The sequence below is a fragment of the Desulfonispora thiosulfatigenes DSM 11270 genome (assembly GCF_900176035.1).
GTDB classification, from domain to species: Bacteria; Bacillota; Peptococcia; order Peptococcales; family Desulfonisporaceae; genus Desulfonispora; species Desulfonispora thiosulfatigenes.
The window spans coordinates 1-115,343 of record NZ_FWWT01000013.1 but is presented as its reverse complement, the minus strand read 5'-3'; the positions used below and the strand labels follow the sequence as shown (position 1 = coordinate 115,343).

123 protein-coding genes, 2 pseudogenes and 1 riboswitch (1 of these 126 running past the window's edge) are annotated in these 115,343 nt (G+C 32.0%); of the genes and pseudogenes, 114 read left to right on the top strand and 11 right to left on the bottom strand.

Features of this window, described 5'->3' with window-relative positions:
- On the top strand, positions 1-286 hold the final stretch of the coding sequence (gene recR / locus B8965_RS04260; RefSeq protein WP_084052624.1) for a recombination mediator RecR. The gene continues 314 nt to the left of window position 1, outside the view; only the last 286 of its 600 coding nucleotides appear in the window; the start codon falls outside the window, past its left edge; it ends in the stop codon at positions 284-286.
- A gap of 107 nt (positions 287-393) precedes the next feature.
- Here the strand turns inward: recR and B8965_RS04255 are convergent, their stop codons facing one another.
- On the bottom strand, positions 394-945 hold the full coding sequence (locus B8965_RS04255; protein ID WP_084052623.1) for a DUF3231 family protein: 552 nt from the start codon (positions 943-945) through the stop codon (positions 394-396).
- A 240-nt stretch (positions 946-1,185) separates the two neighbouring features.
- On the opposite strand from B8965_RS04255, the gene B8965_RS04250 reads away from it, so the two are divergent.
- The 14 genes from B8965_RS04250 (at position 1,186) to B8965_RS04185 (ending at position 12,731) form a co-directional block, all read left to right on the top strand.
- On the top strand, positions 1,186-1,779 hold the full coding sequence (locus B8965_RS04250) for a 50S ribosomal protein L25 (RefSeq protein WP_084052622.1): 594 nt from the start codon (positions 1,186-1,188) through the stop codon (positions 1,777-1,779).
- A 358-nt stretch (positions 1,780-2,137) separates the two neighbouring features.
- A complete protein-coding gene (locus B8965_RS04245; protein ID WP_084052621.1) occupies positions 2,138-3,823 on the top strand; it encodes a methyl-accepting chemotaxis protein in 1,686 nt (561 codons plus the stop codon).
- Positions 3,824-3,909: 86 nt separating this feature from the next.
- Positions 3,910-4,506 carry a response regulator gene (locus B8965_RS04240; protein ID WP_084052620.1) on the top strand — a complete coding sequence of 199 codons (597 nt, stop codon included), beginning with the start codon at positions 3,910-3,912 and terminating at the stop codon, positions 4,504-4,506.
- A gap of 18 nt (positions 4,507-4,524) precedes the next feature.
- Complete coding sequence (locus B8965_RS04235; RefSeq protein WP_084052619.1) at positions 4,525-5,322, top strand: nitrogen regulation protein NR(II); 798 nt, start codon at positions 4,525-4,527, stop codon at positions 5,320-5,322.
- 12 nt (positions 5,323-5,334) lie between these two features.
- Positions 5,335-5,682, top strand: coding sequence for an ATP-binding protein (locus B8965_RS04230; RefSeq protein WP_341451577.1), 348 nt, complete (start codon positions 5,335-5,337; stop codon positions 5,680-5,682).
- A gap of 268 nt (positions 5,683-5,950) precedes the next feature.
- Positions 5,951-7,162 (top strand): EAL and HDOD domain-containing protein, encoded by a 1,212-nt coding sequence (locus tag B8965_RS04225; RefSeq protein ID WP_084052617.1) that lies wholly within the window; start codon positions 5,951-5,953, stop codon positions 7,160-7,162.
- Between the two features lie 35 nt (positions 7,163-7,197).
- Positions 7,198-8,370, top strand: a complete 1,173-nt coding sequence (locus B8965_RS04220) for a GGDEF domain-containing protein (protein WP_084052616.1) — start codon at positions 7,198-7,200, stop codon at positions 8,368-8,370.
- 128 nt (positions 8,371-8,498) lie between these two features.
- Positions 8,499-8,798 carry a DUF2508 family protein gene (locus B8965_RS04215; RefSeq protein ID WP_159446266.1) on the top strand — a complete coding sequence of 100 codons (300 nt, stop codon included), beginning with the start codon at positions 8,499-8,501 and terminating at the stop codon, positions 8,796-8,798.
- 74 nt (positions 8,799-8,872) lie between these two features.
- Positions 8,873-9,136, top strand: coding sequence for a pro-sigmaK processing inhibitor BofA family protein (locus B8965_RS04210; RefSeq protein ID WP_159446265.1), 264 nt, complete (start codon positions 8,873-8,875; stop codon positions 9,134-9,136).
- 201 nt (positions 9,137-9,337) lie between these two features.
- The gene (locus tag B8965_RS04205) at positions 9,338-9,898 is read left to right on the top strand and encodes a hypothetical protein (RefSeq protein ID WP_242941925.1); all 561 of its coding nucleotides are present in this window, start codon (positions 9,338-9,340) and stop codon (positions 9,896-9,898) included.
- A 29-nt stretch (positions 9,899-9,927) separates the two neighbouring features.
- Positions 9,928-11,013: a ferredoxin oxidoreductase gene (locus B8965_RS04200; protein ID WP_084052612.1), complete on the top strand. Its 1,086-nt coding sequence runs from the start codon at positions 9,928-9,930 to the stop codon at positions 11,011-11,013.
- 13 nt (positions 11,014-11,026) lie between these two features.
- A complete protein-coding gene (locus B8965_RS04195; protein ID WP_084052611.1) occupies positions 11,027-11,782 on the top strand; it encodes a thiamine pyrophosphate-dependent enzyme in 756 nt (251 codons plus the stop codon).
- Positions 11,779-12,354 (top strand): 2-oxoacid:acceptor oxidoreductase family protein, encoded by a 576-nt coding sequence (locus tag B8965_RS04190; protein WP_084052610.1) that lies wholly within the window; start codon positions 11,779-11,781, stop codon positions 12,352-12,354. The genes B8965_RS04195 and B8965_RS04190 overlap by 4 nt, the downstream gene beginning before the upstream one ends.
- Before the next feature lie 125 nt (positions 12,355-12,479).
- Positions 12,480-12,731 (top strand): sigma factor G inhibitor Gin, encoded by a 252-nt coding sequence (locus B8965_RS04185; RefSeq protein ID WP_084052609.1) that lies wholly within the window; start codon positions 12,480-12,482, stop codon positions 12,729-12,731.
- A gap of 8 nt (positions 12,732-12,739) precedes the next feature.
- Here B8965_RS04185 and B8965_RS04180 read toward each other — a convergent pair whose 3' ends face one another.
- On the bottom strand, positions 12,740-12,952 hold the full coding sequence (locus B8965_RS04180; RefSeq protein WP_084052608.1) for a hypothetical protein: 213 nt from the start codon (positions 12,950-12,952) through the stop codon (positions 12,740-12,742).
- A 133-nt stretch (positions 12,953-13,085) separates the two neighbouring features.
- Between B8965_RS04180 and B8965_RS04175 the strand changes: the two genes are divergently transcribed.
- From B8965_RS04175 to rsmI, 7 genes and pseudogenes are all read left to right on the top strand, one after another.
- The gene (locus B8965_RS04175) at positions 13,086-14,483 is read left to right on the top strand and encodes an aminotransferase class I/II-fold pyridoxal phosphate-dependent enzyme (RefSeq protein WP_084052607.1); all 1,398 of its coding nucleotides are present in this window, start codon (positions 13,086-13,088) and stop codon (positions 14,481-14,483) included.
- 13 nt (positions 14,484-14,496) lie between these two features.
- A complete protein-coding gene (tmk, locus tag B8965_RS04170) occupies positions 14,497-15,123 on the top strand; it encodes a dTMP kinase (protein ID WP_084052606.1) in 627 nt (208 codons plus the stop codon).
- A 39-nt stretch (positions 15,124-15,162) separates the two neighbouring features.
- Positions 15,163-16,140 (top strand): DNA polymerase III subunit delta', encoded by a 978-nt coding sequence (gene holB / locus B8965_RS04165; RefSeq protein WP_084052605.1) that lies wholly within the window; start codon positions 15,163-15,165, stop codon positions 16,138-16,140.
- Positions 16,141-16,152: 12 nt separating this feature from the next.
- A pseudogene (locus B8965_RS04160) lies at positions 16,153-16,830 on the top strand (PSP1 domain-containing protein); the annotation flags it as partial.
- A gap of 95 nt (positions 16,831-16,925) precedes the next feature.
- A complete protein-coding gene (locus B8965_RS04155; protein WP_084052603.1) occupies positions 16,926-17,231 on the top strand; it encodes an initiation-control protein YabA in 306 nt (101 codons plus the stop codon).
- Positions 17,204-17,968 carry a tRNA1(Val) (adenine(37)-N6)-methyltransferase gene (locus B8965_RS04150; RefSeq protein WP_159446264.1) on the top strand — a complete coding sequence of 255 codons (765 nt, stop codon included), beginning with the start codon at positions 17,204-17,206 and terminating at the stop codon, positions 17,966-17,968. Before B8965_RS04155 ends, B8965_RS04150 begins: the two co-directional genes overlap by 28 nt.
- A complete protein-coding gene (rsmI, locus tag B8965_RS04145; RefSeq protein ID WP_084052601.1) occupies positions 17,962-18,795 on the top strand; it encodes a 16S rRNA (cytidine(1402)-2'-O)-methyltransferase in 834 nt (277 codons plus the stop codon). The genes B8965_RS04150 and rsmI overlap by 7 nt, the downstream gene beginning before the upstream one ends.
- Before the next feature lie 133 nt (positions 18,796-18,928).
- Here rsmI and B8965_RS04140 read toward each other — a convergent pair whose 3' ends face one another.
- The gene (locus B8965_RS04140; RefSeq protein WP_084052600.1) at positions 18,929-19,189 is read right to left on the bottom strand and encodes an AbrB/MazE/SpoVT family DNA-binding domain-containing protein; all 261 of its coding nucleotides are present in this window, start codon (positions 19,187-19,189) and stop codon (positions 18,929-18,931) included.
- A 358-nt stretch (positions 19,190-19,547) separates the two neighbouring features.
- Between B8965_RS04140 and metG the strand changes: the two genes are divergently transcribed.
- From metG to B8965_RS04110, 6 genes are all read left to right on the top strand, one after another.
- On the top strand, positions 19,548-21,503 hold the full coding sequence (gene metG, locus B8965_RS04135; protein WP_084052599.1) for a methionine--tRNA ligase: 1,956 nt from the start codon (positions 19,548-19,550) through the stop codon (positions 21,501-21,503).
- Positions 21,504-21,513: 10 nt separating this feature from the next.
- On the top strand, positions 21,514-22,281 hold the full coding sequence (locus tag B8965_RS04130) for a TatD family hydrolase (protein ID WP_084052598.1): 768 nt from the start codon (positions 21,514-21,516) through the stop codon (positions 22,279-22,281).
- Between the two features lie 208 nt (positions 22,282-22,489).
- Positions 22,490-23,290: a 3D domain-containing protein gene (locus B8965_RS12920; protein WP_084052597.1), complete on the top strand. Its 801-nt coding sequence runs from the start codon at positions 22,490-22,492 to the stop codon at positions 23,288-23,290.
- A gap of 58 nt (positions 23,291-23,348) precedes the next feature.
- Entirely contained in the window at positions 23,349-23,909 is a 561-nt protein-coding gene (gene rnmV / locus B8965_RS04120) for a ribonuclease M5 (RefSeq protein WP_084052596.1), read from the top strand.
- On the top strand, positions 23,900-24,742 hold the full coding sequence (gene rsmA, locus B8965_RS04115) for a 16S rRNA (adenine(1518)-N(6)/adenine(1519)-N(6))-dimethyltransferase RsmA (RefSeq protein WP_084052595.1): 843 nt from the start codon (positions 23,900-23,902) through the stop codon (positions 24,740-24,742). The genes rnmV and rsmA overlap by 10 nt, the downstream gene beginning before the upstream one ends.
- A gap of 226 nt (positions 24,743-24,968) precedes the next feature.
- A complete protein-coding gene (locus tag B8965_RS04110; protein WP_084052594.1) occupies positions 24,969-25,703 on the top strand; it encodes a cell wall hydrolase in 735 nt (244 codons plus the stop codon).
- A gap of 64 nt (positions 25,704-25,767) precedes the next feature.
- Here B8965_RS04110 and B8965_RS04105 read toward each other — a convergent pair whose 3' ends face one another.
- Positions 25,768-26,571 carry a glycosyltransferase family 2 protein gene (locus B8965_RS04105; RefSeq protein ID WP_084052593.1) on the bottom strand — a complete coding sequence of 268 codons (804 nt, stop codon included), beginning with the start codon at positions 26,569-26,571 and terminating at the stop codon, positions 25,768-25,770.
- Positions 26,572-26,698: 127 nt separating this feature from the next.
- On the opposite strand from B8965_RS04105, the gene yabG reads away from it, so the two are divergent.
- From yabG to B8965_RS04055, 9 genes are all read left to right on the top strand, one after another.
- Positions 26,699-27,574, top strand: a complete 876-nt coding sequence (gene yabG / locus B8965_RS04100) for a sporulation peptidase YabG (protein ID WP_084052592.1) — start codon at positions 26,699-26,701, stop codon at positions 27,572-27,574.
- Positions 27,575-27,735: 161 nt separating this feature from the next.
- Positions 27,736-28,011, top strand: a complete 276-nt coding sequence (locus B8965_RS04095) for a Veg family protein (protein ID WP_084052591.1) — start codon at positions 27,736-27,738, stop codon at positions 28,009-28,011.
- 212 nt (positions 28,012-28,223) lie between these two features.
- Positions 28,224-29,660: a CAP domain-containing protein gene (locus B8965_RS12740; RefSeq protein ID WP_242941924.1), complete on the top strand. Its 1,437-nt coding sequence runs from the start codon at positions 28,224-28,226 to the stop codon at positions 29,658-29,660.
- A gap of 118 nt (positions 29,661-29,778) precedes the next feature.
- Positions 29,779-31,368, top strand: a complete 1,590-nt coding sequence (locus B8965_RS04080; protein ID WP_084052590.1) for a DUF3794 and LysM peptidoglycan-binding domain-containing protein — start codon at positions 29,779-29,781, stop codon at positions 31,366-31,368.
- A gap of 117 nt (positions 31,369-31,485) precedes the next feature.
- Positions 31,486-32,145, top strand: coding sequence for a stage II sporulation protein R (gene spoIIR / locus B8965_RS04075; RefSeq protein ID WP_084052589.1), 660 nt, complete (start codon positions 31,486-31,488; stop codon positions 32,143-32,145).
- Positions 32,146-32,199: 54 nt separating this feature from the next.
- On the top strand, positions 32,200-32,754 hold the full coding sequence (locus B8965_RS04070; RefSeq protein WP_084052588.1) for an ANTAR domain-containing response regulator: 555 nt from the start codon (positions 32,200-32,202) through the stop codon (positions 32,752-32,754).
- Positions 32,755-32,893: 139 nt separating this feature from the next.
- A complete protein-coding gene (glnA, locus tag B8965_RS04065) occupies positions 32,894-34,228 on the top strand; it encodes a type I glutamate--ammonia ligase (RefSeq protein ID WP_084052587.1) in 1,335 nt (444 codons plus the stop codon).
- Between the two features lie 102 nt (positions 34,229-34,330).
- Positions 34,331-34,906 carry a GNAT family N-acetyltransferase gene (locus tag B8965_RS04060; protein WP_084052586.1) on the top strand — a complete coding sequence of 192 codons (576 nt, stop codon included), beginning with the start codon at positions 34,331-34,333 and terminating at the stop codon, positions 34,904-34,906.
- 70 nt (positions 34,907-34,976) lie between these two features.
- Positions 34,977-35,588: a hypothetical protein gene (locus tag B8965_RS04055; RefSeq protein ID WP_084052585.1), complete on the top strand. Its 612-nt coding sequence runs from the start codon at positions 34,977-34,979 to the stop codon at positions 35,586-35,588.
- Between the two features lie 27 nt (positions 35,589-35,615).
- Here B8965_RS04055 and thiW read toward each other — a convergent pair whose 3' ends face one another.
- From thiW to pdxR, 3 genes are all read right to left on the bottom strand, one after another.
- A complete protein-coding gene (gene thiW / locus B8965_RS04050; protein WP_084052584.1) occupies positions 35,616-36,113 on the bottom strand; it encodes an energy coupling factor transporter S component ThiW in 498 nt (165 codons plus the stop codon).
- A gap of 90 nt (positions 36,114-36,203) precedes the next feature.
- Entirely contained in the window at positions 36,204-37,649 is a 1,446-nt protein-coding gene (locus tag B8965_RS04045) for an alkaline phosphatase family protein (protein ID WP_084052583.1), read from the bottom strand.
- A gap of 65 nt (positions 37,650-37,714) precedes the next feature.
- Positions 37,715-39,157 carry a MocR-like pyridoxine biosynthesis transcription factor PdxR gene (gene pdxR, locus B8965_RS04040; RefSeq protein WP_084052582.1) on the bottom strand — a complete coding sequence of 481 codons (1,443 nt, stop codon included), beginning with the start codon at positions 39,155-39,157 and terminating at the stop codon, positions 37,715-37,717.
- Positions 39,158-39,306: 149 nt separating this feature from the next.
- Here pdxR and B8965_RS04035 point away from each other — a divergent pair, with 149 nt between their 5' ends.
- From B8965_RS04035 to B8965_RS04020, 4 genes are all read left to right on the top strand, one after another.
- Positions 39,307-39,840, top strand: coding sequence for an ECF transporter S component (locus tag B8965_RS04035; protein ID WP_242941923.1), 534 nt, complete (start codon positions 39,307-39,309; stop codon positions 39,838-39,840).
- Positions 39,841-39,991: 151 nt separating this feature from the next.
- Positions 39,992-40,100, top strand: a riboswitch (SAM riboswitch).
- A gap of 79 nt (positions 40,101-40,179) precedes the next feature.
- Positions 40,180-42,555, top strand: a complete 2,376-nt coding sequence (locus B8965_RS04030; RefSeq protein WP_084052580.1) for a homocysteine S-methyltransferase family protein — start codon at positions 40,180-40,182, stop codon at positions 42,553-42,555.
- Positions 42,555-43,430, top strand: a complete 876-nt coding sequence (locus B8965_RS04025; protein ID WP_084052579.1) for a methylenetetrahydrofolate reductase — start codon at positions 42,555-42,557, stop codon at positions 43,428-43,430. The genes B8965_RS04030 and B8965_RS04025 overlap by 1 nt, the downstream gene beginning before the upstream one ends.
- Entirely contained in the window at positions 43,417-44,106 is a 690-nt protein-coding gene (locus B8965_RS04020; RefSeq protein ID WP_084052578.1) for a hypothetical protein, read from the top strand. The genes B8965_RS04025 and B8965_RS04020 overlap by 14 nt, the downstream gene beginning before the upstream one ends.
- Positions 44,107-44,129: 23 nt before the next feature.
- Here the strand turns inward: B8965_RS04020 and B8965_RS12435 are convergent, their stop codons facing one another.
- The gene (locus B8965_RS12435) at positions 44,130-44,678 is read right to left on the bottom strand and encodes a L,D-transpeptidase family protein (RefSeq protein ID WP_084052577.1); all 549 of its coding nucleotides are present in this window, start codon (positions 44,676-44,678) and stop codon (positions 44,130-44,132) included.
- 154 nt (positions 44,679-44,832) lie between these two features.
- Between B8965_RS12435 and B8965_RS12735 the strand changes: the two genes are divergently transcribed.
- The 72 genes from B8965_RS12735 (at position 44,833) to B8965_RS03660 (ending at position 111,458) form a co-directional block, all read left to right on the top strand.
- A complete protein-coding gene (locus B8965_RS12735) occupies positions 44,833-45,180 on the top strand; it encodes a helix-turn-helix domain-containing protein (RefSeq protein WP_242941922.1) in 348 nt (115 codons plus the stop codon).
- A gap of 204 nt (positions 45,181-45,384) precedes the next feature.
- A complete protein-coding gene (locus B8965_RS04005) occupies positions 45,385-45,645 on the top strand; it encodes a hypothetical protein (protein WP_084052576.1) in 261 nt (86 codons plus the stop codon).
- A 379-nt stretch (positions 45,646-46,024) separates the two neighbouring features.
- Positions 46,025-46,264: a hypothetical protein gene (locus B8965_RS04000; RefSeq protein WP_143334214.1), complete on the top strand. Its 240-nt coding sequence runs from the start codon at positions 46,025-46,027 to the stop codon at positions 46,262-46,264.
- A gap of 115 nt (positions 46,265-46,379) precedes the next feature.
- The gene (locus tag B8965_RS03995; RefSeq protein ID WP_084052574.1) at positions 46,380-47,240 is read left to right on the top strand and encodes a substrate-binding periplasmic protein; all 861 of its coding nucleotides are present in this window, start codon (positions 46,380-46,382) and stop codon (positions 47,238-47,240) included.
- A gap of 29 nt (positions 47,241-47,269) precedes the next feature.
- Positions 47,270-47,941: an amino acid ABC transporter permease gene (locus tag B8965_RS03990; protein WP_143334213.1), complete on the top strand. Its 672-nt coding sequence runs from the start codon at positions 47,270-47,272 to the stop codon at positions 47,939-47,941.
- Between the two features lie 13 nt (positions 47,942-47,954).
- Positions 47,955-48,677, top strand: coding sequence for an amino acid ABC transporter ATP-binding protein (locus B8965_RS03985; RefSeq protein ID WP_084052572.1), 723 nt, complete (start codon positions 47,955-47,957; stop codon positions 48,675-48,677).
- A 62-nt stretch (positions 48,678-48,739) separates the two neighbouring features.
- Complete coding sequence (locus B8965_RS03980; protein ID WP_084052571.1) at positions 48,740-48,997, top strand: hypothetical protein; 258 nt, start codon at positions 48,740-48,742, stop codon at positions 48,995-48,997.
- Between the two features lie 41 nt (positions 48,998-49,038).
- Complete coding sequence (locus B8965_RS03975; RefSeq protein WP_084052570.1) at positions 49,039-49,608, top strand: zinc dependent phospholipase C family protein; 570 nt, start codon at positions 49,039-49,041, stop codon at positions 49,606-49,608.
- Positions 49,609-49,785: 177 nt separating this feature from the next.
- Positions 49,786-51,084 carry a uracil-xanthine permease family protein gene (locus tag B8965_RS03970; protein ID WP_242941921.1) on the top strand — a complete coding sequence of 433 codons (1,299 nt, stop codon included), beginning with the start codon at positions 49,786-49,788 and terminating at the stop codon, positions 51,082-51,084.
- Between the two features lie 96 nt (positions 51,085-51,180).
- Positions 51,181-52,074, top strand: coding sequence for a 4-(cytidine 5'-diphospho)-2-C-methyl-D-erythritol kinase (ispE, locus tag B8965_RS03965; RefSeq protein WP_084052568.1), 894 nt, complete (start codon positions 51,181-51,183; stop codon positions 52,072-52,074).
- Positions 52,058-52,762 (top strand): GntR family transcriptional regulator, encoded by a 705-nt coding sequence (locus tag B8965_RS03960; RefSeq protein ID WP_084052567.1) that lies wholly within the window; start codon positions 52,058-52,060, stop codon positions 52,760-52,762. Before ispE ends, B8965_RS03960 begins: the two co-directional genes overlap by 17 nt.
- Before the next feature lie 15 nt (positions 52,763-52,777).
- Positions 52,778-53,527, top strand: coding sequence for a nucleotidyltransferase family protein (locus B8965_RS03955; protein ID WP_084052566.1), 750 nt, complete (start codon positions 52,778-52,780; stop codon positions 53,525-53,527).
- A gap of 138 nt (positions 53,528-53,665) precedes the next feature.
- Positions 53,666-54,487 carry a pur operon repressor gene (purR, locus tag B8965_RS03950; protein ID WP_084052668.1) on the top strand — a complete coding sequence of 274 codons (822 nt, stop codon included), beginning with the start codon at positions 53,666-53,668 and terminating at the stop codon, positions 54,485-54,487.
- A 104-nt stretch (positions 54,488-54,591) separates the two neighbouring features.
- On the top strand, positions 54,592-54,846 hold the full coding sequence (gene spoVG, locus B8965_RS03945; protein WP_084052565.1) for a septation regulator SpoVG: 255 nt from the start codon (positions 54,592-54,594) through the stop codon (positions 54,844-54,846).
- Between the two features lie 171 nt (positions 54,847-55,017).
- Positions 55,018-56,373 (top strand): bifunctional UDP-N-acetylglucosamine diphosphorylase/glucosamine-1-phosphate N-acetyltransferase GlmU, encoded by a 1,356-nt coding sequence (gene glmU / locus B8965_RS03940; RefSeq protein WP_084052564.1) that lies wholly within the window; start codon positions 55,018-55,020, stop codon positions 56,371-56,373.
- A gap of 18 nt (positions 56,374-56,391) precedes the next feature.
- Positions 56,392-57,336: a ribose-phosphate pyrophosphokinase gene (locus tag B8965_RS03935; protein ID WP_084052563.1), complete on the top strand. Its 945-nt coding sequence runs from the start codon at positions 56,392-56,394 to the stop codon at positions 57,334-57,336.
- Between the two features lie 148 nt (positions 57,337-57,484).
- On the top strand, positions 57,485-58,045 hold the full coding sequence (gene pth, locus B8965_RS03930; protein ID WP_084052562.1) for an aminoacyl-tRNA hydrolase: 561 nt from the start codon (positions 57,485-57,487) through the stop codon (positions 58,043-58,045).
- 15 nt (positions 58,046-58,060) lie between these two features.
- Positions 58,061-58,441 carry a hypothetical protein gene (locus B8965_RS03925; protein WP_084052561.1) on the top strand — a complete coding sequence of 127 codons (381 nt, stop codon included), beginning with the start codon at positions 58,061-58,063 and terminating at the stop codon, positions 58,439-58,441.
- 13 nt (positions 58,442-58,454) lie between these two features.
- Entirely contained in the window at positions 58,455-61,964 is a 3,510-nt protein-coding gene (gene mfd, locus B8965_RS03920) for a transcription-repair coupling factor (protein WP_084052560.1), read from the top strand.
- 41 nt (positions 61,965-62,005) lie between these two features.
- Positions 62,006-63,058, top strand: coding sequence for a peptidylprolyl isomerase (locus B8965_RS12430; protein ID WP_084052559.1), 1,053 nt, complete (start codon positions 62,006-62,008; stop codon positions 63,056-63,058).
- 191 nt (positions 63,059-63,249) lie between these two features.
- Positions 63,250-63,813, top strand: a complete 564-nt coding sequence (gene spoVT, locus B8965_RS03910; RefSeq protein WP_084052558.1) for a stage V sporulation protein T — start codon at positions 63,250-63,252, stop codon at positions 63,811-63,813.
- 111 nt (positions 63,814-63,924) lie between these two features.
- Complete coding sequence (locus B8965_RS03905; RefSeq protein WP_084052557.1) at positions 63,925-65,529, top strand: putative polysaccharide biosynthesis protein; 1,605 nt, start codon at positions 63,925-63,927, stop codon at positions 65,527-65,529.
- Positions 65,530-66,987 (top strand): bifunctional methyltransferase/pyrophosphohydrolase YabN, encoded by a 1,458-nt coding sequence (gene yabN / locus B8965_RS03900; RefSeq protein WP_084052556.1) that lies wholly within the window; start codon positions 65,530-65,532, stop codon positions 66,985-66,987.
- A gap of 95 nt (positions 66,988-67,082) precedes the next feature.
- Complete coding sequence (locus B8965_RS03895) at positions 67,083-67,358, top strand: HU family DNA-binding protein (RefSeq protein WP_084052555.1); 276 nt, start codon at positions 67,083-67,085, stop codon at positions 67,356-67,358.
- Positions 67,359-67,414: 56 nt separating this feature from the next.
- Positions 67,415-67,654 carry an RNA-binding S4 domain-containing protein gene (locus B8965_RS03890; protein WP_084052554.1) on the top strand — a complete coding sequence of 80 codons (240 nt, stop codon included), beginning with the start codon at positions 67,415-67,417 and terminating at the stop codon, positions 67,652-67,654.
- 100 nt (positions 67,655-67,754) lie between these two features.
- The gene (locus tag B8965_RS03885) at positions 67,755-68,039 is read left to right on the top strand and encodes a YabP/YqfC family sporulation protein (protein ID WP_159446262.1); all 285 of its coding nucleotides are present in this window, start codon (positions 67,755-67,757) and stop codon (positions 68,037-68,039) included.
- Between the two features lie 10 nt (positions 68,040-68,049).
- Entirely contained in the window at positions 68,050-68,631 is a 582-nt protein-coding gene (gene yabQ, locus B8965_RS03880) for a spore cortex biosynthesis protein YabQ (RefSeq protein WP_084052552.1), read from the top strand.
- Positions 68,632-68,773: 142 nt separating this feature from the next.
- On the top strand, positions 68,774-69,118 hold the full coding sequence (locus tag B8965_RS03875; protein ID WP_159446261.1) for an FtsB family cell division protein: 345 nt from the start codon (positions 68,774-68,776) through the stop codon (positions 69,116-69,118).
- A gap of 67 nt (positions 69,119-69,185) precedes the next feature.
- Entirely contained in the window at positions 69,186-69,611 is a 426-nt protein-coding gene (locus B8965_RS03870) for a S1 RNA-binding domain-containing protein (protein ID WP_084052550.1), read from the top strand.
- A 50-nt stretch (positions 69,612-69,661) separates the two neighbouring features.
- A complete protein-coding gene (locus tag B8965_RS03865; RefSeq protein ID WP_084052549.1) occupies positions 69,662-70,558 on the top strand; it encodes a Ppx/GppA phosphatase family protein in 897 nt (298 codons plus the stop codon).
- Positions 70,559-70,681: 123 nt separating this feature from the next.
- Positions 70,682-71,386: a spore cortex-lytic enzyme gene (sleB, locus tag B8965_RS03860; protein ID WP_084052548.1), complete on the top strand. Its 705-nt coding sequence runs from the start codon at positions 70,682-70,684 to the stop codon at positions 71,384-71,386.
- 15 nt (positions 71,387-71,401) lie between these two features.
- Positions 71,402-72,751, top strand: a complete 1,350-nt coding sequence (ypeB, locus tag B8965_RS03855) for a germination protein YpeB (protein ID WP_084052547.1) — start codon at positions 71,402-71,404, stop codon at positions 72,749-72,751.
- 123 nt (positions 72,752-72,874) lie between these two features.
- Positions 72,875-73,153: a LysO family transporter gene (locus tag B8965_RS03850; RefSeq protein WP_084052546.1), complete on the top strand. Its 279-nt coding sequence runs from the start codon at positions 72,875-72,877 to the stop codon at positions 73,151-73,153.
- Positions 73,150-73,746 (top strand): LysO family transporter, encoded by a 597-nt coding sequence (locus B8965_RS03845; RefSeq protein ID WP_084052545.1) that lies wholly within the window; start codon positions 73,150-73,152, stop codon positions 73,744-73,746. Before B8965_RS03850 ends, B8965_RS03845 begins: the two co-directional genes overlap by 4 nt.
- A 79-nt stretch (positions 73,747-73,825) precedes the next feature.
- Positions 73,826-75,502: an arginine--tRNA ligase gene (argS, locus tag B8965_RS03840; protein ID WP_143334212.1), complete on the top strand. Its 1,677-nt coding sequence runs from the start codon at positions 73,826-73,828 to the stop codon at positions 75,500-75,502.
- Positions 75,503-75,782: 280 nt separating this feature from the next.
- Positions 75,783-77,384: a CTP synthase gene (locus tag B8965_RS03835; protein ID WP_084052543.1), complete on the top strand. Its 1,602-nt coding sequence runs from the start codon at positions 75,783-75,785 to the stop codon at positions 77,382-77,384.
- 158 nt (positions 77,385-77,542) lie between these two features.
- The gene (locus tag B8965_RS03830; RefSeq protein ID WP_084052542.1) at positions 77,543-78,625 is read left to right on the top strand and encodes a lipid II:glycine glycyltransferase FemX; all 1,083 of its coding nucleotides are present in this window, start codon (positions 77,543-77,545) and stop codon (positions 78,623-78,625) included.
- A gap of 20 nt (positions 78,626-78,645) precedes the next feature.
- Positions 78,646-79,809 carry an alanine racemase gene (gene alr, locus B8965_RS03825; RefSeq protein ID WP_084052541.1) on the top strand — a complete coding sequence of 388 codons (1,164 nt, stop codon included), beginning with the start codon at positions 78,646-78,648 and terminating at the stop codon, positions 79,807-79,809.
- An 82-nt stretch (positions 79,810-79,891) separates the two neighbouring features.
- Entirely contained in the window at positions 79,892-80,245 is a 354-nt protein-coding gene (locus B8965_RS03820) for a response regulator (RefSeq protein ID WP_084052540.1), read from the top strand.
- Between the two features lie 25 nt (positions 80,246-80,270).
- Positions 80,271-80,924: a hypothetical protein gene (locus B8965_RS03815; RefSeq protein ID WP_084052539.1), complete on the top strand. Its 654-nt coding sequence runs from the start codon at positions 80,271-80,273 to the stop codon at positions 80,922-80,924.
- A gap of 61 nt (positions 80,925-80,985) precedes the next feature.
- Positions 80,986-81,840 carry a class II fructose-1,6-bisphosphate aldolase gene (locus B8965_RS03810; protein ID WP_084052538.1) on the top strand — a complete coding sequence of 285 codons (855 nt, stop codon included), beginning with the start codon at positions 80,986-80,988 and terminating at the stop codon, positions 81,838-81,840.
- 74 nt (positions 81,841-81,914) lie between these two features.
- Positions 81,915-82,562 carry a fructose-6-phosphate aldolase gene (gene fsa / locus B8965_RS03805; RefSeq protein WP_084052537.1) on the top strand — a complete coding sequence of 216 codons (648 nt, stop codon included), beginning with the start codon at positions 81,915-81,917 and terminating at the stop codon, positions 82,560-82,562.
- Between the two features lie 21 nt (positions 82,563-82,583).
- Entirely contained in the window at positions 82,584-83,555 is a 972-nt protein-coding gene (glpX, locus tag B8965_RS03800) for a class II fructose-bisphosphatase (RefSeq protein ID WP_084052536.1), read from the top strand.
- Positions 83,556-83,654: 99 nt separating this feature from the next.
- Entirely contained in the window at positions 83,655-84,914 is a 1,260-nt protein-coding gene (gene rho, locus B8965_RS03795; RefSeq protein WP_084052535.1) for a transcription termination factor Rho, read from the top strand.
- A 77-nt stretch (positions 84,915-84,991) separates the two neighbouring features.
- Positions 84,992-86,158 (top strand): hypothetical protein, encoded by a 1,167-nt coding sequence (locus B8965_RS03790; protein ID WP_084052534.1) that lies wholly within the window; start codon positions 84,992-84,994, stop codon positions 86,156-86,158.
- Positions 86,159-86,305: 147 nt separating this feature from the next.
- A complete protein-coding gene (gene spoIIE / locus B8965_RS03785; RefSeq protein ID WP_084052533.1) occupies positions 86,306-88,642 on the top strand; it encodes a stage II sporulation protein E in 2,337 nt (778 codons plus the stop codon).
- Positions 88,643-88,750: 108 nt separating this feature from the next.
- Positions 88,751-90,148 (top strand): tRNA lysidine(34) synthetase TilS, encoded by a 1,398-nt coding sequence (gene tilS, locus B8965_RS03780; RefSeq protein ID WP_084052532.1) that lies wholly within the window; start codon positions 88,751-88,753, stop codon positions 90,146-90,148.
- A gap of 94 nt (positions 90,149-90,242) precedes the next feature.
- Positions 90,243-92,195, top strand: coding sequence for an ATP-dependent zinc metalloprotease FtsH (gene ftsH, locus B8965_RS03775; RefSeq protein ID WP_084052531.1), 1,953 nt, complete (start codon positions 90,243-90,245; stop codon positions 92,193-92,195).
- Positions 92,196-92,201: 6 nt separating this feature from the next.
- Complete coding sequence (ndk, locus tag B8965_RS03770; RefSeq protein WP_084052530.1) at positions 92,202-92,615, top strand: nucleoside-diphosphate kinase; 414 nt, start codon at positions 92,202-92,204, stop codon at positions 92,613-92,615.
- A gap of 163 nt (positions 92,616-92,778) precedes the next feature.
- Positions 92,779-94,023: a pyridoxal phosphate-dependent aminotransferase gene (locus B8965_RS03765; protein ID WP_084052529.1), complete on the top strand. Its 1,245-nt coding sequence runs from the start codon at positions 92,779-92,781 to the stop codon at positions 94,021-94,023.
- Positions 94,024-94,294: 271 nt separating this feature from the next.
- Complete coding sequence (locus B8965_RS03760) at positions 94,295-94,870, top strand: biotin transporter BioY (protein WP_159446259.1); 576 nt, start codon at positions 94,295-94,297, stop codon at positions 94,868-94,870.
- 45 nt (positions 94,871-94,915) lie between these two features.
- Positions 94,916-95,443 carry an ECF transporter S component gene (locus tag B8965_RS03755; protein WP_084052527.1) on the top strand — a complete coding sequence of 176 codons (528 nt, stop codon included), beginning with the start codon at positions 94,916-94,918 and terminating at the stop codon, positions 95,441-95,443.
- A 24-nt stretch (positions 95,444-95,467) separates the two neighbouring features.
- Positions 95,468-96,253 (top strand): type III pantothenate kinase, encoded by a 786-nt coding sequence (locus B8965_RS03750; RefSeq protein ID WP_084052526.1) that lies wholly within the window; start codon positions 95,468-95,470, stop codon positions 96,251-96,253.
- Positions 96,254-96,265: 12 nt separating this feature from the next.
- On the top strand, positions 96,266-98,860 hold the full coding sequence (locus tag B8965_RS03745; RefSeq protein WP_084052525.1) for a cation-translocating P-type ATPase: 2,595 nt from the start codon (positions 96,266-96,268) through the stop codon (positions 98,858-98,860).
- 109 nt (positions 98,861-98,969) lie between these two features.
- Positions 98,970-99,200, top strand: a complete 231-nt coding sequence (gene tlp, locus B8965_RS03740; protein ID WP_084052524.1) for a small acid-soluble spore protein Tlp — start codon at positions 98,970-98,972, stop codon at positions 99,198-99,200.
- A gap of 279 nt (positions 99,201-99,479) precedes the next feature.
- Complete coding sequence (htpG, locus tag B8965_RS03735) at positions 99,480-101,357, top strand: molecular chaperone HtpG (protein ID WP_423237162.1); 1,878 nt, start codon at positions 99,480-99,482, stop codon at positions 101,355-101,357.
- A gap of 89 nt (positions 101,358-101,446) precedes the next feature.
- Positions 101,447-101,995, top strand: coding sequence for a hydrolase (locus tag B8965_RS03730; RefSeq protein ID WP_084052522.1), 549 nt, complete (start codon positions 101,447-101,449; stop codon positions 101,993-101,995).
- A 261-nt stretch (positions 101,996-102,256) separates the two neighbouring features.
- Entirely contained in the window at positions 102,257-102,535 is a 279-nt protein-coding gene (locus B8965_RS03725) for an ArsR/SmtB family transcription factor (RefSeq protein ID WP_084052521.1), read from the top strand.
- Positions 102,536-103,540, top strand: a complete 1,005-nt coding sequence (locus tag B8965_RS03720; protein WP_084052520.1) for a permease — start codon at positions 102,536-102,538, stop codon at positions 103,538-103,540. It abuts the gene before it with no gap.
- 101 nt (positions 103,541-103,641) lie between these two features.
- The gene (locus tag B8965_RS03715; protein ID WP_084052519.1) at positions 103,642-103,878 is read left to right on the top strand and encodes a thioredoxin family protein; all 237 of its coding nucleotides are present in this window, start codon (positions 103,642-103,644) and stop codon (positions 103,876-103,878) included.
- Between the two features lie 18 nt (positions 103,879-103,896).
- Positions 103,897-104,055, top strand: a complete 159-nt coding sequence (locus B8965_RS12585) for a hypothetical protein (protein WP_200805870.1) — start codon at positions 103,897-103,899, stop codon at positions 104,053-104,055.
- 164 nt (positions 104,056-104,219) lie between these two features.
- Positions 104,220-104,456 carry a hypothetical protein gene (locus tag B8965_RS03710; protein WP_084052518.1) on the top strand — a complete coding sequence of 79 codons (237 nt, stop codon included), beginning with the start codon at positions 104,220-104,222 and terminating at the stop codon, positions 104,454-104,456.
- Between the two features lie 53 nt (positions 104,457-104,509).
- Positions 104,510-105,448: a hypothetical protein gene (locus tag B8965_RS03705; RefSeq protein ID WP_084052517.1), complete on the top strand. Its 939-nt coding sequence runs from the start codon at positions 104,510-104,512 to the stop codon at positions 105,446-105,448.
- Positions 105,449-105,513: 65 nt separating this feature from the next.
- Positions 105,514-105,915, top strand: a complete 402-nt coding sequence (locus tag B8965_RS03700; protein ID WP_200805869.1) for a DUF4181 domain-containing protein — start codon at positions 105,514-105,516, stop codon at positions 105,913-105,915.
- Between the two features lie 236 nt (positions 105,916-106,151).
- The gene (locus tag B8965_RS03695) at positions 106,152-106,436 is read left to right on the top strand and encodes a hypothetical protein (RefSeq protein WP_084052515.1); all 285 of its coding nucleotides are present in this window, start codon (positions 106,152-106,154) and stop codon (positions 106,434-106,436) included.
- A 298-nt stretch (positions 106,437-106,734) separates the two neighbouring features.
- Positions 106,735-107,673, top strand: a complete 939-nt coding sequence (locus B8965_RS03690) for a hypothetical protein (RefSeq protein ID WP_084052514.1) — start codon at positions 106,735-106,737, stop codon at positions 107,671-107,673.
- 54 nt (positions 107,674-107,727) lie between these two features.
- Positions 107,728-107,853 carry a hypothetical protein gene (locus B8965_RS12915; protein ID WP_278336332.1) on the top strand — a complete coding sequence of 42 codons (126 nt, stop codon included), beginning with the start codon at positions 107,728-107,730 and terminating at the stop codon, positions 107,851-107,853.
- 240 nt (positions 107,854-108,093) lie between these two features.
- Positions 108,094-108,771 carry a hypothetical protein gene (locus tag B8965_RS03685; RefSeq protein ID WP_084052513.1) on the top strand — a complete coding sequence of 226 codons (678 nt, stop codon included), beginning with the start codon at positions 108,094-108,096 and terminating at the stop codon, positions 108,769-108,771.
- Positions 108,772-108,884: 113 nt separating this feature from the next.
- Positions 108,885-109,430 carry an RNA polymerase sigma factor gene (locus B8965_RS03680; RefSeq protein WP_084052512.1) on the top strand — a complete coding sequence of 182 codons (546 nt, stop codon included), beginning with the start codon at positions 108,885-108,887 and terminating at the stop codon, positions 109,428-109,430.
- A complete protein-coding gene (locus B8965_RS03675) occupies positions 109,430-110,152 on the top strand; it encodes a DUF4367 domain-containing protein (RefSeq protein ID WP_084052511.1) in 723 nt (240 codons plus the stop codon). The genes B8965_RS03680 and B8965_RS03675 overlap by 1 nt, the downstream gene beginning before the upstream one ends.
- Positions 110,153-110,964: 812 nt before the next feature.
- Positions 110,965-111,255, top strand: a complete 291-nt coding sequence (locus tag B8965_RS03665; protein ID WP_084052509.1) for a hypothetical protein — start codon at positions 110,965-110,967, stop codon at positions 111,253-111,255.
- Positions 111,256-111,272: 17 nt separating this feature from the next.
- Entirely contained in the window at positions 111,273-111,458 is a 186-nt protein-coding gene (locus tag B8965_RS03660) for a hypothetical protein (protein WP_084052508.1), read from the top strand.
- Positions 111,459-111,579: 121 nt separating this feature from the next.
- Here the strand turns inward: B8965_RS03660 and B8965_RS03655 are convergent.
- A pseudogene (locus tag B8965_RS03655) lies at positions 111,580-113,708 on the bottom strand (heavy metal translocating P-type ATPase).
- Between the two features lie 29 nt (positions 113,709-113,737).
- Positions 113,738-114,106, bottom strand: coding sequence for an ArsR/SmtB family transcription factor (locus tag B8965_RS03650; RefSeq protein WP_084052507.1), 369 nt, complete (start codon positions 114,104-114,106; stop codon positions 113,738-113,740).
- A gap of 182 nt (positions 114,107-114,288) precedes the next feature.
- On the opposite strand from B8965_RS03650, the gene B8965_RS03645 reads away from it, so the two are divergent.
- Positions 114,289-114,774 carry a methylated-DNA--[protein]-cysteine S-methyltransferase gene (locus B8965_RS03645; protein ID WP_084052506.1) on the top strand — a complete coding sequence of 162 codons (486 nt, stop codon included), beginning with the start codon at positions 114,289-114,291 and terminating at the stop codon, positions 114,772-114,774.
- A gap of 152 nt (positions 114,775-114,926) precedes the next feature.
- On the opposite strand, the gene B8965_RS03640 is transcribed toward B8965_RS03645, so the two are convergent.
- A partial coding sequence (locus B8965_RS03640; RefSeq protein ID WP_084052147.1) for an IS3 family transposase occupies positions 114,927-115,343 on the bottom strand: 417 nt, incomplete at its 5' end.

Sequence of the window (115,343 nt, the reverse complement as noted above, 5' to 3'; positions counted from 1 at the left end):
TCATGTCTTACATGGTGCTATATCTCCGATGGAGGGGATCGGTCCTGATCAATTACGAGTAAAAGAATTATTAAATCGCCTGCAAGATGATATCGTAAAAGAGGTTATTTTAGCTACGAACTCTAGTGTCGAGGGAGAAGCAACAGCGATGTACTTAGCAAAATTAATCAAACCTCTAGGAATTAGGGTTACACGCATAGCTCAAGGAATTCCAGTTGGTGGGGATATTGAGTATGCCGATGAAGTAACCTTAACAAGAGCCTTTGCAGGGCGCGTAGAAATATGATACATAGGGTTTACTGCTGTAAAGTATAGTTTTATTAATACATGGTTTTTTGGTAAAATATTATATATAAATTAGCTGCTCATTTTTGATGAGCAGCTTTTTAAAATCTAATTATGTGGTGTGCCTGGAGGACAATAAAATGGAGGAACCTTTAACCAACCCCGTTTTTTCATAAGAACTTTTAGCTTAGCGCCATATTTCATTCTAATCCCTAGATTTTTTGTCCACATAAGGGCAATATCATTTCTAACAGATTGAGACATTCCGGTAGCACACATCATTAAAGTTGATACTGCTTTTAATGATAGTCCATTAGCTATTTCATCATCTGTCATTTTTACTCCCATAGGGATGCTATTAGGGTCTGATTTAACTTTCGCCTCGGATGTAGGTGGCATAGGAATGCCTTCAGCCTTAAATATTTTTGTGATTTCTCCTATTTGCTTAGCACAATCCTTAAAACTTTCTTGCAGGGATTCAATTAATTCCTTATCCCTTGTTGTATTTAGTCCCATTTCTACATATCTATTAGATTCTTCTAACATAGCTAGATAAATCCATAGACTTGTCACTTCTCCTATATGCATAGGATTTTTGTCTTCTGGTTTTTTAGCATAATCATCAATAACTTCTTTAAATACTTCCATAATATTAGACATAAATTTTGCCCCCCTTTTTTCAAATAATATTAGTATTATTCCAAAAGGAGCATTATATATTAATTTATAATATATGATGAAGGTTTTTTATTACATAACGACTAAAAAAATAAATAACAGGATATCCTAGCTAGTATTCACCAATATTTATATTTATGTCAATAAAAATGCATAATTTCCTAAAGTCTGGTATGATAGTATTAGGATTACATAAATATAAAATCTAGGAGGTTTAAAAATATGAATATTAGTTTAAATGCACAGGTGCGTGAGCACAAAGGTAAGGGATTAAGAAATAAGGCAGCTAGTGAGGGCAAGGTACCTGCAGTAGTTTATGGTCAGGATATTGATAATCAGTTACTATTTGTAGAGAGTAAGGATATATCAAAGATATTACAAGAAAATGGTACGAGCCAGTTAGTCAATTTAAAGGTTAATAATGATGAATACAAGGTAATGATAAGAGAAGTGCAAAATAGTCCGGTTAGCAAACAATTATTACATTTGGATTTTTTAAAGGTTAATTTAAAAGAATTAATTAAGACTATCGTTCCAGTAAGATTAGAAGGAGAACCTGAAGGACTTAAAAAGGGTGGAACTTTGCAACAACATATCTGGGAGGTAGAAGTAGAATGTTTACCTGATAACATGCCTGAAGCAATGACTGCTGATGTTTCTGATTTAAAATTAGATGATGGAATTAGTATTTCTGCCTTAACAGCAATTGCAGGAGTTGAAGTTTTAACTGCAGCAGATAACATAGTGGCTACTTTAGTACCGGCAAGAGTTGGAGCTGCCGAGGAAGAAGTAGATGGAGAAGAAGAAGGTAAATAATAGTTTTTAAAACAATCCTCGAGGAAATTTATAAGCCTGACCTTTTAGTTACAGATTTTATTTAAAGCTGATGACTTTAGGGAATGTCTATTAAATAATTCCTTGAGGTTTTTTTGTTGTACGAGCTTGATACTTAAATTAATGGGTAATATTGCATAAGTCTTGTATTTGAATGAAAATTAAAGTTAAAGTGAGTATTAATAAGATTAACCCGGTACATAGTTTTTATAATATAGAGATATTACTCTATATAGAGTCTTTGTAATTTTCTATTAGTTACTTCTTAATGTATGATTAGCAAGAAGTAACTAAAATGGCAAAGTTATAAGATACTTTGCAAATACGAGGGGTTGTCTAGATGAAAATCAGGAAAATGTTACAAGTAACCGGAATTATTTTAATGATTTTAGTAGCAGCAAACTTTATAACCTTAATGCAATTAAATCAAGAGCTAGAAAATGAAAGAAAAGCTAGTACCCAGCAGATAGAAGTCTATCAATTAGGGCAAGATCTAAAAGCAACATCAGACTATCTAACAAATCAGGCTAGAAGGTATACTCAATTTGGTGAGCAGAAATACTATGATAATTATTGGAGAGAAGTTAAAGAGACTAAAACTAGAGAAAGTCTAATTGCGAGATTAACAGAATTAAATGTGCCAAAGGCAGAATTAGATTTGTTACGTAAGGCTCAAGAAAAATCCAATTCTTTAGTTAACATAGAAGAAGATGCAATGAAAAAGGTTGCAGAAGGTAATTTAGAGCAGGCACGGATATTGATGTTTGATGATAATTATGATGTACATAAAGCTGAAATTACTGATTTAACAGCTGAATTTATAAATACTATGAATGAGCGAACTGCAAGTGAAACTAAATCAGAAATCAAACGTACACAGAGTGCATTTTTTCAAGGTGCAGTTATGTTAATTTTGTTGCTTTTAATAATTTTAGCAACATTTGTTATATTGGTGTTTAGAATGAGAAGATTAACTAATCTTGCAGAAGGTTTAGCTACAAATGAAGGCGATTTAACTATAAAGTTTGATATTACAACTAAAGATGAAATTGGTGATATGGCGAGAAGTTCCAATGACTTTCTGGCAAAAATACAGAAAATTATAGCAGAGGTTGCAGATATGTCGAATAAGGTTTCTGGAGCCGCAGAAGAATTAAAGGCAACGAGTGGTCAGTCTTCCAAGGCATCAGAAGAAATGTCTAAAGTTATAGAGGACATTGCTGCGGGGGCAAGCGATTTAGCTAATGATACTGAACAGGGAGTCCTACATATTGAAGATTTGGGCGAAAGAATTGTTCATACTCAAGAAGGTATTGAAGAATTAGGGAAGTTTTCTAATGAAATTACTGGTCTGAAAAATGAGGGGCTTAAAATTATCCAAGATTTGATTGAAAAAACAGAACAGAGTAATGAAAAAGCGGGAGAAGTACAAGGAGTTATTGTAAATACTTATGAATCTGCTGGAAGGGTAAATAACGCCAGTAAGATGATTAAAAATATAGCCAAGCAAACTAATTTATTAGCTTTAAATGCTGCGATTGAAGCTGCTAGGGCAGGCGAAGCAGGCAGGGGGTTTGCAGTAGTGGCAGAGGAGATTAGACAATTAGCGGAACAATCTAATAAATTTACAATAGAAATAGATGAAATAATTCAAGAGTTAATCGTATTAACAAAGGGTTCTGTGCATACCATGGACGAGGTGGGTGAAATTGTACAAAAGCAAACAGATAGTATTTATTTAACCAATGAAAAATTTGATGCAATAGCACATGCAATTGAAAATGTAAATAAGCTGATTATGGATATTGGTCAAACAGGAAAGCATATGGAAATAAAGAAAGAAGAAATTGTGGGTTTGATTCAGACCTTATCTTCAATATCTGAGGAAAATGCTGCTGGAACTCAGGAAGCCTCAGCATCGGTGGAAGAACAAACAGCGTCAATAAATGAGGTAGCAGGTTTAAGTGAAACCTTAGCAAAATTATCTGATGATATGCTAGGTATGGTTAAGAGATTTAAGTATTAAACGTTTAACATAATATTGTTAATTTTGGTTAAGTAATGTAATATATTTAAGTGAATACAATTTCCGGGTTTTAAGGTGGGTATAAAGTGAAAAAGGCTTTAGTTGTTGATGATACAAAAGCACATAGATTATTAATTTCTAAGTGCTTAGAAAGTGAGAATTATCTAGTAGAAGTGGCAGGTAAAGGCAAAAAGGCTATGGAGTTATTGGAAAAAAATACATATGATATTATATTTTTAGATATAAAAATGCCTTTTATGAGTGGCACATCTGTTCTGCAATGGTTGAGGGGAAAGGGTATTTCAACACCCGTTGTAATTGTAACAGCTTATGCCACTGTGAAAAATGCATTAGATTGTACTAACCTGGGAGTGGTTAGTTATCTACAAAAACCATTTACCCTGCAAAAGTATAAAAGGTTAATGGAGGATCTCGCACTAAAAGGGGAAGAAACAAAAGGGCAAAAGATTCATAATCAAGAAAAGGTACAGTCTAATTTAGAAAATGCAATTAGCATGTTTAATGAAGGTAAGTTTAATAATGCCCTGGAATGTCTCAAGAATTTACTAGCCATTGAACCAGAAAATGCTGAGATTTACTTTTGGTTAAGCAAAACATATTTAGCCTTAGAAAATGAGGAGCATGCAGAAAAGTTTTTTAAGGCTTACCAGATTTTCAAGTAAGTTTTAAGGGGTGGGGTAGTGCAGACACAATTTGCATCAGCAGAGCGTTTAGTGGACGAAGAAATTTATAAACAGGCAGAGTTAATAATAAATGAGAATATGATACCGAGTTTATTTAATATAATGCCATACATATTATTAATAATTAATAAGCAAAGACAGATAATATATTCTAATCAGAGTTTTTTGAAGTTGCTAAATTTTCCCGAACAAAAAAGAATTTTAGGATTGCGTTTTGGAGAAATTTTAAAATGTAAACATGCAGATAAACTACCTGGGGGCTGTGGAACAACAGAATCTTGTAGTGTATGTGGTGCTTTACTTGCTATACTAGAATGCCAAAAGAAAAAAATTGCCATAACTAAAGAGTGTTTACTAGAAACAAAAAGTAAAAACGAAATTGTGCATCATGAACTTGAGGTTTATGCGTCTCCTGCTTATATTTCTAATAGTGAGCATATTTTATTTACAGTACGAGATATTAGTACAGAAAAAAGAAAAAGTGCAATGGAGAAAATATTTTTTCATGATTTATTAAATACTTCAGGTGCTGCTAAAGGTCTTTTAGACGTAATAGTAAACAATGGATATAGAAAAGATACTATGGAATTAGCCGAATGTGCAAGTGAAACCTTAGATATTTTAGTTGATGAAGTTAAGAATTATCAAGATATCTTTGCTGCTGAAAGTGGTAAATTAGAAATAAAAAGCACTCTTTTTTCTGTGAAGGATGTAATTGAAGGCTTAGTCAAGCAATATTTAAAAAATGAAGATATTAATTGTCCGATTAATTTTAATTGTACAGAAGAATTATAGGTCAAAAGTGATATCATTTTAGTTAGACGGGTTTTAAATAATATGGTCAAGAATGCAGTTGAAGCATCAGATGATGAACCAGTAACAATAGAAGTTTTAAGTGAATTAAATGATATAATTTTTAAAGTTCATAATTGTCAATATATATCTCGGGACATACAATTACAAATTTTTAAACGGTCATTTTCTACCAAAGAAAAAGGGCAAGGCATTGGTACTTATAGCATGAAATTATTAGGGGAAAAATACTTAGCAGGGGAAGTTTCATTTTCAACGGAAAAAAGATTAGGCACAACCTTTACTTTTCGACTTTCAAATGTTAAAAGGAACGATATTTTTGCTGATAATGGAAACAAGTAGCTTTAACTTCAAAGAGGGAGCAAATTTAAGAATACGTCATATAATATTACCAAATCGGGTTTTAATGGTTTGGTATTCTTTGTGTGTAGGTTAAAGCTAATTTTAGTATTTGGAAATAATTATATATACTTATGGTTGGATAGTTCTCGGAATTTTTTAGGGTCATTTATGTTTATTAGGCAGAAGATTCAAAATTGTTTTTTCCAGGATTTTGACTAGAAGGTATGCTGATCCCGAAACCGTTAAAAAGAAAGGTAGTTGTTGAGTAATGAATGTTTTTTTAGCCAGACAGCCTATTTTTGACCTGGATGAAAAGGTGTATGCCTATGAAATGCTATATAGAAGTGGGGATGTGAATAGGTTCAGTGATACTTCGGGGGATACGGCCTCGGCCAGGGTTATGATTGATACTTTTCAAACCTTTGGGATAGAAGTTTTAACTAATAACAAACCTGCCTTTATTAATTTTACGGATAAGTTGATTAAGGATGAAATAGCAACCTTATTTAGTAAGGAGTATCTAGTAGTTGAAATATTAGAAACAGTTAAATTAGATGAAGAAATAATATGCAAATGTATTGAGCTAAAGCAAAAAGGATATACATTAGCTCTTGACGATTTTGTGTGCCGAGAAGAATATAGACCTTTAATTAAAATAACAGATATTATCAAAGTTGACTTCCGTGAGACAAAAAGAGTAGAAATAGAAAAAATGATTAGTAAATTAAAAAGCTTCAATATTGAATTTTTAGCAGAAAAGGTAGAAACTAGAGAAGAATTTGAATATGCTAAAAATTTAGGGTTTTCATTATTTCAAGGATACTTTTTTCAAAAGCCGGAAATTATGACTTCGAGTGGTTTATCACCTTTAAAACTTACTTATTTACAATTAATGAATGAAGTAAATAAAAATGAGATTAATTTTGAGAAACTTTCTACTTTGATTTCACGTGATTTAGCTTTAACATATAATCTTTTAAGAATAATTAATTCAGCAGCATTTGCGTATAAATCAGTTACGTCTGTTAAACAAGCCTTAGTTATTTTAGGGGAAAAAGAAGTTAGAAAATGGGTTAATTTGATGGCTCTTAAGGGATTGGGAGATAATAAGCCTAATGAATTGGTCAAAAGTTCATTAATAAGAGCGAGCTTTGGCGAGTTAATAGCAGAAAAGGTTAATTATAAACAAAAAGCAAATGATCTTTTTTTAGTAGGTCTTTTTTCTTTAATAGATGTTATTTTACAAAGACCACTTGGAGAGATTTTAGTAGAAATTATGCCTCCAAAAGCAGTACAAGAAGCTTTAATAGATCAAACTGGTGAATTGGCAGATGTTTATAAAATAATTCTATGTTATGAAAAAGGGAGTTTAGAAGATATTGTTCATGAAATGCAGAAACTTAAAATAAGTAGTGAAGATTTAGTAAATTTATATATAAATTCTTTACTATGTTATGATTCCTTGACAAGAGAGGCGTAGGTTATAATTAAATGAATATATAAGGTGGTGATAATATGCTGAAAGAGGTCAAGTATAGTCATAAGATTAATGTCTTTAAGGATTTAATATTAGAGTTAATTCATAATAATAATAGTATTTTACATGATAGTGTAAAGGAAAATATTAAAAGAATTTATTATTCCACAATTATAGCAGTTTTTGTACATACTAGTGTGATACTCTATTTTCTATTTATTGTACCTAGTGATACTTTTATCCAAACAAATTGGAAAAAAGGTATTATTTTAACTCACACGTGTCTCTTAGTGCTGATGGTAGTAATATTTTTAATTACGTATAATTTAAGAAATCAACAGTACCTGACATTTTTCACCTTTATCCTGCAGTATTTATTTATAGTTTTTATTATTTTAGCAGGTGTTATTATCACCACAATCGACCAACTTATAACCACTAGTATTACACCTTTTATCCTAGCAACTGTTACAACAGGGACAATTTTTTTGATTCGACCTTTGATTTCATTTTTTATTTACCTAGGGTCATTTGCTTTTTATTGTAAGATAATTTCAGTTACTTGCACTTCCGGCGACTTATTATTATCAAATCGTGTAAATGGACTGTTGGCAGTAGCCCTTGGTTTTGCTCTTTCTCTATTTATGTGGCAAAATTTTTCTTTAAAAATAATGCAACAAAGAAAAATTGAAAATCAACAAAATCAATTAAAACAATTGGCATATCATGACTTTTTGACGAATTTACCCAATAGAAGGTTTTTTGATGAAATAATTAAAAAGGAAATGGCCTCAATTAAACTTTATGGATATGAGTCTTATATAATAGTGATAGATATTGATGATTTTAAAAATATTAATGATACCTACGGTCATACAGTAGGCGATAAGGTTTTAAAGCAATTAGCCACGCTTTTACAAAATAATCTTAGGGCATCGGATACTATTGCCAGATTAGGTGGAGAAGAATTTATTATACTTTTATCTAGGGTAAGCTTAGAAGAAGCCAAAATAGTGGCTGATAGATTTAGAGAGATAATTATGAAAAATGAATTTATTGTTAATGAATTTACTATTAATATCACGGCAAGCTTAGGATTATCAATATTGCCAGGTATTGAAAGCATAGATAATTACTATCAATCAGCTGATAAGGCTTTATATAGGGCAAAAAATGATGGCAAGAATAAGGTTAGAATAAATTTATTTTAAGCTAAATTATACTTAAAACTTAAGAACAACAGGGGTTGTTCTTTTTTTATCGCACTCATTTCTAAATTATGTTAATTTTTTTGGGTTTTGGGAATAATATAATAAAAACGAGACCTGGAGGAATTATTATGAATAAGGATCTAAAGATGTATGTAAAAAAGGCTTATAGTTTTTTAGAAGGAAAGTTTAATGGTTTAATGGATAATAAAAAAGAGCAGCAAAGGGAGTTACCATTAATTGATGTTGTAGAAGAGGCTAAGAGGGATTGGGAGGATGCTCAAAATTTATTTAAGGAAGTTACTGATCCTCTGTTAGTAGAGCATGCAATACATCGTTTAGATGCAGCAGAAAGAAAATATATGTATTTATTAGATGCAGCAGGAAGAGAACAAATTATTAATAATAATGTTCCCACCATTAGGGCATAATCAAGGCATGAAATTGGAATAGCTATCATATAAATCAATTAATATGATATTAACTTTTAAGGGGGATGGGATTAGTGGATACTAAAATAATCTTATCAGCGCTATTATTACTAATTTTAATCTTTGCTGTTGTAAGAATAATGCACAAACCCATACAATGGACGCTAAAGTTGGTAGTTAATTGTGCTATAGGTTTAGTAGCGATAATGATTGTCAATTATTTAGGTAGTTTCATGGGTATACATTTACCAGTTAATCCTATATCAGTACTGAGCGTGGGAGTATTAGGATTACCAGGAATGCTTTTATTAGTTTGCATGAACTTTTTACTGACTTAAGGAACCTATAATTTTTTAGGTTCTTTTTTTTTGGAAATTTTTAATAATATCTATCTGTTTGAACATACTAAGAAAAAAAGATTGTTTTAGGGGGTAATTTTACTGGAGCGTATTGTTGAAGCCTATGTTGGAGAGTATGCAAGTGGCAAAAGTGAGGTTTCGATAAATCGAGCTTTAGACTTACTAAAAGAAGAAAGAAAGGTGAATTTAATTGACTTAGATTTAGTAGAACCTTTTTATACCTTAAGACCACTTAAAGAAGAACTAGAGAACAAAGGTTTAAATGTTTTGGCACATAAAACTAAAGATGCAGAAGGATTAGGTGAAACAGGAGTTATTCTTAAAGGTGAAATGAAGTGGGCCTTGCGTCTAGATGGTGATGTAGTAATGGATATAGGATATGGAGTTGAAGGAGCAAAAACTCTTAATCTTATAGAAGATAAAGCTAGTTACCCAGAATTTAAAATATACGTAGTAGTAAATATAGGCAGACCCATGACTTCTGAAGTAGGACAAATTATTGAATATATAAAAACCTTAGGAATTGTACATGGACTAATAAATAATGCACATTTAGGAAAAGATACAGATATTGGCTTTATTGAAGAAGGAGCTAAGATAGTAACAGCTGCTGCTAAAGAATTGAATCTTCCAGTAATAGCTACAACAGTTGATGCTAGATTTAAGGAAATAGGTCAATATGATTCCTTGGGTAATCCAGTTAGACCTTTAAATCGTTATATGCAACGTGCTTTTTGGTAAATTTATTAATGAAAAGGAGGTACATAATTATGAGTAAAAAGCTATTTGAGGGAGAAAAGAAGTTTTTTGTCACAGGGAATGAAGTTATTGCATGGGCAGCCCTCGCTGCTAATGTAGACATTATGTATGGATATCCGATAACACCTCAAAATGAAATTATGCATTACTGGACAAGGATTTGTCCTCAATATGATAAAAAGTTTTTACAAACAGAAGATGAAATATCAGCAGGTTTTGCTACTATTGGGGGTGTCTTAGCAGGTGCTAGGGCTTTTACTGCTACATCAGGACCTGGAAACGTATTAATGCAAGAACCTTTAGCCATGGCTGAAATGATGCGTATACCAACAGTCGTTGTTGTTCAGCAAAGGGGAGGTCCTTCTACTGCAACTGTAATTTATTCACAACAAGAAGTTAACCTTACTTGCTTTGGTGGTAATGGTGAGGGAATGAGGATAGTTTATTCTACCAGTAGTCACCAAGAACTATTTGATTATACAATTAAAGCCTTTAATACAGCATGGAAGTATCGCTTTCCTACTTTTGTTTTAGGTGATGGATATCAAGCTAAAATGAGAGAATCAGTAACTATGTATGATCCAAGTCATAGGGGTATAGAAATGGTGTCGACAGAACAAATTCTAGGTTCCCCGGGTTCACCTGGTGTAGATCGAGACCCAAGCCAATTACGTAATACTTTTAATACGGAAGAAGAGTTATTCGAGATTATTAGTAAAACTGTAGAGGAGTTTAATAAAATAGCCCCTGAAATTGTAGAGCATGAAGAGTTTGATTGTGAAGATGCAGATTTAATTATAGTTTCTCATGGAGTTGTTAGTAGGGCTGCTAGAGGAGCAGTTAATGAATTAAGGAAAAAGGGCAAAAAAATAGGATATTTCAGACCAATTACTTTAAGACCTTTTCCTAAGTGTGCATTAGAAAAAGCAACCGAGAAAGCTAAACGATTGTTTGTAGTTGAATCCGCACAAGGTCAATTAGAGAAAATTGTTAAAAGTGAATTATATGAAAAGAATGTACCTATAGATAGTTATTTAAGACCAGGACTTGGTATTACTACTGAAGAGTTAGTTGAATATATCTCAAATAATTTTTAAAGGGGGTCTCTATATGGACATGTCACCAAATATGCCAAAATCTTGGAAGGTTTCATCAAAGCCACATAAGTTCTGCCCAGGGTGTGGACATGGAATGGTTTTAAAGGTTTTAGGCCAATGTATAGATGAATTAAATATCCAACAGGATGTAATTTTTGGATGTGATATTGGTTGTTCGTTATTATCTTGGGACTTTTTCAATACAGATTCTATTCAAACTCATCACGGTCGAACTAACCCAGTTTTAACCGGGATTAAAAGAGTAAGACCAGATAAAATTTGTATAGCTTATATGGGCGATGGCGGTGGCTATGCTATTGGGTCACAGCATTTAGTGAATGCTGCTGTTAGAAATGAGAAATTAACTGTAATAGTAGTTAACAATTGTAACTATGGAATGACCGGAGGTCAAATGTCTCCAACTACTTTACCAAATATGAAAACAGAAACCTGTCCTTTTGGACGTAATGTAGAAATAACAGGAAATCCTACTCAAGGACCAGAAATGGTGGCAGCTATAACTGGAGAAGGGGCATATGTGGCTAGAGGGACAGTTGCTAATTTAAGACAATTAAAGAAAATGATTAAAAGTGCCTTAGAAAATCAAATTAATGGTAATGGATTTTCTTTTGTAGAAGCTTTATCAGGTTGTCCGACAAACTGGAGAACCAATGCAAGTGATACTTGGGACTTTATTGAAAATAAAATGACAGAGTATTTTAAGGTTGGAGAAATTAAAACACCTCAGAAAGCGGAGGTGAAGCAATGAAAGGCTTTAAAATTGTTTTAGCAGGTGAAGGTGGACAAGGAGTTCAGTCAGTAGCAAATATAATGGTTGAAGCTGCTAATAAAATTGGCAAGGAAGCACTTTATATTCCTAACTTTGGTGTAGAACAAAGGGGAGGGGTATCTTTATCTTTTGTGCAAATTTCAGATGACAAGATAGGGGCACCTAAATTTAATAAGGCTGATATTGTGATTGCCTTAAGCGAAAGAGCTATTATCAGAGTAAGTGAATATATAAATGATCAAACTATTTTAATTTATGATGAGGACATAGAAGAAGCTGCAAAACATATACCTAAGGAAGTAGGCAGAGTAATTCCTATTCCTGCTATAAAGGTTGCAAGGACTGAATTACATCCAAGGGTATTTAATATAATTATTTTAGGGGCTCTTGTAAATTTAATTAAAATTGTTCCTTTAGAAGGAATTAAGGATGCTTTAGAAGAAAAGTTAGGCTATAAATTTGCGCAAAAACCAGAATTAAGAGAATTAAATTTCAATGCTCTTGAAAAAGGAGTTAATTTAGTGCAACAATCTTTAGGTGAAACTAAGTAGGTAGATAACCTTCTTTGGATTAAATCTCTTTTATCAAAGATTTGTATGAGAAGATTGTGTCAAATTTGTCTTTTTAGCATAAATTACAATTAAGTATTAAAAACTAAAGAAGGCAGCGTGAAAACATGGGCAATGTAACTAGTAAGGCGTATAAGCCAGAAGCTGAAAAAAAGAATAATTTACTCCCGAAATGTGTTTTATGTGAAAAGGTTCCGCAGTTAGGGATTAATGATGGTTTTCTTTTATCTAGACAATTTATCTGTTCGGATTGCGAAAAAATAATTTTAAGTTTAGATTATAATGATAAAAAGTATCAAGAACTAGTAGAAAAATTAAGATTAATAATGTTTAAGAAAAATAAGAAAGGCAGCTTCTAAGCTGCCTTTTAATAATTTCTTTTTCTTTTTTCTCTTTCTCTATTATGAGTATCCTCAATCTCTTGCCTAATTTGCATAAGTTTAAGCAAATCTATATGAAGTGCTTCAGAGATTTCTGTATCCGTGATATTATCCTTCCATGACTGGATAACCTTTGTTACATCAAGATTATATTTTTTAGAAAGTTTCTTAACATTGACTGGATTACTTTTTCTCGACATATATATATATCACTCCTGAAAAGATTGATTTAACTATAGCTTTTCCATTGTTGCCAGAGATATGCCTGTTGATTTCTAGAAGAAAATAGGTATATATGATAAAATTAAGTAAAAACAAATAAAGGATATAAATATGAAGCAAGCAATGATAATAAAAAGCATTAAAAATCATATCCAAGCTGATCCTATTTCATTTCATACTCCGGGTCATAAAGGTGGGAACCTTATCCCTGATCAAATGCAAATACAATCAGGTGGATTATGGGAATATGATTTAACAGAAATTCCTGGATTAGATAATTTGCATAAACCAGAAGGATGTATTAAAGAAGCCCAAGAAGAGGCAGCTAGGTTATTTAAAGCAAAGAAAACACATTTTTTAGTAAATGGGTCAAGTGTAGGAATACATAGTGCCATAATGGCACTTGCACATGATAAGTATATATTTGTGCCTAGGCATGTGCATAAATCTATTTATAATGCCACCATCTTAGCAAATGCTAAACCAATTTATCTACCTGTTGCCTTTGAAGAAAAGTCGGGGATTCCTTTAGGAATAGAACCAGAAGTATTAAAAAGATTTATTTTAGACTATCCTAAATGTAAGGTAATTATTTTACCTAATCCAAATTATCAAGGAATTAGTTATCAGTTAGAAGAAATAATTTATTTAGCTAAAAAGAATGATATAAAGGTTATAATAGATGAAGCACATGGATCACACTTTTTATTTCATAAATCCTTGCCTAAGTCTGGTTTAGAATTAGGTGCAGATATAGTGATTCAAAGCTGGCACAAAACCTTACCTGTTTTAACGCAAGGTAGTGTACTCCACGAAGGAAATAATTATCAAGGACCAGATTTAAGTCCTTTCATTAATATGCTTCAGACTACTTCACCTTCTTATTTACTTTTAGCTTCTTTAGATAGCTGTAGAGTCTTTTTAGCAGAAAAGGGACAAGAAATACTCGAGGAAACATATCATAAATTAATTGATTTTAATAAGAAAGTTACTACATTAACAACCTTTACCATTAATTTTGCTTTAAAAGAGCAGAGGGACTTTTTGAAGTTAAACCTGTCTTCAGAGGTTTTTTCGGGGTTAGAGATAGATAAAATTTTACGAGAACGATTTCAAATATTTTCAGAACTTAGCGAAGAAAATTATATTTTATTTATTTTTAGCCTAAAGGTAGAAGATACCGTTTTAAATAGATTACTAGAGGCTTTAACCCAGATTGACCAAATGGCAAGAAAGAAGAATGCTAAGATAGAAAAGATCCAAAAGAATATCTATAATATCATTCCAGAGCAAGGTTTAGCTCCCAGGGATGCCTTTTATGGCAATAAAAAAATGATATCACTTGATGTTGCTGTGGGTAGAATATGTGGGGAGTTTATTCTTAAATATCCCCCAGGAATCCCTCTAGTAGTGCCAGGTGAAATGATAGATTTTAAAATGTTAGAAATATTAAAAGGTGATATAGCCTTTAGGGATAAAAGAGAAATCATGATAATGGATGATATATAGGGAGAGAAGATACATGTCTGGAAAATTCATTACGATAGAAGGATGCGATGGTTCGGGGAAAACAACGCAAATAAATTTATTAGAGAATAAGCTAAAAGAACTTAGGGTTTCTTGTATGTTTACAAGAGAACCAGGTGGGACACTTATCTCAGAGAAAATTAGAAATATAATTTTAGATAATAAAAATTCTGAAATGGTATGGAAAGCGGAGGCACTCCTTTATGCTGCGAGCAGAGCTCAATTAGTAGGAGAAAAAATCATTCCATTATTAGAGCAGAATGTTAATGTGATTTGTGATCGTTATATTGATTCTACTCTAGCCTATCAAGGATATGGACGAGGGTTAGATAAAATAGAACTAGATAAATTAAATTATTTTGCTACATCAGGATTAAAACCACACTTAACAATACTTTTAGATATAGAACCTAGTGAAGCGGCTAGGAGAAGAAAAACAAGAAAAGAAGATAGATTAGAGCAGGAAAAGCTAGGTTTTCATCAAAGAGTAAGGGAAGGATATTTACACTTAGTTAAATTAGAGCCAACTCGCTTTAAAGTGATTTCTGCTTTACAGACAAAGGAAGAAATACACCAGCAAATATTAGAAAATATATTAAATCTCATAAATGATAAAAAATAATAAAACTAATTGCTTTAGCAAAGTACTGGTGGTGACAAAATGAGTTTTGAAAATATTAAAGGACAAGATAGAGCAATTTCCTTACTAAAAAAAAGCATTTTAAATAAAAGGATTGCTCATGCTTACCTTTTTACGGGTATTGAGGGAATTGGTAAGAAAACTAGCGCATTAGCTCTAGCAAAAGCTCTTAATTGTCTCGAACCCATAAATGGGGGAGGTTGCCAGGAATGTCTTAGTTGTCGTAAAATTGAAAGTGGCAATCATCCAGATGTTAAAATAATTGAGCCCGATGGCACTTCTATCAAAATAGAACAAATTAGGGAACTCAGAAATAAAGTTTTTTTTATGTCGTATGAAGGTAATTACAAGGTTATAATTTTAGATGATGCTCATTTAATGACTATAGAAGCTTTTAATAGTTTATTAAAGGTATTAGAAGAACCACCGCAAAAAACAATTTTTATTTTAATAACTGATAAACCTCAGCAATTACCAGACACTATTCTTTCAAGATGTCAAAATATACAATTTATGCCTCTGGATTCTAAAATAATTAAAGAATTAATCACCACACAAAATCCTGAATGCCCAGATAATATTGAAATATTTTCTAAACTAGCAAGAGGGTCACTGAAAAAAGCAAGTGAAGTCTTAAATGAAGGTGAGCTTCAGCTAATGAGAAAAGAGCTCTTAGAAATATTAACAGAAATAAAAACTATGTCGTTATCCCATATTTTGTTATGGTGTAATAAATGGGAAAAAGATCGCAAAGGTGTTAAAGTATTATTAGAGCTGATTCAATTTTGGTTTAGAGATCTTTTAATATGGAAAACAACTAATGATGAAAGTTTAATTATCAATTATGATTATATGGAATCTTTAAAACAAGATGCCTTAGGACTAGATGAAATATACAATGCCTTAAAATTAATTCACAAGGGTTTACGAGATTTAAATAGCAATGTAAATCCAAGGTTATTATTAGATGTATTGCTCCTAAAAATAAAAAGTGCTTAAAGGGGGGAAATTATGACCACTGTTATAGGTGTTCGTTTTAAAGCAGCAGGAAAAATCTATTTTTTTGATCCAGATACAATGGAAGTTAAAAAAGATGATAGCGTTATAGTTGAGACTGCTAGAGGAATAGAATTTGGGGATGTAGTAATTGGACCACGAGATGTTGAAGAAAAAGAGTTAGTTTTACCTTTAAAAAAGGTAATGAGAATCGCAACTGAAGAAGATAAGGTTAAGGTGAAGGATAACTTTAGAAGATCTCAGGATGCTTTTAAAGTTTGCGTAGATAAAATTGCTCATCATAAATTACCTATGAAATTAGTTGATGTGGAATTCACCTTTGATAATAGCAAGATAATTTTCTTTTTTACTGCTGAAGGTCGGGTTGATTTTAGAGAATTAGTAAAAGACTTAGCAGCAATTTTTAGGACAAGGATAGAATTAAGACAAATAGGTGTTCGTGATGAAGCAAAAATGGTTGGTGGCATAGGCCCTTGTGGGAGAGTATTATGTTGCAAATCCTTTTTAGGTGACTTTGATCCAGTTTCAATAAAAATGGCTAAAGAGCAAAGTTTATCTTTAAATCCAACTAAGATTTCAGGGGTTTGTGGTAGATTAATGTGTTGTTTGAAGTATGAAAATGATAATTATCAAAACTGTGATAAATGTGAAAAATGCGATAAGGTTCCAAAGGATATAGAATTAGAAAAAGATGAAATTATTGATTTAAGTGAATTAGAAGATTAATATATTCTATTTTTCTGTGATGGCATTGGGGGAAGGTATTTATGAATGTTAATGAAAGTTTAATTGAAATTGAAAAGCAGTTAAGCAAAATATTGGAAGAAGTAAAGACCTTAAAAATGCATGCCTATGCCTTGGAAGAGGAAAACAAAAAGTTGAAAATGGAATTATGTCAATATCCTGAGGAAACTAAGAAAACTGTGCAGGATAATGTAAAGAAAATTCAGGGAGAGGCATATGAAAATTTAGTGAAGTTATATAATGAAAACTTCCATATTTGTCATTTGCATTTTGGACAAACTCGTAAAGGGGATTGCTTGTTTTGCATGGGATTTTTGGGGAAAATGTAGAGATTAAAGATGATGAAACTATTGATGATTTAAAATTACAAGGTTTAAGGATTATTCAAAAGAAAAAGGGTTTTAGATTTGCTATTGATGCAGTTTTATTAGCTCATTTTGCTACTATTAAAAAAAGGGACCAAGTAATAGACTTAGGAACAGGTACAGCTGTAATTCCTTTATTAATGAGCACAAGACAAGAGGATCTTAAGCTTACAGGAGTAGAAATCCAAAGTGAAATAGTAGAAATGGCAAATAGAAGTATAGTATTTAATAAGCTGGATAATATAAAGATTATCGAAGCTGACTTAAACCTATTGGATAGCTCTTTGAATCAAAGATTTAATCTCGTAGTTTCAAATCCCCCTTACTTTCCTTTAAATGGGGGGAAAGTAAGCTCCCTAGGAGCAGAAGCAATTGCAAGACATGAAATTAAATGCAATTTAAGACAAGTAGTGCAAGTAGCGGCAAAATTAATAAAAGGACAAGGTCGTTTTGCTTTGATTCATAAGGCAGAGAGATTAGGAGAAATATTTAGTGAATTTGAAAAGGCAAAAATCATTCCTAAAAGACTACAAATGGTGCATTCCGGTCTAAAAAGGGGAGCAACATTAGTATTAGTCGAAGGACAAAGAGACGTTAAGGTTGGTTTAGAAATTTTAAAGCCTTTAATAATTTATAATGAAGATGGATATTATTCAAGAGACATATTAGAAATATACGATGGTGGTGGAGACCAATGTTAGAAAGAGGTCGACTTTTTTTATGTGCAACACCGATTGGAAATTTGCAGGATATCACCCTAAGGGTGTTAGAAACCTTGAAAACAGTGGATTTAATCGCATGCGAGGATACTAGACAAACCAGAAAGCTTTTAAATCATTTTGAAATAAATACTTCCTTAACAAGTTATTATGAACATAACAAGGATTTTAAAGGTGAGATCCTCATTAAGGAACTGTTAGAGGGCAAAAATATTGCTTTAGTTTCAGATGCAGGTATGCCAGGAATCCAAGATCCGGGACATGATTTAGTTAAAGATTGTATTAGGGAAAATATTGAGGTAACAGTTTTACCAGGGGCAGTTGCGGCCATCACAGGACTTGTAGTTTCAGGACTTTCAAGTGAAAGGTTTTGCTTTGAAGGATTTGTACCCCGAGATAAGAAGGCAAAGAGGGAAATTTTTAGTAATCTATTATTAGAAGAAAGAACAATTATCTTTTACGAGGCGCCTCATAGAATATTAAATACCTTACAAATTATGTTGGAAGTTTTTAAAGATAGGCAAATAGTTGCATGCAGAGAACTGACAAAGAAATATGAGGAAGTTTTTAGGGGAACTATTCAGGAAGTCTGGAATCATTTTAATGAAAAGGAAATTAAGGGTGAGTTTACATTAATTATTGAAGGCGCAAAAATTATTAAAGTAGAAAAGGGTCTAGACTGGGCGATTGAAAAAGCGCAGGAATTGATTATGGAAGGAATTTCACCTAAAGAAGCTGTTAAACAAGTAGCCAAGGAAGCAGATATTAAAAAAAGAGATTTATATGAGGTAATAATGGTAAAAAAATAAACAGATGATTTCATCTGTTTTTTGCTTATGTACATCTACGGATCTCAACCATAGATAACAGTTTCTAAACCTCACATGATTAATCTGAATTTTAGAAACTGTTTATATGTATTTCTAACGATATAATCTTTTATTAACCAACTTGAGAATCTGCATTTACGCCTAAAGTATGTGCGCATTCACGACAAACTAATTTACCTTTAAATGTTTGTACAAAATCAGCACTATTACAGAAAACACAAGCAGGTTCATATTTTTTAAGGATAATCTTTTCATCATCAACATAAATTTCTAAAGCATCTTTTTCTTCAATACCCATAGTACGACGAAGTTCGATTGGAATAACTACCCTTCCTAACTCGTCCACCTTACGTACAACTCCTGTAGATTTCATAATTAAATCTCTCCTCTCAACATAAATCGACTTTTTATGACAAATGCTTAACTAGATGATACCAACAATTCCATTTATAGTCAAGTATTTTCTAGAATATTGTAAAATAAATAAATGATTTATTTATATTCGCGCAATTCTGCATAAAAGGTCTAAAAGTTAACATAAGGTAAGTTATTTTGCTCGATTATAAGGTAAGATAAACAGAATATGTTACCAACATAGGGATAATAATGTATTAATAAATGATAAATATGGTATTATATAAAAATAGCCTTTATGGAATAAGGGGTTAAGTTAATTACTAGCTACTATAAATGAAGGTCATAAATTTTAGTCTTATAAGGAGGAAATTTTGATGGAGAATAAAAAAACCTTTTATATTACTACTCCTATTTATTATCCAAGTGCGAACTTACATATAGGACATGCTTTAACTACTGTTATGGCAGATGCTATATCTAGATATAAAAGAATGCGTGGATTTGATGTAATGTTTTTGACAGGTTCTGATGAGCACGGTCAAAAGATTGAAAGAACTGCCAAGGAAAAAGGGGTAAAACCTATAGAGTATGTAGATAAAATTGTAGCTGGTTTTGAGGAGTTATGGAAAAGGCTACATATTTCAAATGATGATTTTATTAGAACAACCCAAAAACGTCATCAAGATGTAGTACAGGATATTTTCAAAAAGATTTATGAAAATGGCGATATCTATAAATCAGAGTATGAGGGAAAATATTGTACTCCTTGCGAAACATTTTTTACGGAAAGACAATTAGCAGAAGGAAACTGTCCTGATTGCGGTCGTCCAGTTGAAACAATTAAAGAAGAAAGCTATTTCTTTAAAATGAGTAAATATCAAGATAAATTATTAGCTCACATTGAAAATAATCCGGATTTTATTGAGCCTGTTTCTAGACGTAATGAAATGATTAATTTCATAAAACAAGGTTTAGAAGACTTATGTATCTCAAGGACTACCTTTGATTGGGGTATACCTGTGCCTTTAGATGAAAAGCATGTAATTTATGTGTGGTTTGATGCATTAACAAATTACATTTCAGCATTAAATTATGGAATGGAAAATGATGAATTATATCAAAAATTCTGGCCAGCAGATATCCATTTAGTAGGTAAGGATATTGTTCGATTCCATACTATTATTTGGCCTACGATCTTAATGGCAGCAGATATCTCTTTACCAAAAAAAATCTATGGTCATGGTTGGCTTTTACTTGATAATGGCAAAATGTCAAAATCAAAGGGAAATGTAGTCGACCCTAATGTGCTTATTGATAAATATGGCGTTGATGCGATTAGGTTTTATTTACTTAGAGAAATTCCAGCTGGTGCAGATGGGTTTTATTCAGAGGAATCCTTTGTACAAAGATATAATATGGATTTAGCGAATGATTTTGGGAATTTAGTTTCTAGAACAGTTGCTATGATAGATAAATATTTTGGGGGTACTGTCCCTGTAGGAAACACAAAGGGAGATTTTGATGATAGTTTAATCGAATTAAGTATAAAGACTTCAAGTGATGTAGAAAATAATGTGGAAAAGCTAGACTTTGCTAATGCATTAGCAGCTATTTTCAAGTTGATAGGTAGAGCAAATAAATATATAGATGAAACTACCCCTTGGATATTAGCTAAAGATGAAAATCAAAAGGATAGACTGGGAACAGTTTTATATAATTTATTAGAAACGATTAGAATTTCAACTATACTTTTAAAACCATTCATGCCAGTATTACCTGAAAAGGTATCAGAGCAAATTGGGATGAACATAGATGAATATTCTTGGGATGATAGCAAGGTCTGGGGTAAATTAACTACCGGGATTAAAGTATGTAAAAAAACAGCAATTTTTCCAAGGGTTGACCCTAAATTACTAGAAAATACTGAGCCCAATACTAATACTGTTTCTAAAGAAGTTTCGAAACCTATACAAGAAAAGGCTGAGGATCTAGAATTAGCCCCAGAAGTTAGCATAGATGATTTTGCAAAGTTAGATTTACGAATTGTAGAAGTTTTAACTGTTGAAAAGGTACCTAAGACTGATAAATTATTAAAATTTGAGGTTAAATTAGGCGATGAAGTTAGAACAGTAGTGTCAGGCATCGCCAAACATTATGATCCAGCAGAATTAGTAGGTAAAAAGGTTGTTTTAGTAGCAAACTTAAAACCTGTTAAATTAAGAGGGATTATTTCTCAAGGAATGATTTTAAGTGCATCAAGTCTGAAGGATGATATGTTAGAGGTTTTAAGTATTAATAAAGAACTTCCTTCTGGCAGTAGGGTTAAATAGGAGGGTTAAAATGTTATTTGATACTCATGCCCATCTAGAAGATAAAAGATTTGCAGATGATTATGAACAAGTAATCAAGCGAGCAAAAGAAGCTGGGGTAAAATATATTTTAGATGTAGGCTGTGACGAAGAAGGTGCAAAAAAGGCTGTATTTTTAGCTGATAATTTTCCAAATGTTTATGCAGCTATAGGGCTTCATCCTCATGATGCAAAAATAGGGGATGAAAGATTATGGCAGGAATTTTATAAATTAGCAGAGCATCCAAAGGTAGTAGCTTTAGGTGAAATGGGATTAGACTATTATTATGATTATTCGCCTAGAGAAGTCCAACAAGAAGTATTTAGAAGGCAAATACAGATGGCTAAAGAATTAAATAAACCCATTATTGTACATGATAGAGAAGCACATCAGGATAGCTTTGATATTGTGGTAGAAGAAGGGGCTAAAGAAGTAGGTGGCGTTTTTCATGCATACTCAGGGAGCATAGAAATGGCCAAAGAAATCATGAAATTGAATTTTTATATTTCGATAGGGGGTCCAGTTACCTTTAAAAATGCTAATAAGCTTTTAAATGTAGCTGAGTTTATACCTTTGGATAGATTATTAATTGAAACGGATTGTCCTTACCTAACCCCACATCCTCATAGAGGCAAAAGAAATGAGCCAGCCTATGTGAAACTCGTAGCAGAAAAGATTGCTGAACTTAAAGGAATCACCTTTGAAGAAGTAGCAAAGGCTAGTTTAGAAAATGCTAAAAGGTTATTTAAGATACAATAATTAAAAAAGCTGAACTTTGAAAGAATTCTTAGCATAAGAAAACTTAAAGAGGACAGCTTTTTTTCGTGCATTTAAAATCCATTTCAAGCAATGTTTTTTATGTTTGTGCCCTATTTACAAGGGTTTGAGGCCTTTTTAGAAACTTTTTTTGTATATTTTTGGGTTTATTGGGATATACATATAGTAGGGTCTTATAAAGGAGGATTATATGAAGAAAATAAGTTGGCTAGTTGTTATTATGTGCTTAACGATGATTATCTTCAATCAACCCTTAATGAAATTAGGTGCAAGTTTAAATGTTGATACGGGTATTACCCATTATCAATTGGTTGTTGATGGTGTAAAAAAAGATATCTATACTTTTAATAAAGATATTAATGAAATTTTAGAAAAAGAAGAGATTGAATTAAAAAATAAAGATTACATAGCTAAAAATATTGTAGACAAAAAAACAAAAATTGAAGTTATCAGATGTCATGAAGAATTTATTGAAGAAAAGCAAGAAATAGCTTATGAGAAAGAAGTTAAATATGATAAGGAAATAAAAAAAGGTGTTAGAAATATTGTAGAGCAGGGTGAAACTGGTGAAAAGGTAATTCAGTATGGAGTAGTTTATGAAAATGGTAAGGAAAAAGAAAGATATGTAAAAGATGAAAAGGTAATTAAAGAGCCTAAAAAAGAAGTTATTGTAGAAGGTCAAAAAGAGGTTATAGTTGTAGCCTCAAGATCTAATTTAACTGCAAAACAAGTATTAACAATGCGTTCTACTGCTTATACTCATACAGGAAATAGAACTGCAACAGGAACATATCCGGGAGTAGGGACAATAGCAGTTGATCCTAGAGTTATTCCTTTGGGAACTAGAGTCTTTGTAGAAGGGTATGGAAATGCTGTTGCCAGAGATACTGGTGGAGCAATTAAAGGAAATATTATAGATGTGTTTTTAAACTCCAAAGGTGAATGTAATAAATGGGGTAGAAGAACAGTAAAAGTATATATTTTAGATTAACCATAATTTATGATAAGATAAACACTAGGCAATGAATTTAGTTAAAAGGGGAAACACGATGATTAAAGAAGTAATCGTAGTAGAGGGGAAAGACGACATTCAAGCTGTCAAAAGAGCTGTGGATGCACAAATGATTTGCACTAGTGGAATGGGCATTACCAAAGATACAATAATTAAAATACAAAGAGCTTCAGAGCGTTGTGGAATTATTATCCTTACTGATCCAGATTACCCAGGGGAAAGAATACGCTCAATAATAAGCCAAAAGGTAAAAAATTGTAAGCAAGCTTATGTAACAAAAAGTCAGGCAAGATGCAAAAAGACTGGAAAAATTGGTGTGGAATACGCAAATCCTGAGGATATTATAAAAGCTCTAGAAGGAGCTAAAGCGGAGCATAAAACATATGAAGTAGTTTTTACTGAATTTGATCTCATGCAGTGGAATTTAGTCGGCCCACCAGCAGGAAACAAACGTAGGGAAAAGCTAGGTAATATTTTAGGAATCGGAAAAACAAATGCTAAACAGTTTTTACGCAGATTAAATGCATATGATATATCTAAAGAAGAAGTAGAAAAAGGTTTAGCGCAGTTAGAGGGGTCGGAAAAGGTATGCAATTAAAGGAATTATTAAATAAACATAAGTTTAGGTTTAAAAAGCGCTTTGGTCAAAATTTCATATCAGATCCAGGAATTTTAGATAAAATAGCTAGGTCAGCTGATATTGATAGTGAAGATATCATTGTAGAAATTGGTCCAGGTGCGGGTACTTTAACAAGGGTCTTAGCCAAAGGGGCTAAAAGAGTAATTGCAATTGAAATAGATAAAGATTTAATTCCGGTATTAGAAGAAAGTTTAGCTGATTTAGAAAATGTAACAGTTATCCAAGGAGATGCTTTAAAGGTTGATTTAGATCAATTAGTTTATGACGAATTAGGGAAGAAAATAAAATATAAAATAGTAGCTAATTTACCTTACTATATTACCACACCTCTTATTATGCACTTTTTAGAAAGTGAGTTTAATATCGAGAGAATAATAATTATGGTTCAAAAGGAAGTAGCTGAGAGATTAAAAGCAAATCCTGGGACTAAAGAATATGGAGCTATCACGGTAGGCGTAAATTTAATGGCAGAGGTTAGCCTTTCATTTATTGTACCAAGACATATTTTTATCCCAGCACCAGAAGTAGATTCGGCTATTATTGATTTGAAAGTAAGGGATCAATCACCCTTTGTGGTGAATGATAACAAGGTATTTAGGAAATTAGTGCGAGCTGCATTTAATCAAAGAAGAAAAACTTTAGCCAATGCTTTAAAGGTGTTAGGTGTAGAAAAGGAAAAGATTGAAAATATTTTACTAAGTTGCGATATAGACCCTAAAAGAAGAGGTGAAACTCTTTCGTTAGAGGAATTTGCAAGAGTATCTAATAAATTAATTGAAATTGAACAATAATATTGGTATAGGTACAATAATATTACTGACATCGATATTGCCAAGCACCTCAAATAATAAAATGTTTATTATTTGAGGTGCTTTATTATGGAAAAATTCCAAGAAATTATGGAAATAAAATAAAATATATTGAACAACATGGTTATGCTTCCATTATCTTTGTAATGAATTTGCCACCAACCTTGTTTATAATCAACATAGTTTCAATAAAGTTGGAGGTGGAAGTTTGCGATTTACAAGAATAGTTGTTTTGTTAATTTTGTTAATGGGAATATCATCCCCTGTACTAGCTTATGATTATGTTGTTAAATCAGGAGACACTCTTTTTAAAATTGGACTTGCTCATAATATGAGTTATGAGAACCTTAAAAAGGCTAATGGTTTAACTAGTGACTATATTGAACCAGGTTATATAATCAATATCCCTAATAAAACTTATAAGGTACAAAAAGGGGATAGTTTAGCTGGAATTTGTAAAAAGTTTGGCGTTTCTATAGCTGAAGTAAAAAGAGTGAATGGCCTTAAGAGCGAATGCTTTAATCCAGGTACAGTATTAATCATCCCTACGAAGCCTGTTACCCCTTCAAGAAGTGGAGTAACATATGCGACAGCTGAAGAAATAGACCTTTTAGCTAGAGCTGTATATAGTGAAGCTAGAGGAGAACCTTATAGTGGACAAGTTGCTATAGCTGCTGTTATTTTGAATAGAGTAAAAAGTCCTGAATTTCCAAATACAATAAAAGGTGTAATTTTTCAGCCTTGGGCATTTACTGCTATCAATGATGGACAATTTTGGTTAACTCCAAATGCAACAGCTTATAAAGCAGTAAGAGATGCATTAAATGGATATGATCCATCTAAGAAAGCAATATTTTATTGGAATCCAGTAACGGCTACTAATAAATGGGTATGGACTAGACCTATTCATTTACAACTAGGAAAACACGTATTTGCAACTTAAGAAAACTGCTCCTTGTGAAAAACCTTTCTAATAAAAGGGATGTCACAGGAGCAGTTTTTTTAGATTATTTCATGGGCAAATTTAAATGGTGCAAATATTTTTCTAGTAAATCAAAACGACGAGTAGGATGATAACCTAAATAAAGGTCTCTACTATTATTCGAATAAGGATTATTATCTATATAATTTATAGCTTGTAGACAATCTCCAATAATAGTTTGTGCGATTAAATCACTATGTTTCTGATTGCGTTCAGATGATAAAAGTAGTTTATGATCAATGGATGTAACTACCTTTATATATAATCCTTTTTGGGCAGCTATTGCTAAACTAAGTGGGGGTATTGCTAAAGAATAAAAGGGAATTAATTGTAGTAGTTTTCTTGAAATAGCATGAGGACCATGACTAGGTGTAGAAATCCCTAAGTTTGGGAATAATCCTATTTCTTTATTTAGCTTTTCTCTATATTTGGAGACAGTACTAGCAAGTGGATGGCGATAATTAATATAAGGGTAACAGTTAGTTAGAGCCATATCTATTCCATCGTTTTGAACAGCATAAATTAATTTATTTAAATTGTTAGCAATATTGCCAATCATATCCCCATCTAAAAACATGATAACATTTGAACCGATTTTATAAGCATAAGCTGCCCCAATTGCTCTTGGTATATCAATTCCTAAAGGAGTAGAGTAGCGGATTAATTTAATTTTATGCAGTAGGGGGTGACCAAGTATTTTGTTTTTTGTTTGGTCGATACACCCATTAATCACCACAATAATAATATCAGCAGCTAAAAAGGAACAGGTATCCAATACTTTTGCGATCCTGTTTTCTTCATTTTTAGCCGGTATGACTATAGCAACCATTGTCCCTCCCCCCTCATGTATCTTCTTTCCTAGGATATAATATGTAATAAATTAATGATAAGTGATTTTAACACCCTTTTAAGTAAAAGCTCATAGTATAAGTAAGGATACTTTTGGGGGGGTTTGGATGGATAAGATCAGGGTAGGAGATATAGTTGCACGCAAATCACATAGTCAAGATATATTGTTTAAAGTGGAAAGATTAATTGGAAATGATGAAAGAGCTACTGCTTTATTAAGGGGTATGGAGGTTAGATTATATGCAGATGCACCTTTAGTGGATCTTGAGAAAAAAAATCCGACAGAAGTGAGAGCTTACAGACAAGACTTTATTAAAAAAAATGCTGAAATGGTAACAAGAATTTTTCAAAGGAGAGCAGTTGATTCTGAAAAAAATTTAGGCAGGGGAAATATTTATAAAAAATCAAGTACAGCAGAAACCTTCGAGTTACCAGGAAAAGTTCTTCATATAGATGGGGATAAAGAATATTTGGATTTATGCATGACTACTTATTCCCAACTAAAAATTAAGGCTAAAGGAATACATGCTCCTGAGTCTCAACATCCTGATGTGGTCAGCAAATATTTACCTAAGTTCATTCCTGATATATTAGTTATAACCGGTCATGATGGATTGCATAATAGTAAAAAAGATTTTGGAGATGTAAATAATTATCGACATTCTAAGTATTTTATAGAAGCGGTAAGAAGGGCACGTGAATTTGAACAAGGCAAAGATGACCTAATTATATTTGCAGGAGCTTGTCAGTCCCATTATGAAGCTTTGATAGGAGCAGGGGCGAACTTTGCTTCATCCCCACATAGGGTAATGATTCATGCTTATGATCCTGTATTCATAGTTGAAAAGTTGGCTTACTCATCTATATATGATGTCATTTCTGTGAAGGATATTATAGATAATACTATTACAGGTATAGAGGGGGTAGGGGGAGTAGATACTAGAGGAAGGTTAAGAATAGGATATCCAAAGTCCCCTTATTAATTTAAAGAATATTTTCCAAGAAAAGGATTAAGAAAATTCCAATTCTTAAAATTATATAATTGACGTCAAATAATTTGTCATGTATAATATAAAGTTTATTTGACAAATCATCTTCTAGATGCTATACTTACAATTGTACGTTAGGGAAGGAAGGTGATTTTGTGTCCGCAAGAAAAGTTTTAGCTGGCATTAAGGAAGACCTACAACCTTATGTTGGAACAGAGATTAGACTTAAGGCTAATCGTGGCAGAAAAAAAATTGTAGAAAAAGCTGGAGTGTTAGAAAGTACGTATCCTAACATCTTTGTTGTTAAAGTAAATGAAAGATCTGTGGAAAGGAGAATATCCTTTAGTTACGCAGATATTCTAACAGAAGCAGTAATTTTAACTGTTAGTAAAGAAGGAAAAGATGTGACTTTCATTCAAGGAAAGGCATAAAAAAACGACATTTCATTGAAATGTCGTTTTTTTTTATCCCTAAAATAATATTGCACTTATTTACCATCGCATATTAATTTAATGAAAATAGCATCTAAAGAGGTTAAAACTTAATCATAACCTTGTCTAAATGATCATCAAGAGGGCATATAGGGTTTGTCTAAATGATAAGATATACATACAATAAAGCTTATTAAAAAGGGGGGTTACATTTGAATAATAAGAAGTTGTTAGCTTATTTATTAGTTTTTGCTTTTATATTTTCTGTTTTACCAACAGTCGCATTTGCAAAGGACGTAGCACCAAATAGTTTAGAACAACAAATGTTAAATTACGTGAATGAAGCGAGAAAAGTTCAAGGTTTAAAGCCACTTCAAATGAATAATGAATTAGTAAATCTTGCACGTTTAAAGTCTCAGGATATGATAGATAAAAATTATTTTTCACACACTTCACCAACATACGGGAGTCCATTTGATATGTTAAAAAACAATGGTATTACCTACAGAACTGCAGGTGAAAATATAGCCGGTAATAATGATGTCCAAGGTGCACATAATTCACTAATGAACTCACAGGGGCATAGAAGAAATATTTTAAATAGTGCTTTTACTCATGTAGGAATTGGTATAGTTAAAGGTGGACCTTATGGAATGATGATAACTCAAATTTTCGTAGGAAATCCTAACTTTGCGCAAAATTCCGAGCCTACTAAACCAGAACCAACACCTAAACCAGAGGTGAAGCCTGAACCAACTCCAGAGCCTAAACCTGAAGTAAAACCAACTCCAAAGCCGGAGCCTAAGCCAGAAGTTAATCCAAATGGAGAGACTAATCAAAATTTAGTAAAAACTTTAGAAGGTTTAATTAATGGAGAAAGAAAAAAAGCAGGTCTTAGCCCTTTAACATTAAAAGCAGATTTATCTGATGTTGCACAGTTAAAGGCAGATGATATGGTTACTAAAGGATATTTATCAGCATTTTCTAAAACCTATGGCACAACTACAGATATTTTAAAAAGTAAAAGTATCGCTTTTGATAAAGTAAATGAAAGCATTGTAAGGGCGTATGATCTTAATGCTGCTCATAAAGCTTTAATGAACTCAAGTAGGGATAAAAATAATATTTTAAATACTGAATATAAAGAATTAGGACTTGGGATTGCAAAGGATAAAGCTAATAGATACACAATTGTAGAAGTTTTTATCAAACCGCAAAGTAAGACTACTACAAATCCAGAGCAAACTGTAACTAAGCCAAGTAATACTAATAATTTAGAGCAAGAAATGTTAACATTAATTAATGCTGAAAGAGCTAAAAGTGGATTAAAACCATTAGTTATGGATGCTAAGTTAGTAGAATTAGCTAAATTAAAGTCTCAAGATATGATTGATAAAAATTATTTTTCACACACTTCTCCTACATATGGATCTCCATTTGATATGATGAAGAAATATGGGGTTACGTACAGAACAGCAGGAGAAAACTTAGCAGGTAATCAAAGTGTAGCAGCAGCTCATCAGGCTTTAATGAATTCTGAGGGACATAGAAGAAATATTCTAAATCCTAACTTTACTCATATCGGTATTGGAATAGTAAAGGGTGGACCTTATGGAATGATGTTTACTCAAATGTTTGTTGGAAGATAAGTATAAAAGGTAAGGATATTAGAAGGGGATTTTTCCTCTTCTATTTTTTTTGGAACATTTAAACCTCCCATACATATATTGTATTGAGACATTATATTGGAGGGAGGACTTTTTTTTCATGGCTATTGCCCAAAACAAAACGAGAATAAAAGTGCAACACGTGGTAGGGGAAGGGATGGCACAAGTTGATGTTGTGCGTGAATTTGAATTAGATGATGTAGCAAGAAAAATTGTTGATGTAGATGCTGAGATTGTAGAGTTAGATTATGAAATATTACCTAATAAGGTAATTGTAAAAGGTGTTTTACACAAACAAATTTATTATGTAGCGCATGATGATTATGTAGTAAAAGAAAAAACTATTATGAGGGAAGAATTTACTGATTTTGTGCATATTAAAGGTGCAAAACCTGATATGGAAGCAATGATAGATGCTAGTGTTGTGTATGTTAATACCAGTCCATCAAATGGTGAATTTCCAACAGACAAATTTCAACAAAACGCAGTTTTAAGTGTTAACGTAAAAGTATATGAGTTAGTACAATTAGACGTTGTTACAGATGTAACTGGTCCTAATATTAGTGCAACTAAGGATTCTTTTAATGTAGAAAATGTAGTAGGGGAAAATGAAAAACAAGTAACCATTTCTGCGGAACATGGATTAAAGAATCCAGCACGTAAAATTTATGATATGGATGCAGTTTGTCGTGATTTAGATTATGAAGTTTTACCTGGAAAAGTAATTGTCAAAGGTGTTTTACACAAACAGGTTTACTATGTAGATGCTGACTATGATACCGTTCAAGAACAAAGCTTAAACGAAGATTTTTCAGTAATCCTAAATGTTCCTGATGCAGAACCGGGTATGGATGTTTATACTAAATGTAAAATTGAGTTTTGTGAAGCTAAATTACTCCGAAAGGATAAAGTAAAAACTAGCTGTATTTTATATGTTTTTGCAAAGGTGACAGAGGTTAAGGAGTTAGATTTAGTAGTAGATGTTATCGGAGCTAACACTGATAAAGAAAAAATAAGAATAGAAAATATATTAGGTAAAGAGTGTAAGCAAGAAAATGTTAATCAATCCTTAACTCCTATGGAAGATCATTGCAAAAAGGATATTAAAAAGGCGAGAAACTTAACTGCGAAATTACGTGATGTAACGTATGAAAAAATTAAAGATAAAATAATCGTAAAAGGTAATGTGCATGTGCAGGCTTATTATGTTGCGTGTGATACATCAAATACTTTAAGGGAAACAAGTGCTGATATTCCATTTACTTCTTTTGTACACTTTGATGGAGTAACTGAAGATACCATGGTTGATGTTACTTCACGAGTAGAATATACAGACTTAAAGGTAGAAGGAAAACCATGTTCTGATGATTCTAAATTAAGAGCAGTAGCTATCTTAGAAATATGTGTGCGTGCTTTTGAAATGAAGGATTTTGAAGTGGTAACAGATGTTGTAAATGGTGGTACTCCACCTGTAACTCCAGTTCCACCAGTAGAAGTTTGCCCACCATCAGGATATTACTCTTATGTTATTAAAGCAGGGGATACTTTAGCTAAAGTAGCTGCAGCTTATCAATCAAGAGTTCCTGGTCTTACTTGGAAGGATATTGTAAGTGCTAATCCGGGAATTAGGCCTAATAATTTACAAATAGGTCAAACAATTAAAGTTCCTTGCGTAGTAGGTAAGGGCTAGGTTAATGATAGTAGAACCACCCTAGGGTGGTTCTTTTTTGAAAATATTTTCAAAATTATGATTAAGTTAATTTTTCCCTGTCAATACTAAGATTATCAGAGGACAGGGGGAATTAAAATGAAAAAATTATTAATTATCGCAATTATTCAATTTTTATTCTTAAATAGTATTATTAGTTCAGCAGGAGAACCAGTAGGTAATGACAATGATAGTTTAATTAGACTTCATGTATTAGCTAATAGTGATAGTCAGGCTGATCAAGATTTAAAGTATAAGGTTAAAGATGAAATTGTAAAACAGTTTGGACCAAGGCTGGCTAATAATAAAAATATAGATGAAACAAGAGCATATTTAGATGAACATTTACCCGAAATAGAACAAGTGGCTAAAGAAAAGTTAATTAGTCTGGGTAGTGATTATGATGTACATACTGAAATAGGAAATTTTAATTTTCCGACAAAATATTATGGAGATTTTAGTTTACCAGCCGGAGAATACGAAGCACTGAGAGTTGTAATTGGTAATGGCAGCGGAGCTAATTGGTGGTGTGTACTATTTCCTCCTATGTGTTTTGTTCAAAAGGAAGAATCAAGTGAAATTAAAAATGGCTATTCTGTGCCATTAGCAGGTAATAATGAAATCGCGGGGAGTAATGAAGGTCAGGAAAATTTGAGTGAAAATGAAGGCGTTAAAAATAAAGAATCTCATGAAAATCAAATAGTTATTAAATTTAAATTATTAGAATGGATCCAAGAAGGGATAGCTAAAATATCTTAGTCAATAAATTGAGTATATGGTAGAATATTCTTAAAATAATGAGGAGGTATTTAGGTGAGGAAAATTCTACTAGCAGTTAATAATACTAAGCAAGATCAAAAGATTAAGAACATTCTTACCTCCCATGGCTATAAAGTTAATTCTATAGTAAATGATGCATATTTAGTGCTTAGGACATTAAGAAGTAAAGAAATTTCTTTAAGTATAATTGATACGGATTTATCAGGAATGAGTGGTCTACAGCTTGCTAAAATAATCTCTGAAGAAAAGTTAGGCCCAGTAATATTAATTGTCCAAGGAGAATTATCTTTTGGGGATGAAATACCTTCTATATTTGGTGTGATTACAAAACCTATTCAAGAATATACGTTAATCAATACACTAAAATTAGCACTTAATAATTTTGAAAATCAAAGACATTTAGAAGAAGAAGTAAATAGCTTAAAAGATACCTTAGAAAGTAGAAAATTAATTGAAAAAGCAAAAGGAATATTAATGAAAAAAGGATTTTCAGAAGAACAAGCTTATGATAAATTGCGGAAATTAAGTATGGAAAAGAGAGTAAGTATGAAAAAAATTGCTAAGGCAATAATAACTAACTTTTCATGATTTCTTGACAATAATTAGATAAGGTACTATAATGATAGCTATTAAAATAGTTTTTGTGAGCAATGGTGCTCTAAGCAGCAGATTATCCTTGATTTTCTGTATGTTTAGGCACCTTATTTTATTATATGGGGGAATTAAAATGGCAGACTTAACTGTCCAAGACGTTTTAAGAATGGCTAAGGAAAACAATGTTAAGTTTATAAGACTTCAATTTACAGATATGTTTGGTATTTTGAAAAATGTTGCAATAACAGAGAAACAATTAGAAAAGGCTTTAAATAATGAACTAATGTTTGATGGTTCTTCTATTGAAGGATATGTTCGGATTGAGGAATCTGATATGTACTTACGCCCAGATCCAAATACCTTTGTAATCTATCCGTGGACTCAAGGAGAAGGAGCCGAGGCAAGATTAATTTGTGATATTTATAATCCAGACGGCACTCCTTTTGAAGGTGATCCTCGTTACATTTTAAAAAGAGCAACCCAAAAGGCCTTAGATATGGGATATACATTAAACGTTGGTCCAGAGTGCGAGTTTTTCCTTTTTCATACAGATAGTGAAGGTGTGCCGACAATAAAGACGCATGATAAAGCAGGATACTTTGATATGGCTCCTGTGGATTTAGGTGAAAATGCACGTAGAGATATGGTAATTAATTTAGAAAAAATGGGCTTTGAAGTAGAAGCCTCTCACCATGAATTAGCACCTGGTCAGCATGAGATTGGGTTTAAATATAGCGAAGCAATTTCAGCTGCGGATAATATTATGACATTTCGTTATGTAGTTAGGGTTATCGCGCAAAGACATGGTCTTCATGCTTCCTTTATGCCCAAGCCTGTTTTTGGAATAGCTGGATCAGGAATGCATACAAATATGTCTTTATCTACTGTTGATGGTACAAATGCTTTTTATGATGAAAATGGTAAAGATGGTTTATCGCAAGCAGCTTATTATTTTATGGGTGGGATTTTTAAACACATTAAAGGCATGGCAGCCATTACAAACCCAACAGTTAATTCATATAAGAGACTTGTTCCAGGTTATGAGGCTCCTGTTTATATTGCATGGTCAGGAAAGAACAGAAGCCCTTTAATTAGAGTTCCTGCTAAAAGAGGAGCTTCTACTAGAGTCGAATTAAGAAATCCAGACCCTTCGTGTAACCCGTACTTTACTATGGCTGCAGCTTTACAAGCTGGGCTTGAAGGTATTGAGAAAAAAATAAATCCACCTGAACCTACTAATGTTAATATTTATGAGATGACTCCTGAAGAAAGAACTGAGGCAGGAATTGATAATTTGCCTGGCAATTTATTTGAGGCTATTTTAGAATTAGAAAAAGATGATTTTATTAAAAAAGCAATGGGGGACCATGTTCACCCTCTTTACTTAGAAGCTAAAAAATTAGAATGGCATAACTTTGCATCAAGGGTACATCAATGGGAAGTAGATGAATATTTAACTAAATTTTGATTTAAAATGTCTTCAGAATATCTGGAGACATTTTCATTATATGTTTGGTAATTTCTATAATATAATATAAGATATAAGTAAGACAAAAGGTGAGGTGGTAATATGTATAAGGGCAGGAGAATTACCCTTCGTGCTCCTAAGGAATCAGATGCAGCTATTTTACAAGGATGGTATCTAGATAAGGATTTTAGGCATTTATATGATGCTTATAATGACGTTTCTTTAACTGGAATAATGCAAGATATCCAAAATAGTGGTTCGCTAAAAGATCCTCATGCAACAAAAATTAATTTTGTTATTTGTCGCAAAAGAGACGAACTACCTATTGGTGTTGCATGTATTAGAAATATTAGCCGTCAACATGGTAATGCTGAAATTGTTTTTGCGATTGGAGATAGGGATAAACGCTTAGCGGGGTATGGGGTTGATTTATTAATTGTTTTATTAGATTTAGTGTTTTATGAATTAGGTTTTGAAAAATGCTATATAAAGTTACATAAAAATAATGCACTTGCTCTTAATTCGGCTCTTAATTTTGGCTTTGTCCAAGAAGGATGTCTTCGCAGGCATGAGTTTTTAGAAGGAATGTATTTAGATTTAGTAATTCTTGGTTTATTAAAAGAAGATTATGAGAAATTACCGATAGTCCCAAAATGGAAGGCTAGGAATATACTATAGTAATACTTTATTTGTTTCAAAGGGAGGGGATATTATAAAAGATGCAGTTTATATTGAAAATATTAAATTATTGCATGAAAATCATAATAGTTTTCTCCCAATTACACATGAAGGAAAAGTATATTTTGGAGGAAATCAGAACTGGTATCTAGAAAAATGTCGAAGAAGTAATGGGTGTGGACCTGTTGCAGCTGCCAATATTACTTGTTATTTAGCAAGGAAGGACAGTGAGAGGTATGGAGCCTTATACCCCTATCCATCCCTTGAGAAAAAATATTTTTTAGCTCATATGAATAATATGTACACTTATTTCAGGCCTAGTATTTTTGGAGAAATATCTCTTAATGGCTGGACAAAAAAGATGGAGAATTATGCTAAAGAGAGAGGAGTTAATTTTAAAAGAGTAGCATATGAAAAACCATTTACTTTAGAAAAAAACCTTATTTATCTGAAAGAAGGTCTCGAATCTGATTGTCCTGTGGCTACTTTAAATTTAGATGTGATAGATCGGAAAAATGAATTTGGGTGGCACTGGATGATAATTACTGAATACTATGAAGATATTGAAGGTAATAGCTGGATAGGGGTTTCCTCCTGGGGGAAAAAGTATATCATAAATTATCAAAAACATTTTAAAGCCATGAACCGTCTTTTAGGTGGAGGACTGATATATTTTAAATAAAAAATCCGCATATGCTTGCGGATTTTTTTATTTGGATAAAGTAAACTTTTGTAAGGAGGAACTTTTACTCATAATTTTAATAAGTGCATAACCAATTAAACTACCCGCGATAGTGCTAAGCAAAAATGGTCCAATAAAGAAAAATACAGCAACTTCCCGTCCTAGAAAATACTTTGCGATTGGATAGCAAGCTAAAGCACCTAAAACTCCTGTTCCAAAGATTTCGCCAGTAACAGCAAAGATATATTTGCGTGTTTTATAAAATAAAAAACCTGCAAAAAAAGCACCAATCATACTTCCAGGAAAGGCAAGTGGCGAACCTGAACCTGTGAAATTACGTAGTAAAGAGATACAAAAGGCATTTGAAACTGCATAACCTGGACCAAGTAATACTGCAGATAAAACATTAATGGTATGTTGAACAGGAAAACATTTGGCTACCCCAATTGGGATGTAGATAAGATGACCTGCTAATGTACCAATAGCAATTAATAAAGCTGAAAATGTGAGTTTTTGAGTTTTCATCTTTTTCTCCTTCCTTAGAATAAATATGCTTAAAGTTATATTAGCACAATATTTTAAAAAGAAGATAGAAAAAAGAAATATTTATTGAATTTAATCTTTTGCTTCAAGTAAAGAAAGTATATACTCCTTCACTTCAATCAGCCTTCTTGGTAGTGGTAAGTCAGTTTTTTCTGAAATGATAAATGGTACATGCATTTCTAATTGATTAAGACCACCATGGCTACCCCCGCCTTTATAGTTTGACGAGCTTTCGGATTTAAACATATAAGTAGGTTTTGCATTAGCTATAATTACAGATGAATCGTTTGAGATGATAGCACTTTCTAGTAAATTAAGAGCATCAGGATACATGCGATATTTAATTTTATTTCTATCAATTAGTAAATCTAAAATATTAAAATCACCACTAATATCCCAGCTTTGCTCATATTCATCAACGTAATTTTCTCCTCTTTTAAAGGAAAAGTATCTATCCATACTGTCATTATATACATAAATCCAGCCTCCGGACTTTCTGGCGACTAAATCAATGCCAGGATCTTTAATCAATTCTTTGATAATTTTATCTGCTGTATATTCTTCCCTATAATAAATGAAAGCCATCCGCTCGTTGTTACAAAGAATTAAGTCGTGTTTAAAGGTTATTTTATCTTTAAGCGCAGGGTATTTGAAATTCTTTAAAATAGAATCTAAGTAAATAAAATGATGAACTTTAATTTGGGAATGATCACCTGTTAAGATGAAAATATTTTCTTCTAAAGCTTTATCTAAAGAACCATAAGTACTTACAACTTGCTCTAGTAAAGTATTAACTTTAGTTAAGCCTTCTATGCCACCTTCTAAATGGTTTTTATGCACATCTTGATCAGTTTTGGGTAAATAAAGTAAAGAAAAATCAGGTTGTTTATTTTCTTGTACAGTACTAATAAAAGCTTCTATCGTAAATTTATCATTTAAACCTAACCTCGAGAAAAGACTTTTAGGCGCTTTAATATTTTTATCTAAAGAATTCAAAAAGCGTCCTAAAATAATTTGATTAGGACCTGATATATGTTTAGGCGTTTTTTTACTAAATGGCTTCATATACCATGGAAATTTAATTTTATGAATGTGATGACCCCGATAGACCTGGTAAGAAAAGGAACCTGATGTATATCCTTTAAAGTCTAGTTCTTCAAAAATAGTTTTTATATTTTGTGCTAAATGTTTAGTATTTTGATTATATAAAGTATCTGCAATAACTTGAGAAACCCCTAATTTAAAAACAAATCCAGCGGGAGCCCCATAATTAATAATTCTATTTTCTTTTTTACTATACCAAACCAATCCGGGTATTTTATGGATGCCTGGGGTTACGCCTGTAATTAAAGAAGCATCAAAACTGGCTGACATGGTTGGAAAAACGGTAACACATTGCCTATTAATATTACCTCTTTTAATTAATTCTTTAAAAAGAGGTACTTTATTTTGTTTTAACACTTCTTCTAAGGCTTCAGGCATAAAGGAATCTATTAAAAAAACAATTATTTTTTTCATATATCAGCACTCCATGACACTCATATCTAAATATAGATTGCCCAAGCTGTTTAAATATATGTGCTTTATAAAAGGGGCTCAATAGATATAGCTTTGTTATTTTGACTTTGCACAATTTCTTTAATTATGCTTATAGCTTCGGGAATCCTTTCAAGCTCTACATCAGCAAAGCTTAAGCGAATGTAGGGATAAATTTCAGGGTCTAAGGAAAATGCAGAGGCTGGTGAGACTAGAACATTTTTACTTAATAATTTAGCAGTCAAGTCTTCTACATTTACGTTCTTAAATTTAACCCAAATACTAAGTCCTCCATGCGGAAGGACAAAAGATAGATGATCACTTAAAGTACTTAATTCTAATACTAATAGTTCATATCTTTTTTGATAGTAATTGCACATCTCTTTTATATGCTTTTTCCACAAATTTGATCTTAAATATAGATCAAAAGTACGTTGAATTAAGCCGGAAGTGGCAATATCAGTAGTATGTTTAGCTGCTAAGACACTTTGTAATATTTTTTGTGGTAAGACTATAAAACCAAAACGTAGACCAGGCATTAAAATTTTGGAAAAAGTCTTAATATATATAACTCTATTCTTATAATCAAAAGCTTTTAAGGGGATATAAGGTTCATTAGAATAATTTAAGCCCCCTAAATAATCATCTTCTATAATATAAGTATCATATTTATTAGCTAATTTAATTAAAGCATGTTTTTTTTCTAAAGAATAAGAAATTCCAGTAGGATTTTGATAGTAGCTCATAATATAAATAAATTTAGGATGAAATAATTTCATATTGTTTTCAAGTACATCTAGATCAATGCCATCTTCTTCAAGTGGTATTTCAATAATTTTAGCTCCCCTAGATTGAAAGTTTGCAATTGCCCCTCGGTAAGTAGGCTTTTCAACAAACAAGACATCTCCGTAGTGTAAAAGTCCTTTAGAAAGAATATCTATTCCCTGCTGAGCTCCTGAAATGATTTGAATTTTATCTGGTGTAGTACGGACATTATGATATCCTAAATAATCACAAATGGACTCTCTAAGAGGTAAGTAACCTTGACTATCTTGATAATTAAAAGCATTACCTCCATCTTTATCTAAGACCGTATTTAATAATCGTTTAAAGTCTTGAACAGGAAATAGTTCTGGAGAAATAGAAATGGTTGCAAGGTTTAAGGTGTCTTTAGTAATTTCAACATGATGTTTAGTTGTTTGGTTGATTTGTGGAATATTAGTTGATAATTTTTCCAGAGGAATAGGAGAAATATATGTCCCACTTCCTTTTTGCGAATAAAGGATATTTTTATTTTCTAAATGTTTATATGCATTCACCACGGTGCTATTATTAACTTTAAGCAGCTCTGCTAATTTCCGAATAGCTGGTAATTTTGCATTAGACCTGAGTTTATTTTGTTCAATTAAACTATAAATACTATTACTAAGTTGTAAATATAAAGGTTCCTTGCTATTCCTCTCTAACTGTATCGAAACAAATTCATTCACTTGAATTATCCCACCTTTTTATATTGACGAAAAGAATTATACTCTAATATAATAACTACACAAACAAAGCGTACTGCATTAATGTATCGGTACAATGATATTATACTAATTAATTAATGGAAAGTAAAATCTTATTGGGAGGAATGAAAATGAAGATTACTGTAAAGCAATTAGTGTTTGCAGGTCTCATGGCAGCACTCGTAACTGTAGGAACGATGTTAATTCAAATACCAAGTCCAACAAAGGGGTATATTCATATTGGAGATACTATTGTTTATTTGAGTGGAATTTTATTAGGTCCAGTAGTGGGTGGGCTAGCAGCTGCTGTGGGTTCTGGTTTAGCAGATTTATTTACAGGTTATCTTGTTTATGCACCGGTGACCTTTATCGTGAAAGGGTTAGACGCGATGATAGTTGGTTTCATTTATCATAAACTTGTAAATGGAGAAGCAACAAAAGGTAAGAAGTTAATGTCCTTTGCAGCGGCTGTTTTTGGTGGAGGAGTTATCATGGTGGGTGGCTATCTAGTGTATGAAAGCTTTTTATATGGTTTTGTGCCTGCTCTCGCTGGGGTTCCTGGAAACCTTACTCAAGCAATTGGTGGAGGAATACTTGCAGCTCCTTTATTACTAGCACTGGGAAAGTTAAACATTATTGAAAGTAGAAAAGAAAGCTTAACCTAAAATAAAGACTTATTCAAAATTATTTCTTGAAATTTTAATTAAGATATTACAAATAGATATAGTTGTAAAAGATTACTTATGACCTGAACCAATAAAGATTGACAAATAGATTAATCCTAGATATAGTAAAGAAAATAAAATATTAGATTACATTTTATCAAGAGTGGTGGAGGGAACTGGCCCTATGAAGCCCGGCAACAACTAGCAACAAAGCTAGAAATGTGCTAATTCCAGCAGGATTTATTCCTGGAAGATAAGAGGTAGATAGTTATGGTATTTAATGACCGCTTCTTATTATAGAAGCGGTTTTATTTTTGGCTAAATTAAGGAGTGGTACTCTTGGAGAATATCTTAAAAAAGGTTTTAGTTTTTGACGGAGCAATGGGAACTCTTTTACAAGAAAAAGGTTTAACACCAGGAGCTTGTCCAGAACTTATGAATAAAGAAGAGCCAAAAAAGGTACGAGAAGTTCACAAGGCTTATGTTGACGCTGGAGCAGATGTAGTGACTACAAATACCTTTGGTGGTAATAGAATCAAGCTTTCGGAATATGGATTAGAAAATGAAGTGGCAGAAATTAACCAAAGGGGCGTAGAAGTTGCTAAAGGTATTAATGATGGAAAATATTTTGTAGCAGGTTCGGTTGGTCCTACGGGTAGATTTTTAGAACCCTTAGGAGATATGACTTTTGATGAAGCTTATGATGTTTTTAAAGAGCAAATAAATGCTTTAGCTAAAGGTGGGGCAGATTTTATTATCTTTGAAACCTTTCACGATTTAGGAGAAGTTAGGGCAGGACTTTTAGCAGCAAAAGATGTTTGCTCATTGCCTGTAATTTGTAGCCTTACTTATGATGGCGGCAGGACTTTAACAGGAGTAACCCCAAGGAGCGCAGCTATTATTTTAGAAAGTTTAGGAGCAGATGCTATTGGTGCAAATTGTTCAGGAGGTCCTGAGGAATTATACCCTGTTATTGAAGAAATAACTCGAACTACTAGTTTGCCAGTAATTGTAGAGCCTAATGCAGGACTACCTGAGATGAAAGAAGGAAAAGTGTATTACCCTTTAGATCCACAACTTTTTATAGAAAAAATGGTACCCTTTTTTAATCTAGGAATGAATATTTTTGGCTCATGTTGTGGAAGTAGTCCCCTGCATACGAAAAATTTAAAGCAAAAGATTAAAAATATAACAATACTAGCTCGAAACGTAGAGAGAAGGAGTACTCTTGCAAGTAGGGAACAAGTTATTTTCCTAGGCGAGGATACGCTCCCTAAAATTATTGGGGAAAGAATTAATCCTACAGCAAGAAAGAAAATTGCTCAGGGACTTAAGGAAGGAAATTATGGAATTATCCAAGAAGAAGGGGCTATCCAAGTAGAGGCTGGAGCTGATTTATTAGATGTAAATGTAGGGACTCCTGGAATAGATGAAAAAGAAACGATGTCCAAGGTAATTAATTTATTACAACAAAATATCAGTATTCCTCTAGTTATAGATTCTACTAATCATTTAGTGCTAGAAAATGCTTTGAAAAATTATCAAGGTAAGGCTCTAGTCAACTCGATTAACGGTGAACAGGAAAGCTTAAATAAAATTCTGCCATTAGTGAAAAGGTATGGAGCAGGCGTAATTGCTCTTGTATTAGATGAAAATGGAATTCCAGAAACAGCCCAAGAGAGAAAAAAAATAGCCCACAAGATTTGTAAATCTTGCGAGGATTATGGTATCTCTAAAAAGGATATTTATATAGATTGTTTAGCATTAACAATTGGTACAGATGATAATTCTGCCAAGGAAACCTTAGAAACTATTAAATTAGTTAAGCAAAATTTGGGGGTTAACACTATTTTAGGGGTAAGTAATGTTTCTCATGGACTACCAAGTCGGAGTAAAATTAATTCCGCCTTTTTAGCAATGGCAATTGCAAGTGGTCTAGATGTAGCAATTATTAATCCTTTAGATAAAAATATGTTAACAAGTTTAGAAGCGGCTTCTTTTTTAGCGGGACGAGATCCAAAAGGGAATAATTATATTAAGAAAAATTCCCTAGAAGTAAAAGAAGTAGAAATTAATGCAAGTATACCTTCTCTAGAACTAGTAACTAATCAAGTAATTAAAGGATCCCAAGGTATTAGAGGGACTATTACAGCTCTTTTACAGGAAAAGGTCACTCCCATAGAGATTATAAACCAAGGTTTAATCCCAGGGCTCAATATTGTCGGGGAAAAGTTTGGTAAGGGTGAGTATTATTTACCACAATTAATGTTAAGTGCAGAAACTAGTCAAAAGGCTTTTGATCTTTTAGAGAAAGAAATGGACGGAAAATTTGACTCTATTCAAAAAGAAACCATCATTATTGGCACAGTAAAAGGTGATGTCCATGATATCGGTAAAAACATGGTCGGGGTAATGTTAAAAAATCATGGATTTAGGGTCATAGATCTAGGAAAAAATATTGAAACAGAAGATTTTTATAAGGCTTGCGAGAAAGAAAAGGCAAGCTTTGTAGGACTTAGTGCTTTAATGACGACGACAATGATGGAAATTCCAAAAACAATTGATTATTTAAAAGAAAGATTACCAAATATAAAGGTAATAATTGGGGGAGCAGTAATTAATGAAGATTTTGCTAAGGAATCAGGCGCTGATGGATATGCGAAGGATGCTGTTAGCGCAGTTCAAATATTAGAATCACTCAGGGGGAGTAAATAATGAATGGTTTGAAAAATAAGTTAAATAATAAACAATTTGTAACAACTGTCGAAATAGATCCACCTAAAGGGGCTAGCCCTTGGATTGTTTATGAAAAAATGAAAAACTTAAAAGGGGTAGTTGATGCTGTAAATATCGCAGATTGTCCTATGGGTAAAATGAGAATGAGTCCGATAGCCCTTGCTCATTTAGTACAAAAAGAATTACAGTTAGAAGCGATTTTTCATTTAACTTGCAGGGATAGAAATGTTATTGGCTTACAATCAGAACTTTTAGGAGCATATGCTTTAGGGGTTAAAAATATTTTAACCTTAACAGGTGACAAGCCAGAAAATGGAGATCATCCAGAGGCAAAAGGGGTTTTTGAATTAGATTCTACTGGTTTAATAAAACTTGCAAACACCTTAAATCAAGGTACAGATATGATGGGCAATAATTTAAATGAAGCAACAGAATTTTTTATTGGGGGAGTTGCAAATCCTACAGCTACTGATTTAGAAATAGAAGTGAGTAAGGTAGAGGCTAAAATAGATTCAGGGGTTAATTTTTTTCAAACTCAACCTATTTTTGACATTAATTCCTTAGAACATTTTCTTACTAAAATAAATGATACTTCTGCTCATTTTATTTATGGTTTAATGCCTTTAAAAAGTGTTAAATTAGCGCAGTATTTAAATAAAAATGTTCCAGGAATCGTAGTTCCAGATAAAATCATTGATAGACTTCAGCTTAAAGGAAGAGAAGCTGGACTGGAAATAGCTAAGGAGCTTTATTTAGAATTGAAAAAGATGGTACCAGGTGTGCATATTTTCCCAATGGGTGATGTGCCTTTAATTGAAGAATTATTACAGGAGCAAGGAAATGGGAAAGGATAAGTTTTTAGCTAATTTCCCCTTAAATATAAATATTCCGAGTTTAGTAAAAGAAAATCCCTCATTAAAAGGGGCACAAGAAAAAATAAGGAAGTTAGAAAAACTTATCCAACCTCATATCTTTTGGCAGGAACTTAAGATAAATAGTATAAATGAAGATAAGGTTAATTTAGCTTTAAATCAGGAAAAATGGACAATAGAAAGCGTCTATTTAAGTTTAGGGTTAAAAAATTGTACTCATGTAACCTTGCTAGCTCTTACTATTGGAGAAGGATTGCCAAATTATAGTCAGGAATGTTTAAAAAAGGGCTTGTTTTATGAAGCTTCAATTGCGGATATTCTAGGATCCCATGCTGTAGAAATGCTTGCAGATAAGTTTGGAAATTATTTAGCCCAAAATTACTTAAGTAAAGGTCTTTATCCTTCTTTGAGGTTTAGCCCAGGGTATGGAGATTTTGAGTTAGATAATCAAGCCAAAATTAGTGCTTCTTTAAATACTAAAGATAGTATTAAGGTTACGGATAATTATCTTTTAGAACCAGTGAAGTCTATTACAGCCTTGATAGGTTGGTCTAGTATCCCCAAAGAAAAAACTTATCCTACAGGAGAGGCAAAAAAAGGGTTTTGTCAGGGTGGACAAAACTGCGCCTTTTGTAAAACTTGGGCCTGTCGTAAATAAAACCTGGTATAACCAGGTTTTATTTACGGAAGGTTTATTTTTTGCCCTTTTTTTAGATTTTTAGGATTAAGAGAAAGATTTGCTTTTACTAAATGATGGAGAGGAATGTTTAATTTTTGAGAAATAGTATAAAGTGTATCCCCTTGTTTAGTCAGGTACGATTTACCATCAATAGTAGAAGATTTAGGAGAAGGGATATTTAATAGTTCACTAGGATTTTCATAATAAATTTTTACCATAGTACCAATATGAATTGCTGAGAATAATTCTTCAACATTTTGATTATACATACGTATGCAACCATTAGAAACAGATCTACCAATGGAATTGGGATTGTTAGTGCCATGGATACCATACCCTGGAATATCAAGTCCTAGCCACCTAGTACCAAATACACTAGGATGATTGATAATCTTTTTGTTGATAATTTTAAAATTACCAATAGGAGTAGGTGTTGATTTTTTTCCTGTTGCTATCTTATAAGTATTAATTAATGTTTCGCCCTGAAAAAAAAATAATAAACGAGACTGTAAATTTATTTCAAGATGTATATTACGTGATAGTCTTAACATAATTTCACCTCTTAGAAAGTTTGCTAGTATATTTTATGTTTGTTTATTGTTTTTGTGCTTTAATATGCGTAAATAAACTGTTTAGTAAAAGGATGTATAAAATGCTAGTGGTTTTAGCCAAACTATAAAAAACTATAATAGCTGGAGGTAAAAAATGAGAAAAGAAGAAAATGTAAATAAGATGAGTAATTCGTTTATTTCTACAGAAGTAGGTTCTGCTACTAGGCAAAGTTTAGATGGTGAAAGTTTAACTGCGAAATATGAAAAGGGAACTAGTAATTATGCAGACGGTTTAAGGGGAGCTCCATGGAGCATGGAAGATAGTCTGCAGTTTAAATGTGATGAGGTAGGAATTTGTATGGATAGTTTATTGTCACATGTAGAAAAGGGAAAGTCTGATCAGGAAATAGCTGAGGAGATGTTTGTACCACAAAAGACAATAGAAGGACTTAGAAATCATTTCATGGAAAAAGGTTTAGCCTCAATTCAAGGACAAGATTAGATTTACATGCTGCAATTAGTTTAATGTGGAAATTAAACTGAAATAATAGATAATTAAAATGTAATAATATTATAATGTTTTAATAGTTACATTTGCTATTACAATTTAGGGGTAGAAAAATACTTGACAATAATCAAAAGACAAGCTTTACATTTCCAAACGCTCATGGTAATATATAGAAAAGTTACATATGGGGGAAATAATATGAATAATGAGTGTAGACCCCTTGATATCGAGAATAAGATGCTAAAACGAGGTGACCTATCAGATAGGGTTTTAAATCCTCTCACTACGATAAAAGGTTACTTAGACTTAAAGTCAAAGGACTTAATTGGACAAGAACATTTTGATAAGCAAGTAATACGATTATTACTAGAAGAAGTTGAATTAATTGAGAAGTATATTAATGAAATTGAACAAACGATAGAAAGTAAAGTAATAGAAGCAGTAGAAGCTGAAGAATAATTATAAATAGTTGATATAATAAATTTTTATATAATATTTCTACAAAATAGATTATAATTATAATTTATGGTAATAATAATATAAAAAGGCATAACCCCAGTCTTTTTCGAGAAAGGATCCTCTAACCGGGATCTTTTTTCATGTGTATTTTTAATTTAATGCACCATTTTTAAAATACATAATAAAATATAGAAATGAAAAATATAGGGGTGCTGTAGGTGGACTGGGAAGGAATATGTAATCAAATTGTGATAGTTCTGGTGCCTATAATACTAACATTAATGGGTTATGCTTTATAAGGTATGCAAAGAAAAGAACTGACAGCATATTATGGAAAAATGCTTTAGATAATTTAGAGCAAATAGTTCTAACGACAGTTATGGCTCTTAATCAAATGATTGTAGAGGATCTTAAGAAGAATAAACGAGCATCCAAGTTGCCCGATGTAGATGCAAGAGAAATTAAGGTTAAAGCAACTGAATTAATAATGCAGCAAGTAAGTGAGAATGACTTAGAAATTTTAAAGCAACATGGTAGTAAAATAGATGTTTTAATAGATAATAAGATTGAACAACAGGTAGTAAAAGTTAAAAATACACTGAAAACTCCTGAAGCATAATGCTTTAGGAGTTTTCTTTTTAAATATGAATTAATTTCTTGACTACAACACTTTAACGAGTTAAAATAATGATATAAAAAAGCTGAATATTAATTATTTGAGGAGGTTTAAGAAAATGAAAAAAGGTCTTTTATTGATTTTGGTTTTAGTGTTAGGATTATCTTTATTAGTAACAGGTTGTGGAGATAAAAAAGAAGAAGCACCAGCACCAAATGGAGAAGAAACAGCAACTGGTGATGGTTCTTGGAAAAGAGTTCAAGACGCTGGAAAAATAAAAGCTGGTTTAGATGATGGGTTCCCTCCAATGGGCTTTAGAAATGATAAAGGTGAATTAGTTGGTTTTGATATTGATATGGGTAAAGAAATTACCAAACGTACAGGTTTAGAAATTGAATGGGTACCAACAGATTGGAATGGAATCGTACCTTCTTTATTAGCAAAGAAATTTGATGTTATTCATTCTGGCATGAATATGTGGGAAGAGCGTAAAGAGGCAATTAATTTTGCAGGTCCTTATGGCGTAGCTTCACAAGTTATCTTGGTTAAAAAAGATAATAATGATAAAATAGAATCATTAGAAGATTTAAAAGATCAAGTTATTGGTACTCAATTAGGTGGTACAGGTCAACAAGAAAGTAGTAAAGCAGGTTTTGACGAAAAAAACATGAAGCTTTATAATAAGTTTCCTGAGGCTTTTGCTGATCTAGATAATGGACGTACTGTAGCAGTAGTTGTAGATAGTTTTGCAGCTCCAGAATGGTTAAAAACAGGTAAATATAAAAAAGTTGGTCAAGAAATTGGCATGAATAAAGAAGCAGTAATTGGGATTGGTGTTCGTAAAGAAGATAAAGAATTAAGAGATCAATTAGATGCAGTAATTAAAGAAATGTTAGAAGATGGAACTTTAACAAAGCTTTCTAATGAATGGTTAGGCTATGACATTACAGAACAATTAGAATCAGATCAAGTTAAATAATTTTTACAGGTTTTTAGGGGGAGATAAAAGTGGCAACAGGTTTTGTTTGGGATTGGGCATTTACAATAAAAGTGCTACCCCTTTTACTAAAAGGAGCAGTGACTACAGTTGCATTAACCTTTTTTGCAATTATAATTGGTACAGTTATTGGCTTAAGTGTAGCCTTAATCAAAATAAATAAAAACCCAATTTTAAATTACCTCGGAGCAATCTATACTTGGATTTTCCGAGGTATCCCCCTTTTAGTACAATTATTCATAATTTACTATGCACTTCCAATTGCTGTAGGTATTGATTTTTCACCCTTTACAGCAGCAGTAATGGCAATTAGTTTATGTGGTGGGGCTTATATAGCTGAAATTATTAGAGCGGGTATTCAGTCCGTAGATAAAGGTCAAATGGAAGCAGCTCTTTCTCTTGGTATGAGTCACTCCCAGGCAATGAAAAGAATAATTATTCCTCAAACATATCGAAGATTAATTCCACCTATGGGAAATGAATTTATAACATTATTAAAGGATACAGCTTTAGTTTCTACAATTTCAATGATTGAATTATTAAGGACGGCTCAAATTCATGCCTCATCGTCTTTTAAACCTTTTGAAATGTATCTTACAGCAGGTGCTATTTATTTAGTTTTAACTACATTCTTTACAGTCATTTTTGGAATTTTAGAAAATAAGCTAGCACGCTCAGAATAGTTGGAGGTAGGGCATGATAAAAGTAAAAGATGTACGTAAAAGTTTTGGGAAATTAGAAGTATTAAAAGGGATCAATTTTAATGTAGCTTCAGGTGAAGTAGTAGTAATAATCGGGCCTAGTGGCTCAGGAAAAAGTACCTTGCTTAGATGTTTAAATAATCTCGAAGTAATTAATGATGGTAAAATTTTTATTATGGATCAAATGATTTCTACTAAACAAAAAGAAATTTACAAAATGAGGGAAAACATTGGTATGGTTTTTCAAAGATTCAATCTTTTTCCACATAAAACCGTATTAGAAAACATTATGGAAGCACCTATGTTAGTTAAAAAAATCTCGAAAAATAACGCAGAAAATTTAGCCTTACAATTATTGAAAAAAGTAGGCTTAGAAGATAAACGGAGTGTATATCCTAGTCATTTATCTGGTGGTCAGCAGCAGAGAGTAGCTATTGCCAGGGCTTTAGCCATGCAGCCAAAGATAATGCTTTTTGATGAGCCAACATCAGCCCTTGACCCTGAGTTAGTAGGAGAGGTTTTAGCGGTAATGAAGGATTTGGCCAAAGAAGGCATGACTATGGTAGTTGTAACCCATGAAATGGGCTTTGCCCGTGAAATGGCGGATAGAGTTGTTTTTATGGATGATGGAAAAATTCTAGCAGAAGGATCACCAAAAGAAGTTTTTTCTAACCCGGATCAACCAAGATTACGTGAATTTTTAAACAAAATTTTATAAAAAATTTATATCGCATAAATTCGCCTCTTTTACATAACATAACTATATGCGGGGTGAATATAATGGAATATATAGTACAAGGTAAATTAGAAAATATTGGTCCTTTGAAAAATGAGCTGATTGGGTTAGGGTATAAAGTAGACTCTAATTTATTTCTAAAAAGCGGAAAAATTGAGTCAATTATTAACGAATTAGTACCTCACTTGGAACAAAGAGGCATAAATGTTTTTGATGAGTTGTATTTAGAAGAATATAATACTCACGGAACCATGCAATCAGTGTATAATAAAGGAAAGATAACACGCTTAGAAATAGATTGAAGTTGTACCACTAGAATTTTAAAAAAAGGTGGAATTATTTTATGTTGATCCAATCACACCTATTTTTGTCAGGCAAAATAAAAGAAGTAATAAATGTTAATGAAGAAGGTAATTTAAAAAGTGCTTCATTTAGTATGGGCAGTATTATTCCAGATATTCATCCTGATAAGCGTAATTTACCGCATAATATTACTGCTTCCCTTCCATTCTTAGTTAAAAAGACAGAAGAATGTATTAAAGTGGGAAAAGGTGATAATGAATTATCTAGTAAAAACTTAGGTATAATTACGCATTTTTTAGCCGATTACTTTTGTTTAGCTCATAATGATGAAAATATGAATTTATGGGAACACATGCTTTATGAAAAGAAATTGCATAAAGCTTTAACTTCTGAAGAATTAATACCAAGTGATAACTTTAAAATTCCTTTAAGAGATATCGAGGAATGGGTAAGAGAAAAACACAATTTATATCTTAATTCAACTCATACTATTGAAAAAGATATTTTCTTTATTCAAGAAGTATGCTTAAATGTGACGCGCTCGTTAGTAACGGCAACAATCGCAGAAAGAGAACGTATACCTGTTGGTGGCTTAAGTATATTGACATAATGACTCTGATAAGCTAAAATATGATAGAAAATAAACTGCATATAAAGCCTTCTACCTTTAAGGTGGTCCCGAGAGGCCATTAAGGAGCATAGGGTATCTTGTGATGAAATTTATACCTCCTTATTGTGCTATTTTAACGGTAAGGAGGTTTTTTGTGTGGCTAAAGGGGGATTTAAATTGAAAAAGAATCAATCTTTGTTAGCTAATGGACTTTTATCATTTCAACACGTATTAGCCATGTTTGGTGCCACTGTTTTAGTACCTTTCATTACAGGCTTAGACCCTTCACTTGCTCTTTTAAGTGCAGGAATCGGAACTCTACTTTTTCACCTAGTTACAGGAGGAAAAGTACCAGTTTTTTTAGGATCATCTTTTGCATTTATTGCAGGCATCCAAATTGTAAGTAAAAATTTTGGAATGGCGTATGCTACAGGTTCTTTCATGGCGGTAGGAGCACTTTATGTTATCATTTCTCTATTAGTATTTTTAATTGGTTCAGATAAAATTAAGATGCTTTTTCCATCAATAGTAACAGGACCAATCATAATTGTAATTGGACTTATATTATCTCCAGTTGCTGTAGGTATGGCTTCGGAAAATTGGTTAGTAGCAATAATAACAATTTTAGCAGTTGTATTAACAGGAATTATTGGAAAAGGATTTATTAAATTAATCCCTATAGTAATTGGTATCTTTGTAGGTTATTTAGCAGCTTTTGCTTTAAATATTATAGATTTTGCGCCAGTTTTAGAAGCTAGCTGGTTTTATGGAATTGGTGATTTTCAAAATATGATGATTGCACCAAAGTTTTCATTAGAGGCTATGGCAGTTATAGTACCAATAGCAATAGTAAGTTTAGTAGAACATATTGGTGATATTACAACTAATGGCGTGGTGGTAGGACGGAATTTTTTTAAGTCTCCTGGACTTCATCGTACATTATTAGGTGATGGGATAGCTACTGCATTTGCTGGTCTCATAGGTGCTCCGGCTAATACAACATACAGTGAAAATACGGGAGTATTAGCAGTTACAGGGAATTACAATCCTAACATTATTAGAGGCGCAGCAGTAATAGCTATCGTGCTAAGTTTTATTGGTAAATTTGGCGCCATTATTAGGACAATCCCTGTACCAGTTATGGGTGGAGTAAGCTTTGTCTTATTCGGGATGATAGCTAGTATCGGGCTACGTACTTTAGTAGAGAGCAAAACAGATTTTTCTAATCTTAAAAATAGTATAATAGTATTTTCAATTTTAATCATCGGTATTGTTTCGATACAAGGAGAAGGAAACCCAGCTGCAATTAAGATTAGTGAATACGCAAGCTTTGAAGGACTTAGCTTAGCAGCGATTGTGGGTATTTCACTAAATGCAATAATTAATATTATAGCGCCAAAATTATTCGTTAGTAAGACTGATAGAGTAGAAAGACAAAATAAGACTAGTGCGAAATTAGCCTTTGAAAAAGAATAAATGAAATAAACCTGTAGTCCTTAATCTACAGGTTTATTTTATGCAAATAGAGTCTAATTGTGGTATATTTAAGTATGAAAGAAGAGGTTTTGAAAAATGAGACAAGCTAAGGTAAAAACATATGCTAAAATTAATATGGTATTAAATTGTCTTTATAAAAGAGATGATGGTTATCATGAAATTAGTTCAATTATGCAAGCAATTAGCCTACATGATAATATAAATCTGAAGCCTGCCGGAGAAATTATTCTAAACTCTAATTCTACTTTAATTCCTTTAGACGAAAAGAACTTTGCTTTTAAGGCAGCTCAGCTAGTAATAAGTAAATACCCCAGTATCAAAGGGGTAGAAATATATATTGATAAAAAAATTCCCATTGAAGCAGGACTAGCAGGGGGAAGCACAAATGCGGCAGGCGTAATTTTAGGAATGAATAAATTGTTTAATCTAAAAATGACTACCTCTGAAATGATAGAAGTGGCTGAACAAATAGGATCAGATGTTCCCTTTGGAATTATTGGGCCAACTGCTTTAAGTACGGGCAGGGGAACTAATGTAAGCCCTATTCCAGAAGCTCCACTTTTATGGGTAGTGCTTCTAAAGCCGGATTTTGGGGTATCAACTCCGAAGGTATATAGCAATATGAAAGAACAAATGTTTGAAAAAACAGATAATATAAAAGGTTTTTTAGGCGCCTTAGAAAGAAAAGATCAAGATTATATACTTGGAAATTTGGTTAATACTTTAGAAAAAAGTACTTTTGCCTTATATCCGAAGGTACAAGAAATAAAAGATTTTTTTATTAGAAATACTAAACATTCATTAATGGCAGGTAGTGGACCTACTGTATTTGCTTTATTTCCCAATGAAATAGAAGCCATTAATTTTAAAGATAGTATACCCCCGGATTATGGGAAAGCATATTTAGCTCAAACCATAGATAGCAAAGAGATTCACGAAAGGGTGATTATTGATGAAAAAGAGAACTAAGAGACTTCTTCCAGTTCAATTGGATGGATATAAACCTTTAAGAGAAATTGTGTTTGAAACTTTGCGGGATGCTATTATAAATCAAACTTTAAGACCGGGCGAAAGATTGATGGAAATACAATTAGCAGAAGAAATGGGCGTTAGCAGGACTCCTGTACGAGAGGCTATTAGGAAATTAGAGCTTGAAGGTTTTGCGGTCATGGTTCCGCGTAAGGGCGCTTATGTAGCAGGAATATCGATTAAGGATATTAATGAAGTATTTGAAATCAGAGGTGCTTTAGAGGTTTTAGCAGTTGGACTTGCTGCCCAAAGGATAACAGAAGAAGAAATCGAAGAAATTCAAAGACATTTAATTAAAGAAACTGAAGAAACGGAAGCTAATAATCTAAGGTCTATAGTTGAAATAGATACTACTTTTCATGATTTATTATATAAAGCTGCACGTAACCAAAAGTTATTGCAAATTATAAATAATCTGCAAGAACAATTACATCGTTTTAGATCAGCTTCTTTAGCAAGGCCAGGTAGGGGAATGGTAGCATTAGAGGAACACAAAAAAATTATCGAAGCCTTAATTGCCCGTGATGTAGACTTAGCTAAACAGTTAGCCAAAACGCATATTGAAAAAGCTGAACAAACCTTCTTATTATCACTAGAAAAGCAAGGCTTATATACCGATGAAGATTAGAAGGGAGACTTTTAATTGAATTGGGCTATTGTTTTAGCAGGTAGTTTAAACGAAGGCAAATTACAAGAGTGTAGTAAAGAAAAGTATGAGGCTCTAATTAAAATTGGTGAAAGAACCATGATTTCTTATGTAATTGCAGCGTTACAAGAAAGTAAGAGTATTGAAAGAATTATCGTTGTAGGTCCAGAACAAATAAAAAACACCTATAAAGAAAATGATATAACCTTAGTGCCACCAGGTAAGGATATTTTGGAGAGTATATTAAATGGAATTAAACAGTTAAAGAGTAATAGGCAAAGAGGATTAATAATTACTTCAGATATACCCTTAATTAAAGGATATATGATTGATGAATTTATAGAGGAATGTAAAGAACTTAAGGGTGATATTTTTTATCCTCTTATTTGTAAAGAGTTAAATGATTTATATTATCCCGGCGTAGAACGTACTTACGTTAACTTAAAAGATGGCATCTATACAGGAGGAAATATCTTTATGCTTAACCCCAGTATTATAGAAAAATCTTTAAAGCCTGCTCAAAGACTTATAGAAATGAGAAAAAGTCCTTTGCGCTTGGTAAAATATATTGGAATAAAATATATCTTTAAATATATTTTTCATAGTCTTACATTAATAGAAATCGAAAACAGGGTAGAAGAATTATTGGGGACTAAAGGAAAAGCCATCCTTGATAGGCACCCTGAGATTGGTATAGATGTCGATAAGCCTAGCGATTTAAAAGTGGTTAGAGAGAAACTGACTTAAAGGTCAGTTTTTTTGTTGTAATATCATTTTGCATTTTAGTTTTTTTGTTTATAATATTAAATAGTGAATAAAAACATGGTTTATCATATAAAATATTCGGAAATGGAAATAAACCAGAGATAGGAGGGCTCCGTGTTAATGGAAAAATGGAGAAGAAGTGAACGAATTGTAGTAATGACTAAGATACTTCTAGAAAGTCCACATAAATTATTTACCTTAGGATATTTTGCACAAATGTTTCAAGCGGCAAAATCAAGTATTAGTGAAGATTTAACTATTATTAAAAATACTTTACAGGATATAGGTCAAGGTAGGTTAGAAACTGTATCGGGGGCAGCAGGTGGCGTGCAATATTTACCTTTTGTTAGTACAAAAGAAGAACAAGATATTTTACAAAGTCTTTCTGAAAAATTATCTGATCCGAATCGCATATTGCCTGGTGGGTATATTTATATGACTGATTTAATTTATGATCCAAGTATTTTAAATAAATTAGGACATATTTTTGCTCATAAATTTAGTGAGCAAAAACCAGATTATATTGTTACCGTCGAAACTAAAGGTATCCCTTTAGCTTTAATGACAGCAAAGGCTTTTAATGTACCCCTAGTAATAATTAGAAACGACGGGAGAGTTACAGAAGGATCAGCAGTTAGTATAAATTATGTCTCGGGGTCATCTAAAAAGATAGGGAGTATGTCTTTAGCAAGAAAAGCATTACCAAGTGGTTCAAAGGTAATTATCATAGATGATTTTATGAAAGCTGGCGGAACAGCTAAGGGTGTACTTGATTTAATGCAAGAATTCAAGGCGGAAGTTTTAGCAATCGGTGTTTTAATTGACACTAAAGAACCTGAAACAAAGGTAGTAAAAGATTATTTAGGTCTTTTAGAGCTAGATAAACTGGATGAAATAAATAAAATAATAAGAGTTAAAATTAAAAATAACAATAATATATAATTTTCAGAAATTTAGAAGTACACAAGAAGGATTTACCAATATAGTGCCGAACTAATAAAAAAGTGTCAAAATTGTCTTTTTAGCAGAGAGGTGGTGAATTCTTCATGAACGTTACTGATGTAAGAATTAGAAAAATAAATGCAGATGGTAAAATGAAAGCAATAGTTTCTGTAACTATAGATGATGCTTTCGTAGTGCATGATGTTAAAGTTGTAGAAGGGCAAAAAGGTTTATTTGTGGCCATGCCTAGCAAAAGAATGCCAGATGGGGATTTTAGAGATGTAGCTCATCCTATATCTTCAGATGCACGAGAGGTTATCCAAAATGCTGTATTAGAAGCATATGAATCAGCTGTTTAAGTTGATTATAAGGAGCTAGTTAATAGCTCCTTTTGTTATGAGTAAATTTTTTTAATATAGCGAATTTTAGAAATATATATTTTGTCAAAATAAACTGTAAACTCAGGTTTTTTTGTTATATACTTTATGATAGGAATATGTTTAGCGAAAGAAACTTGAGGAGGATAAATTATGAATTCGGCTGCGATTATACTGGCTGCAGGCAAAGGAACGCGCATGAAGTCAGAATTACCCAAGGTATTACATAAAGTTTTAGGTGAACCTATGCTTAATCATGTATTAGATGCATTAGAAGAGGCAAAAATAAAAAGAAAAATTGTTGTTTTAGGTCATGGAGCAAAAGAGGTAGAAGAAATATTACATGAGCAAATCGAAGTAACATACCAAAAGCAGCAATTAGGAACTGGTCATGCTGTAATGCAGGCAGAAAACCTATTAAATGGAAAAGAAGATAATGTTTTAGTTGTTTGTGGAGATACTCCATTACTACGCTCCGAAACACTTACTAAATTAATAGAGTCTCATAAGGAAAATCAGGCTACAATAACTATTTTAACAGCTAAGGTAGATGATCCTACAGGTTATGGCAGAATTATAAGAGATGAAAATGGTGTACAGGCTATCATTGAAGAAAAAGATGCAAATGTAGGACAAAAGGCAATAGATGAAATAAATACAGGTGCTTATTGCTTTAAAGGAAACTTCTTACTTTCTGAGATCGTTAAGCTTGACAATAATAATGCCCAAGGTGAATATTATCTTACAGATTTAATTAAAAAGGCAGTATCCCAAAATTTGAAGGTAGATTCGTATATAATGGAAGATCATATAGAAGCGCTAGGTATAAATAATCGCATACAATTAGCCGAGGCTGAAAGCATACTTAGAAAAAGAATTTTAGATAGGTTAATGCTTGAAGGAACAACCCTTATTGATCCTTTAAATACTTATATAGGTAAAAACGTGAAAATTGGACAAGATACTATTATCTATCCGGGTTGTATTTTAGAAGGTACTACAAGTATTGGACAAAATGCTATTATTGGACCAAATACAAGAATAATAAATAGTGAAATCATGGATAGTGTTAATATACAAAGTTCATTAATAGTAGATAGTAAAGTTGGTTCAGGCTGTAATATTGGACCATTTGCATATCTGCGACCAAATTCAGTATTAGAAGATAATGTTAAAGTAGGAGATTTCGTGGAAATTAAAAATTCCACTATTAATAAAGGCAGTAAAATCCCTCACTTATCTTATATAGGTGATTCAGTTGTAGGAAGTAAAGTTAATATCGGCTGCGGGACTATTACCTGTAATTATGATGGTAAAGTAAAGAGTAAGACTGTAATTAATGATGGAGCATTTATTGGTAGTAATACTAATTTAGTAGCACCAGTAACCATAGGACAAGGGGCATTTATTGGAGCTGGATCTACGATAACGAAAGATGTACCAGAAGGAAGTTTAGGACTAGGAAGAAGTAAGCAAAAAAATATTGATGATTGGTCTAAAAAATCCTAAAAACAGGAGGTAATGAAAGTGGCATCAGGATCGAAAATTAAAGTTTTTACGGGAAATTCAAATCCAGTACTAGCACAAGAAATATGCCAATATTTAGATGTAGAACCAGGTAAGTGTAAGGTTGGCGCTTTTAGTGATGGCGAAATTAGTGTAACAATTAATGAAAGCGTTAGGGGATCAGATGCGTATGTAATTCAATCTACTTGTGGACCAGTAAACCAAAATTTAATGGAACTTTTAATTATGGTTGATGCTTTAAGAAGAGCTTCTGCAAGAAGAATTACAGCTGTTATACCATATTATGGCTATGCGCGTCAAGATAGAAAGGCTAGAGCAAGAGATCCTATTACGGCTAAATTAGTAGCAAATTTAATCCATTCAGCGGGAACTAGAAGAGTATTAACTATGGATTTACATGCTACTCAGATTCAAGGATTTTTTGATATTCCTGTAGATCACTTATTAGGTGTACCAATCTTAGCTGATTATTATAAAAAGAAAAATATTGAAGATGTTGTTGTTGTTTCGCCTGATATGGGAGGGGTAACAAGAGCTAGAAATTTAGCTGAAAGAATAGGTGCGCCCCTAGCAATTATTGATAAGCGTCGCCCAATGCCAAATGTTTCAGAAGTAATGAATTTGATCGGGGATGTAAATGGTAAAAATGTTATTATGACAGATGATATTATTGATACAGCAGGAACTATCACAAACGGAGCAAAGGCTTTAGTGGAAAGAGGAGCTAAAAGGGTATTTGCCTGTTGCACACATCCAGTTCTTTCAGGACCTGCTATAGAACGTATCAAGGAATCTCCAATAGAAGAATTAGTTACTACTAACTGTATTCCATTAGGAGAAGATAAAAAATTAGATAAAATTAAGGTTCTTTCAGTTGCACAAATAATGGGTGAAGCAATCCTCCGTATTCATGATGATGCTTCAGTAAGTAGATTGTTTGATTAAAATTAAAGAAAAATAAGTCGAGCTTTTGCTCGGCTTATTTCAGGTTAAAGAAAAATATATTTAGAAAATAAAAGATAGTCTAAAACTTATTTTTATCATAGATATTATACTATCTGCTTTAATTAGTAAGTCAAAGGAGAGATTTTTTGTGTTTTTAATTATAGGTCTTGGCAATCCTGGGGATAAGTATAAAGACACTAAACATAATGTGGGGTTTTTAGTTATTGATAAGATAGCAGATAAACTAGGTGTAAAGGTAGAAAAAAAACAAGCAAGAAGTTTAGTTGAAAGCACCTATTGGGATGGCAAAAAGGTCTTATTAGTTAAGCCTCAGACTTATATGAACTTAAGTGGGGAAGCTGTAAGAGAATTAATAAATTATTATGATAATATTGAAAACTTTATCATAGTATATGATGATTTAGATTTAGATATAGGTCAGCTTAGATTTAGACGTGATGGTAGTGCAGGTGGACATAATGGACTAAAGTCTATTATCAGCCACTTACATTCAAGCGACATTGAAAGATTAAAAATTGGTATTGGAAAGCCAACAAAAGGTTATCCTGTAAAAGATTATGTTTTGCAAAGGTTTAGTAAAGAAGAAAAAGAAATAATGGATAGTAGTATAGAAAAGGCGGTTAATGGGATAGAATTATGGTTAAAAGAAGATATAAGCGTGGCCATGAATAATTTTAATAAAAAATAAGTTTGGAGAATATTTATGTATTTAATTGCAGGATTAATTGCCGCCCTACTTGCCTGGGGGGCTAATGTTGTTTTGCTTAAAAAATGGGGAGAAGCAGCTCTCTTAGTTTTAACCCCTATTCAAGAAGAAATATTCAAAACATCTCTAGCCATTTTTTTTGGTGGTTCGATAATATTAACTCACGTTATATTTGGAATTATTGAAGGAATATGGGATATGAAATTTAATATTAAAGGCTTGATACCTGGAATATTAGCAGTAGTTATTCATTCCTTTTTTGGGTTTATAACTTGGATTGTTTATATAAAATGGGGAAATTTAAGTTTTGCGATTATGATTGCAATTATTATGCATATAATGTGGAATACACAGATAGTAAAAATAAACAATAATTGAAAAGGAGGACACTATGCAAACACCGCCTATACTTGGTGAGTTAGCCAATTCACCTGATATAGAGTTAGTACTCAAATCTTTTACTAAAAACAAGGAACAATACATCTATGGATTAAGTGGTGTCCAAAAGAATATTTTATTATCCTTAGTAGGACTAAAAACAGATAAAAGCATGCTTGTTGTTTGTGATAATTTAAAACGTGCTAAAGAAATTTGTGATGATTTAAATTTTTTACTTCCAGATTATGACGTTTTATATTTTCCGCCTTTAGAAGTGATACCATTTGAAATATTAGCTCAGAGTGTAGAAATTCAGCAACAAAGATTACAAGTATTAGAAAAGCTAGTACGGGGAGAAAGGATAGTAGTAGTTAGTCCAATTGAATCCTTAACTAAAAGATTATTACCACCTAAGTTATTTAAAGATTCAATAAGAGATATTAAAGTGGGTCAAGTTATATCCTTGGACAAATTAAAAGAATATTTTGTCAAGTATGGTTATGAAAGAGTAGAGAAAGTAGAAATTCCAGGGCAGTTTTCTTTTCGGGGTGGAATATTAGATATATATCCTGTAATTTATGAAAATCCTGTGCGAATTGAGCTTTTTGATGATGAAGTAGATTCTATTCGGTTTTTTGAAGTAGATAGTCAAAGATCTATCAAAAATACACAAAAAATAAGTCTCTTTCCTGCAAGAGAATTTTTTCTGTTGCCAGAATATAAGGATGTAGGATTAGAAAATATTACTAAAGAATATGAAAAACAAAAACAAGCTCTGTTAAAAAAGAAAGACAGGGAAGCTGTAGATAAAATTACAAGTCGGATGAATGAAGTAATTGAAAAAATTACAAATGATTTATATTTTCCAGGTTTAGAACAATTTCAATCATATTTTTATGATAATCTGGATATACTTATTAACTACTTTTCACAAGATAGTATTTTATGTTTAGATGAAAAAGGCAGGGTAATTGAAGCGGAGGCACATCAGGAAAAGGAAAGAAATATTAGTTTTTCTGATTTATTAATAAGGGGTACAGTCCTTCCTGGACAGACCAATTTTTATACAGGAGTTTCTGATATTTTAACAGCGATAGAAGAAAGAAAAACTCTTTATTTATCGTTATTACCACCAAAGGGAACAACAGCACTTAGCATAGAAACTAAAACCTTACCTCCTTTTTTCTCGAAAATTAGGCTTTTAGCTGATGAAATAATTGAATGGAAAAGAAAAGATTATAGTATAGTTATTTTAGTTTCTTCCAAGGACAAAGCATTCAGATTAATTCAGGCCTTAAATGATTGTGATATTGAGGCTACTTGGGTCGGAGAAAACTATAGATTACAAAAGAAAAAGGTTATTATTGCTCAGGGTAATTTAAGTACTGGGGCAGAATTTATCAAAGCTAAAACAGTCTTTATTTCAGAAAATGAAATTTTCACCCAATCGCAAAAAAGGACTAAAAGGTTATTTCAAAAAGAAGGTAAACGAATAACTAAGTTAGATGATTTGCAAGTAGGAGATTATGTTGTTCATGCTTTACATGGAATAGGACGATATATTGGGGTAGAAAAATTAATTGTTAGTGATGTTGAAAAGGATTATATCGTAATAAAATATTCAGGTGAAGATAAATTATTTGTACCTACTGACCAAGTTAATTTGTTACAAAAGTATATAGGTAATGAGGGTAAGATACCTAAAGTACATAAGTTAGGTGGAAACGAGTGGCAAAAGGTTAAAACAAAGGTACAAAAATCAGTAAAAGAGTTAGCAGAAGGCCTAATTGTGTTATATGCCAAAAGGGCAAAAGAACCAGGTTATCAGTTTTCAGAAGATGATAATTTCCAAAGGGAGTTTGAGGATGTTTTTCCTTATAAAGAAACTCCTGATCAGCTTCGTTCGATTGAAGAAATTAAGGCTGATATGCAAAGGCCAATGCCAATGGATCGTTTATTGTGTGGAGATGTAGGTTACGGTAAAACAGAAGTTGCTATTAGGGCTGCTTTTAAGGCTGTAAATGAAGGTAAGCAGGCTGCCATCTTAGTTCCGACCACTGTCTTAGCCCAGCAACATTATAATACCTTTAAAGAAAGGTTTTCTGAATTTCCGGTTACAATAGATGTAATAAGTCGTTTTAAAAGCCCAAAGGAGCAAAAAAGAATCTTTGAAGAATTGAAACTAGGCGAAATTGATATTGTAATAGGAACGCATAGATTATTATCTAAACAAGTAAGCTTTAAAGATTTAGGACTTTTAGTTGTAGATGAAGAACAAAGGTTTGGAGTAACGCATAAAGAAAAAATAAAGGGACTAAAGGCTCAAGTAGATGTATTAACACTTTCAGCAACTCCGATACCACGTACCTTACATATGTCTTTAGTAGGTATTAGAGATTTAAGTGTTATTGAGACTCCGCCAGAAGATAGGTATCCGATTCAAACATATGTGGTAGAACATAGTCCTGATTTAGTTAAAGATGCAATTAGAAGAGAATTAGGCAGGGGAGGACAGGTGTATTACGTTCATAATCGAGTAGAAGATATAGAAAAAATCTACGAATTTTTAAAATTTATTATTCCAGAAGCACGAATAGGTATTGCTCATGGAAAGATGAAGGAAAGCATGCTGGAAAAGGTTATGTTTGATTTTATGGAGCATGAGCTAGATATTTTATTATGTACTACAATTATTGAAACTGGATTAGATGTTTCAAATGTGAATACTTTAATTGTTGATGAAGCGGATAAGATGGGACTTTCTCAGTTATATCAGTTAAGGGGTAGAGTAGGAAGAGCTAATCGAGTGGCTTATGCTTATCTTACATATAAAAAGGATAAAATTTTATCTCCAACCGCTGAAAAAAGATTACATGCTATTAGGGAATTTACAGAACTTGGATCAGGATTTAAAATTGCTATGAGAGACTTAGAAATTAGAGGTGCAGGAAACCTGTTAGGACCAGAACAACATGGACATGTGGCGTCCGTTGGTTTTGACATGTATTGTAAGCTCTTAGAAGAAGCTGTCAAAGACCTTAAAGGCGAAAAGAAACAAGAAGAAATTAAGGTCGAGGTTGATTTAGAAGTAAGTTCCTTTATTCCAGATTTCTATATTAATGATCCTGCAATTAAATTAGATTTCTATCAAAGGATAGCGTCAATTAAGGTAGTCCAAGAAGTTAATGAGCTAGAAGATGAGTTAATGGATCGTTTTGGAGATATGCCGACAGAAACAAGGAGTTTATTAGAAATTGCCCGTATTAAAATATTAGCTTTTAATTGTAAGATTAATTCTATTAAACAAAAAGAAACGATGATTAATCTAAAGTTTTCTGATGACCCTGGTTTAGAAGGAGAGGATATCTTAAATATAGTCCAAAAATATAAGCGTAGGGTAGTGTTTGGGGGAGAAAGAGAATGGGGCATGAAGATAAATATCGTTAAACTAAAGAGAGAAGATTGGTTAACTCTATTAGAAAAGGTACTTATAGAAATATCTAGCCTTGTATCTGGAAAATAATATTTGTTATAATGGCTTAAAGATTGAAAGGGGAGAAATAAATGAAAAGGTTTGCAAGTATTTTACTACTAGGAGTGTTAATTTTCTCTTTGACTGGTTGTCAGAGTAAAGATTATGTAGCAAAGGTTAATGATGAGGTTATTACTAGAGATGAGTTAGATAATAAAGTTGTGCAAATAGCTGCATCAGAAGGACTTAATTTAGAAGATCCACAATATGCTTCTTTTAAAGATTATTTTGATTTACAAGTTTTAAATCAAATTATCGATGAAAAATTATTAATGAAACAAGCAGAGAAAAAAAATATCAAAGCCGATTCTAAGGTGGTTGACGAAAAATTAGCGCAAATTAAAGGTCAATTTGCATCTGACAAAGAGTACAAAGAGTATTACGAAAAGCAATTTAAAATGTCTGAAAAAGAAATTAAACAAGTTGTTACAGATTCCATAATTATGGAAAAACTTTTTGCAGAAATAACTAAAGATGTCAAGATAACTACAGATTTACAAACTTATTATAATGAAAATAAAGAAGAATTTAACCAACCTGAAAAAATTAAAGCAAAACATATTTTAGTAGAAACAGAAAAAGAAGCAAAAGAAATCTTAAAACAAGTAACAGAAAACAAGGCAGACATGGAAAAATTAGCCCAAGAAAAATCCATCGATCCTTCTGCTAAGGAGAATAAAGGAAATTTAGGGTATTTTCCAAGAGGAAGTATGGTTCCTGAATTTGAAGAAGTAGCTTTTGCCTTAAATGCTGGAGAAATAGCTAAAGAACCAGTAAAATCACAGTTTGGTTATCATATTATTCAAGTAGAAGATAAGGTTGCAGCAAAACAATTATCTTTTGAAGAAGCAAAAGGGCAAATTGAAGATAAGTTATTAACTGGAGCTAAAAATAATAAGGTAATGGAATATCTTACTGAGGTAAGAAAAGAAGCTAAAATTGAAAATAAATTAGAAAAAGAAGTAAATGAAAAGTTAGAAGAAGAAAAGAAAACTCAAACAAATCAGCCTGTTGATGAAACAAAATCAGATGATACTAAGGCAGATGATAAAGTAAAAGATAAAGAACCAGAAGAGAAAAAATAATTTAAAACCTTTGGAGTTTAGTTTCTCCAAAGGTTTTTTGTATATTTAGAGCCAAAAACAAGTAAATTAACCTTATATAAAAAACACATATATGAATAATTTAGGGATAAATACAAATACTTCTATTATTGGGTTTAGGAAAAATAATAATTTATTTACCCAATAAGCTAAAAGGAGGGAAGGACTTACTTATGAAAGCAACAGGAATAGTAAGACGAATTGATGATTTAGGTAGGGTTGTAATACCTAAAGAAATTCGTAGAACATTACGTATCCGTGAAGGAGACCCTTTAGAGATTTTCGTCGACCGAGAAGGAGAGGTAATTTTAAAAAAATACTCACCTATCGGTGAGTTAGGAGAATTTGCAGGAGAATATGCAGACTCGCTAAATGAAGCAGTTGGGCATATTGCTTGTATAGCTGACAGAGATCAAGTGATAGCCATTTCAGGAGCAACAAAAAAAGAATATATGAATAAGAGATTAGGTAATATAGCTGAAAAGGTCATGGAAGATAGAAGGGCAATTTTAATAGAAGATACAGCAAACCACCCTTTTGCTCAATTAGCAGAAGGAGAAGAAAGCGGAGTAGAAGGTAAGTTTATTTCTCTTGCTATAGCACCAATTATTACCGAAGGCGATCCTATAGGTGTTGTAATGGTAGCAACAAAAGATAGTAGCGTTAAAATGACTGAATTAGAATTAAAACTTGCAGAAACAGCAGCATCTTTTTTAGCAAAACAAATGGAGCAGTAAAAGTGGTGGTGGCTAAACACCACCTTTTTTATGTCTAGTTATTGTCATAGATAGATACATAAGATATTATTAGAAAGTGACAAAACAAGTAAAGTAAGGAGATAAGAAAAAGTGGATCAAAAATCTATATTTAAAGGAGCCTTAATTTTAAGCTTAGCTGGGGTTTTAAGTAAGGTGCTAGGAGCTATATATCGAATTCCTTTTGCTAGATTGGTAGGGGATGAAGGTGTAGGGTTATATCAAATGGCTTATCCATTTTATACATTGATTTTAGCCATATCGACAGCGGGAGTTCCTTTAGCAATCTCTAAATTAATAGCAGAGCGTCAAATAAAAAAAGATTACCATGGAATAGGGCGAATTTTTAAAATTTCGTTATTACTATTGTTTATTGTAGGTACTATGTTTTCGCTAGGGTTATACTTTAGTGCGGATTTTATAGCAGTAAATTTCTTTAAAGAACCTAGAGCAGCCTTGAGTTTAAAGGCTATTGCACCAGCAATTGTTATGACTACATTAATGGCTACAATCAGGGGTTATTTTCAAGGATTTCAAAATATGACTCCAACAGCATTATCGCAAATATTTGAACAAATCATAAGAGTAACAACTGTCTTTATTGCAGCATTTTACCTATTACCACTTGGTGTAGAATACGCAGCAGCTGGAGCTACCTTTGGAGCATTTACAGGTGGTTTTGCATCTTTATTTTTACTAACCATGATATATTTCTGGCATAATAAAAAAAATAAAGTTAGATATGATTACACCTTAAAGCAAACAGATGAAGGATTTACTGATATTACTAAACAAATAATGTTTTTAGCTATACCTATTTCAATAGGTGCATTAGTATTGCCTTTAATGCAACTTTTAGATTCATTTATAGTACCTGCTAGACTTCAAGCAGGAGGTTTTACAACGGTAGAAGCTACTCGTCTTTATGGGCAATTATCAGGGATGGCCGGGGCGATAATTAATTTGCCTTTTATAATTACTACGGCACTCGCTGCAAGTTTAGTTCCTGCCATATCGGGGCTTTTATCAGAAGGTAAAAAAGAACATATAAGAGAACAATTTAGTCAAGTATTAAGACTTGCCTTAATAATTGTGTTGCCTGCAAGTATAGGATTATTAGTATTAGCAGAGCCTATTAGTATACTTCTGTATAATTTAAAAGAAGCTGGAACGCCTCTAGCTTGGCTGGCTCCGAGTATTATAGCAATTGGCTTATATCAAACCTCGGCAGGAGCACTACAAGGATTAGGTAAGCCTATAGAACCCGTATATAGTTTAATCTTAGCAGCTGTAATTAAAATAGGGATGACTTATACCTTAACAGCTTTACCCGAATTTGGCATAAAGGGAGCAGCTCTAGGGACAGTTGTAGCCTTTTTTATGGCAGCTATTAGAAATTTATTTGTAGTAAATAAAGAGTTAAAAGGTCATTGGTTTAAACTACAAGATCATTTTATAAAACCAGGGTTTTCTGTTACTATGATGGGATTAATGGTAATCTTTATTTTTAAGAGTTTAAGTAGGGTAGGCATGGGAAATTCCCTTAATACATTAATATCAATATGTCTTGGTGGGGCAATTTACTTTTTAGTATTATTATTAGTGGGAGGAATACGAGCCTCTGAAATAAAGGAAGTTCCACGCATTGGAATAAGGCTTTTAAGTGTACTGCGTAAATTAAAGTTAGTGAGGGATTAAATGGCTAAGATAATAGTAATGGGACTAGGTCCAGGATCGGAAGAGGCGATAAGTTTAGGTACGATTAATAAGTTAAAAGAATCAAAACAGGTTTTTTTACGTACCTCAAAGCATCCTGTTGTAGCTAAATTTCCTTTGTGGAATATAGAATATAAAGCTTTAGATAATTTTTATGAAGCAAAAAGTTTTGAGGAAGTATATCAAGATATTACTAATTTTCTCTTGACTAAAGCTAAAAAATATGGAGAAATAGTATATGTTGTTCCAGGAAGTCCACTTGTAGCAGAAAGTTCTGTACAAATTTTACAAGATAGTGCTAAGATACAGGAAGTGAAGATTGAAATATGCCCAGCTTTAAGTTTTTTAGATGCTATTTATCCAATTATTCAAAAAGATCCAAGCCTAGGAATGCAAACCCTAGATGCAGTGCAAAGTGATTTAGAAAAAATAAATCCAGCTTTAGACGCACTAATTTGTCAGGTATATAATAGATTTGTAGCATCAGATTTAAAACTAAGTTTAATGGAATATTATCCTGACCAATTTATGATTAAGGTTATAAGAGCAGCAGGGGTGAAAGGTTTAGAAAGAATAGAATCGATACCTCTTTATCAATTGGATCATTTAGATTGGGTAGATCATTTAACTACTGTATTTGTACCAGCACTTGATAAAAAAAGTGCTGCTAAATGCGATTATCCTTTAGATCCTTTAGTAGACGTTTTAAAGAGTTTACTATCACCAACTGGATGTCCTTGGGATAAAGAACAAACACATGAAACTTTAAAAAGATATCTTTTAGAAGAAGCCTATGAAGTTATTGACGCAATAGATAATAAAGACATGAATAATCTTTCAGAGGAATTGGGAGACTTATTATTACAAATAGTTTTTCATAGTTCCCTAGCGAGTGTTAGAGATGATTTTGATTTAAATGATGTTATTTTTGGGATAACTGAAAAAATGATTAGACGTCATCCCCATGTTTTTGCAAATACCAAAGTTTCTGATGCTGATGAAGTATTAGTTAATTGGGATAAAATTAAAGAAAAAGAAAAAGGTAGAAAACCTAAGGGTTTGCTTGGAGATATTCCGCGTAGTATGTCAGCTCTAATGTATGCAGATAAATTACAAGCAAGAGCAAGTAAGGTAGGCTTTGACTGGGATAATGTTACAGGTGCATTTTCAAAATTAGACGAAGAAATTTTAGAATTAAAAGAAGCTATCAAGGGTACAAATGGAGAGGTTTACGATGAACTAGGAGATGTGCTTTTTTCTATTGTAAATGTAGCTAGATTTGTAAACCTTAATCCTGAAGAAGCTCTTTTTTCAACTATTCGTAAATTTCGTAAAAGGTTTAATTATCTTGAAGAAAAAGCAAATCAATCAGGAAAAGAAATTCAGGAATTTAGTTTAGATCAACTTGACAAGTGGTGGGAAGAATCTAAACTTAAATAAAAAAATAATTAACAAAGCACAAGCAGGAATTTCAAGATGTTAAGAAGAATATCCATGAGCAAGTGTAAACAACAAATTGGTAGGAGGTAATTTTTTTGAACAAGACCGAACTTATATCTAGTGTGGCTGAAAAATCTGGACTTACAAAAAAAGATGCAGAAAAGGCTGTGAATGCTTTCTTTACATCTATAGAGGAAACTTTAAAAAGTGGTGAAAAGGTTCAATTAGTTGGTTTTGGTACTTTTGAAGTAAGAGAACGTAAAGAACGTGTGGGTCGTAACCCTCAAACTAACGAAGAAATTAAAATCCCAGCTGCAAAGGTTCCAGCATTTAAAGCTGGTAAAAACCTTAAAGAAGCAGTAGCTGAGTAATATTAGTAGGATCAGGTTCAAATTAGAACCTGGTCTTTTAAAATTGAGGTGTAAAAATGCGAATAGATAAGTTTTTAAAGGTTTCAAGATTAATAAAAAGAAGGACATTGGCTAAAGAAGTTTGTGATGGTGGTAGAGTGAAAATTAATGAAAATGTTGCAAAGGCAGGTTCAAATGTAAGTGTTGGTGATATTATTGAAATATCGATAGGTGCAAGAAATACCAAGGTTAAGGTATTAGGAGTAAAAGAAAATGTAAGAGCAGATCAGGCAACTGAATTATATGAATTATTATAAAGCCCTAAGATTAGTTACTAATCTTAGGGCTTTATCTGTACTTAAAACAAAATTAATAGCATATAAGTTAAAAAGAAGTATTATAGGGGAGGTTCTCTTAATGAACATCAAATCCACAGAATATTTAATAAGCATAAAAAACAGAAAAGGCTTTATTGCTAGTGGTGTCATGAATGTTGACTCTTATGATGACAATGAAATTATAGCTGTAACTAGATTAGGGTTTTTAAGAATTAAAGGTGAAGAATTACATATTATCAGTTTAAATTTAGAAGAAGAAACCTTAGAGGTAGGGGGGCATTTTATTAGCCTTGAGTATTTTGAAGATAAAGGTACAAAACTTCGTGCGAAGAGCAAAGGGATCTTAAATAAACTATTAAGATAGGAAGTTGTATATGCAGCCAATAATAGAACAAATATTAATATTCTTCGGAACTATTTTCATAGGGTCTTTAGTAGGGATTAGTTATGATGCCTACTGGGTAGTCAGGGCTATGGTACGTCCTCGTAAAATAGGAACTCTAATTGGTGATATAATTTTTTGGATTTTAATTACGGCACTTGTTTTTGTATGTTTAATTTTAGGGAATTGGGGAGAGGTTAGAGCTTACGTATTCTTAGGGTTAATTATAGGATTTTATCTCGAATATAAAAAATGTAGTGGAACGATCAGAAAATATATTCATAAGGTTTTATTATTTATAATTAAGACAATTAAAAAAATCATCGCACTTATTAAAAGTATAATAAAATTCATCAAAAAGGTATTTAAAATAATTATGATGCCGGTACATTTTGTTATTAAGCTAATTAAAATGCCTTTTAAGTTTTGCAAAAAAGTTTATAGAAAGATAAGGAATATAGTAAAAAAGAGCAAGAATAAGGCTAAAAAAATAATAAAAGGTCCATTTAGTAAATTAAAAAAGAAAATAGAAAAAGATGAAGATGAAGATGAAGATGATGAAGAAGAGGATTAATAAAAGTCCCTGAAAACCAAAATAAATTTTTAGGCAGGTATTTGCAAAGAAAAGTAGAATATTACAAATAACGTCTTATATACTAAATGCTATGGGGCAGAGGGTCATATTTTCTCCCTTTGCTATATGGAGGAGGATGGAGATGGCTCTATCTGCCAGAAAACCACAAAATTTTAAAGATAACAGAAAAGTTAATAATAAAGAAACAAAGAGGTTTCAGGGACTAGTTAAAATAGTTTTTATTATTTTTTTACTTTATTTGATAATTAGTTTTATTTTAGGTATTTTCAAAGCTTATTCATTGAAAAAGGATATTGCATCTTTAAGAAATGAGGTGGAAAGCTTACAGAAGGTTAATTATCAATTACAAAAAGAAGTAGAGTATATTAAAAGTCCAGAAGCTATTGAAAAGTTAGCGAGAGAGAAGTTAGGTTTAGTAAAACCTGGAGAGATTGTAGTCATGCCGTCGAAAGAGGCGAGAGAGTAAGCTTGACAAGGGTATTTTTAATAGATATAATAAGATGACTTTTTATATTTGAGGAGGATTATTCTGCATGTCCATTACAAAGGGGCAAATTATTGAGGGCGTAGTTTCAAAGATTACCAAATTCGGAGCTTTTATTGAGCTTCCAGGGGGGGCTACTGGCCTAGTTCATATTTCTGAAGTTGCTGATAGTTATGTAAAAGATGTTAATGATTTTCTAAAACAACAAGATCCTGTTAAGGTTAAAGTAATTAACATCGATGAGAATGGCAAGATCGGCTTATCTATTAGACAAGCAGTTCCTAAACCAGAAAAACCACCAGAAAAATTCTCAAGGCCTAATAAGCCTTTTAAATCTAAAGCTAAACCATTTCAACCAAAAGAAGTTACCTTTGAGGATAAAATATCTAGATTTTTCAAAGATAGTAGCGAACGTTTAGCGCCTTTAAATTTGAAAAATGACTTTAAAAGAAAAAGAACTAATAATAAAGGATAGCACCCAGAAGTTTTGGGTGTTTTTTTATTTTCTAATAAAGGAGTAAATATATGAGAGTAGCTATCATAGATATTGGAACTAATAGTACGAGACTTTTAGTTACAGATATAATTAATAATGAAATAATACCCGTTTTAAGTACATTAGAATCAACAAGAATAGGCGAAGGAATAGGGAAAAATTTAGAAATCAAAACCCAAGTATTACAAAGGACACTGGATTGCCTAAATAATTATAAGGATAAGTGCCTTAGCCTAGATGTACAGGAAATAAGAGTAATTGCAACAAGTGCTGTTAGGGATGCTAGCAATAGAGATCAGGTAGTGCAAATGATTGAAGACATAACTAGTTTAAAGGTCGATGTTATAAGTGGAGAAAAAGAAGCATATTTAAGTTTTATAGGCGCTACTAGTGATGAGGATATTTCTAATGATAAAGATAATTTAGTAGTTGATATTGGAGGAGGTAGCACAGAACTAGTTTCTTTTAGTAATAATCGGCTAAATTGTAATAGCGTTAAAGTTGGAGCTGTAAGATTAGCAGAAAATAGAGAAATAGATAATGTTAATCATGTTTTAAAACCTTTAATTATGGACATCCCTAAGAATTTTCGACTAATTGGAGTGGGAGGAACAATAACTAGTTTAGCAGCAATCCAGTTAGGGCTAGAAAAGTATGATCCGAATTTGATTCAAGGCTTTGTTTTAAACTTAGCTGTTATAGAAAAGTTATATTATGATTTAAGTAAAATGGAGTTAGAAGAACGAAAGAATGTCAAAGGACTTCAACCGAAAAGGGCAGATATTATACCGTTTGGGATAATTATTTTGAAAAATATCATGGATTTATTAAATGCCCAGGAAGTTAGTGTAAGCGAAAAGGACCTTATGCATGGTCTAATAATGGAGGAGTTTATAAATAAGAAAAGTAAATATCCTTCACATTAATTGAATTAAAGGAAATATTAAATCACCGGAAGGTGATTTTTTTTATTTCCAAAAATTAAAGGGATACTTTTTTGAATATAGGAAACAATAATTTTGAAAATAAATTTAGGAGGGAGGACATACATGCTAAGACCCCAAGGTATTAAGGCAATAGCTTTAATTTTAATGTTAGCAAGCTTTGTCGTTTTTGTAGGTATGGATTTCATGGAAGTAATAGGTTACCGTACATTAACTTATGGTTCAAGAGGTGATGATGTTAGGTTACTTCAAAGTAAGCTTAGTAAAATAGGCTATTATCATGGTAAAGTCGATGGAGATTTTGGGTGGCAAACTCAAAGGTCAGTTAAATGGTTTCAAGGTAGATTTGGGATAAATAATGATGGAATAGTAGGTAATAAAACATGGGTAGCTTTAAATAAAGCTGTACCAGGTAATAAAGTAACTCAAAATACTACTAGCAATAATAATAAGGTTAGTAGTAACGATGTTACTGTTTTAGCAAAAATGATTTCTGGAGAAGCTAGGGGAGAACCTTATATTGGTCAGGTAGCGGTAGGAGCAGTAATTTTAAATAGGGTGAAAAGCAAAAAGTTTCCAAACACAGTTTACGGGGTTTGTTTTCAACCAGGTGCCTTTGTTGCCGCAGTAGATGGACAATACTTTAGTCCTCCGACTGCAAGTGCCTTAAGGGCTGCTAGAGATGCTCTCAATGGGAATGATCCTACATATGGAGCATTATATTACTGGAATCCGGTGACAGCAACGTCTAAATGGATTTGGTCTAGAAAAATAAGTTTAACTATTGGTAAACATGTATTTGGAAATTAGAAAGGAGGGAATTAGGTGAGAAAAACAGCAATTTCTTTATTACTTCTTGCTTTTATAGCTGTAGGTTATTACGGCTATAATCAATATCAAGATAAAGAACAATTAGTTAGAAGAACAGAAATCCAATATCAGAAAAACTTCCATGAACTAGTTTGGGGTATAGATTCTATTAACTCTCAATTGGCTCAAACATTAGTTAGCTCAAGCCCTAAGCAAATTATGTTTAGTCTTACTAACCTTTGGCGTCAGTCCTTCTCAGCTCAAAATAACTTAAGTGGTATTCCTGTAGCTATGATTGAACTAGATCGTACTGATAAAGTGTTATCAGATATTGCTGAATATAGCTATTACCTTTTGCAGAAAAATAATTTAGAGAAACAAGAACTAACTGAAAAGGAATGGGCTAAGATTCAAGATTTATATAAAAGATCAAAGATTATGGGAGAAGAATTACACGAAGTAGAGGCATCGGTAATTGATCAAAACCTGAGCTTTGTAGATTTAGAAACAGAAGGAATTATTAAAGGAAAAGAGCTTACTGATAATAAAATTGTTGATGGTTTAACTAAAATCGAAAATAAAGTTAAAGCTTTTCCCGAGTTAGAATTTGACCAAGGTGTGCAAAAAATTGAGCCAGAATTAAAACCGATAGTAGGTAAAAGAATAACTAAAGAAAAGGCTTTAGAAGCTGCTACAAACTTTATGAATGCCTATGATGGACCAGTACAAAAGGTTGAGGTTGCTTTTGAAAATAAAGGTAAAATTGCGACCTTTGGAATAAAAGCCTATAAAAAAGGCAATAAAAATCCTACTTATTTAGAGGTCTCTAAAAATGGTGGGCATGTAGTTCAGTTGTATGTAGATAGACCAATTAAAGAAGTAAATATTAATGATGATGAGGCTCTTAAAAAAGCAACTGAATTTTTAAATAAGATTGGTTTAAAAGATATAACAAGAGTAGAAACAGACAGTGATACAAATATTACTGTATTTACCTTTGTACCTAATCAAGGCAAAACATTATTATATACTGATATGATAAAGGTACAAGTAGCTTTAGATAATGGACAAATAACAAGTTTTGATCAAAGTAGTTATTTAGCTTATCATCACCAAAGAGATTTACCAGCTCCTAAAAAGTCTCCTGAAGAAGTAACAGCTGGGATGAATCCTAATTTTAAAGTGAATAATATTAGGTTAGCTGTAATTCCGGGGGAATTTGAAGATAAGGAAATTTTAGTTTATGATGTAAGAGGTAGTATCGAAGAGGAAACCTTTATCCTCTTTGTCAATGCATTAACAGGTGAAGATGAACGTATTGTTAGATTAACAAAACCAGAGGTATTTCCAGTTCGAGTGCGTTAATGCTGCCAGAGGGCAGCATTTTTTTTTGTGCAGAAAAGAAAATATATGTTAAAATAAAAGTTAGTATTTTTCAAGCTAATTTTCGTATAAAAATGGCAATTTGAGTTAGAAGAGGTGAACAATATGTGGAGCATTTTAGGTGCATTAATTCTGGGTATGTTAGTAGGTTGGTTTAAACTTTTTTCTTATATATCTAAAGAAAGTATTGATAAAATAATAGTTACAGGATTAATTTTAATGCTTTTTGCCATGGGATTAGGGATAGGTAGTAATCCAGACATAGTAAATAATTTAAGCACTTTAGGGGTTAAGGCCTTTTTTATTTCTTTTGCTAGTATTGCAGGAAGTGTTTTTGTATTATGGATTTTACAAGGTAAAATTTTAGAAGGAGAAAAAAAATGACCTGGGTAATAATAAGTTCTGTATTTGTGGGTATTATAATAGGAAAAATAGGTTTTTTATCTCAATTAGTTGGCAGTGTAGATATGTTTACAACAATAGTTTTAAACATTTTGCTTTTTGTAGTTGGGATTGATTTGGGACGCAATAGGACAATTTGGAAGAAACTTAAAGAGCTAGGGTGGAAAATATTGCTGATTCCTTTAGGAACTGTGATCGGTAGCCTTGGAGGTGCTTTTATTATAGGATTCTTTTTAAAGATGGATGCAATTCATGCTATGGCAGTGGGTGCTGGTTTTGGTTGGTATAGTCTATCAGGAGTAATGCTACAAAAAATGGTGAGTATAGAAATAGGGACAATAGCATTTTTATCTAATATTTTCAGAGAAGTATTGGCCTTAGCCTTAGTGCCCATTGTAGCTAGAAAATTTGGTAAGATTCCAGCAGTAGCACCAGGAGGAGCAACCACTATGGATACAACCCTACCCATAATAGTAAAATCAACTAGTCCAGATATGGCCATAATTGCCTTTATTCATGGCTTAGTTTTAACATTTTTAGTTCCATTTTTAGTTCCAATTATAGTGAATTTATAAGAGATATTATTTCATAGCTTGACAGGGTACAAGCAAGATATTAATCTAAGAATAATTATAAATAGCGAGCGAGGTTAGGATTGTGAGTATTGTAGAAAAGGTAAAAAATAGTCTCGGACAACAATTAGAAAATTCTTTAGCTACTGCAAAAGAACAAGGTCTAATATCTTATGAAGACATTCCAAATTATGTACTGGAAGTTCCTAGAGAAGAAACCCATGGAAATTTTGCAGCCAATATAGCTATGTTAATGGCTAAAGAAGCCAAAATGAGTCCAAGAAAGATTGCAGATATTATTGTTGCAAACATAGGCCAAAATGAATTTGTAGAAAAGGTAGAAATAGCAGGACCAGGGTTTATAAATTTTTATTTAAATAATAATTGGTTATATGAAGGCTTAAAAGTAGTAGATGATCAAGATGAGAAATATGGATGCAGTGAGTATGGAAAAGGGAAGAAAATACAAGTTGAATTTGTAAGTGCTAATCCAACAGGTTTGTTACATATGGGTAATGCCCGTGGAGGAGCTTTAGGAGATTCCCTATCTAACATGTTAGCTTGTGCAGGCTATAATGTTACAAAAGAATTCTACATAAATGATGCAGGAAAGCAAATCGAGAATTTTGGGAAGTCATTAGAAGCAAGATATTTACAAGAGTTAGGGCAGGATGTTCCTTTCCCAGAGGATGGATATCATGGAGTAGATATAATTGACACAGTTAAAACTATTATAAAAGATAAAAAGGATTCTCTAGTATCATTAGATACAAATGAAAGACAGGCTATTTTAGTTGAGCTTGGCTTAAAGGAAAAGGTTAACGGCATCAAAGAAGGTTTAGCTGATTTTGGAGTGAATTATGATATATGGTTTTATGAAAGCGCTTTACACAATTCCGGGGCTATAAAAGAGGTTGTAGAGTTATTACAACAAAAGGATTTAGTATATGAACAAGAAGGTGCTATGTGGTTTAGATCAAGTAAATTTAATACTGATGATAAAGATGAAGTATTAATTCGCTCTAATGGAGTACCTACTTATTTTGCAGCAGATATTGCATATCATCGTGATAAATTCTTAAGAGGATTTGACCAAGTTGTCAATATTTGGGGAGCAGATCATCATGGACATGTAGCTCGTATGAAAGGTGCAATGGAAGCAATAGGATATGATTCAGATAGATTAACAGTAGTTTTAATGCAATTAGTTCGTTTATATAGAGGCGAAGAAATAGTACGTATGTCTAAAAGAACAGGACAATACGTAACTTTAAGTGAATTAATAGATGAAATAGGTAAGGATGCAGCTCGTTATTTCTTTACGATGAGAAATCCTGATACTCACTTAGAATTTGATTTAGATTTAGCAAAGAAAAATTCTAATGAAAATCCTGTTTTTTATGTTCAATATGCTCATGCAAGAATATGTAGCATTTTAAAAATGACAGGTGAGGAGCTTCCAAAAGCAAAGAATGCTAATCTTAGTCTTTTAAAAGAAAAAGCAGAAATAGACTTAATTAGAAAAATTGTAGACTTTCCAGTGGAAATAGTAGAAGGTGCAAAAAGTCTCGAGCCTCATGTATTAACCCGTTATGCACATGACCTTGCAAGTACATTTCATAGTTTTTATAATTGCTGTAGAGTATTATCAGAAGATAAAGCACTCTCTACTAGTAGAACGGCTTTAGTTAATGCAACAAGGATAACCTTAAGAAATGTTTTAACTATTTTAGGTGTAAGTGCACCTGAAAGAATGTAATTTAATAAAGATTGGAGACACCTTATATAGTATAGGTGAGACACCATTTATATATTGTGGAGACACCTTATATAGTATAGGTGTCTCTTATTTTGGGGAAAATAGTAGATATAAGAAGTTATTTAGAGTTGATTAATGATAAATATCCAACAAGATTTAGAATATTCTAGGAATAGTTTTATTCTTGACAGTACTTGTCTGTAAAGATAAAATTGTAAAGTAATTGCAGAGAATTTCTTGAAAAACTAATAGTTGGAGAGATTTTCGGGAGGGGAATATCTTGACTAAACATATATTTATTACTGGTGGGGTTGTATCTTCGCTAGGTAAGGGAATTACCGGTTCTTCTTTAGGAACACTATTAAAAAGCAGAGGATTAAAGGTTGCTATGCAAAAACTTGATCCTTATCTAAACTTTGACCCTGGGACAATGAGCCCATATCAACATGGAGAAGTTTTTGTTACAGATGATGGAGCGGAAACAGATCTTGATTTAGGTCATTACGAGCGGTTTACTGATGAAAATACTAAAAGATTTAGTAATGTAACAACAGGTAAAATTTATTGGTCTGTAATAAATAAAGAACGTCATGGTGATTACTTAGGGGGAACTGTTCAGGTTATTCCTCATATTACTAATGAAATTAAAGAACAAGTTTATAACATGGCTAAATATAATGATGTAGATGTGGTTATTACTGAAATAGGTGGAACTGTTGGAGATATTGAGTCATTGCCATTTTTAGAAGCTATAAGACAAATTAAAAAAGATGTCGGCAGAGATAATTGTATGTATATCCATGTCACCTTAGTGCCTTTTATTTCAGCAGCAGGAGAAGCTAAAACCAAACCTACACAGCATAGCGTAAAAGAGTTAAGAAGTATTGGTATACAGCCAGATGCTATTGTGTGTCGTACGGTTAATACCTTATCCAAAGAAGTAGAAGAAAAAATTGCTTTATTTTGTGATATTGATAGTGAAGCAGTTATTCAAGCTATTGATGCTGATTCTATTTATGAAGTTCCTTTAAACTTAGAAAAAGAAGGGCTTGATGACATTGTTGTTGAGCGTTTAGGGCTTAAATGTGGAGAAGTAGATTTAACAGGTTGGAAAGAAATGGTTAGAAGGTTTAAAAATGCAACAGAAGAAGTCAATATCGCTTTAGTAGGAAAATATGTAGAATTAAAAGATGCTTATATGAGTGTTACGGAAGCTCTAATTCATTCAGGGATTTTTCATAAATTAAAAATTAATATTGATTGGATTAATTCTTGTGACTTAAATGAAGAAAATGCCGAGAGTATTTTAAAGAATGCTGATGGGATCTTAGTGCCAGGTGGATTTGGTGACCGTGGGATTGAAGGAAAAATTGTAGCTACCAAATATGCTAGAGAGAATAAAAAACCATTTTTAGGTATTTGCCTTGGAATGCAATTGGCAGTTGTAGAGTTTGCAAGAAATGTCCTTAATTATCAAGATGCTAATAGTAGTGAATTAAATGAGGATACACCATATCCTGTTATTGATATTTTAGAAGAGCAAAAGGATATTGAAAATAAAGGTGGAACTATGCGTCTAGGAAAATATCCGTGTAAAATTTTAAAAGGTACAAAAGCTTATGAGGCTTATGGAAAAGAGGATATTTCTGAAAGACATCGTCACCGTTATGAATTTAATAATGCATTTAAGGAAATAATGATAGAAAAGGGCATGAAAATAAGTGGAGTTTACCCAGAGCTTGACTTAGTAGAAATAATTGAACTTGAGGATCATCCTTGGTTTGTAGCTTCACAATTCCACCCTGAGTTTAAATCAAGACCAAATAAAGCACATCCTTTATTCAGAGATTTTGTCGGAGCTGCTTATAAACATAAAAAGTAGTAGATAAGGAATTTAGAAGTGCCTCAGAGAATAGCTCTTTGAGGTACTTTTATATATGTTGTTTGAGATAATTTATAATTTATCATGATTTATGGTATAGTCTAGTTGATGTATTGACAAAGATAGCAAGATAAAGGAAGAAAACACAAGGGTTGGTGATGATTTTGAAGGCCAGATTGATAAAGGAAAATGAGCACGATTATTTTAATAATTTTATTGCTTCTATTCCCAAAGGTCATATTTTACAATCATATGAGTGGGGCGAAATAAAGGCTAAGACAGGTTGGCAACCTTTAAGGCTGATTATTGAAAAGAATGATAAACCAATAGCTGCTATTTCTATTTTAAAAAGAATAATTCCAGGTCTTAAAAAGGCCATTTTTTATGCTCCAAGAGGACCTGTATTTAAGATAGATGATACAGAAGTATTTGATTTTATGTTAAAAGAAGTAGAAAAGTTAGCGAAAGAACATAAGGCTATTTTCTTTAAAGTAGATCCTGATATTTCAGCTGAAAATACTGAGTTTGCAAATTTATTAACTTCTAGAGGTTTTAGATCAGCAGAAAAAGGTGAAGGATTTGATGGAATCCAGCCTAAGTTCGTTTTTAGATTAGATCTTACTCCAGATGAAGAAACTTTAATGAAAAACATGCATAGCAAGACCAGATATAATATTAGATTAGCGGGAAAAAGAGGCGTAACTATTAAAGAAGATTGTAAAAAAGAAGATTTAAAATATTTTTATGAAATATTATTAGAAACTTGTGAACGGGATAATTTTTTAGTAAGATCATATCAATACTTTGAGGACATGTGGGATTACCTTGTTGAAAATGGTTATGGTAAACTTTTCATGGCAGAGTATGAAGGTAAATATATCTCTGGTACTTTAGCACTTATTATGGGGAACAAGGTTTGGTATTTATATGGAGCTTCAAGTAATCAGTATCGTAATGTGATGCCTAACTATTTATTGCAATGGACTATGATTAAATGGGCAAAAGAAAATAATTGCACTTTATATGACTTTAGAGGTGTACCAGGTTATTTAAGTGAGGACAATCCATTATATGGATTATTCAAGTTTAAAAAAGGATTTAATGGTGATTATACAGAGTTTATAGGAGAATATGATTTAGTTTATTCCAAGTTTTATTATTGGTTATGGCATACAGTTGAACCAGTTTATCAAAAGTTAATTCGTAAATTAATTAATTTTAAAAAGAAAACAAAAAAGTAATCTAGCCTATTTGAGGTGGCATGATGGATAAATGGGTAGAAGTTAATTTAGATAAAATAGCTAATAATTTTTTAGAAGTGAGAAATTTTGTAGCTGACGAGACTAAAATTCTAGGGGTCGTAAAAGCAGATGCTTATGGACACGGAATAATCGAGTCTTCTCGGGAATTACAAAGACAAGGCATAGATTATTTAGGAGTAACTGAAGTATCAGAGGGCATAAAGTTACGCAGGGCGGGAATTTTTGTTCCAATACTAATCTTTAGTTCTTGTTTAGAAGAAGAATTGGAATACACAAAAAGGTATAACTTAACGATAACATTAAATAATTTAGAATTGATTCAATTTATAGTTGGTAAACAAATAGAGTTAAAAGTTCATTTAAAAGTAGAAACTGGTTTAGGAAGAACAGGCATAAAGGTAGGGCAGCTTCCAGAGATCATAGATATTTTAAAAGAAAATCCTCAAATTGAAGTCGAAGGATTATACACACATTTAGCTACAGCAATGTGGAGAGAAAAATCTTTTGTGGATAAACAATTTTCAGAGTTTAATAAAGCCATAAAATTATTAACAGAAAAGGGTGTAAGTATTCCCTTAAAGCATATTTGTAACAGTAGTGCTTTGGTTAAATATCCTAAAATGCATTTAGATATGGTGAGAGCTGGAACTATTCTTTATGGACAAGATGAAGGGGGACAAGTTTTTTCTGGAAAGATGCAAGATCCCTGGAGTTTAAAAGCAAAAGTTATCTATCTAAATCAATTAGAAAAAGGTCACTCTGTGGGTTATGAACGTATATATGTATTAAAAAGGAAATCTAAAATAGCTGTAGTAGCAATTGGTTTTTATCATGGATTTTCAGTAGAACCAATTGCTCACCCTAAAAAGATACTTGATTTAACTAAAATTTTAGCAAAAACATTCTTACGTTTTATTAATCATCCAAGAATGAAAACATATGGATATATCAAAGGCAAAAGGGTACCTGTAGTGGGTAAGGTAGGAATGCAACTAACCATGCTAGATGTGACAGATGTAGTAGATATACAAATAGGGGATATCGTAGAATTAACTGCACGTAGAACTAACTTAAGCACACTTATTCCAAAATTGTATATTAAGGAAAATGAGATAATTAGCCAAAGTAGTTATGAGGAAATATCAACTTTGGAAGTACAATGATATAAAAATTTTCAATATAAGCAGGAATATTTTTTTCTTTACCAGAATATAATGTTATATTGAGTTTTTAGGAGTGTAACCAGTGACTAATAAAAAAGTTCTTATAATTGATGATCAAATTGGAATTAGGGTACTATTAATGGCAGCACTAGATAAGTATGAGTTAAAGGATGCAGCTTCAGGACGAGAGGCCCTAGACATAATAACAGACTGGCAGCCTGATTTAGTGATAACAGATTTAAAGTTACCTGGGATGAGCGGACTAGAAACAATTGTTAAAATAAATGAATTAGGATTCTATCCAGAAACCATTTTAATGACTGCCTATGACCGTTTAAGTATTTCTGAAGACATAAAAATATCTGGCTTTATTGAAAAACCGTTTGACATAGAACAATTAACTACAATGATAGATGATTTAATTGTAAATATTTAAATTAAAAGAGAAAGGAGGAACTACCATGTTGATTAAAACATATATTACAGTGGCACTACATTGTCCTGAATGTGGTAAGCTTGATTTTCATGCTATATCTCGCTTTAACGTAGGCTTTGACACAAAGGTACACCTGAAATGTCAATGTGGAACAGCCCTCTTTTCCATGGGTCGAGGCAAAGGAAATAAATATACTATTCAACTGGCTTGTAGTATGTGTGAAGACAAGCACTATTATACGTATCCTGCTAACTTGATTTGGAAAGAGAAGTTGATAAACTTATATTGTCATGAAACAGGTGTAGAATCAGCATTTCTTGGATCAAGAGAAAATGTTAGAAAAGCAGTTGAAGATTTTGATTATAACATGGAGACTATGGTAGATGATGTGATGGATGAAGAATTTTTTAATAACGAAGAAATCATGTCAAAGGTTTTGGAAAAGGTTCGAAATTTAATTAATCAAGATAAGGTATCTTGTACCTGTGGTAATGACGATATTGGATTAGAGGTTAATCCAGATCGAGTTGAAATTTTTTGCGAAGACTGTGGAGCTGTAACCGTTATTTTTGCTGAAAATATAAAGGATTTGGAAATAGTAAATAATTTAACTAATATAGTTCTGAATAAAGGTGTATTTAAATATATTGATAAAGGTAAAAAAAGAATAAAGAAGTAGATTTAATGAAATTATAATTAACAGGATATTATTTGTTAATATTTGAGGAGGGGCAAGATAAATGTCTTTAGTAAGTGTTGATTATTTGTTAGAAAAGGCAGAAAAAGAAGGATATGCAGTGGGAGCATTTAACTGCAACAATATGGAAATAGTACAGGCCATTGTAGCAGCAGCAGAGGCTGAGAAGTCTCCCGTAATTATTCAAGCAAGTCAAGGTGCAATAAAATATGCAGGTCTTGAGTATATCGTTAATTTAGTTGAAACTGCAGCTAATACTGTCTCTGTACCAGTTGCATTACATCTTGATCACGGGACAAGTTTTGAACAAGTTATTAAATGCATTAGACAAGGCTTTAGTTCTGTAATGATTGACGGTTCACAGTACTCATTAGAAGAAAACATTGCTTTAACTAATAAAGTATTAGAAATTGCAAGACCAATTGGCGTGTCAGTTGAAGCTGAATTAGGCAAAATAGGTGGCACAGAGGATGATATCGTAGTATCTGAAAGAGACGCTATGTTTACTGATCCTAAGGATGCGCAAAGATTCGTAGAAGAAACGGGGATTACTTCTTTAGCAATTGCTATTGGAACAGCTCATGGACCTTATAAAGGTAAACCAGAGTTAGATTTTGAACGCTTAAAAGCAATTAAAGCTTTAACAAATATTCCGATAGTTTTACATGGTTCTTCAGGTGTAGATGATGATGATATTAGAAAAGCAATTAGCCTAGGAGTTAGAAAGGTTAATATTGATACAAACATTCGCCAAGCGTTTACAAAAGCAGCAAAAGACGTGTTTACTAATAATCCTGAAGAAATTGATCCAAGAAAGGTTTTAGGACCTGCAAGGGATGCTATGATTGAAATTGTGAGAGAAAAAATACGCGTATTTGGAAGTAATGGCAAGGCTTAGGTTAATCGGCTAGTAAGTATAAAATTTCTTACTAGCCTTACTCTATTATAATGGTTATTAAGGGGGATATTTTAATGGAATTATTTATTGATTCGGCTAATTTAGAAGATATCAAAAAGGCAGCAGAACTGGGTGTTATTTCTGGTGTGACAACAAATCCAACATTAATAGCTAAAGAAGGCAGAAACTTTCAGGAAGTAATTATGGAGATAACCAAGCTTGTTGATGGTCCTATAAGTGCAGAGGTAATTGGACTAACTAAAGACCAAATGGTTAAAGAAGCAAGGGAACTTGTGAAAATTCATCCTAATATTGTAATTAAAATACCAATGATAGCTGAAGGATTAAAGGCTATTAAAGAATTAAGCAAAGAAGGAATCAAAACAAATTGTACTTTGATTTTTTCTGTAAACCAAGCTATTTTAGCTGCTAATGCAGGGGCTACTTATGTAAGTCCTTTTGTAGGCAGACTGGAGGATATTGGGGAAGAAGGTATTGGACTTGTAGCAAAAATGGCTCATGTATTTGAAATTTATGATTATAAAACTAAAATAATTGCAGCTAGTATCCGAAATCCAAAGCATGTAGACCAAGTAGCTGAAGTAGGAGCTGATATAGCAACAGTTCCATATAAAGTAATTGATGCGATGATGAATCATCAGCTGACAGATAAGGGAGTAGACCAATTTTTAAAGGATTGGGAAACCGTAAAAGATAAATAAGACCTAGAGGAGGTAAGAGTTATGGAAAGAGAACTAGCTATAGAATTTGCAAGAGTAACAGAAGCGGCTGCATTAAATTCAGCTCGTTGGATGGGTAAGGGAGATAAAATAGCAGCAGATGATGCTGCTGTAAAGGCAATGAGATCTATGTTTGATACTATTCACATAGAAGGTAAGGTAGTTATAGGTGAAGGAGAAATGGATGAAGCTCCTATGCTATATATAGGTGAAAAGGTTGGACTAGGTGAAGGTGTAAAGGTTGATATTGCAGTAGATCCATTAGAAGGAACTAATTTAGTTGCTAAAGGTATGAATGGTGCAATAGCTGTAATGGCAGTTGCAAAGGAAGATTGTCTATTACATGCCCCTGATATGTATATGGACAAAATAGCAGTAGGTCCTTTAGCTGTAGGAGCAATAGATTTAGATGCAAGTCCTGAAGAAAATGTACGAAATGTTGCTCAAAAATTAGGCAAAAAAATAGAAGAAGTAACAGTTGTGATTTTAGATCGTCCTCGTCATCAAAAAATTATTAATGCAATTAGAAAAGCTGGGGCAAGGATAAAATTAATAACAGACGGTGATGTTTCTCCAGTAGTAGCAACAGCAATTCCTGATTCGGGTGTGGATATGGTAATTGGGATAGGAGGAGCACCAGAAGGAGTTTTAGCAGCTGCTGCTTTAAAATGCATGGGCGGAGATATGAGAGCTCGCTTAATTCCTGAAAATGAAGAAGAGTTAAGAAGAATGAAAGAAATGGGTATAACTGATACCAAAAAGGTCTTAACAATAGATGATTTAGTTAAAACAGATGAAGTTGTGTTTGTGGCAACTGGAATCACTGATGGAGAAACTTTAAAGGGTGTAAGATTCTTTAATGATAGAGCGACAACTCATACAGTTGTAATGCGTGGCAAAACTGGTACAATTAGATTTATAGAAGCTTATCACTATTTCTCTAGAAAACCACATTATGTAAGAATGGATGGCTAAATTTAATGGGAGCGCGTCTAGCGCTTCCTACCCTGCATTTTCCTACCTGGTTAAACCCTTAAACAATCCAATTAGAAAAACAGCATAAGGAGTGAAATTATGACCGCGGTTAATATAAATGAGCTTGAAAGTAAGACTATGGCTGAACTATATAATATGGCAAAAAAGATAGAATTAACAGGTTATTCAAAACTGAGAAAAAAGGAACTAGTATTTGAAATTCAAAAAGCATTTGCAAAAAATGATGGACAGTTAAGGGCGCAAGGTGTACTTGAAATAATGCAAGATGGATATGGATTTTTAAGACCAGTAGCTTACTTACCTAGTAGTGATGATATTTATGTATCTCCTTCACAAATTAGAAAATTTGATTTAAGAACAGGAGATAGAGTAGGTGGTTTATGTCGTAAACCTAAAGATAACGAAAGATATTTCGCCTTATTACGAGTAGAAGAGGTTAATGGAGAAAACCCCGATAAATCATCCGAAAGACTTCACTTCGAAGGGTTCACCCCTATTTATCCACAAGAAAAAATAAAATTAGAAATTAATAATAGTCCAACTGCTCCTAGAATTATTGATTTAGTTAGTCCTGTGGGGAAAGGACAAAGAGGACTAATTGTTTCTCCACCAAAGGCTGGAAAGACAGAATTATTAAAAGAAATAGCTCATAGTATCTCGATAAATTATCCTGAAATAGAAATTTTAGTATTATTAATAGATGAAAGACCTGAAGAAGTAACAGATATGCAAAGGTCAGTTAAAGGTGAGGTAATTAGCTCAACTTTTGATGAACCACCAGAAAATCATGTCAAGGTATCGGAAATGGTCTTAGAAAGAGCTAAAAGACTGGTAGAACATGGCAAGGATGTAGTGATTTTAATGGATAGTGTTACTCGTTTGGCGAGAGCTTATAATTTAGTAATCCCTTCTAGTGGTCGCACATTATCAGGGGGTGTAGACCCAAATGCCCTACATAAACCAAAAAGATTTTTTGGAGCTGCTCGTAATATTGAAGAAGGTGGCAGCTTAACCATTTTAGCTACAGCTTTGGTGGATACAGGTAGTAGAATGGATGATGTGATTTTTGAAGAATTTAAAGGTACAGGAAATATGGAATTAATTTTAGATCGTAAAATAGCGGAAAGAAGAACTTTCCCTGCGATAGATATTATAAGATCTGGAACTAGAAAAGAAGACCTTTTACTTAGTAAAGAAGAGTTAGATGTCAATTGGAAGTTGCGCAAAAGATTTTCAAATGCAAATCCCCAAGAGGCAGCCGAAATGATCATAGATGCTCTCGGAAAAACTAAAAGCAATAGTGACCTTGTGAGAGCTTGGCCAAAAATGTTTGAATAGTGCTATGGGGCACTATTTTTTTTTGTAATTATAAAAATGAACTATGCTGAATAAACATATGTTTAGGAGGCGATAATATGGAAAAATATTATAAAAAGGATGTAAATATAGCTTGGAATAATGTTGCGAAACTTACATCAGGTAATAGTCAATACTTTCTTCTAAAGGGTATAGCTACTTTAGAGTTAAATAAATACAAAGAGCATCATATTGATAAAATTCAGTTTGCTTGCCATAGTAAGATAATTAGAAGCTATGTAGCAGGTGACATTTTACTTGATTTAAGTTTTGATTCCTTAAAAATAGGTGTAAATGAACAAAGTCAAAATACAGTTAGCCTAGCGATTCCATTTCAATTAGAATATCAAAATGATAGTTTAATTAGAGATGTAAAGGTAAAACATTTAAATGTAAATAAAATAGCCTATGATGCCTTATATATCGAAACAGTTATTATTATAACCCCAGAAAATTATGTGCAAGATAAAGCTAAAGAAGTGAGTGATCATTTTACTACAAAAAGCACATATCTAATACCAAAAAAATTGCCTGTTATTTCAGAGGCGATAGCCACAGAGGCTACTGTTACTGTTCTAAGCAAGTATATTGACAGAAGTTATTTAATCCTTAATTGCATGAAGGATGTAAGATTTCTTTATTTAAATTCTAAATCTAAGGGAGAAAGGTTTTTCATTACCCGAAGTTTAGAGCAATTTACGCAAAAGATAGAACTGGTGAATAAAGTTAATCCTAATGATTTTAAAGTAGTGCCTACCCAGATAAATACTACTGTTATGAGCCCCGCGAAGGTAAGGGTAGAAGTAGACCTAGTTATGAAGAAAAAGGATAGAAAACAGGAAATAAATAAGGAAATAAATAAGGAAATAAATAAAGAAATAAATAAAGAAGTAAATAAAGAAGTAAATAAAGAAGTAAATAAAGAAGTAAGTGCTAAAAAAACAAAAAATGAACAAACCCATAAGAAAGGCAGTACTAAAAATAAAGAAATTAGTAAACAAGATATCCTTAATCAGGAAAATAGTATGAAAGAAAAAAATGCTCCTGAAATAAAGAAGGAAAATAATCCTGCAAAAAATGACAGAAAGAATCGACCTAAATTTGGAAGATCATCACGAAAAGAACGTTTAACCAAGCATATCAGGAGTTTAAAGCAAGATTTAGACCATCAAGATGAATATAGTGTGAGCATTAAAAGCTCTCTCAAGGAATCAAAAAAAAATTAAAGTGTCAGAGATGACACTTTTTCTTTGAAAAAATGTAAAAAAATGTCTTAAATTTCAGTAAACCTCATCCAATCTATGACAAATATTTCCACATGATTGTTATATAATAAAAGAACATTAATTCCAAAAAAAAGGGAAGGTGTCGTCGTGATTGGAAAAGCTGTTATAAGAACAAATTCTAGTAAATCTGGGGTGATGTTATTAAATTGGTTACGCCTAGATAACTTTATATTTTGTATTGTAGGTTTTATCTTAACCCAAGCTGTCATATTAGGGGAAATAAAACCTTTTGCCTCAGCTTACATTGGTTCTGTAGCTGTATGGGACAAGCAAAAAAGATGGTGGGTTCTAGGGGGTACATTATTAGGTACACTTTTTACTAATAATTTAGGACATGCTATACCTAGCTTAATTATTAGTATTCTTATTTTTAGTATTCTGTATAATCAATTTTTAGTAGATAAGAAGCAATGGATAATTGTTCCTTCAATTATCGCTTCGATAATATTGGTTGTTAATGGGATATTGATTGTTATCAATCAGGGAACTTTATATAATTGGGTTTCAATTGTTTTTGAAAGTGCTTTTGCTGGCTTAATCACCTTAGTAATGATAACTACTTTTGGAGCCGTAGAAAAGTACAAGCATAAGATGGAAATATCTTTAGAAGAAAAGGTAAGCTTAGTAATTGTAATTTTAGGGGTTTTACTAGGACTTGGTAATGTAAATATTGCAAGTGTGAATGTGCAAAGTTTAATTTCTAAAATATTTGTTCTTTCTTCAGCATATTTGGCAGGTCCTGGTGGAGGCGCAGCTATTGGTACTATTGTAGGATTAGTTCCAAGTGTTACAGGAAATATCAGCGTCGCTACTATCGGATTTTATTCTTTAAGTGGTTTATTAGGTGGAGTGTTCAGGGGATTAGGAAAAGTTGGAATTATTATCGGGTTTACGCTTGGTAATCTTATTCTTTCGATGTATTTTTCAGGAACAGAACAAGTAATAAATACGCTTATAGAAACATTAATAGCAGGGGTAATTTTTGCAATCATACCCTTAAAAGCTCTTATGCCTGAAGTAGAAAAGAAGAAAGAAGAAATGCCAGCATTTAAAGATGATAGCTCTGAAAAGTTAGAAAGAATGTCTAAGGTTTTCAATGAATTAAGTAAGGCATTTAATGTAAAAGAAGAGATTATAGAAAAAGATCAAGAAAATCCTGTAATAGATATTTTAAAAGAAGTATCAGGTAAGGTTTGCGACAGATGTACTCACTATCAAACTTGCTGGAAAAAAGATTATTTAGAAACTTATCAATCCATGGTAGAAGCTTGCAACAAAGGAGAAAGTAAAGGCAGAATTGATGAAAAGCACTTTTCGCTTGAATTACAACGAAGATGTATGAGAATAAGAGAGCTTAGTTTAGCCCTTTGGTATCAGCTTGAGTTATATAAAAAAGATAATGCTATAAATGAAAAAATTCTTAGCTCACAGCAAGTTGTTGCTACTCAATTAGAAGGTGTGGCAGGTTTAGTAAAAGGTTTTGCCCAGGAAGTAACATCTAGGGAAACAACTAATGAAGAACTAGCTGAAGCAATTAAGTTTAGTCTAATGGAAGAAAATATTAAAATTCAGAATGTTAAAGTAATTGAAACGGATAACGATGATAAAGAAATAATTATTGTACAAGAATCATGTCCAGGACAAAGCTGGTGTACAAATTTTATTGCACCTAAAGTTTCTCAATTTTTAGATAGAACATATACCGTAAAACAAAGCAGGTGCCCAACAGCAGGAAATAGTAGTTGTACATATCATTTAAATCCAACTAAGGCGTATTCTGTAACTACAGGTGTTGCCATGGCAATAAAAGATGGTGGAGATATCTCAGGAGATGATTGGTCTTGTTTATCTTTACCTAATCGCAAGTACGCTATGATTTTAGGAGATGGAATGGGGGCTGGAGCAAAGGCCTTTAAAGAAAGTCACACGGCAATAAATTTACTTGAAAGATTATTAACAGCGGGGCTTACACAAAAAATGGCTGTTGAAACGGTTAATTCAGTGTTGTATTTACGTTCCAATGAAGAAACCTTTACAACTATTGATATGGTAGTTGTTAATGAAGTATCAGCGATAGCAGAATTCATTAAGGTATGCTCACCCCCTTCATTTATTAAAAGAAATAATACGGTCAATGTAGTTAAATCAAAGTCTCTACCAGCAGGTATTTTAAATCAAGTAGAGGTAGAACATTTTAAATATGCAGTTAATGTAGATGATATTATTATAAATATGACGGATGGAGTATTTGATGCCATAAATGGAAGTGTCGAAGATTGGTGCAAGGTAATTGAGAATTTACCTCATGAAGATCCTCAGTTAATTGCTGATTACATAATTGAATTAGCAAAATACACTTTAAATGGAAATATAAATGATGATTTAACGGTGTTAGTAGCGCGTATAGATTATCGCTCAGAATAAATATTCATTTATAAGCAGGATATTACTTCTCCAATGTCTAAAACCAACAGAGTAATCTGCTGGTTTTTTTTTGCCTAATTAAAAAGTATGAAGGAGGAAATTTAATTTGTGAATTTTGTAAAAAAGGTAGAGTGGACAATTAAAAAACATACTATGATCCAGGCTAAAGATAAAATATTAGTTGGCGTATCTGGAGGTGCAGATTCTTTAGCCTTATTATATGTTTTAAAAGAATTAAAGCAAAAACATGATTTTGAACTAGGTGTTGTTTGTGTTGATCATATGTTTAGAGGAGAAGAGAGTAAAAAGGAAGCTTTATATGTACAAGAATTAGCTACTAAATGGGGTATAAATAGTTATGTTTATGAAAAAAATGTACCTAAGATTATAAAAAAAACTGGCCTTTCTCCAGAAGATGCTGGTCATAAAATAAGGCATGAAATATATAATGAATTAAAGGGAAAATATAATTATACAAAGCTTGCCTTAGGTCATCATGCTGAAGATAGGGCAGAAACTGTTTTACTGCATTTAGTACAAGGTACAGGCTTAAAAGGTTTAGCCTCGATGCCCCCAGTATTTAATTGGATGATACGTCCATTAGCAGAAGTGACTAAACAAGAAGTCATAGATTATTGTCAAAAGGAAAAAATAATTTATCATCAAGATCCAACCAATGAACAAAAAATTTATTTGCGAAATAAAATTAGACTAGATTTAATTCCTTATTTACAAAAGGAATTAAACCCTAATATTGTAGAAGCACTTTTAAAATTAGAAAACATCGTTGAGGTAGATAATAAGTTTTTAGAAAATTACACTAAGAAAATTAAAAAAGAGGTATTATCTAGTTCTCAAAACGATAATATTATAATAGATTTAGAAAAATTCAATAAATTAGATTTAGCGATTAAAAGAAGAATCTTGCGAGATATTTATCAAAATTTAAGGAAAGATACTCAAGGATTAAGTTACCATCATGTCGAAAACATAATAGAGCTCTCTTTAAATAAAAAAGGAGCTAAAAGCATCAATTTACCTCAAGGTATCATTGTAAAAAAAAGTTATACATCATTAATTTTTACCCAGAACAAAAAAGAAAGTGTAGTAGAAAAAAACAGAGAAATTCCAGTAAATGTTCCAGGTAAAACAATTATTCCTGGAGAAGATATTATAATAGAAGCATTTCTCTCAGACAAGATGATAAAATCAAAAGATTATTATCAAGTAGTAGTTGATAGGGATAAATTACCAAGCCCCTTAACTATCAGAAAAAGAAAGCCTGGTGACAGAGTGCATCTATTAGGAATGGAGGGAACTAAGAAACTTAAAAACTTTTTTATAGACCGAAAAATAGAAAAGGAAAAAAGAGATCAAATTAATCTTATTTGTTCAGGGGATAATATTATTTGGATACCAGGTCTTGCTTTAAGTAATCAGGTAAGGGTTACCAATGAAACAAAAAATTACTTAATATTACAGATAAAATCCAAGGAAATAGTTTGAAAAAACATTGTTTATATGATAACATATAATGATATTAATGGGTCAATTTTAACTTTAAATATTTAAGGGTTAGTGTAGGGGAGGAGGCAGATTATTGAATCGCGTATTTAAAAACTTAGCAATTTATTTATTAATTGTATTGATTGCAGTAACAGTTTTACGATGGACAAATAATCCACCAGTAGAAGAAAAAGTATTTAATAATTTACCAGAATTTATCGCCGCTGTAGAAAAAGGACAAATTGGTGAGCTCGAGATTACATCTTATGAAACATACCAAGAACTTAAAGGTAAGACTAAAGCAAATAAAGAATTCATGTTGCATGCTCCAGTTAACTATGATAGTTTAACGGATATTTTAATTGCAAACAACGTTAATGCTAATCAATTACCAACTCCACAGCCATCTTGGTGGACTAGTGTACTATCTTCATTATTACCAATTCTATTATTAATTGGGGTTTTCTTCTTTATGATGCAACAAACACAAGGTGGAGGAAACCGAGTAATGCAATTTGGTAAAAGTAAAGCTAAGCTACATACAGATGATAAAGTAAAGATTACTTTCAGTGATGTAGCAGGGGTAGATGAGGTTAAAGAAGAATTAGAAGAGGTAGTTGATTTTCTTAAATTCCCACGCAGGTTTACAGAATTAGGTGCTAAGATTCCAAAGGGTGTTTTACTTTTTGGACCTCCTGGAACAGGAAAAACCCTTTTAGCAAGAGCAGTTGCTGGAGAGGCAGGAGTGCCGTTTTTTAGTATCAGTGGTTCTGATTTCGTAGAAATGTTTGTTGGTGTCGGAGCATCAAGAGTTAGGGATTTATTCGAACAAGCAAAGAAAAACGCTCCTTGCATAGTTTTCGTCGATGAAATTGATGCAGTAGGTAGACAAAGGGGTGCAGGTCTTGGTGGTGGTCATGATGAAAGAGAACAAACCCTTAACCAATTATTAGTTGAAATGGATGGATTTAACCTAAATGAAGGTATAATCATTATTGCAGCAACTAATAGACCTGATATTTTAGACCCAGCATTATTAAGACCAGGAAGATTTGATAGACAGGTTGCTGTTAGTGCCCCTGATGTTAAAGGTAGAGAAGAAATTTTACAAGTTCATGCGAGAAATAAGCCTATGGACAGTAAAGTAGACTTAAAAGTAATGGCAAGAAGTACACCAGGTTTTACAGGTGCTGATTTAGCAAATTTACTTAACGAGGCAGCACTTTTAGCAGCTAGAAATAACAAGAAAAACATTTCTATGAATGAGTTAGAACAGTCTGTTGAAAGAATAATTGCAGGTCCTGAGAAAAAATCTCGTGTTATTAATGAATTTGAAAAGAAAATTGTTTCTTATCACGAAGCAGGGCATGCTTTAGTAGCTGAATTGTTACCTAATTGTGATCCACTGCATAAGGTTTCAATTATTCCAAGAGGAAGAGCAGGAGGATATACATTACTGTTACCAAAAGAAGATAGAAACTATATTACAAAGTCTCATTTATTAGAGCAAGTTTCGATGATGCTTGGTGGAAGAATAGCAGAAAAACTTGTTTTAAATGAAATTACAACTGGAGCTCAAAATGACCTTGAAAGAGTTACGACCACAGTTCGTAAAATGATTACAGAATGGGGTATGTCTGATGAGCTGGGCACCATTACATTTGGTAATCAAAATAGTGAACAGGTATTTTTAGGAAGAGACATTGCTAGAGATCGTAATTATAGTGAAGCAGTTGCCTTTTCAATTGATAAAGAAGTAAAAAGTATTATTGATCAAAGATATAAGGTTGCAGAAAAGATTCTTAGCCAAAATATTGATAAACTTCATCTGATAGCTAAAGAGTTAATGGAAAAGGAAACCCTTGATGCTGTAGAGTTTGCAAAGCTAATGAAAGGTGTAACCGATTCTCCAAAACGTACTGTAGATGGAGAAACCTTAACTGATACAATTAAGTCAGATGAAGAAGTTATTAATTTAGATCAAAACACTATTAATATGGAAGAAGATAAGAATGATGGTATTATCAAAATAACTTTCAAAGGATAATTATCTATGGAAAAAACATTTATGATGATTAAACCAGATGGTGTTAAAAGAGGTCTTATCGGAGAAATAGTTAAGAGATTAGAAGTAAAGGGTTTTACTTTTAGTGCCTTAAAACTTTCACTTATCTCTAAAGAAATAGCACAAAAGCATTATGAAGAACATCTAGGAAAGCCTTTTTATAAAGACTTGATAGAGTATATTACCAGTGGTCCTGTTCTATTAATGGTAATTCAAGGTCATAATGCTGTATTAGAAGCTAGGAAAATGATAGGAGCAACTAATCCAAATGATGCTATGCCAGGAACAATTAGAGGCGATTATGCCTGGGAAATGAGCCAAAATGTCGTTCATGGTGCAGATAGTGCCCAAAGTGCTTTAAGAGAAATTAATTTATATTTTGAGAGACATGAATTAATTTAACCTTCAAAAAAGGTCATCCCTAGGGATGACCTTTTATTTTAGAAAAGAGTGCTATATAATAAACAATAAGTGCTAAGTATACATTATTCATCATAAAATAAAAAAGGACTTTACAAAAATATAGCGAATGATGAATTTAGCTTTACTACAAGGAGGAAGTGTAATGGAGAAGATATCTTTAGTTGCTAAACATGCTCAAGATAAAAGCGAGACAGATAATATATTTGGTGTAAATAGTGCCGCTAATGCTAAGGCTGAAATAGTAGGCAAAGAAAATATAGTTAATGCATCTATAGGTGCATTTTTAGATGCTTCTGGTAAATTAATTACTTTACCTACCGTAGAAAAAACAATGTATAGCTTGCCTTTTGATGATGTAGCAAATTATGCTCCGATAGCAGGATTACCAGATTATATTAACGCGGTAATCGATGTAACATTTGGCGAAAATAAACCAGATGCATTCGTTAAAGGAATAGCAACTCCAGGTGGAAGTGGTGCAATTCATCATGCTATCTGGAATTACACCGAAGAAGGAGATACATACTTAACTTCAGATTGGTTCTGGGGACCATATAAAACGATGGCTCGCGAGATGATGCGTAAAATTGATACATTTATGACTTTTGATGAAGAAGGAAAATTCAATTTACAGGCTTGTATTGAAAAGGTTGAAGCTTTGGCGAAAGTACAAAAAAATGTCCTTTTAATCCTTAATACACCTGCTCATAATCCAACAGGCTATAGTTTAACAGATGATGAATGGCAAGCTCTAATTGATGCTTTTACAGAGCTTTGCAATAAAAAAGAAAATAATATAATTTTATTTGTAGATATAGCTTATATGGATTTTGCACCTGAAGGTAGTCGTAAATTCTTTAAGAAATTTTCTAATTTACCAGCTAATTTCTTAGTTTTAGTAGGATTTAGTATGTCTAAAGGCTATACTATGTATGGCTATCGTACAGGATGCTTACTTGGAATTAGCTCTGATGAACAAGTAATTACAGAGTTTTATGATGTTAACCAATTCTCAAGTAGAGGTACTTGGTCTAACTGCACAAGATCAGGAATGAGACTATTAATAGATTTATGGAAAAACCCAGAATTAATGGCAAAGGTAAATGCTGAAAGAAATGAATATCGCGAAAGCATGGAAGATAGAGCACATACTTTCATTAATGAAGCTAAAGAAGTAGGTTTAAAAATGTGTCCTTATGATTCTGGATTCTTTATTACAATACCGACAACGAAAGCTGAAGAAGTAGGATTAAAATTAAGAGAAGATAACATTTTCTTAGTATCTCTTAAAAAAGGTTTGCGCATAGCTATTTGTGCCGTACCAGCTGAAAAAATTAAAGGTATGGCAACAAAGATTAAAAAGGCTATAGACCAAATAGAAGGTTAAATAATCTATTTCTAACGGGAGCCATAGGCCCTGTATAGAAAGATTATAAGTTATAATTTTATATTAATTCAATACCGCTTGGAGCCAAGAGGACCGAGACGGGAGGTGGAATAATTGTGTTTTTAAAACCTTCTGGGCCTTTATGTCTAGAAGGTTTTTTTATGGACAACTGAATATCGCCCTATGTTAACCTCAGGGTTAAATCTAGTTGACAATGACTAGAGTACCTTTTATAATTCTTATAGATAAGAGAATTGTAGGAGGGATAAGTGTGAATTTATCGATAAGAGATATGATTTTAGTTTCATTTTTTGCGGGTTTAATGACTTTAGGAGCTTTTGTGTCTAAAATATGGCCACCTGAAATAATTCCTTTTAGTTTATTGCCTTTATTATCATTGTTAGCTGGAGCAATAATAGGACCGAGGCTTGGAGCTTTAAGTATCTTAGTTTATATACTCCTTGGTCTTATCGGAGTTCCAATCTTTGCAGCTCCCCCTTATGGAGGATTAGTTTATGCCCTGCAGCCTTCTTTTGGATTTTTAATATCCTTCATTTTCGCAGCTTATGTAGCAGGATATATTATTCATAAAAAGGAAAATCCAGGTTTAAAGACATTTTTACTAGCGTCTTTATTGGCAATGGTAGTTATTTATTTAATCGGCTTACCTTGGATGTATCTAATTTATAACTATATTACAGGCAAGGTAATTACCCTTAAAGCTATTTTTATAATGATGAGTCTCTTTATGGGTTTAGATTTTTTAAAGGCTATATTAGCCGCTATAATAGGAAAGACTATCTATGAAAGAACTAGACTAAATGTAAGCAAAAGGGCGGATTTATAACCGCTCTTTTATTTTTTCTATCATAAAAATTGGAGGTAATATATAATGGAAAATATAAGTAAAAAATTGAGTACGAGGAAAATGGTTGTTGCTGGATTACTAGGTGCTATAGCGATGATGTTAGGAGCTACAGGTCTTGGGTTTATTCCTGTTCCATCCCCAGTTGGTAGAGCCACAATCTTACACATTCCAGTGATTTTAGCAGCTATTTTAGAAGGTCCAGTAGTAGGTGCATTTACAGGATTTTTATTTGGTCTTTATAGTTTTATGACGCCGACAGGAGCGATTCCCTCAGATCCAATTGTACGTATTTTACCAAGAATATTAATTGGGATTACATCATATTATGCGTTTTGGATCTTTCGCAAAAACATCACATTAGCTTCTATTTCTGCAGCCATTGTCGGAACTTTAACTAACACTATTGGTTTTTTAGGACTAGCTGTTTTAATGAAATACTTACCTATTCAAGCAGCCTATATTATTGTTATTAGTAACTCAATTTTTGAAATAATTATTGCATCAGTATTAACTGTAATATTGGTAAAAGCTTTAAGTAAATATCGCAAATAATATTAAATTAATGAGGTGAAAATAGTGTTACTAGCATTTGACGTAGGGAATACTAATATAGTTCTGGGAATATTCGAAGGGAAAAAGTTACTAACTGATTGGCGAATTGCTACTGATAAATCTAAAACTGCTGATGAATATGGAATTATTATCAATAATCTGTTTAATTATCATAAACTAGATGTAGGAAGTATTACCGATGTTATTATATCTTCAGTAGTGCCGCCAATAATGACCTCTTTAGAAGAGATGGCCTTTAAGTATTTTAATGTAAATCCAATGATAGTGGGACCAGGGATAAAAACGGGAATGCCAATTTTATATGAAAATCCTAAAGAAGTTGGGGCTGACCGTATAGTTAATGGCATAGCTGCTTATAATAAATATGGAGGACCTCTAATAATTGTAGACTTTGGGACGGCTACTACTTTTTGTGCAATTTCTGCTAAGGGAGAATATTTAGGTGGAGCTATTACTCCAGGTGTACAGATATCCGCAGAAGCTTTATATACTAGAACTGCAAAGTTACCTAAAGTGGAATTAATAGCACCTAAAAACAAGAAAACCATTGGCAAAAATACCGTTGCTGCGATGCAAGCCGGGATAGTTTATGGTTACTGCGGCATAGTTGAAAGCATAGTTACAAGAATGAAAAAAGAAATGGGTAGTAAGGATGTAAAGGTAATTGCTACAGGAGGAATTTCGCCTGTAATTGCAAGTGAGTCTAAGGTAATTGATAGCGTTGATAAACTATTAACTTTAGATGGTTTAAGAATTATTTATGAACAAAATAAAATAATAAAAATATAAAGGAGTGTTCTAGTGCAGCATTACTTTGAGGGAGTAGAAGATGTTTTAAAAGAGCAGGAAACTTCAAAAGAAGGTATAAAAGCTAGTAATGCCCAAGAGAGGTTAACCAAATTTGGAAAAAACAAATTAGAAGAAGCTAAAAAGAAAAATATTGTCATAAGATTTTTAGAGTTAATGCTTGACCCTATGATAATTGTTTTAATAGCAGCTGCTGTAGTTTCTGGATTATTTGGTGAAGTAGCAGATATGATTATTATTTTCTTAGTTGTTATCTTAAATGGGGTATTAGGAGTTGTCCAAGAAGGGAAGGCTGAAAAGGCAATTGAAGCCCTGCAACAAATGTCTTCTACACATTCAAGAGTGCGTAGAGACAATGAGGTTGTGCAGATTAAATCAGAGGATATAGTACCAGGAGATATTGTGCTATTAGAGGCAGGAGATGCTGTACCAGCTGATATGAGAATAATAGAGTCAGCAAGTTTAAAGGTAGAAGAATCTCCTCTAACTGGTGAATCTGTGCAAGTAGATAAATTTAGTGAGCCCATCGAAAAAGAAGATAATCTTCCTTTAGGAGATCGTCTAAATATGCTTTATATGGGTACTAGTGTAGGATATGGTAGAGGTGAAGGCGTTGTAGTTGCTACTGGCATGGAAACTGAAATGGGCAAAATTGCAGGTATCATAGCAAGGACTGAAGGAGGTAAAACTCCACTTCAAAATAAATTAGCAAGTCTTAGTAAAGTACTTAGTTTTGCCGTTTTAGGAATATCTATCTTTATTTTTGCCTTTAGTATTTTGAGAAAAGGTGACTTTTCTAGTGAATATGTCTTTGAGATGTTTATGCTGGCTGTCAGCCTTGCAGTTGCTGCTATTCCAGAAGGACTCGCTACCGTTGTTACCGTAGTTTTATCAATTGGTGTAACAAAAATGTCAAAGAGAAATGCAATTATTCGTAGATTAACAGCAGTAGAGACCCTTGGTTCTACCCAAATTATTTGTTCTGATAAAACGGGTACTTTAACCCAAAATAAAATGACAGTTGTGGATAGTTATGGACAAGAAGAAATATTGCCTATAGCACTTGCTCTTTGTAATGATACGCAAGTCTCTGAAGATGGATCTGTGTTAGGTGAACCCACTGAATCAGCCCTAGTGACTTATGCTTTAAAACAAGAGAAAAATAAAAATCTATTAGAAAAAGAGATGCCACGGGTAGAAGAGGCACCTTTTGATTCAGACCGTAAAATGATGTCTACTATTCATAAAAATTCTAAAGGGGAATTTATTCAGTATACAAAGGGAGCACCCGATGAAGTATTAAAGCAGTGTACTCAAATTTTAACTAAAAAGGGAATCGAACCTTTAACAGATAGTAAGCGTGAAGAAATTTTAGGGGAAAATACGAAAATGGCTGAAAAGGCCTTGCGTGTATTAGCAGCAGCTACTAAAAATTATAATGCTAAACCAGAGAATAGACCAGAAGAGCTTGAAAAAGATATGATTTTTATAGGTTTAGTTGGGATGATTGATCCTATTCGTCCAGAAGTAAAAATAGCCATTGGTGAATGTAGGGATGCTGGAATACGCCCAATTATGATTACAGGCGATCATAAAATTACAGCAGTTGCAATCGCAAAAGAGTTAGGTATTTTAAATGATCAAGGGGAAGCGATAACAGGAGCAGAACTTTCCCGCCTATCAGATGAAGAATTTGAAAAAACAGTAGAAAAGTATGCTGTTTATGCAAGAGTACAGCCTGAGCATAAGGTACGTATAGTTAATGCGTGGAAGAAAAAAGGGAAAATTACAGCCATGACAGGTGATGGGGTTAATGATGCTCCAGCTTTAAAATCAGCAGATATTGGTATAGGCATGGGTATTACGGGTACACAGGTAACAAAAAATGTAGCAGATATGGTACTAGCGGATGATAATTTTGCATCTATTGTTTCGGCAGTAAAAGAAGGACGAAGAATCTATAATAATATTCGTAAAACAGTGCAGTTTTTATTAGCTTCAAATTTAAGTGAAGTGTTAGCCTTATTTATTGCAACCCTGTTTGCTGTTCGCTTATTTTCACCAATTCATATTTTATGGATTAATTTAATTACAGATACTTTTCCTGCTATTGCACTAGGAATGGAAGAACATCAAGAAAATAGCATGAAACAACCACCTCGTGATCCTAAGGAAAGTATCTTTGCAAGAGGGGTCGGAATAAGTATTCTTTATCAAGGATTGCTTATTGCAGTAATAACCCTTATATCCTTTTTTATCGGAAATGACCAATCGCATATAACGGGTATGACGATGGCATTTTTAACGCTTTCCATGTGTGAAATATTTCATTCTATGAATATGCGTTCTTTAACAGGCTCTATCTTCACTATTAAAAAACAAAATAAATATCTGTGGGGAGCCATGATTTCATCTTTTGTCCTCACAATTGCGGTTATTTATACTCCAGGTTTAAATAATATCTTTAAACTTGTAGCTCTTCCATGGTATGACTTTTTAGTAGCAACAGCTTTAGCACTAGCAGTTATTCCAATTGTTGAGATCATTAAAGTATTTAAAAGAAGAGTAATGAACCCAGAAAATATGTAAGTAGCTAGTTTTCTAAAATAAATTAATAATTATCGTATATCTATTTCTTATTTGTACAAAATAACTAAAGGGTAATTTTTATTATTTTAAAATAAGGAGATTGATAACGATGAAAAAAAATAAACCTGATGATAGAAGAGATAATGTAGATAAAATTCAAAGCAACATTAATAATACAATTGAGAATTATAGGGAAGCTAAAGATATGATTAACGAAACAGATAATCAAACTATGAAAAATCAATTAATAGAGAAAAATGAAAAAAGAAGAGATGCATTAAGTGGAATGCGTGAAGAAATTAAAGACGAAGCAAATGCAAGACAAAACAACTTAAAATAGTAACTTTATTAATAGTAACTTAATAGAAAAATAAATAATTTTTAACGAATGAGATAAAGAGATAAATATTGGAAGGGACTGTCTTAAAGTAAATTTTAATTTACAAACAAAGGCAGTCCCATTTATATTGTTCATAAATATTGACATTAATTTTTTTATATGGTATATAAAAAGTAGACATTAGCACTCACTAGAAGAGAGTGCTAACAATTTAAAAGTAAATTATTTACTATGCTATTTCATAGAGCGTAGTTTTATTAAGAAAGGGGACAATTTATAATGAAAAAAGAGTTTCAAGCTGAATCCAAAAAATTATTAGATATGATGATTAATTCAATTTATACCCATAGGGAGATATTTTTAAGGGAACTTATTTCTAATTCTAGTGATGCTATTGATAAAATTTATTATCAAGCTTTAACTGATGAAAAGATAAAATTTGATAAAGAAAACTTTTACATAAAGGTAATACCAGATAAAGAAAGTAGAACCTTGAAAATTACTGATACTGGTATTGGTATGACTGAAGAAGAATTAGAAAGAAACCTGGGGATAATTGCCCAAAGTGGATCTTTGGCATTTAAAAAAGAAACAGAAATAAAAGATGGACATGATATCATTGGACAATTTGGGGTAGGTTTTTATTCTGCTTTTATGGTCGCTGAAACTGTTACTGTAATAACTAAAGCATTAGGAAGCGATACTGCCTATAAATGGGCATCTAAAGGGGCAGATGGCTATACTATTGAAACTTGTGAAAAGGAAGCAGTAGGTACAGAGATAATTTTAAAAATAAATGAAAACACGGAAGAAGAAAATTATGATGAATACTTAGAAGAATATAGATTAAGAGCAATCATTAAAAAGTACTCTGATTACATTCGCTATCCAATAAAAATGGACATGACTCAAAGAAGACTTAAAGAAGGAAGTAAAGATGAATTTGAAGAGTATGTAGAAGAACAAGTTATTAATAGTATGATTCCATTATGGCGTAAAAATAAAGGTGAACTAACTGATGAAGATTATGAAAACTTCTATAATGAGAAACACTATGGTTTTGATAAACCACTTACTCATATTCATATTAGTGTAGATGGAACTGTGCGTTATAATGCTATATTATATGTTCCGGAAAATATTCCTTTTGATTATTATACTAAGGAGTACGAAAAAGGCTTAGAGTTATATTCTAGTGGAGTCTTAATCATGGATAAATGCTCTGAACTTTTACCTGACTACTTTAGCTTTGTCAAAGGAATCGTAGATTCAGAAGATTTATCTCTTAATATTTCCCGTGAAATGTTACAGCATGATAGACAATTAAAGTTCATTGCGAAAAATATTAATAACAAAATTAAAAGTGAATTACAAAAGCTTTTGAAAAATGAAAGAGAAAAGTATGAAAAGTTCTTTGAATCTTTTGGTAGCCAAATAAAATTTGGAATTTATAATAATTATGGTATGCATAAAGATGCCTTAAAAGATTTACTTGTTTTTTATTCCTCAACCGAAAAGAAAATGGTAACCTTAGCGGAATATGTAGAGAGAATGCCAGAAGATCAAAAGTATATTTATTATGCTTCAGGTGAAACAAATGAAAGAATTGACAAATTACCTCAAACTGAAATGGTAGCAGAAAAAGGATATGAAATCTTATACTTCACTGACAAAATAGATGAATTTGCTGTAAAAATGTTAATGAATTATGAGGGAAAAGAATTTAGATCTGTGGCAAGTGGAGATTTAGGAATCGAATCTGAGGAAAATGAAGATAAGGCAGAAGTAGAAAATGAAGAAAATAAAGATCTTTTTGCAGCGATGAAAGATATTTTAGGAGAAAAAATAAAAGATGTACGAGCTTCTAAAAGATTAAAAAGTCATCCTGTATGCTTAACTAATGAAGGTGATTTAACCATTGAAATGGAAAAAGTCCTTAATTCCATGCCAGATAATCAAAATGTTAAAGCGGAAAAGGTTTTAGAAATTAACCTTAATCATGAAGTATTTAAAACCTTACAAGATGCCTTTAGTAAAGATCAAGATAGATTAAAACTATTTACAAATTTATTATATAATCAAGCCCTATTAATCGAAGGATTACCAATTGAAGACCCTGTAGAGTTTACTAATAATATTTGCAAAGTAATGGTTTAAGGTTTATTAAACCTATCTAAAGATATTTAATAGTAGGGAAAAAATTCAAAGTGTTTTTTAAAAAAGGATTTAACGAAGGAGTTTTCGCGGTGGATAAGTTTACCTTAAAAAAAGATGAAACTGTTTTGTTAGTAATAGATATCCAAGAAAGATTAGTTCCCGCTATGAAGTCAGGGGACCAGGTGATTAATAAGACTAATATCTTATTACAGGCCGCTACTAATTTAGGTATTCCTGTCCTTGTAACCGAGCAATATCCTAAAGGATTAGGCAAAACTGTAGAAGAAGTAAGTAAATATTTAAATCAGTCTAAAGTTTTTGAAAAAACAAGTTTTAGTGCCTGCATACCAGAAGTAGTAGCAGAGCTGAAAGGGCTAGGTAGAAAAAAGGTTATTATCGCAGGAATGGAAACTCATGTCTGTGTTTTTCAAACAGTACGGGATTTACTAGCTCATGGCTATGAGGTCTTTGTAACAGAAGACGCTATTTCCTCTAGAACTGGAGAAAACAAGCAAAATGGCTTAAACTTAATGTCCCACATGGGAGCTGTAGTAACTAATACAGAAACCATAATTTTTGACCTCTTAAAAAAAGCAGGTACTCCTGAGTTTAAAGTGTTGTCTAAATTAATAAAGTAAGAGCAAAGCAGAAACTATACTAAATATTTAAAGCATAAAGTCTAAATATAAAGGCCAATCAGGATGAAAATTTATCCCGGTTGGCCTTTTTTAAGCATTAGATTAAATTTAGAGGAATCTATTATGCCCCAGCCTGTAACTAGTAATGCAGAAATAGATTACTCACTTATCGAAAAACTCAATAACACATTGACACCTATCTATGTCTAAGAATATAATACATATAGATAAACATCTATGTATAGGTGGGAGGAGAAATAATTGACGAAAAATTATAAAGAATATGCTGTATATTTGAAAGCACTGGCAGATGAAACTAGAGTAAAAATATTTGATATGCTCGCTGGTGGTGAATTATGTGCGTGTAAGATTTTAGAAGAATTTGAAATTACCCAGCCGACTCTTTCGTATCATATGAAAATATTATGTGAAAGTGGTTTAGTTACTAGCCGTAAAGATGGAGTTTGGATGAAATATTCCCTTAATGAAAAAGGCTTAGCTACCTTAACTAATTTTTTTGAGGGTGTTAGGAGGGGTTAGATGATTATTTTTGAATGGTTAAATAACCACTTATTAAAAATGCAGTGGTTACATGACTTAGTTACGGTGCTTGTGCAAAATATTTTGGGATTAGATGTAGGTAGCAGATTAGGTGGGAGTATTCATTTTTTTATCTACGATGTTATTAAAATATTTATTCTTTTATCAGTATTGATTTTCAGTATTTCTTATATCCAAAGTTATTTTCCACCAGAACGAACTCGGCAAATTTTAGGAAAGTATAAAGGTACTTCTGCAAATATTTTAGGAGCTTTACTAGGAACGGTGACCCCCTTTTGTTCTTGTTCATCAATTCCTTTATTTATTGGTTTTACTAGTGCAGGACTGCCAATTGGCGTTACCTTTTCTTTTTTAATATCTTCACCTTTAGTTGATTTAGCTTCTGTAATTTTATTAGCTAGTATCTTTAACTGGAAAATTGCGATAGCTTATGTGGTGGTAGGTCTTATCCTTGCTGTAATCGGGGGAACGATAATTAGTAAGTCTAATTTAGAACAACATGTAGAGCCTTTTGTTTATGGTAATCAGGTGTTGGATGTAGAACAAGAAAAGCTAACTAAAAGAGATCGGATTGAGTTTTCAAAAGATCAAGTATTAGAAATAATTAAAAGAGTGTGGATGTATATCTTAATAGGAGTAGGAATAGGAGCTATTATTCATAACTGGATACCACAAAATATTATTTCTGCTGTTTTAGGGCAAGATAAATGGTATTCTGTTTTAATAGCCACAATAGTAGGCGTGCCAATGTATGCAGATATTTTTGGAACTTTACCTATTGCCGAAGCCTTAGTTTTAAAAGGAGTAGGAATCGGCACAGCTTTAGCCTTTATGATGGGAGTTACCGCACTTTCTCTTCCTTCTATTATTATGCTAAAAAAGGTAGTAAAAACAAAACTATTAATCACCTTTGTGGGAATTGTAACGCTAGGAATTATTATAATTGGTTATTTCTTTAATTTGTTCAGTTATTTATTTCTTTAAAGAGAAATTTGTTATAATAGCTCAAAGGTTTTTAGTTTTAAATAAGAAAAAATAAATCTTGCGCAAGTAGTTACACAAGATATAATAAGGAGTGATTTATAATGATTATTAAAATATTAGGATCTGGATGTAGAAATTGCATCACATTAGCTGAAAATACAGAAAAGGCTTTAAAAGAATTGGGAAAAGAAGCTGAAATAATTAAAGTAGAAGACTTAAAAGAGATAACTGCATATGGGGTGCTTATAACTCCTGCAATTGTAATTAATGAAAAGGTTATGTCATTTGGGAAGGTCTTAAAACCTAAAGAAATCATTAAAATGATCGAAAAGGAATAGGACTAAAGGAGACTAAAAATGTCAAATAGTAATATTGAAAAGATGAAAAGAATTATTGCTGAGAAAAAGAAAGCAAGCGCTGAGCAAGGTCTTAGTGGTGAAAGAGCAAGTAAAAAAATAGGAAAGCAGCAAACAGTAGTAAAACAACATAAAAAGGGTGGACTATTTGATAAATAAAGAATAGATTAGGGCTAGGGTGTAATTAAAATGCCCTGGTCTTTTTTTAATAAGATAATTTCGAATTTTCTATGAATTAATGCGAACTTTTTTGTAAATTTGACAGTCTTATATATATAATTAAGCAAGGTATAGGATAAAGATTAATACCAGGAGATGGTTATATGGAAAAAGCTAGACGAATTACTGTTAGTATAGTAGCAATTATCTATTTACTACTAGTATTTATGAAAATTGATATTCCTAGTAATGTTTTTATTGCTGTACTAGGGATAATACTTTTGAATCAGTCAATAGATGAATGGAGTAGATATAAAGAGACAAATAGAAAAATACATTTGTTAATACCAATTAGTTTTTTAGCTACGGTCGTTTTAATTGTACTAATTAGGTCATTCTAATAACAAAATATGCAAATTTAAACTGTAAATTAAAACTAACGAGGTGAAAGGGAATGAAAAAAAGATGGTTTCAAGTACTTCTGGTAATAGTTAGTATTTGGCTAGTGATTACCATATATTTTTACAATCAACATAAAATATCGATCAACAGGTGTGTAATTGATAAACATATTGCATATGAAAATACCATCATTAAGATTGATGAACTTGTTGTAACTGATCATGAAAAAAATTACGTCATGTTCGATAGTTGGCACTTTAAAGTAGTTCCTCGTTTACCTGGGTTTTTACAAAAACCGTTTTTGCTAACAAGCTCATTTTATCGAAAGCCTTATAAGGAATTAGAATATAATGAAGATCATAAATTTGGGATAATGTCATTAAAAGCAACTATATTTGAAAAAAATTTAGATCCTGAATATTTACATAATATAAATGAGAAGATTCACTTAATGGATGATCAAGGAAATTATTTACCTACTACAGAGAATGGTACTGACAACGAAGATTATATTTCATTTTTTTACAAGAAAAATAAACGTTTTGATAAAAGTATAGAAAATATAAATATTGTACTTAAAGATGATAAGGATAATATTGTTACAACTATTCCAGTTAACTTAAAATGGCAAATAGAAAATTATAATTATTTTAACAGAATGCCTAACTGGAATTTTTATTTAGACCCACGAAATACAGTAAGGGAATTAATTATAAGAAAAAAATCGGATGAAGATTATTTAGATTTATTTCAGGAACAAGGACAAAAGATTGATTCAGAAAATTTAAATCATGATTATTGGCAAGATACTATTCATTCAGAGTCGATAAATTATATTGGAAATTATAAAGAGTGGGAAAATGTGTATTTATCAGAGTTAGAATTTAAGAAAGATAATGTACTAGAATCTAAACAAAAAACATACCTAATTGATACAGGCAAAACATTTAAAATAATTGAGATCAGTCCACTGCAAGTAGTGTATGAGTAAACTAGAAAAAGGAGTGTTTTATATTGTATGGTGTAGACCCTTTGTTTTGGCTAAAGTTATTTTTTGTGCTAGCTATATTTACATCTTTGATATTTGCTTTTGAAGCTGTAATGAGAAGGTATTTAAAAGTAGAAAAAAGAAAATTCTTTACATATAATCATGTAAATGAAAAACATAAAAAAATTGATTCGACAATTAGAATTAGTTTTTTGATAATACTTTTTATTTTATACATTTATCTAGTAAGTGGCCCGGATAAAATTATCTGGTATCTTCAACCTGGGGTTTTAGGATTTATATTTTTAGGAATCTCTGAAATAGTTAGAGCTGTTATGGAATGGAAATATGCCGTAAATAGAAATGCATATATTTTTACAATTAGTCAATTAATCTTCAATATAATGTTGCTTATAATATTACTGTGGATAGTGAAGGCTAATAATTTTTTCGGTTTGTTTAACGTTTAAAGATAGAAACAAGTTGATAATTGTCTTTTTTGAAGGGAAATAGGAGTGCTCAGAATTTAGAGTTATTAATATTTAAAATTGGTTTGATAAAATAAATAGATTAATTGTTAAATAAAGTAAGGGGGTATGATCATATATGAAAAATCAGAAGATGACCTTACTTTTATAACAAGGAAGCTCACAAAATTGATTTCATTAAAGATGTAACTTTAAAAGAGATTATGAACAATAGAGACATGAAGCTGGTAGAAGTCTTACATGAATTGGAGGAAGGTGGAATATATGCCCTTGAAACAAATAAACATCTATATATTATTTTAAAGGGCACTGAAAATTCATATGAAAATATAGATTATGAATTAAATGAAGATATCTTAAAAATAAAATTTGATACAGATGCTTTATCTGAGCGAAAACAAATAGTTTATGAGGTAGAACCGTTTCCTACAGATATTTATGATACTTTAGTATTAGAGCAAGATGGTGAAGAAATAGGATTTAATTCAATATATGGGAAATGACTTAATAATTACATCTTTCTTAACCCCAATTAGTCTATAAAATTTAAAAGAGAATAAGCTTAAATTCTTAAATATATATAACCTTTATATTTTGCAACGCCAAAAATATAAAGGGTTTTTAGGTTTAAAATGTAATTATAGAGGTCTGGATTTTAATCCTTATTTTAGAAGTGGCCTATTCATAGACGAACCAAATAAAAGGCTTATAGAAAAAGGCGATTAAGTGAATTCATATTTTAAAGTACTTTATACAACTTATTTTAAAATTGATACTTAATAATGTTGAGGTGAAAGGAAAATGAAAAAAGTATGGCTAAAGGTATTTTTGGTAGTAATTGTTATCTGGCTAGTAATCACTATTTATTTTTACAATCAACATAAAATATCAATCAAAAGATGTGTAGTTGATACTAAAGTTAACTATGAAGGTAATATTATTAAATTTGATGAACTTGTTTTAACAGACCGTAAACCGAATTACATCGAATTTGATGGTTGGCACTTTAAAGTAGGCACTCGTTTACCTCGGTTTTTGCAAAAACCTTTTCTTGCAACCAGTTATTTTTATAGGAAGCCTTATAGAGAGTTGCAATATAATGAAGATAAAAAGTATGGAATTATCGAATTAAGAGGTACTTTAATTAGAGAAAATTTAGATGAAAAGTATTTTGATAGTATAAGAGACAAAATTGATTTGATTGATGACCAGGGGGTTAGTTTACCTCTTCATAGAGATGGTATGGAGTTTAATGAAAGTACTTTCTTTTTTTATAAACAAAATAGTTTTTTCGATAAAAGTATAGAACAAATAACGATAGGAATTAAAGATAACAATGATAATATTGTTACTACTATTCCAATTAAGTTAAAGTGGCAAATAGAAAATTATAATTATTTTAACAGAATGCCTAAGTGGGACTTTTATTTAGACTCGCAAAATACTGTAAGGGAATTTATCACAAGAAAAAAAGCTAATGAAGATTATTTAGATTTATTTCATGAACAAGGACAAAACATTGATTTGGAAAACTTAAAGCATGATTATTGGCAAAATATAATTTATTCAAATTCGGCAAATTATATTGGAAATTATAAAAATTGGAAAGATGTATATTTATCACAATTAGAATTTATGAAAGATAATGAACAGCTAGTTAAACAAGAAATATACCTAATTGATGCAGGCAAAACATTTAATATAATTGAGAGTAGTCCAGTAAAAACAGAGAAGCATTAAATTTAGATATATAAAACAAATTAATGGTGGATATATAAACAGGAGGTGATTTATATGATTTTAGCACAGTTATTTGGCTTAGGAACAATGTTCATTTATTTAAGTTTAACTATACTTGGCATATATACAATGATTTTACTTATAAAAGCATTGAAAATATATATTAAAAATAATTCTTAAGATGATATTGATAATAAACAAGTCTTTAAAACTTGTGACCTGTAGTTTTGCAGTAAGGATGTTAGTAAATATAGAATGAATATACTTATATGAACAAAAGGATGTTTTAATCAAGATAAGTTTCAAAATGGTTCCATAAACTTTTGATAGAGAAAGTTCTAATTCGACAAAAAAAGGCAGAATTATTTTGAAAATTAACTGTTTTTTCAATGAAACCTAAGAAGAAAGAGATGGGTTAAAATGATGACTTATATATTATTTAGTATATTAAATATTGGTCTTATTCTATTTGTACTTATTAAAATCTATAAAGACAAAAAGATTAGACGACAAGGAAAAGATAAAATAATTATAGAGTTAAATAAAAACTTAAATTCCATGATTGCGAGCTTAATTTGGTTTGTAACATTTATTATCTTGTTAAGAATATTTATTATTAAAACTAATGAAGTCTATCATTTATTACATCAAGATTACATAAATAGTATTTTTCAATTATTCAATTTAGAGTATTTAGAACATTTAAGAAAATATTTTTTGGATAACAATATGACAAGAGAGCTTGTTACTATAGTTTCTTATAAAAGTAATATACTAAGTACGCTAACTTTGATCATAGTTTCTTTTTGTAGCTTAATCTTGGAGAGTTATTTAGGATGGCAGCGAAATATAGTTTATGAACATGGTATACTTTTTAAAAGTGAAACTATAAGCTGGAATGATATTGTTGATTATCAGTGGAGCAAAGTTTATAAAAATAATTTATTAAAAAAAGGCGTGCAATATGATTTAAACATCTCTTTACAAAAAGTTAGGTTTTTTTATTTTAACAACGAAGTAAAATTTATAGTTAATTATGAAGATAAAGAATTAGTTAATAGAGTATTAAAGGAATGTGTAATTAATGGTGATACTTGATAATATTTATTAGATAGACAGACTATTTTACGAAATAGTTCTGTCTAGTTTTATTTAAAAAAGAGCTATTCATAGACGAACCAAATAAAAGGCTTATAGAAAAAGGTGATTAAGTGAACTCATATTTTAAAGTACTTTATACAACTTATTATAAAAGGGTATATTCTACTTGCTTTTTAATATTAAAAAATCATTATTTAGCTGAGGAATCTGCCCAAGAGGCTTTTATAAAAGCATATAAAAATATAGATAAATTAAAGGATGCTAGTAAATTTGGGGCATGGGTTGCTGTCATTGCTTCGAGGTGTGCTATTGATATTTATAGAGATAATCAGAAGGTGGTAGCTATTGAAGATAATGATTTGCTGGAAAAATTTATTATACAGAAAACTAATAATTATATTGACCCTTATGATGAGTTAGAAAATTTAGAATTAAGCAAAGAAATGAGGTTAGCAATCACAAAGCTCACTCCTCCAGCAAATCAGATAATTATTTTAAAATTTTATTGGCAACTTAAAGATCAAGAAATAGCTGATATGTTAGAAAAACCGCTAGGAACAATTAAATCATCTTTACATAGATCAAAGGGAACGCTTTCTAAAATATTACCGTCTATTAATAAAGATTATCTAAAGTTGATTGAGGGTGATAAATAATGGATGATAAATATTTAGATAAAAGCATAGAAGATAATTTAAAAATAATGATTGAAGGTCCTGTATCTATAGATGTTGAACAATCATGGGAAGAGTTTGAAAAAAGATTAAATAAAACAGAAAATAAACCTAAACAAAAAGGTATCAAGCATAGGAAACATTTAAAAATAATAGTAGCAGTGTTAGTAATAATAATAATTGCTACACCGATTGTTAATGCAAATAAGGTCACAGCATTTAAAGATGAGACTTATCAGTGGTTTTCCAAATCAGAGGATGGAGAGGCTACAGTTATATCTAAAAACACAAATATTAAAATTGAGCCAGGACTATATAAGGATTTAACATTTGAAGAAGCACAAAGTATGACGACTTATAATATAAAGTATCCAAATTATTTATCTGCAGGTATTACTAATAAACCACAAATAAGTATTAATGCAGGGAAATATCCCTATGCAATAACTAATTTAATTTTTGAAAATGATGATAAAATGTTACTGATTAAGCAAGAAAATATTATAGGAGAAAGAACTACTAATACCTATGTTCCTAAAAATGCAAAAATTAAAAAGGTTACAAAAAATGATATTGAATTTTTGATTATTGAAAATGCTAATAATTATCAAGTTCATTGGACTATAAACTCCATGGAATATATAGTAGTTGCTACTAATATTAAATATGAGGAATTGATGAAAATAATAAAAGATTTAAATTAACAGGAGGATAAATATGGAGGGGGCTCTATAGTTCCTGTTGACCCTGGGAGCAGGAACTATAGTGATAATGAATTGAATTATATGCCAGATGAGAATGGTTTAGTTTTGGAATTTGAAAGTGTTAAAGAGCGTTTATATCTGATCGATCCGATTTAGTATCACGCTTATGGAAATGCTGTAAAAGGGTCAACGTTTAATAAATATTTTTTTCTTTTTCAAATAGAGAAGTTGTAGAAAGGAAACCAATATTGTAGTAAAACCTATAATGCTAACTATCGTATCATATTTGTGGTAATGATATGTTAAGGATTGCTGCGTACATGTAAACCATAGTAATAGTGGTAACGCTAATAATATAATGTTCAATTTAATAAATTTTGTTTTTGTTATATAAAATCCATATATTATAAAGGTTAACAATAACAGACCTGTTATTAATAAACTATCCATAAAAGACATTTTAACCGGTATGTCGCTTGTAATTAACATTTTATATGCCCATAATATTAGCTTAAATATAGTTAACCCGAAAGCAATAGCAATATCCATTTTTTTACTCATCATTCAAGTCCACTCCTTCTAGTACGTATTAGATAGACAGACTAGTTTACAAAATAGTTCTGTTTATTTTTGTTTAAAGTAAACTATATTTTTTGTAAATGTAGGAGAACCATTTTGTAACTTATACTGTCTTATATATGAGCCTGAATTTATAATTTTATAATTATTAATTCATAATTTAAAGGGTTTTTAGATTCAAAACATAAATTATAGATGATATTTCCTGCTAATTTATAAATGGAGTGATATTAATGGAGAAACCAAAACATCCTAGTGAAGATTTAAATGAGCTAGAAGAGTGGACTGAAAACCAGTATAATCCTGGACATTATATTGGAGGTAAGGTACCACACCATATGAAAAAAATCAATAAGATTTATTTTATTTTCTTGCTTGGAATTCTAAGTTTATTAGGTGGTATAGTAATTGGTGGATATTTATATAAAACATTTGAAAATGAAATTATAAGTGGACTTGCTACTATATTAACGATTGTTACTTGTATGAGAGGATATACTTGTTATAAACATAGAAATGAATAAAAGGAGGTGAATATTTCATGTTTGGATTAGTAGAATTAATATTATTTAGTGGCCTCCTTTTAGTTTGGCCATTTTGGAAGGTCTTTTCCAAGGCAGGTTTTCCTGGTCGTTTAAGTTTACTAATAGTTATACCTATAGTAAACTTAATTATGCTATTTTATTTAGCCTTTGCTCAATGGCCTATTCATAGACGAACCAAATAAAAAGCTTATAGAAACAGGTTATTAAGTGAATTCATATTTTAAAGTAATTTATATACCATAATTGCTACTAATATTATAAAAAGGAGAGCATTCAAATGAAATAACCCTCTAATAAAGAGGGTTACTTCACCTGGCCTATTTTCATTACCCGCATGGAATTTAAAACTGCTAATAAGGCTACGCCAACATCGGCAAAGACCGCTTCCCAAAGGGTTGCTATTCCACCTGCACCAAGAGAGAGAACAACTAGTTTTACTCCTAATGCTAGGATAATATTTTGCCATACAATTAGTCTTGTTCTTTTTGCTATTTTTAAGGCGCATGCTATTTTTGTAGGTTCATCAGTCATGAGCACGATATCAGCAGCTTCAATAGCGGCATCTGATCCTAAGGCTCCCATGGCAATTCCAATATCAGCTCCTTTAAGGACAGGGGCATCATTTATACCATCCCCCACAAAGACCAGTTTACCTTTAGAAGATGTTTTCTTTTCCAACATTTCTAATTTTTCCATCTTATCTTGAGGGAGAAGCTCAGCATATACTTCATCTATGCCTAATTCTTTTGCCACCTTTGCAGCCACTAACTTTGAATCACCTGTGAGCATAACCGTTTTATGAATGCCCATATGTTTAAGTCTTTGCAAGGCACTTTTAGAATCTTCTTTTAGTTCATCGGAAATTATGAGATGGCCTGCATATTTTTTATCAATAGCAATGTGCACTATGGTACTAGGTGTATTTATAGTATTAAATTCTATCTGTTCTTTTTGCATTAATCTAGCATTACCCGCTAGGATTTCATGGTCCCTAGTTTTAACTTTCAGTCCGTGACCAGGAATTTCACTATAATCGGTAATTGAATCTTTTTTATTTCTTTTTGATATGCTTTTTGAATTGACTCAGCAATTGGATGATTTGAATAACTTTCAGCAAGAGCTGCATATTCTAGGATTTCATCTTTAGTAAAATCATTAGCAGGATTTACCTCAGTAACTTTAAATACCCCTTTGGTAAGTGTTCCAGTTTTATCAAATACTATCACTTCTACATTATTTAATGCCTCTAAATAATTACTGCCTTTTATGAGGATTCCATGTTTTGAAGCAGTACCGATACCACCAAAAAATCCAAGAGGTATGGAAACCACAAGTGCACAAGGGCAGGAAATTACGAGAAATACTAACGCCCTGTAAAGCCAGTCAGAAAAGTTAGCCCCAGTAAGTAGTAAAGGTGGAAGAATAGCGAGTAAAGCAGCTATGATAACTACAGTAGGTGTATAATATCTAGCGAACTTTGTAATAAAGTTTTCAGTCTGTGATTTTCTACTACTTGCATTTTGTACTAGGTCTAAGATTTTAGAAACGGTAGAATCTTTAAACTCTTTAGTTACTGAAATAGTAAGAAGTCCATTGATATTAATAAAACCACTTAAAATTTCTTGACCTTCACTAATCCTCTTTGGTACTGATTCACCTGTTAATGCAGATGTTTCTACCATAGACGTACCTTTTGTAACTATCCCATCAAGAGGAACCTTTTCTCCAGGTTTTACTATGATTATGTCACCAATTTTAACTTTTTCCGGAGAAACCTTTGTAACTCCATGCTTAGTTTTAAAGTTTGCAAATTCGGGCTTTATATCCATGAGATCTGCAATTGATTTACGTGAACGATTTACAGCGAGTCCCTGAAAGAATTCGCCTATTTGATAAAACAGCATCACAGCAACTGCTTCTGGGTACTCTTTTATAGCAAAAGCACCAATTGTTGCAATAGTCATTAAAAAGTTCTCATCAAAAACTTGACCGCGCTTAATATTTTTAGCCGATTTTATTAACACTTCTATCCCTACTAAGACATATGCGATTAAATAAAGTGCAAGTTCAATATTAGGAGAAAAGTTAAATATTAACGCTAATGCAAATAAAAATGCACCTATTCCAATACGATATAGTTCTTGTTTCTTTTCGTTAGATGTTTCTAGCCTTTCAAGTTTTTCCTTTTTGTCAGCATCTTTATCAATGATTTTCACATCAGGTTCTAGCTTATGGACTATTTTAGTGACTCCATGCATTGTGTGATTTGCATGATCGTCATTTTTAATGTCTATTGTTAATTTTTTGGAGATAAAATCTAAATGGGCAAAGGTTACATTTTCTAGTCCAGTTACTTCGTGTTCAATTTTACTTGCACAATGTGCACAATTTAGACCTTCTAAAATGACTTCTTTTTTTATATTTGAACTCATATATTCACCCCTCAAACCTTGAAGTTAAATTATCTTTCGTTAATGTGAATTAATCCTTGTTCAAAGATATGTTCGACATGTTCATCATCTAAAGCATAAAAAACTATCTTGCCATCTCTTCTGTTTTTGATTAGTCTTGCTTGCTTTAAAATTCTGAGTTGATGAGAAATTGCAGATTGCGTCATATTTAATAAAGCAGCAATATCGCACACACACATTTCTGATATGGCTAAGGCTGAAAGAATTCTTATGCGGGTAGAATCACCAAATACCTTAAATAATTCTGCTAGGTCAACTAAGTTTTCCTCTAAAGGCATCTTAGCTTTAACCTTTTTTACAACATCATCATGGATTATCGTGCAATCGCATTTATCAATTTCTTTACCTTTATCATACATAAAAACACCTCTAACTATAATATATGAACATATGAACAACTATTCATGTGTTATCTCTATTTTAGAATCCATGAATTTATTTGTCAAGGTGTTTTGAATTATAGTTTTAAGGTTTAGAATATAATAGTATTAAATTATATATATGCCTGAACAATATTAATTAGAAAAGGATTTGGGATATTATGAAAAATATATTTTATTATCAACTACCACTCGGTGAAATAGCTATTACTGAAGAGAATAATAAAATCACTAATGTGCATTATCAAAAGGAGAATTATCTTCAAACGGGTAATGAGTTTGAGGAATATACTCTTAAAGAAACAGAGGTTTTAAAAAGAGCATATGAACAGTTACAAGAATATTTTGAAGGAAAGCGTAAAGTATTTACCTTACCTCTATCCCCTAAGGGAACTCCGTTTAGACAAAAGGTCTGGAATGCGTTGCAGCAAATACCATATGGGGTTACTAAAAATTACGGGGAAATTGCTAAGATCATTGGAAACGAAAAAGCAGCAAGAGCTGTAGGTCAGGCTAATAATAAAAATCCTATTTCAATTATTATTCCCTGCCATCGGGTTATTGGCAAAAATGGTTCTTTAACAGGATATGACGGAGGTCTAGAAATTAAAGAATTTTTATTAAAACTGGAGAATAACAATTTTTAAAATGAATTAATAGATATATTTATATAAGGATAAGTAATTTATTCAATTAAATCTCTATACATTTCTTATACAAAAGGCACTCTCAAAGCAATTGAGGTGACCCCTAAAAGTTAGACTTTATTAGCGAGACAGTTTCGGCTGCCTCGCTATTTTTATGCAGCCTGAAGACTAAGTCTGTATTGCACTGGACTTAGCCATCCAAGTTTCTCTTTAATTCTCTTTTCGTTATAGTAATTTATGTATCGTTCAATTTCCGACTTCAATTCCTCATAGCTGTAATAGACGACACCATAGTAAATCTCTTGTTTAAGCAGTCCAAAGAAGTTCTCCATAACGGAATTATCATAGCAGTTACCTTTTCTAGACATACTTTGAAAAATACGTTCTTCCTTAAGCCGGTTAGAGTATGCTCTCATCTGGTAAGCCCATCCTTGATCTGAATGGAATGTTCGGCGATAAGGACAATCTGAGGTTATTTTAATGGCCTTATCTAGTGCATCCATTACGCTCTTGGCCGTAGGACGCTTAGCAATACCATAACTAATAATTTCACCATTACACATATCCAT

Coding starts and splice junctions, on each gene's coding strand:
- B8965_RS03645 (WP_084052506.1), top strand. CDS start 114,289: ATGAAAAATATATTTTATTATCAACTACCACTCGGTGAAATAGCTATT.
- B8965_RS12735 (WP_242941922.1), top strand. CDS start 44,833: ATGAGAAAAGAAGAAAATGTAAATAAGATGAGTAATTCGTTTATTTCT.
- B8965_RS12430 (WP_084052559.1), top strand. CDS start 62,006: ATGAAAAGGTTTGCAAGTATTTTACTACTAGGAGTGTTAATTTTCTCT.
- B8965_RS04140 (WP_084052600.1), bottom strand. CDS start 19,189: ATGAAATCTACAGGAGTTGTACGTAAGGTGGACGAGTTAGGAAGGGTA.
- B8965_RS03890 (WP_084052554.1), top strand. CDS start 67,415: ATGCGAATAGATAAGTTTTTAAAGGTTTCAAGATTAATAAAAAGAAGG.
- B8965_RS04250 (WP_084052622.1), top strand. CDS start 1,186: ATGAATATTAGTTTAAATGCACAGGTGCGTGAGCACAAAGGTAAGGGA.
- B8965_RS12435 (WP_084052577.1), bottom strand. CDS start 44,678: ATGTTAAGACTATCACGTAATATACATCTTGAAATAAATTTACAGTCT.
- B8965_RS03960 (WP_084052567.1), top strand. CDS start 52,058: ATGAAAAAGAGAACTAAGAGACTTCTTCCAGTTCAATTGGATGGATAT.
- B8965_RS04220 (WP_084052616.1), top strand. CDS start 7,198: ATGCTGAAAGAGGTCAAGTATAGTCATAAGATTAATGTCTTTAAGGAT.
- B8965_RS04080 (WP_084052590.1), top strand. CDS start 29,779: ATGGCTATTGCCCAAAACAAAACGAGAATAAAAGTGCAACACGTGGTA.
- B8965_RS04045 (WP_084052583.1), bottom strand. CDS start 37,649: ATGAAAAAAATAATTGTTTTTTTAATAGATTCCTTTATGCCTGAAGCC.
- glpX (WP_084052536.1), top strand. CDS start 82,584: ATGGAAAGAGAACTAGCTATAGAATTTGCAAGAGTAACAGAAGCGGCT.
- B8965_RS04190 (WP_084052610.1), top strand. CDS start 11,779: ATGAAAGGCTTTAAAATTGTTTTAGCAGGTGAAGGTGGACAAGGAGTT.
- B8965_RS03790 (WP_084052534.1), top strand. CDS start 84,992: ATGGAAAAATATTATAAAAAGGATGTAAATATAGCTTGGAATAATGTT.
- thiW (WP_084052584.1), bottom strand. CDS start 36,113: ATGAAAACTCAAAAACTCACATTTTCAGCTTTATTAATTGCTATTGGT.
- rho (WP_084052535.1), top strand. CDS start 83,655: ATGACCGCGGTTAATATAAATGAGCTTGAAAGTAAGACTATGGCTGAA.
- B8965_RS04180 (WP_084052608.1), bottom strand. CDS start 12,952: ATGTCGAGAAAAAGTAATCCAGTCAATGTTAAGAAACTTTCTAAAAAA.
- holB (WP_084052605.1), top strand. CDS start 15,163: ATGAGTTTTGAAAATATTAAAGGACAAGATAGAGCAATTTCCTTACTA.
- B8965_RS03705 (WP_084052517.1), top strand. CDS start 104,510: ATGAAAAAAAGATGGTTTCAAGTACTTCTGGTAATAGTTAGTATTTGG.
- B8965_RS03925 (WP_084052561.1), top strand. CDS start 58,061: ATGTATTTAATTGCAGGATTAATTGCCGCCCTACTTGCCTGGGGGGCT.
- yabN (WP_084052556.1), top strand. CDS start 65,530: ATGGCTAAGATAATAGTAATGGGACTAGGTCCAGGATCGGAAGAGGCG.
- B8965_RS03720 (WP_084052520.1), top strand. CDS start 102,536: ATGATTATTTTTGAATGGTTAAATAACCACTTATTAAAAATGCAGTGG.
- B8965_RS04225 (WP_084052617.1), top strand. CDS start 5,951: ATGAATGTTTTTTTAGCCAGACAGCCTATTTTTGACCTGGATGAAAAG.
- rsmA (WP_084052595.1), top strand. CDS start 23,900: ATGCAATTAAAGGAATTATTAAATAAACATAAGTTTAGGTTTAAAAAG.
- B8965_RS12585 (WP_200805870.1), top strand. CDS start 103,897: ATGTCAAATAGTAATATTGAAAAGATGAAAAGAATTATTGCTGAGAAA.
- B8965_RS04000 (WP_143334214.1), top strand. CDS start 46,025: ATGGCTCTTAATCAAATGATTGTAGAGGATCTTAAGAAGAATAAACGA.
- B8965_RS12920 (WP_084052597.1), top strand. CDS start 22,490: ATGAAGAAAATAAGTTGGCTAGTTGTTATTATGTGCTTAACGATGATT.
- B8965_RS03650 (WP_084052507.1), bottom strand. CDS start 114,106: ATGTATGATAAAGGTAAAGAAATTGATAAATGCGATTGCACGATAATC.
- purR (WP_084052668.1), top strand. CDS start 53,666: ATGGAAAAATGGAGAAGAAGTGAACGAATTGTAGTAATGACTAAGATA.
- B8965_RS04035 (WP_242941923.1), top strand. CDS start 39,307: ATGAAGATTACTGTAAAGCAATTAGTGTTTGCAGGTCTCATGGCAGCA.
- ndk (WP_084052530.1), top strand. CDS start 92,202: ATGGAAAAAACATTTATGATGATTAAACCAGATGGTGTTAAAAGAGGT.
- rsmI (WP_084052601.1), top strand. CDS start 17,962: ATGTTAGAAAGAGGTCGACTTTTTTTATGTGCAACACCGATTGGAAAT.
- rnmV (WP_084052596.1), top strand. CDS start 23,349: ATGATTAAAGAAGTAATCGTAGTAGAGGGGAAAGACGACATTCAAGCT.
- yabG (WP_084052592.1), top strand. CDS start 26,699: ATGGATAAGATCAGGGTAGGAGATATAGTTGCACGCAAATCACATAGT.
- B8965_RS03865 (WP_084052549.1), top strand. CDS start 69,662: ATGAGAGTAGCTATCATAGATATTGGAACTAATAGTACGAGACTTTTA.
- fsa (WP_084052537.1), top strand. CDS start 81,915: ATGGAATTATTTATTGATTCGGCTAATTTAGAAGATATCAAAAAGGCA.
- B8965_RS04185 (WP_084052609.1), top strand. CDS start 12,480: ATGGGCAATGTAACTAGTAAGGCGTATAAGCCAGAAGCTGAAAAAAAG.
- B8965_RS03980 (WP_084052571.1), top strand. CDS start 48,740: ATGGAATATATAGTACAAGGTAAATTAGAAAATATTGGTCCTTTGAAA.
- B8965_RS03715 (WP_084052519.1), top strand. CDS start 103,642: ATGATTATTAAAATATTAGGATCTGGATGTAGAAATTGCATCACATTA.
- mfd (WP_084052560.1), top strand. CDS start 58,455: ATGCAAACACCGCCTATACTTGGTGAGTTAGCCAATTCACCTGATATA.
- B8965_RS03830 (WP_084052542.1), top strand. CDS start 77,543: ATGATTTTGAAGGCCAGATTGATAAAGGAAAATGAGCACGATTATTTT.
- B8965_RS03850 (WP_084052546.1), top strand. CDS start 72,875: ATGTGGAGCATTTTAGGTGCATTAATTCTGGGTATGTTAGTAGGTTGG.
- B8965_RS04060 (WP_084052586.1), top strand. CDS start 34,331: ATGTATAAGGGCAGGAGAATTACCCTTCGTGCTCCTAAGGAATCAGAT.
- B8965_RS03695 (WP_084052515.1), top strand. CDS start 106,152: ATGAAGCTGGTAGAAGTCTTACATGAATTGGAGGAAGGTGGAATATAT.
- B8965_RS04130 (WP_084052598.1), top strand. CDS start 21,514: ATGTTATTTGATACTCATGCCCATCTAGAAGATAAAAGATTTGCAGAT.
- B8965_RS04255 (WP_084052623.1), bottom strand. CDS start 945: ATGTCTAATATTATGGAAGTATTTAAAGAAGTTATTGATGATTATGCT.
- B8965_RS03690 (WP_084052514.1), top strand. CDS start 106,735: ATGAAAAAAGTATGGCTAAAGGTATTTTTGGTAGTAATTGTTATCTGG.
- B8965_RS03870 (WP_084052550.1), top strand. CDS start 69,186: ATGTCCATTACAAAGGGGCAAATTATTGAGGGCGTAGTTTCAAAGATT.
- B8965_RS04215 (WP_159446266.1), top strand. CDS start 8,499: ATGAATAAGGATCTAAAGATGTATGTAAAAAAGGCTTATAGTTTTTTA.
- B8965_RS04025 (WP_084052579.1), top strand. CDS start 42,555: ATGAATGGTTTGAAAAATAAGTTAAATAATAAACAATTTGTAACAACT.
- B8965_RS03815 (WP_084052539.1), top strand. CDS start 80,271: ATGTTGATTAAAACATATATTACAGTGGCACTACATTGTCCTGAATGT.
- B8965_RS03995 (WP_084052574.1), top strand. CDS start 46,380: ATGAAAAAAGGTCTTTTATTGATTTTGGTTTTAGTGTTAGGATTATCT.
- tmk (WP_084052606.1), top strand. CDS start 14,497: ATGTCTGGAAAATTCATTACGATAGAAGGATGCGATGGTTCGGGGAAA.
- alr (WP_084052541.1), top strand. CDS start 78,646: ATGATGGATAAATGGGTAGAAGTTAATTTAGATAAAATAGCTAATAAT.
- spoVG (WP_084052565.1), top strand. CDS start 54,592: ATGAACGTTACTGATGTAAGAATTAGAAAAATAAATGCAGATGGTAAA.
- B8965_RS12915 (WP_278336332.1), top strand. CDS start 107,728: ATGATTTTAGCACAGTTATTTGGCTTAGGAACAATGTTCATTTATTTA.
- B8965_RS03845 (WP_084052545.1), top strand. CDS start 73,150: ATGACCTGGGTAATAATAAGTTCTGTATTTGTGGGTATTATAATAGGA.
- htpG (WP_423237162.1), top strand. CDS start 99,480: ATGAAAAAAGAGTTTCAAGCTGAATCCAAAAAATTATTAGATATGATG.
- B8965_RS04245 (WP_084052621.1), top strand. CDS start 2,138: ATGAAAATCAGGAAAATGTTACAAGTAACCGGAATTATTTTAATGATT.
- tlp (WP_084052524.1), top strand. CDS start 98,970: ATGAAAAAAAATAAACCTGATGATAGAAGAGATAATGTAGATAAAATT.
- yabQ (WP_084052552.1), top strand. CDS start 68,050: ATGCAGCCAATAATAGAACAAATATTAATATTCTTCGGAACTATTTTC.
- sleB (WP_084052548.1), top strand. CDS start 70,682: ATGCTAAGACCCCAAGGTATTAAGGCAATAGCTTTAATTTTAATGTTA.
- spoIIR (WP_084052589.1), top strand. CDS start 31,486: ATGAAAAAATTATTAATTATCGCAATTATTCAATTTTTATTCTTAAAT.
- ispE (WP_084052568.1), top strand. CDS start 51,181: ATGAGACAAGCTAAGGTAAAAACATATGCTAAAATTAATATGGTATTA.
- B8965_RS03675 (WP_084052511.1), top strand. CDS start 109,430: ATGGATGATAAATATTTAGATAAAAGCATAGAAGATAATTTAAAAATA.
- glnA (WP_084052587.1), top strand. CDS start 32,894: ATGGCAGACTTAACTGTCCAAGACGTTTTAAGAATGGCTAAGGAAAAC.
- B8965_RS04005 (WP_084052576.1), top strand. CDS start 45,385: ATGAATAATGAGTGTAGACCCCTTGATATCGAGAATAAGATGCTAAAA.
- B8965_RS04020 (WP_084052578.1), top strand. CDS start 43,417: ATGGGAAAGGATAAGTTTTTAGCTAATTTCCCCTTAAATATAAATATT.
- B8965_RS03875 (WP_159446261.1), top strand. CDS start 68,774: ATGGCTCTATCTGCCAGAAAACCACAAAATTTTAAAGATAACAGAAAA.
- B8965_RS03885 (WP_159446262.1), top strand. CDS start 67,755: ATGAACATCAAATCCACAGAATATTTAATAAGCATAAAAAACAGAAAA.
- B8965_RS04175 (WP_084052607.1), top strand. CDS start 13,086: ATGAAGCAAGCAATGATAATAAAAAGCATTAAAAATCATATCCAAGCT.
- B8965_RS03765 (WP_084052529.1), top strand. CDS start 92,779: ATGGAGAAGATATCTTTAGTTGCTAAACATGCTCAAGATAAAAGCGAG.
- B8965_RS03665 (WP_084052509.1), top strand. CDS start 110,965: ATGGAGAAACCAAAACATCCTAGTGAAGATTTAAATGAGCTAGAAGAG.
- B8965_RS03975 (WP_084052570.1), top strand. CDS start 49,039: ATGTTGATCCAATCACACCTATTTTTGTCAGGCAAAATAAAAGAAGTA.
- glmU (WP_084052564.1), top strand. CDS start 55,018: ATGAATTCGGCTGCGATTATACTGGCTGCAGGCAAAGGAACGCGCATG.
- B8965_RS04155 (WP_084052603.1), top strand. CDS start 16,926: ATGAATGTTAATGAAAGTTTAATTGAAATTGAAAAGCAGTTAAGCAAA.
- B8965_RS03710 (WP_084052518.1), top strand. CDS start 104,220: ATGGAAAAAGCTAGACGAATTACTGTTAGTATAGTAGCAATTATCTAT.
- B8965_RS04105 (WP_084052593.1), bottom strand. CDS start 26,571: ATGGTTGCTATAGTCATACCGGCTAAAAATGAAGAAAACAGGATCGCA.
- B8965_RS04200 (WP_084052612.1), top strand. CDS start 9,928: ATGAGTAAAAAGCTATTTGAGGGAGAAAAGAAGTTTTTTGTCACAGGG.
- B8965_RS03810 (WP_084052538.1), top strand. CDS start 80,986: ATGTCTTTAGTAAGTGTTGATTATTTGTTAGAAAAGGCAGAAAAAGAA.
- B8965_RS03685 (WP_084052513.1), top strand. CDS start 108,094: ATGATGACTTATATATTATTTAGTATATTAAATATTGGTCTTATTCTA.
- spoVT (WP_084052558.1), top strand. CDS start 63,250: ATGAAAGCAACAGGAATAGTAAGACGAATTGATGATTTAGGTAGGGTT.
- metG (WP_084052599.1), top strand. CDS start 19,548: ATGGAGAATAAAAAAACCTTTTATATTACTACTCCTATTTATTATCCA.
- B8965_RS04195 (WP_084052611.1), top strand. CDS start 11,027: ATGGACATGTCACCAAATATGCCAAAATCTTGGAAGGTTTCATCAAAG.
- B8965_RS03985 (WP_084052572.1), top strand. CDS start 47,955: ATGATAAAAGTAAAAGATGTACGTAAAAGTTTTGGGAAATTAGAAGTA.
- B8965_RS03660 (WP_084052508.1), top strand. CDS start 111,273: ATGTTTGGATTAGTAGAATTAATATTATTTAGTGGCCTCCTTTTAGTT.
- B8965_RS03755 (WP_084052527.1), top strand. CDS start 94,916: ATGGAAAATATAAGTAAAAAATTGAGTACGAGGAAAATGGTTGTTGCT.